The organism is Aeromonas rivuli (assembly GCF_020149575.1).
GTDB classification, from domain to species: Bacteria; Pseudomonadota; Gammaproteobacteria; order Enterobacterales; family Aeromonadaceae; genus Aeromonas; species Aeromonas rivuli.
In genome coordinates, this window is sequence record NZ_CP079742.1 from 2171044 (window position 1) to 2286386 (window position 115343).

General features: G+C 60.0%; 106 protein-coding genes, 1 pseudogene and 1 other annotated feature (2 of these 108 only partly in view). Of the genes and pseudogenes, 34 read left to right on the forward strand and 73 right to left on the reverse strand.

The window, feature by feature from the left end:
• A protein-coding gene (locus KYK33_RS10270; RefSeq protein WP_224432906.1) for an MlaD family protein crosses the window boundary here: on the forward strand, positions 1-2423 show its 3' portion. It extends 130 nt beyond the left edge of the window; 2423 of the gene's 2553 nt are visible here — the last part of the coding sequence; the start codon falls outside the window, past its left edge; it ends in the stop codon at positions 2421-2423.
• 168 nt (positions 2424-2591) lie between these two features.
• Positions 2592-4028: a 16S rRNA (cytosine(1407)-C(5))-methyltransferase RsmF gene (gene rsmF, locus KYK33_RS10275; protein WP_224432907.1), complete on the forward strand. Its 1437-nt coding sequence runs from the start codon at positions 2592-2594 to the stop codon at positions 4026-4028.
• A gap of 204 nt (positions 4029-4232) precedes the next feature.
• On the opposite strand, the gene KYK33_RS10280 is transcribed toward rsmF, so the two are convergent.
• The 15 genes from KYK33_RS10280 to yceD all read right to left on the reverse strand — a co-directional run bounded on the left by KYK33_RS10280 (position 4233) and on the right by yceD (position 16584).
• Positions 4233-4517, reverse strand: a complete 285-nt coding sequence (locus KYK33_RS10280; protein WP_224432908.1) for a RepB family protein — start codon at positions 4515-4517, stop codon at positions 4233-4235.
• A gap of 291 nt (positions 4518-4808) precedes the next feature.
• Entirely contained in the window at positions 4809-5750 is a 942-nt protein-coding gene (locus KYK33_RS10285) for a site-specific integrase (RefSeq protein ID WP_224432991.1), read from the reverse strand.
• A gap of 426 nt (positions 5751-6176) precedes the next feature.
• The gene (locus KYK33_RS10290) at positions 6177-6956 is read right to left on the reverse strand and encodes a TatD family hydrolase (protein ID WP_224432909.1); all 780 of its coding nucleotides are present in this window, start codon (positions 6954-6956) and stop codon (positions 6177-6179) included.
• A gap of 16 nt (positions 6957-6972) precedes the next feature.
• Positions 6973-7920 carry a DNA polymerase III subunit delta' gene (holB, locus tag KYK33_RS10295; protein WP_224432910.1) on the reverse strand — a complete coding sequence of 316 codons (948 nt, stop codon included), beginning with the start codon at positions 7918-7920 and terminating at the stop codon, positions 6973-6975.
• Positions 7905-8531, reverse strand: a complete 627-nt coding sequence (gene tmk / locus KYK33_RS10300) for a dTMP kinase (protein WP_042042485.1) — start codon at positions 8529-8531, stop codon at positions 7905-7907. Before tmk ends, holB begins: the two co-directional genes overlap by 16 nt.
• Positions 8531-9532, reverse strand: a complete 1002-nt coding sequence (mltG, locus tag KYK33_RS10305) for an endolytic transglycosylase MltG (protein ID WP_224430431.1) — start codon at positions 9530-9532, stop codon at positions 8531-8533. The genes tmk and mltG overlap by 1 nt, the downstream gene beginning before the upstream one ends.
• Entirely contained in the window at positions 9522-10328 is an 807-nt protein-coding gene (gene pabC / locus KYK33_RS10310; protein ID WP_224430432.1) for an aminodeoxychorismate lyase, read from the reverse strand. Before pabC ends, mltG begins: the two co-directional genes overlap by 11 nt.
• Before the next feature lie 72 nt (positions 10329-10400).
• The gene (gene fabF, locus KYK33_RS10315; RefSeq protein ID WP_224430433.1) at positions 10401-11642 is read right to left on the reverse strand and encodes a beta-ketoacyl-ACP synthase II; all 1242 of its coding nucleotides are present in this window, start codon (positions 11640-11642) and stop codon (positions 10401-10403) included.
• Positions 11643-11721: 79 nt separating this feature from the next.
• Positions 11722-11958, reverse strand: coding sequence for an acyl carrier protein (acpP, locus tag KYK33_RS10320; protein ID WP_042042492.1), 237 nt, complete (start codon positions 11956-11958; stop codon positions 11722-11724).
• A 157-nt stretch (positions 11959-12115) separates the two neighbouring features.
• A complete protein-coding gene (fabG, locus tag KYK33_RS10325; protein ID WP_042042493.1) occupies positions 12116-12850 on the reverse strand; it encodes a 3-oxoacyl-ACP reductase FabG in 735 nt (244 codons plus the stop codon).
• Between the two features lie 13 nt (positions 12851-12863).
• Positions 12864-13799: an ACP S-malonyltransferase gene (gene fabD, locus KYK33_RS10330; protein ID WP_042042494.1), complete on the reverse strand. Its 936-nt coding sequence runs from the start codon at positions 13797-13799 to the stop codon at positions 12864-12866.
• An 80-nt stretch (positions 13800-13879) separates the two neighbouring features.
• A complete protein-coding gene (locus KYK33_RS10335) occupies positions 13880-14839 on the reverse strand; it encodes a beta-ketoacyl-ACP synthase III (RefSeq protein ID WP_224430434.1) in 960 nt (319 codons plus the stop codon).
• 7 nt (positions 14840-14846) lie between these two features.
• A complete protein-coding gene (gene plsX / locus KYK33_RS10340) occupies positions 14847-15866 on the reverse strand; it encodes a phosphate acyltransferase PlsX (RefSeq protein WP_224430435.1) in 1020 nt (339 codons plus the stop codon).
• Positions 15867-15875: 9 nt separating this feature from the next.
• Positions 15876-16043 (reverse strand): 50S ribosomal protein L32, encoded by a 168-nt coding sequence (gene rpmF, locus KYK33_RS10345; RefSeq protein WP_005908717.1) that lies wholly within the window; start codon positions 16041-16043, stop codon positions 15876-15878.
• Between the two features lie 19 nt (positions 16044-16062).
• Positions 16063-16584 (reverse strand): 23S rRNA accumulation protein YceD, encoded by a 522-nt coding sequence (gene yceD, locus KYK33_RS10350; RefSeq protein ID WP_084218212.1) that lies wholly within the window; start codon positions 16582-16584, stop codon positions 16063-16065.
• A 118-nt stretch (positions 16585-16702) separates the two neighbouring features.
• Here yceD and KYK33_RS10355 point away from each other — a divergent pair, with 118 nt between their 5' ends.
• Entirely contained in the window at positions 16703-17284 is a 582-nt protein-coding gene (locus KYK33_RS10355) for a Maf family protein (RefSeq protein WP_224430436.1), read from the forward strand.
• A gap of 183 nt (positions 17285-17467) precedes the next feature.
• Here KYK33_RS10355 and KYK33_RS10360 read toward each other — a convergent pair whose 3' ends face one another.
• Together KYK33_RS10360 and rluC are read right to left on the reverse strand one after the other, a co-directional pair.
• Positions 17468-18115 (reverse strand): HAD family hydrolase, encoded by a 648-nt coding sequence (locus KYK33_RS10360; RefSeq protein ID WP_224432992.1) that lies wholly within the window; start codon positions 18113-18115, stop codon positions 17468-17470.
• Positions 18112-19056 (reverse strand): 23S rRNA pseudouridine(955/2504/2580) synthase RluC, encoded by a 945-nt coding sequence (gene rluC / locus KYK33_RS10365; protein ID WP_224430437.1) that lies wholly within the window; start codon positions 19054-19056, stop codon positions 18112-18114. Before rluC ends, KYK33_RS10360 begins: the two co-directional genes overlap by 4 nt.
• Before the next feature lie 413 nt (positions 19057-19469).
• Between rluC and rne the strand changes: the two genes are divergently transcribed.
• A complete protein-coding gene (rne, locus tag KYK33_RS10370; RefSeq protein ID WP_224430438.1) occupies positions 19470-22730 on the forward strand; it encodes a ribonuclease E in 3261 nt (1086 codons plus the stop codon).
• 462 nt (positions 22731-23192) lie between these two features.
• Here rne and KYK33_RS10375 read toward each other — a convergent pair whose 3' ends face one another.
• From KYK33_RS10375 to sdhC, 9 genes are all read right to left on the reverse strand, one after another.
• On the reverse strand, positions 23193-23648 hold the full coding sequence (locus KYK33_RS10375; protein WP_224430439.1) for a YcgN family cysteine cluster protein: 456 nt from the start codon (positions 23646-23648) through the stop codon (positions 23193-23195).
• Between the two features lie 246 nt (positions 23649-23894).
• Positions 23895-24767 carry a succinate--CoA ligase subunit alpha gene (gene sucD / locus KYK33_RS10380; RefSeq protein WP_042039826.1) on the reverse strand — a complete coding sequence of 291 codons (873 nt, stop codon included), beginning with the start codon at positions 24765-24767 and terminating at the stop codon, positions 23895-23897.
• Positions 24767-25933 carry an ADP-forming succinate--CoA ligase subunit beta gene (gene sucC, locus KYK33_RS10385; protein WP_042039825.1) on the reverse strand — a complete coding sequence of 389 codons (1167 nt, stop codon included), beginning with the start codon at positions 25931-25933 and terminating at the stop codon, positions 24767-24769. The genes sucD and sucC overlap by 1 nt, the downstream gene beginning before the upstream one ends.
• A 92-nt stretch (positions 25934-26025) precedes the next feature.
• Positions 26026-27210 carry a 2-oxoglutarate dehydrogenase complex dihydrolipoyllysine-residue succinyltransferase gene (gene odhB / locus KYK33_RS10390; protein ID WP_224430440.1) on the reverse strand — a complete coding sequence of 395 codons (1185 nt, stop codon included), beginning with the start codon at positions 27208-27210 and terminating at the stop codon, positions 26026-26028.
• 33 nt (positions 27211-27243) lie between these two features.
• The gene (sucA, locus tag KYK33_RS10395) at positions 27244-30054 is read right to left on the reverse strand and encodes a 2-oxoglutarate dehydrogenase E1 component (protein WP_042039822.1); all 2811 of its coding nucleotides are present in this window, start codon (positions 30052-30054) and stop codon (positions 27244-27246) included.
• Between the two features lie 127 nt (positions 30055-30181).
• Complete coding sequence (locus KYK33_RS10400) at positions 30182-30898, reverse strand: succinate dehydrogenase iron-sulfur subunit (protein ID WP_042039820.1); 717 nt, start codon at positions 30896-30898, stop codon at positions 30182-30184.
• 248 nt (positions 30899-31146) lie between these two features.
• Positions 31147-32913, reverse strand: coding sequence for a succinate dehydrogenase flavoprotein subunit (sdhA, locus tag KYK33_RS10405; RefSeq protein ID WP_042039819.1), 1767 nt, complete (start codon positions 32911-32913; stop codon positions 31147-31149).
• Position 32914: 1 nt separating this feature from the next.
• Positions 32915-33259, reverse strand: a complete 345-nt coding sequence (sdhD, locus tag KYK33_RS10410; RefSeq protein WP_005896890.1) for a succinate dehydrogenase, hydrophobic membrane anchor protein — start codon at positions 33257-33259, stop codon at positions 32915-32917.
• Positions 33253-33642 (reverse strand): succinate dehydrogenase cytochrome b556 subunit, encoded by a 390-nt coding sequence (sdhC, locus tag KYK33_RS10415; protein WP_042039818.1) that lies wholly within the window; start codon positions 33640-33642, stop codon positions 33253-33255. Before sdhC ends, sdhD begins: the two co-directional genes overlap by 7 nt.
• A 434-nt stretch (positions 33643-34076) precedes the next feature.
• Here sdhC and KYK33_RS10420 point away from each other — a divergent pair, with 434 nt between their 5' ends.
• Both KYK33_RS10420 and KYK33_RS10425 read left to right on the forward strand, forming a co-directional pair.
• On the forward strand, positions 34077-35363 hold the full coding sequence (locus KYK33_RS10420) for a citrate synthase (RefSeq protein ID WP_224430441.1): 1287 nt from the start codon (positions 34077-34079) through the stop codon (positions 35361-35363).
• A 100-nt stretch (positions 35364-35463) separates the two neighbouring features.
• Entirely contained in the window at positions 35464-35781 is a 318-nt protein-coding gene (locus KYK33_RS10425) for a DUF4377 domain-containing protein (RefSeq protein ID WP_224430442.1), read from the forward strand.
• Between the two features lie 67 nt (positions 35782-35848).
• Here the strand turns inward: KYK33_RS10425 and fbp are convergent, their stop codons facing one another.
• Complete coding sequence (gene fbp / locus KYK33_RS10430; protein ID WP_224430443.1) at positions 35849-36877, reverse strand: class 1 fructose-bisphosphatase; 1029 nt, start codon at positions 36875-36877, stop codon at positions 35849-35851.
• A gap of 423 nt (positions 36878-37300) precedes the next feature.
• On the opposite strand from fbp, the gene KYK33_RS10435 reads away from it, so the two are divergent.
• Positions 37301-38917 carry a peptide ABC transporter substrate-binding protein gene (locus KYK33_RS10435; protein WP_224430444.1) on the forward strand — a complete coding sequence of 539 codons (1617 nt, stop codon included), beginning with the start codon at positions 37301-37303 and terminating at the stop codon, positions 38915-38917.
• A 71-nt stretch (positions 38918-38988) separates the two neighbouring features.
• On the opposite strand, the gene KYK33_RS10440 is transcribed toward KYK33_RS10435, so the two are convergent.
• The 3 genes from KYK33_RS10440 to sixA form a co-directional block, all read right to left on the reverse strand.
• Positions 38989-39891 carry a DMT family transporter gene (locus tag KYK33_RS10440; protein WP_042039813.1) on the reverse strand — a complete coding sequence of 301 codons (903 nt, stop codon included), beginning with the start codon at positions 39889-39891 and terminating at the stop codon, positions 38989-38991.
• A gap of 215 nt (positions 39892-40106) precedes the next feature.
• On the reverse strand, positions 40107-40313 hold the full coding sequence (locus KYK33_RS10445) for a DUF1107 domain-containing protein (RefSeq protein WP_042039812.1): 207 nt from the start codon (positions 40311-40313) through the stop codon (positions 40107-40109).
• 117 nt (positions 40314-40430) lie between these two features.
• On the reverse strand, positions 40431-40910 hold the full coding sequence (gene sixA, locus KYK33_RS10450; protein ID WP_224430445.1) for a phosphohistidine phosphatase SixA: 480 nt from the start codon (positions 40908-40910) through the stop codon (positions 40431-40433).
• A gap of 162 nt (positions 40911-41072) precedes the next feature.
• Here sixA and KYK33_RS10455 point away from each other — a divergent pair, with 162 nt between their 5' ends.
• Entirely contained in the window at positions 41073-43847 is a 2775-nt protein-coding gene (locus KYK33_RS10455; RefSeq protein ID WP_224430446.1) for an insulinase family protein, read from the forward strand.
• Between the two features lie 310 nt (positions 43848-44157).
• Here the strand turns inward: KYK33_RS10455 and KYK33_RS10460 are convergent, their stop codons facing one another.
• The 9 genes from KYK33_RS10460 to imm45 form a co-directional block, all read right to left on the reverse strand.
• Positions 44158-44805, reverse strand: a complete 648-nt coding sequence (locus KYK33_RS10460; protein WP_224430447.1) for a thiopurine S-methyltransferase — start codon at positions 44803-44805, stop codon at positions 44158-44160.
• Between the two features lie 194 nt (positions 44806-44999).
• Positions 45000-46346 (reverse strand): leucine-rich repeat-containing protein kinase family protein, encoded by a 1347-nt coding sequence (locus KYK33_RS10465; protein WP_224430448.1) that lies wholly within the window; start codon positions 46344-46346, stop codon positions 45000-45002.
• A 293-nt stretch (positions 46347-46639) separates the two neighbouring features.
• The gene (locus KYK33_RS10470) at positions 46640-47095 is read right to left on the reverse strand and encodes an ASCH domain-containing protein (protein ID WP_224430449.1); all 456 of its coding nucleotides are present in this window, start codon (positions 47093-47095) and stop codon (positions 46640-46642) included.
• Positions 47096-47202: 107 nt separating this feature from the next.
• Entirely contained in the window at positions 47203-47811 is a 609-nt protein-coding gene (locus KYK33_RS10475) for a tetratricopeptide repeat protein (RefSeq protein ID WP_224430450.1), read from the reverse strand.
• Positions 47812-47909: 98 nt separating this feature from the next.
• On the reverse strand, positions 47910-48338 hold the full coding sequence (locus KYK33_RS10480) for a hypothetical protein (protein WP_224430451.1): 429 nt from the start codon (positions 48336-48338) through the stop codon (positions 47910-47912).
• 77 nt (positions 48339-48415) lie between these two features.
• A complete protein-coding gene (locus tag KYK33_RS10485; RefSeq protein ID WP_224430452.1) occupies positions 48416-48709 on the reverse strand; it encodes a hypothetical protein in 294 nt (97 codons plus the stop codon).
• A gap of 126 nt (positions 48710-48835) precedes the next feature.
• Positions 48836-49303 carry a PH domain-containing protein gene (locus tag KYK33_RS10490; RefSeq protein WP_224430453.1) on the reverse strand — a complete coding sequence of 156 codons (468 nt, stop codon included), beginning with the start codon at positions 49301-49303 and terminating at the stop codon, positions 48836-48838.
• 74 nt (positions 49304-49377) lie between these two features.
• A complete protein-coding gene (locus KYK33_RS10495) occupies positions 49378-49923 on the reverse strand; it encodes a hypothetical protein (RefSeq protein WP_224430454.1) in 546 nt (181 codons plus the stop codon).
• A gap of 90 nt (positions 49924-50013) precedes the next feature.
• Positions 50014-50346, reverse strand: coding sequence for an Imm45 family immunity protein (imm45, locus tag KYK33_RS20240; RefSeq protein WP_224430455.1), 333 nt, complete (start codon positions 50344-50346; stop codon positions 50014-50016).
• A 166-nt stretch (positions 50347-50512) separates the two neighbouring features.
• Here imm45 and KYK33_RS10505 point away from each other — a divergent pair.
• Positions 50513-50767: pseudogene (locus KYK33_RS10505) on the forward strand (tyrosine-type recombinase/integrase); the annotation flags it as partial.
• 587 nt (positions 50768-51354) lie between these two features.
• Here the strand turns inward: KYK33_RS10505 and guaA are convergent.
• From guaA to KYK33_RS10520, 3 genes are all read right to left on the reverse strand, one after another.
• Positions 51355-52944, reverse strand: coding sequence for a glutamine-hydrolyzing GMP synthase (gene guaA / locus KYK33_RS10510; RefSeq protein WP_224430456.1), 1590 nt, complete (start codon positions 52942-52944; stop codon positions 51355-51357).
• A gap of 83 nt (positions 52945-53027) precedes the next feature.
• Positions 53028-54491 carry an IMP dehydrogenase gene (gene guaB / locus KYK33_RS10515; RefSeq protein ID WP_042039799.1) on the reverse strand — a complete coding sequence of 488 codons (1464 nt, stop codon included), beginning with the start codon at positions 54489-54491 and terminating at the stop codon, positions 53028-53030.
• Between the two features lie 327 nt (positions 54492-54818).
• Positions 54819-55463 carry a YitT family protein gene (locus KYK33_RS10520; RefSeq protein ID WP_224430457.1) on the reverse strand — a complete coding sequence of 215 codons (645 nt, stop codon included), beginning with the start codon at positions 55461-55463 and terminating at the stop codon, positions 54819-54821.
• Positions 55464-56084: 621 nt separating this feature from the next.
• On the opposite strand from KYK33_RS10520, the gene KYK33_RS10525 reads away from it, so the two are divergent.
• On the forward strand, positions 56085-56993 hold the full coding sequence (locus KYK33_RS10525) for a DMT family transporter (protein WP_224430458.1): 909 nt from the start codon (positions 56085-56087) through the stop codon (positions 56991-56993).
• A gap of 87 nt (positions 56994-57080) precedes the next feature.
• Positions 57081-58457: an exodeoxyribonuclease VII large subunit gene (gene xseA, locus KYK33_RS10530; RefSeq protein ID WP_224430459.1), complete on the forward strand. Its 1377-nt coding sequence runs from the start codon at positions 57081-57083 to the stop codon at positions 58455-58457.
• Between the two features lie 47 nt (positions 58458-58504).
• Here xseA and hutW read toward each other — a convergent pair whose 3' ends face one another.
• Entirely contained in the window at positions 58505-59884 is a 1380-nt protein-coding gene (gene hutW, locus KYK33_RS10535; RefSeq protein ID WP_224430460.1) for a heme anaerobic degradation radical SAM methyltransferase ChuW/HutW, read from the reverse strand.
• A 267-nt stretch (positions 59885-60151) separates the two neighbouring features.
• Here hutW and KYK33_RS10540 point away from each other — a divergent pair, with 267 nt between their 5' ends.
• Entirely contained in the window at positions 60152-61747 is a 1596-nt protein-coding gene (locus tag KYK33_RS10540; protein ID WP_224430461.1) for a methyl-accepting chemotaxis protein, read from the forward strand.
• 96 nt (positions 61748-61843) lie between these two features.
• Here the strand turns inward: KYK33_RS10540 and aroG are convergent, their stop codons facing one another.
• From aroG to KYK33_RS10565, 5 genes are all read right to left on the reverse strand, one after another.
• Positions 61844-62899 (reverse strand): 3-deoxy-7-phosphoheptulonate synthase AroG, encoded by a 1056-nt coding sequence (aroG, locus tag KYK33_RS10545; RefSeq protein ID WP_224430462.1) that lies wholly within the window; start codon positions 62897-62899, stop codon positions 61844-61846.
• A 223-nt stretch (positions 62900-63122) separates the two neighbouring features.
• Positions 63123-64406 (reverse strand): 3-phosphoshikimate 1-carboxyvinyltransferase, encoded by a 1284-nt coding sequence (aroA, locus tag KYK33_RS10550; RefSeq protein WP_042040116.1) that lies wholly within the window; start codon positions 64404-64406, stop codon positions 63123-63125.
• Positions 64407-64622: 216 nt separating this feature from the next.
• A complete protein-coding gene (serC, locus tag KYK33_RS10555; protein WP_042040118.1) occupies positions 64623-65711 on the reverse strand; it encodes a 3-phosphoserine/phosphohydroxythreonine transaminase in 1089 nt (362 codons plus the stop codon).
• Between the two features lie 274 nt (positions 65712-65985).
• The gene (locus KYK33_RS10560; RefSeq protein WP_224430463.1) at positions 65986-66906 is read right to left on the reverse strand and encodes an FAD-binding protein; all 921 of its coding nucleotides are present in this window, start codon (positions 66904-66906) and stop codon (positions 65986-65988) included.
• Positions 66903-67667 (reverse strand): electron transfer flavoprotein subunit beta/FixA family protein, encoded by a 765-nt coding sequence (locus tag KYK33_RS10565; protein WP_224430464.1) that lies wholly within the window; start codon positions 67665-67667, stop codon positions 66903-66905. Before KYK33_RS10565 ends, KYK33_RS10560 begins: the two co-directional genes overlap by 4 nt.
• Before the next feature lie 137 nt (positions 67668-67804).
• On the opposite strand from KYK33_RS10565, the gene KYK33_RS10570 reads away from it, so the two are divergent.
• The 3 genes from KYK33_RS10570 to KYK33_RS10580 all read left to right on the forward strand — a co-directional run bounded on the left by KYK33_RS10570 (position 67805) and on the right by KYK33_RS10580 (position 71239).
• Positions 67805-69451, forward strand: a complete 1647-nt coding sequence (locus KYK33_RS10570; protein ID WP_224430465.1) for an electron transfer flavoprotein-ubiquinone oxidoreductase — start codon at positions 67805-67807, stop codon at positions 69449-69451.
• A gap of 200 nt (positions 69452-69651) precedes the next feature.
• Entirely contained in the window at positions 69652-70599 is a 948-nt protein-coding gene (gene corA, locus KYK33_RS10575; RefSeq protein WP_042043254.1) for a magnesium/cobalt transporter CorA, read from the forward strand.
• Between the two features lie 166 nt (positions 70600-70765).
• On the forward strand, positions 70766-71239 hold the full coding sequence (locus KYK33_RS10580) for a DUF2919 domain-containing protein (protein ID WP_224432993.1): 474 nt from the start codon (positions 70766-70768) through the stop codon (positions 71237-71239).
• A gap of 84 nt (positions 71240-71323) precedes the next feature.
• On the opposite strand, the gene KYK33_RS10585 is transcribed toward KYK33_RS10580, so the two are convergent.
• Both KYK33_RS10585 and mltA read right to left on the reverse strand, forming a co-directional pair.
• Positions 71324-72091, reverse strand: coding sequence for a hypothetical protein (locus KYK33_RS10585; RefSeq protein ID WP_224430466.1), 768 nt, complete (start codon positions 72089-72091; stop codon positions 71324-71326).
• Positions 72092-72238: 147 nt separating this feature from the next.
• A complete protein-coding gene (gene mltA / locus KYK33_RS10590; protein ID WP_224430467.1) occupies positions 72239-73390 on the reverse strand; it encodes a murein transglycosylase A in 1152 nt (383 codons plus the stop codon).
• A gap of 448 nt (positions 73391-73838) precedes the next feature.
• Here mltA and KYK33_RS10595 point away from each other — a divergent pair, with 448 nt between their 5' ends.
• Positions 73839-74084: a DUF1289 domain-containing protein gene (locus KYK33_RS10595; protein ID WP_042043252.1), complete on the forward strand. Its 246-nt coding sequence runs from the start codon at positions 73839-73841 to the stop codon at positions 74082-74084.
• A gap of 133 nt (positions 74085-74217) precedes the next feature.
• On the opposite strand, the gene fruA is transcribed toward KYK33_RS10595, so the two are convergent.
• Genes fruA through fruB form a run of 3 tightly spaced genes read right to left on the reverse strand, consistent with a single transcriptional unit; the run spans position 74218 to position 78055 of the window.
• Positions 74218-75951 (reverse strand): PTS fructose transporter subunit IIBC, encoded by a 1734-nt coding sequence (gene fruA / locus KYK33_RS10600; protein WP_224430468.1) that lies wholly within the window; start codon positions 75949-75951, stop codon positions 74218-74220.
• The gene (gene pfkB, locus KYK33_RS10605) at positions 75948-76955 is read right to left on the reverse strand and encodes a 1-phosphofructokinase (protein WP_224430469.1); all 1008 of its coding nucleotides are present in this window, start codon (positions 76953-76955) and stop codon (positions 75948-75950) included. Before pfkB ends, fruA begins: the two co-directional genes overlap by 4 nt.
• A complete protein-coding gene (fruB, locus tag KYK33_RS10610) occupies positions 76955-78055 on the reverse strand; it encodes a fused PTS fructose transporter subunit IIA/HPr protein (protein ID WP_042043247.1) in 1101 nt (366 codons plus the stop codon). The genes pfkB and fruB overlap by 1 nt, the downstream gene beginning before the upstream one ends.
• A gap of 334 nt (positions 78056-78389) precedes the next feature.
• On the opposite strand from fruB, the gene cra reads away from it, so the two are divergent.
• From cra to KYK33_RS10630, 4 genes are all read left to right on the forward strand, one after another.
• Positions 78390-79373, forward strand: coding sequence for a catabolite repressor/activator (gene cra / locus KYK33_RS10615; RefSeq protein ID WP_224432994.1), 984 nt, complete (start codon positions 78390-78392; stop codon positions 79371-79373).
• Positions 79374-79786: 413 nt separating this feature from the next.
• On the forward strand, positions 79787-80980 hold the full coding sequence (locus tag KYK33_RS10620; RefSeq protein ID WP_224430470.1) for an aromatic amino acid transport family protein: 1194 nt from the start codon (positions 79787-79789) through the stop codon (positions 80978-80980).
• A 256-nt stretch (positions 80981-81236) separates the two neighbouring features.
• Positions 81237-81641 carry an MbcA/ParS/Xre antitoxin family protein gene (locus KYK33_RS10625; protein ID WP_224430471.1) on the forward strand — a complete coding sequence of 135 codons (405 nt, stop codon included), beginning with the start codon at positions 81237-81239 and terminating at the stop codon, positions 81639-81641.
• Positions 81638-82327 carry an RES family NAD+ phosphorylase gene (locus KYK33_RS10630; protein ID WP_042043244.1) on the forward strand — a complete coding sequence of 230 codons (690 nt, stop codon included), beginning with the start codon at positions 81638-81640 and terminating at the stop codon, positions 82325-82327. Before KYK33_RS10625 ends, KYK33_RS10630 begins: the two co-directional genes overlap by 4 nt.
• Before the next feature lie 96 nt (positions 82328-82423).
• Here KYK33_RS10630 and KYK33_RS10635 read toward each other — a convergent pair whose 3' ends face one another.
• The 3 genes from KYK33_RS10635 to prmB all read right to left on the reverse strand — a co-directional run bounded on the left by KYK33_RS10635 (position 82424) and on the right by prmB (position 86226).
• A complete protein-coding gene (locus KYK33_RS10635; RefSeq protein WP_224430472.1) occupies positions 82424-83812 on the reverse strand; it encodes a DEAD/DEAH box helicase in 1389 nt (462 codons plus the stop codon).
• Between the two features lie 380 nt (positions 83813-84192).
• Positions 84193-85281, reverse strand: coding sequence for a chorismate synthase (aroC, locus tag KYK33_RS10640; protein ID WP_042043237.1), 1089 nt, complete (start codon positions 85279-85281; stop codon positions 84193-84195).
• Between the two features lie 9 nt (positions 85282-85290).
• Positions 85291-86226: a 50S ribosomal protein L3 N(5)-glutamine methyltransferase gene (gene prmB, locus KYK33_RS10645; RefSeq protein ID WP_042043271.1), complete on the reverse strand. Its 936-nt coding sequence runs from the start codon at positions 86224-86226 to the stop codon at positions 85291-85293.
• 66 nt (positions 86227-86292) lie between these two features.
• On the opposite strand from prmB, the gene smrB reads away from it, so the two are divergent.
• Entirely contained in the window at positions 86293-86817 is a 525-nt protein-coding gene (gene smrB, locus KYK33_RS10650; protein ID WP_224430473.1) for an endonuclease SmrB, read from the forward strand.
• A gap of 234 nt (positions 86818-87051) precedes the next feature.
• Here the strand turns inward: smrB and KYK33_RS10655 are convergent, their stop codons facing one another.
• From KYK33_RS10655 to KYK33_RS10695, 9 genes are all read right to left on the reverse strand, one after another.
• On the reverse strand, positions 87052-87261 hold the full coding sequence (locus KYK33_RS10655; protein ID WP_042043234.1) for a DUF4287 domain-containing protein: 210 nt from the start codon (positions 87259-87261) through the stop codon (positions 87052-87054).
• Between the two features lie 52 nt (positions 87262-87313).
• A complete protein-coding gene (locus KYK33_RS10660; protein WP_224430474.1) occupies positions 87314-87712 on the reverse strand; it encodes a GFA family protein in 399 nt (132 codons plus the stop codon).
• A gap of 213 nt (positions 87713-87925) precedes the next feature.
• Positions 87926-88291: a VOC family protein gene (locus KYK33_RS10665; protein WP_224430475.1), complete on the reverse strand. Its 366-nt coding sequence runs from the start codon at positions 88289-88291 to the stop codon at positions 87926-87928.
• 169 nt (positions 88292-88460) lie between these two features.
• Positions 88461-89912 carry a chitinase gene (locus KYK33_RS10670; protein ID WP_224430476.1) on the reverse strand — a complete coding sequence of 484 codons (1452 nt, stop codon included), beginning with the start codon at positions 89910-89912 and terminating at the stop codon, positions 88461-88463.
• A gap of 334 nt (positions 89913-90246) precedes the next feature.
• On the reverse strand, positions 90247-91470 hold the full coding sequence (locus KYK33_RS10675) for a methyltransferase (protein WP_224430477.1): 1224 nt from the start codon (positions 91468-91470) through the stop codon (positions 90247-90249).
• Positions 91471-91569: 99 nt separating this feature from the next.
• Complete coding sequence (locus KYK33_RS10680) at positions 91570-91899, reverse strand: YbaB/EbfC family nucleoid-associated protein (RefSeq protein ID WP_005898824.1); 330 nt, start codon at positions 91897-91899, stop codon at positions 91570-91572.
• A gap of 114 nt (positions 91900-92013) precedes the next feature.
• Complete coding sequence (gene dnaX / locus KYK33_RS10685) at positions 92014-94725, reverse strand: DNA polymerase III subunit gamma/tau (protein ID WP_224430478.1); 2712 nt, start codon at positions 94723-94725, stop codon at positions 92014-92016.
• Positions 94726-94995: 270 nt separating this feature from the next.
• Entirely contained in the window at positions 94996-95541 is a 546-nt protein-coding gene (gene apt, locus KYK33_RS10690; RefSeq protein WP_042043225.1) for an adenine phosphoribosyltransferase, read from the reverse strand.
• 153 nt (positions 95542-95694) lie between these two features.
• Positions 95695-96072, reverse strand: a complete 378-nt coding sequence (locus tag KYK33_RS10695) for a DUF454 family protein (RefSeq protein ID WP_042043224.1) — start codon at positions 96070-96072, stop codon at positions 95695-95697.
• A 274-nt stretch (positions 96073-96346) separates the two neighbouring features.
• On the opposite strand from KYK33_RS10695, the gene dusC reads away from it, so the two are divergent.
• Entirely contained in the window at positions 96347-97291 is a 945-nt protein-coding gene (dusC, locus tag KYK33_RS10700) for a tRNA dihydrouridine(16) synthase DusC (RefSeq protein WP_224430479.1), read from the forward strand.
• Between the two features lie 161 nt (positions 97292-97452).
• Positions 97453-97821 (forward strand): TraR/DksA C4-type zinc finger protein, encoded by a 369-nt coding sequence (locus KYK33_RS10705; RefSeq protein WP_224430480.1) that lies wholly within the window; start codon positions 97453-97455, stop codon positions 97819-97821.
• A 180-nt stretch (positions 97822-98001) separates the two neighbouring features.
• Here the strand turns inward: KYK33_RS10705 and rnd are convergent, their stop codons facing one another.
• From rnd to KYK33_RS10740, 7 genes are all read right to left on the reverse strand, one after another.
• Complete coding sequence (rnd, locus tag KYK33_RS10710; RefSeq protein ID WP_224430481.1) at positions 98002-99114, reverse strand: ribonuclease D; 1113 nt, start codon at positions 99112-99114, stop codon at positions 98002-98004.
• Between the two features lie 77 nt (positions 99115-99191).
• A complete protein-coding gene (fadD, locus tag KYK33_RS10715; protein ID WP_224432995.1) occupies positions 99192-100904 on the reverse strand; it encodes a long-chain-fatty-acid--CoA ligase FadD in 1713 nt (570 codons plus the stop codon).
• Positions 100905-101180: 276 nt separating this feature from the next.
• Complete coding sequence (locus KYK33_RS10720) at positions 101181-102020, reverse strand: alpha/beta fold hydrolase (RefSeq protein ID WP_396021337.1); 840 nt, start codon at positions 102018-102020, stop codon at positions 101181-101183.
• Positions 102021-102059: 39 nt separating this feature from the next.
• Positions 102060-102593 carry a Slp family lipoprotein gene (locus KYK33_RS10725; protein WP_042043219.1) on the reverse strand — a complete coding sequence of 178 codons (534 nt, stop codon included), beginning with the start codon at positions 102591-102593 and terminating at the stop codon, positions 102060-102062.
• Positions 102594-102631: 38 nt separating this feature from the next.
• Complete coding sequence (gene tsaB, locus KYK33_RS10730; RefSeq protein ID WP_224430482.1) at positions 102632-103333, reverse strand: tRNA (adenosine(37)-N6)-threonylcarbamoyltransferase complex dimerization subunit type 1 TsaB; 702 nt, start codon at positions 103331-103333, stop codon at positions 102632-102634.
• Between the two features lie 23 nt (positions 103334-103356).
• A complete protein-coding gene (locus tag KYK33_RS10735) occupies positions 103357-105309 on the reverse strand; it encodes an ATP-dependent DNA helicase (RefSeq protein WP_224430483.1) in 1953 nt (650 codons plus the stop codon).
• Between the two features lie 59 nt (positions 105310-105368).
• Positions 105369-105626, reverse strand: a complete 258-nt coding sequence (locus KYK33_RS10740) for a hypothetical protein (RefSeq protein WP_224430484.1) — start codon at positions 105624-105626, stop codon at positions 105369-105371.
• Between the two features lie 184 nt (positions 105627-105810).
• Positions 105811-105939 (forward strand) — a sequence feature (His leader region).
• 24 nt (positions 105940-105963) lie between these two features.
• Between KYK33_RS10740 and hisG the strand changes: the two genes are divergently transcribed.
• The 11 genes from hisG (at position 105964) to KYK33_RS10795 (ending at position 115196) form a co-directional block, all read left to right on the forward strand.
• Positions 105964-106860: an ATP phosphoribosyltransferase gene (gene hisG, locus KYK33_RS10745; RefSeq protein WP_042043215.1), complete on the forward strand. Its 897-nt coding sequence runs from the start codon at positions 105964-105966 to the stop codon at positions 106858-106860.
• An 11-nt stretch (positions 106861-106871) separates the two neighbouring features.
• A complete protein-coding gene (gene hisD / locus KYK33_RS10750) occupies positions 106872-108185 on the forward strand; it encodes a histidinol dehydrogenase (RefSeq protein ID WP_224430485.1) in 1314 nt (437 codons plus the stop codon).
• Positions 108182-109297 carry a histidinol-phosphate transaminase gene (hisC, locus tag KYK33_RS10755; RefSeq protein WP_224430486.1) on the forward strand — a complete coding sequence of 372 codons (1116 nt, stop codon included), beginning with the start codon at positions 108182-108184 and terminating at the stop codon, positions 109295-109297. Before hisD ends, hisC begins: the two co-directional genes overlap by 4 nt.
• 12 nt (positions 109298-109309) lie before the next feature.
• Entirely contained in the window at positions 109310-110440 is a 1131-nt protein-coding gene (gene hisB, locus KYK33_RS10760) for a bifunctional histidinol-phosphatase/imidazoleglycerol-phosphate dehydratase HisB (RefSeq protein WP_224430487.1), read from the forward strand.
• A gap of 79 nt (positions 110441-110519) precedes the next feature.
• Positions 110520-111131, forward strand: coding sequence for an imidazole glycerol phosphate synthase subunit HisH (gene hisH, locus KYK33_RS10765; RefSeq protein ID WP_042043208.1), 612 nt, complete (start codon positions 110520-110522; stop codon positions 111129-111131).
• 5 nt (positions 111132-111136) lie between these two features.
• The gene (gene hisA, locus KYK33_RS10770) at positions 111137-111907 is read left to right on the forward strand and encodes a 1-(5-phosphoribosyl)-5-[(5-phosphoribosylamino)methylideneamino]imidazole-4-carboxamide isomerase (protein ID WP_224430488.1); all 771 of its coding nucleotides are present in this window, start codon (positions 111137-111139) and stop codon (positions 111905-111907) included.
• Positions 111907-112680: an imidazole glycerol phosphate synthase subunit HisF gene (gene hisF / locus KYK33_RS10775; RefSeq protein WP_224430489.1), complete on the forward strand. Its 774-nt coding sequence runs from the start codon at positions 111907-111909 to the stop codon at positions 112678-112680. Before hisA ends, hisF begins: the two co-directional genes overlap by 1 nt.
• Positions 112673-113302, forward strand: a complete 630-nt coding sequence (gene hisIE, locus KYK33_RS10780) for a bifunctional phosphoribosyl-AMP cyclohydrolase/phosphoribosyl-ATP diphosphatase HisIE (protein ID WP_224430490.1) — start codon at positions 112673-112675, stop codon at positions 113300-113302. Before hisF ends, hisIE begins: the two co-directional genes overlap by 8 nt.
• Positions 113303-113520: 218 nt before the next feature.
• Positions 113521-113811, forward strand: coding sequence for a hypothetical protein (locus KYK33_RS10785; protein ID WP_042043203.1), 291 nt, complete (start codon positions 113521-113523; stop codon positions 113809-113811).
• Between the two features lie 161 nt (positions 113812-113972).
• Positions 113973-114272, forward strand: coding sequence for a hypothetical protein (locus KYK33_RS10790; RefSeq protein ID WP_224430491.1), 300 nt, complete (start codon positions 113973-113975; stop codon positions 114270-114272).
• A 387-nt stretch (positions 114273-114659) separates the two neighbouring features.
• Entirely contained in the window at positions 114660-115196 is a 537-nt protein-coding gene (locus KYK33_RS10795) for a glycine zipper 2TM domain-containing protein (protein WP_042043201.1), read from the forward strand.
• Between the two features lie 107 nt (positions 115197-115303).
• Here the strand turns inward: KYK33_RS10795 and KYK33_RS10800 are convergent, their stop codons facing one another.
• Positions 115304-115343, reverse strand: the end of a protein-coding gene (locus tag KYK33_RS10800; protein ID WP_224430492.1) for a fimbrial protein. It continues 1073 nt past the right edge of the window; 40 of the gene's 1113 nt are visible here — the last part of the coding sequence; its start codon lies off the right edge, out of view; its stop codon occupies positions 115304-115306.

Sequence of the window (115343 nt, forward strand, 5' to 3'; positions counted from 1 at the left end):
GTGTCAACTTTGAGCAGGGCAACGGTATCTTGCCGGGCAAAACCCAACTGCGTTATCAAGGGGTCGCCATTGGCGTGGTGCAGGAGCTGGCCCTGGCCGAGGATGGCCGCAAGATAACGGTGCTTGCCAAAATCGACAGCCGGGCACGGGAGCTGATGCGCAAAGGCACTGGCTTCTGGCTGGTGAGCCCCAAGGCGTCACTGACCGAGATCTCGGGACTCGATACCCTGGTATCGGGTAATTACATCAATGTCATGCCGGGCAAGGAGAGCAATCCTCCCGATGACGAGTTCGATGCCCTCGACGGCCCTCCCCCGGGCTATCAGGCTCAGGGACGCACCCTGCACCTGAGTGCCGATTCCCTCGGTTCAGTCGGCATTGGGGCCAAGCTCTATTTCCGCGGTCTGGAAGTGGGCAGCGTCATCAATACCCGCCTCGATGAGGGAGACAAGCAGGTTGTGCTGGATGTGGTCATCGAGCCGCGCTTCGAGCACCTGATCAAGGCCGATACCCGTTTCTGGAACATCAGTGGCATCAAGGGCAACTTCAGCCTGGCTGGCGTCAGTGTCGAGGCGGGCAGCCTCTCCTCCATCCTGAGTGGCGGCATTGCCTTCGACTCCCCCTCGGACTCCCCCCAGGCAGAGCGCGGTCAGACCTTCAGCCTCTACAAGGGGCTGGCCGAGGCGGCCCGGGGCGAGCGCATCACCTTGTCGGTGGGCGATCTGCCGGTCAAAGAGGGGATGCCCATCCTCTATGAGGGAATAGAGATTGGCCGAGTCGATCCCATTCGTCTGACCGATCATGGTCGGGAGGTCAGCGCCCTGATAAGCCCGGAGCAGGCGTTTCGCATTACTCAGTCCAGCCGTCTGGTGTGGGAGAGCGTCAATCTGTCACTGGCAGGGCTTGAACATGGTGACCGCCTGCTGGCGGGCCCGGCCATCCGCCTCGATTATGTGGCAGGTCCCAGGGCCAGGACCTTGCTATTGAGCGCCGAGAAGGCGGCCAGTGGCCAGGCGCTGACCCTCAAAACCGACGACTTGTCCGGTCTGAGCGAAGGGGCTCCCGTCTGGTACAAAGGGTTGACGGTGGGCAACATTCGCACCCTCACCCTGGATGCCAGCGGCAATGCCCAAGTCAAACTGACCATAGAGGAGCCATACAAGGGGCTGCTCAATCGTGCCCGTTTCTACCGGGCCGCGCCCTTGCAGATCCAGGCCGATCTCAGTGGCATCAAGGTGGAGACCAGCCCAGCCGCCAGCTGGCTCGCCGGCGGTATCAAGCTGGTGCAGGCGAGTCAGGGACCGCGCATTGATCTGCTCTATCCGGATGAGCAACTGGCTCTGCTCGGCTCACCCAAGGCCAAGGCCAAGACCTGGTGGTTGACGGCCAGCCAGGCCGATGGCATCTCCCTCGGCACCCCTGTGCTCTATCTGGGCTTGCAGGCGGGCAAGGTGAGTCAGCTCAAGGTCCGTGAGGGCGAGGTGCGCATAGGCCTTGAGATAGACGCCATCTATGCCCCCCTCATCGGCAACCAGACCCAGTTCTGGAAAAAAGCGGCCATCGACACCCATATCGGCCTGGATGGCGTGCGGATCAAGGCGGGCAATTTGGCCACCCTGCTGCGTGGCGGCATAGAGTTTGCGAATTCTCCCGCAACTCGTGGCAATGGCCAGCTGTTTGAAGACAGGGAACAGGCTCAGGCTTTGGTGCGCCCCCTCGCCCTGATAGCCGATCGTAATCCCGGGCTCGGGGCTGGCTCCGTCATTCGCTATCGCGGGGTCAACATCGGCAAAATTGCCTCGGTCAAATTGGATCCGGCCCTGGGCAAGGTCATTTTCCAGGCTCAGCTCGAGGCACAATATGCCGACCGCTTCCTGCAATCTGGCGCCAGCTTTACCCTGGTGCAGGCCAAGTTGGGCTTTGGTGGCGTGGCCAATCTCGATACCCTGGTGAAGGGATCCTTTATCGAAGCGGCGCCAGGCCAGGGAGCGAGCAAGCAGAGCTTCCCCCTGAATGAGTCCCTGCAATCCGGCCTGATGTTGACCCTCAAGAGCCCGGCCCTCAATGGCTTGGCGGTTGGCAGCCCGCTGCTGTTTCGCAAGATGGTGGTCGGCAGCGTGAGCCAGGTGGCACTCGCCCCCGATGGTAGCGAGGTCAGGGTCAAGGTGCAGGTCGAGTCGGAATATGCCTATCTGGTGCGGGAAAACAGCCGTTTCTGGAATGTGTCCGGGGTCAAAGCCGACATAGGGCTGACTGGTGGATCCATCCAGGTGGAGACCCTGCAGAGTCTGGTGGCGGGCGGCATTGCCTTCACGACCCCCGAGAAGAACGTGGGGGCTCGCGTGCGCAGCGGCCAGAGCTTCCCTCTCTATGAAAAGGCCGATGAAGAGTGGCTAGGCTGGAGCCCCCGCCTCCTGCCCTGATCGGCGATCAGGACCCAAGCCCGGCCCCAGTGCCGGGCTTTTTATTGGCGGTCTGCGGGTAGCCCTGATCGCCGAGGTGATAGCATCGCCGTCATGGCGCTGCCGTTCGGTTGCAGCCACGACTTGTGCTATGATGTCGCCCCTGTTTTTGGGCCAGCGAGATGCCAAGTGCACGACAATACCCTACTTCCTGACGCGTTTTTGACTCACATTGCCGCCATCATGCCCGAACATCTCTCCATGGATGAGTTCGTGGCGAGCTGCCGCCGGCCACTGCGCCGCAGCATCCGGGTCAATACCCTCAAGATCACGGTAGATGCCTTCATGATCCGCATGCAGGGCCGTGGCTGGTTGCTCGATCCCGTCCCCTGGTGCGAGACAGGCTTCTGGCTGACCCGCCCCGATGAAGACAGGGTGCCCCTGGGTAACACGGCCGAACACTTGCTCGGACTCTTCTATATCCAGGAGGCGAGCTCCATGTTGCCGGTAACGGCACTCTTTGCGGCGGCCGGTGTGAAGGAGGCGGAGTTGCTGCTCGACGCGGCGGCGGCCCCCGGCTCCAAGAGTACCCAAATATCGGCGCTGATGGAGAACCGGGGCATGTTGGTGGCCAATGAGTTTTCCAGCAGCCGGGTCAAGGTGCTGGCCGCCAATGTTCAGCGCTGCGGGGTGAGCAACATCGGGCTCAGCCACTTTGATGCCAAGGTATTCGGTCAATGGTTGCCGGAGACCTTCGACGCCATCTTGCTCGATGCCCCCTGTTCGGGGGAAGGCACGGTGCGCAAGGACGATCAGGCGTTTCGCAATTGGAGTCTGGCCAGCATCAACGACATTGCCGAGGTGCAACGAACCCTGCTCGAGAGTGCCTTCCATGCCTTGAAACCAGGGGGCGTCATTGTCTACTCCACCTGTACCCTCAGCCATGAAGAGAATCAGGATATCTGCCGTTTCATGAGCGAGCGCTTCGGGGATGCCCTGAGCGTTGAATCGCTGGCGGATCTTTTCCCCGGCGCAGAGCAGGCCACCACCGCCGAGGGGTACCTGCATGTCTGGCCACAAATATATGATAGTGAAGGATTTTTCGTTGCCAGATTGCGCAAGCATCACTCGGTCGCCAACCCCATGTTCAAGCCGGGCCGTCTGGGCAAGTTCCCGTTCACGCCCATGGACAGTCGGGATGCCGCGACCTTGAACTCCGAACTGGACCGCGATTATGGCCTGATCCCACAGGGGAGCCTGTTCGTGCGCGATGACGAAATATGGCTGTTCCCCCTGCCTTTCGCTCCCCGGCTGATGAACAAGATCAGGCTGGATCGCATTGGCCTCAAGTTGGCGCAGACCCATAAGAAGGGATATCGACTGACTCACGAATGGGCCCTGGCCCAGGGACATCTGGCCAGCAAGGGATGGGTCGAGCTCGACAGCGAACAGGCGCGGGAGTTCATGATGGGCCGGGATCTGCATCCGGATGGCGAGAGCGGCCAGGGTGAAGTGATCCTGAGGTATCAGGGTTATGCCCTGGGACTGGGCAAGTGGGTCGGCAGCCGCATCAAGAATGCCCTGCCCCGAGACCTGGTGCGTGACGCAAACCTGTTTGAGTCTTAAAAACCTACACACTGGTTGAAAGTTTTTCCAGATCTTGCAAAGCCATCTGCCTTGGCTACGCTTTATTTTATCTGCGACCAGTTAGCGCACGGCTCTGCAAAGAGCCAATTCCCCTATGCCAGGTACATGGAATTCGTACCTGGCTCTTTTTATTCTGCCCTTTGAGATCTGCCAATCACCCCGATGCTTATTTTTATCGTCCCTTCAAGCCGACTCGGGTTCACACTCGGGCAGCTCGGCATGGGGCATCTCGGCCGACACGGGGGCTGACTCATGTTGATAGAGCAGATCGATCGCCTGTTCTATCAGTGAGGCTTGATTGTCTTCGAGGCGCACACCGAGTTCGGCCAGCCTGTCCGCATGACGTTGACTGATCCAGCATTGCAGGCGGCTATGGGTCTCCTGCTTTCGCTTCACATGTTGACGCTGACGCTGGGCATTATCCAGGGGCTCAGCCTGCTTATCCTGGTGATTCACTGGTGTGGTCATGGGTAGGTTTAAACTCCAAAAACGTAAATGTTATCTCTCACTTCCGGCTACTGCTTTCATGCGCTCCGGTGATCGTGCCAATGCATGGAGAGGCGTGGCTGGACCTCAATCCGGGAGCTGCAATCTCTTTGCCTGGGTCTCAGATAGTAAGGGCTATGGGGATCAGAAAAAAGTACCGATGGAAAATGTGGGTTGCCCCATGGACTCCCCTGCCAGATGCCGTTACGACAATCTCACTATCACTGGTTATTTAACATAACAAATGGCGTCACGAAGTGACCATGTAAAAATTCAGAGCAACCCTTGCAGGGCATGATCAGAGAACTTGTTGGCATCGTCGAAGTACTCCTGCAGGGTGCGCATGTCCTTGTGCCTGGTGACCTCAATGATCTTGTTCATGGGTTTGCCCGCGGTGACGGCAGAGGTGATAAAACCCCGCCTCAGGCTGTGGCCACTGACATAGAGATCATCGATGGCCATGCCGGTACGCCGTTTGATCATCAGATTGATGCCTTGCGGACCCAGTGGTTCCTGCATGAGCTGTCCCCAGCGAGTCATGCGCCGAAACAGTGCTCCCTGCTGGATACCACTCATCACCAGCCAGTGGCGCAAAGCCCTGACGGGGCAATATTGCTGACCCGGGATCAAGGCTATCTCGGTCTCGTGCAACTGATGTTTGCTGGGTTTGAGCCGCAGCCTCACCCCCTGACCAACGAAATCGAGATCGTCAACCGCTACCCTGGCCGCTTCCGAACGGCGCAATGCCCCGCTGAACATCAGCAGCAGCAGGGTGTGATCCCGCAAACCGGCCAGGGTGTCGGTGTCGATGGCGTCCAGCACTTGTGCCAATGGTTGCAGGGTCAAGGCCCCGGTTTTGCGTTTTCGAGTATCCCCAAGCCGTACTATGCCGCGCATCATCTCCTTGATTTCGCTGTGTTCGGTCGGCATGGGCTCTATCCCCTTCTGACGAAAAGCATACCGAATACCGGCCAGCCGTCGAACCAGGGTCGCGGGTTTTCTCGGTTCACCATTACGCAGTTCTCCCCTTCCCCGCTCCTTGTCGAGCCAGACCCAGTGCGCCAATACGCCATCAGCCTGATCCGCCAGGAAGTTCATGATGTCCAGATGCGTCGTGGCCAGGGGATCCAACCCCTGCAACTTGCACCAGTACACGAAGATGCGGGTGTCTGCCTGATAGGCGTTGAGGGTGGTTTCGGCCTTGGCGCTGCGCAGGAAGCGGCGTGCCCGACTGTTGAGCCGAGTATCGAAGACGGATTGTAATCCCTGGGGAGCGGCCGTTGGCAAAAGAGAAGAGGTCACTGATAACCATATGATTTCATGTGAAGTTTCAGGGATCTTACAGGATTTTTCCACATCATCAAATATCGATAATGAATATTATCGATACTTATGGAAAGTCATTAATGAGGGCAACTCCGTGGCATCACTCAGCCCCGTTTCATCATCGATGCAACAAAGAAGTGGCTTTTGGTATATGTCCGTTTTCCCCCTGATGGTCAGGGCGATGGCACCTATTGATATTGAATTGCGGGATAGTTCAACAGAGAATGAGAGATAACGACCCGAAATTTTCTCTTCAATCTGTGACAATGTAGCGGGTATTTGAAGAAACAGGCCCCGATAGTTGGGGCCTGCTGGTCAGGCTTTTGCCAGGGAGAAGAGCGCGAAGAAGTTGCGACTGGTCACCTGGGCCAGTTCCAACAGGGGGATCTGGCGCAGGTCGGCAATAAACTGAGCCACCTCGACCACGAAGGCAGGTTCATTCTCCCTCCCCCTGTGCGGCACTGGCGCCAGATAGGGGGAATCCGTCTCGACCAATAACCGCTCAAGCGGCAGTGCCTTGACCACCTCTTGCAGAGCCGCCGCACTCTTGAAGGTCACTATCCCCGAGATGGAAATATAAAACCCCATGGCCATGGCGGCCTCGGCCATTTCAAGGGACTCGGTGAAGCAGTGCAGTACGCCGCCCACCAAGTCAGCCCCCTCTTCACGCATGATGCGCAACGTATCATCCTGGGCATCACGGGTATGGATGATCAGCGGTTTATTGAGGGCGCGCGCGACGCGAATGTGCTCCCGAAAAGAGGCTTGCTGCACCTCTTTGTTCTCAGGGCTGTAAAAGTAATCGAGCCCCGTCTCGCCGATAGCAACCACCCGGGGATCCCTGGCCTGCTCTAGCAGCAAAGGACCGTCGACGCCGGGATCCTGATTGAGAGGGTGCACGCCACAAGAGGCAAATACCTGTGGATAGGGTGCAATGGCTGCCAACATGCCGGGAAATTGCTGCTGGGTCACGCTGACACACAGGAAGTACCCAACTTGGCGGGCCGCTGCCTTGGCCAGCACATCGGCCAAGTCAGTCTGCTTGCTGCCATAGCTCAGCCTGTCCAGGTGGCAATGGGAATCTACGAGTAACATCAATACTTTCCTCTGTTCACAGCCAATGGCTGAGCCAGTTCATCAAATGTATGGTCGGGTTGGATAACTGCCCCGGTTGACAGGCCGCTTTGAGTTCGACCAGTCGCTGATCGGCATCGAGCAACTGTTCGCTGGAGTGGCGCTCGGCAAGCTCGTGACTGAGGAGGGCCAGATCCGGCATTGCCAGCTGCTGATGGCCACAGCCCCCCTGGGTCTTGAGCGCATCACACAGCAGCAGCTGTAACCAGTGCAACCTGACCTGGGTATCTTGGCCCAACTGGCTGCAGAGCCCGCTTATTCTGGTCGGCTCCTGTACGAGCTGCACGAAGCCGCCGAGCAACTCCTGGCGCGCCTTGTCCTGATCCTGCTCCAGGTAATGGAGTACCCGCAGCGGGGCACCCTGGCAGATCCGCACCTGGGCCAGGGTCCCTTGATGACCTTGCTCGGCCAGCCAGTTGAGGGTGTCGGCTTCCGGGGGGATGTGGCAGACATGCTTGTGGCAACGGCTGCGAATGGTCGGCAGCAGGCGGGATACTTGTGAGGCAATCAACAGCAGCAAGCTGTCGCCGGCGGGTTCTTCCAGGGTTTTGAGCAAGGCATTGGCTGCCGCCTCCGTCATCCGCTCGGCATCGGGAATGATCACCACCTTGCCATGACCCAATTGTGCGGAGCGCTGCAACCTGGCACTTAACTCCCGAATCGCATCCACCCCAATGGTCTTGCTCTCGCTCGGCAGGGCCCCCAGATCCGGGTGATTACCCTTGTCGATCAGTTGGCAGGAGTGACAATGATCGCAGGGTTCGCCCCCTTGGGGTTGATGACACAGATGCAAGCGGGCCAGCCGATCCGCCAGCTGCTCCTTGCCAAGCCCGGCATCCCCTTGCAGCAACCAGGCATGACCCAACCGGCCAGCCTCGGCGCTCTGGCTCAGCGCCCGCCAATGGGGGATCAGCCAGGGATACATAGACGGGCATCCAGGGCCGCCTCGATAGAGGCTTTTACCTTGTCCGGGGTCTGGCTGGCATCGATCACCAAGATGCTGGGATCCTCGGCGGCCAGTTCCAGATAGCGAGCCCGAGTGCGCTCGAAGAAACCGATCTGCTCCAGTTCGATGCGATCCAGTTCGCCGCGATGGCGGGCTCGCTGCAGACCCAGAGCCGGGTCTATGTCGAGGTAGAGGGTCAGGTCCGGCTTGAAGTCGCCGAGGACCGCCTGCTTGATGGCCTTGATGAGGCTTGCCGCGATGCCGCGGCCCCCGCCCTGGTAAGCCTGGGAGGAGAGATCGTGCCTGTCCCCCACCACCCAGATGCCATCGGCCAGGGCCGGCTTGATGCGCGTCTCGACCAGTTGCACCCGGGAGGCATACATCAGCAGCAACTCGGCTTCGATGGTCAAGCGCTCGTCATGGATCTCTTTGACAATGGCCCGCATCCGTTCAGCCAGCGGCGTACCGCCAGGCTCGCGGGTAGATTCGATCTGCCCTGCTCCGTGGCGCTTGAGGTAGTCGGTCACATAGCGGACGGCGGAGCTCTTGCCCGCCCCTTCCAGACCTTCGATCACGATAAATTTGGACATCAGGATTTCTTCAAAATGTATTGGCGAACCGCTTGATTATGCTCTTCGAGGCTCTTGGAGAAGTAATGGGCGCCGCCCCCCTTGGCGACGAAATAGAGATAGTCGCTCGCCTTGGGATTGAGGGCCGCCTCGATGGAGGCCTTGCCCGGCATGGCAATGGGGGTTGGTGGCAGGCCATCGATCACATAGGTGTTATAAGGATTCACATCGGTGAGATCGCTGCGGCGAATGTTGCCATCATAGCGATCCTTGACCCCGTAGATCACCGTCGGATCGGTCTGCAACTTCATGCCAAGACGCAGCCGGTTGACGAAGACGCCCGCTATTTCCGCCCGCTCTTCCGGTACCCCGGTCTCTTTTTCGATGATCGACGCCATGATCAAGGCCTCGTAAGAGGTCTTGTACGGCAGATTGGGCTGGCGTTTCTCCCAGGCATGTTGCAAGACAGCCTCCATGTCCTGGTGCGCGCGGCGCAGCACGGAGAGATCGCTGGCATGCACCGTATAGGCATAGGTTTCCGGCAGGAACCACCCCTCCAGTTTGCCATTGTCGATGCCGAGCTCATGGGCCAGCTCGGTTTCATCCTGCTCCAGGGTGACTCGTTCCAGATAAGGGGCGCTGGCGAGTTGCTTCTGCCAATCCTCGAAGCGGGAGCCTTCGACGAAGGTAAGGCTCAGGTGAAATTCTTTACCGGAGGCGAACAGGGAGAGGGTCTCCTTGAGGGACTCCCCTTCCTTGATTTCGTAGGTACCGGACTTGATGGCCACCAGTTCAGGGTGACCACGCAGCCAGAGCCGCAGTGCCCAGGGAGTGACCTCTCCCTCGGCCAGTTCGGTGATGAGACCGGCAGCATGGGAACCTTTCTCGACGGTATACAGCCTGGTTGGCCCCTTGTTGGTCAGGGTCTCCACCTGCTGCCATTTGTAATAGACGTAACCGCCAGCACATGCGGCGGTCAAGGCTGCTCCTGCGATCAGGGTGTAAAGCCGCTTAAACTTCAATTAGCAAACGCTCCTGTAAACGGCGCACTAACAGCGGTGCGCTGTACTCTTTATGTTCAATTCGGGTAATGGGGACCACGCCCATCAGGGTGTTGGTCAGCCAGACCTCTTCAGCCTGCCAGAGGGATTCCAGCGGTGCTTCGACAATGCGCAGTTCCACGCCCATCTTGCGCAGGGCCGCCATCACCAGGCGACGCATAATGCCATCGACCCCTCCATGACTGAGATCCGGTGTGAACACCGTCATGCCACGGCGCCAGAACAGATTGGCACTGACACCCTCAACCAGAAATCCCCGGCAATTCAATACTATTCCTTCGACCGCGCCTTGCTTGGCAAGTTCGCTCTTGAGCAACACTTGTTCCAGACGGTTGAGGGTCTTGAGCCCCGCCAGCATCGGACTGTCGCCGATCCGCTGCTGGCAGACGCCGATGGCGATCCCTTGCTGTTGCCAGCCTGCATAGTGGTCAGGATAGGGGGACAGCGAGAGGATACGGGTGGTCTGATGGCAATCGGTGCCATCGTAACCTCGCCCTCCTACACCCCGGGTCAACACTATCTTGGCGACCCCAAGGGCTTGATCGGCGATCAGGGTGTCGAGTTCTGCCGCAAGCTGGTGCCAATCAGGAGCTGTGATGGCGAGCCGTTCACAACCTTGCTGCAACCGGGCCAGGTGCTCGGGCCAGGCCAACGCCCTGCCCTCCCGGATCAGCAGAGTCGTAAAGTGACCATCCCCATAGGCCAGACCCCGATCCCGGGCCGATATTAACGTGTCGGACACACCATTGATGAGCAAGCGGGATCCCTCCGATAAAAAAGGCCCGATACGAAATCGTATCGGGCCTATTGAATATTGCCCTGGCGCGAATTATACGCGTTTGAAGATCAGGGAGCCATTAGTGCCGCCAAATCCAAAGGAATTGGACAAGGCGTACTCGAAGTTCCCCGCCTTGGCCACATGGGGCACCAGATCCAGATCGCACTCATCATCCGGGTTATCCAGATTGATGGTGGGCGGCGCAACCTGATCGCGCAGCGCCAGCACGGTAATGATGGCTTCGATGGCGCCCGCCGCACCCAGCAGATGACCCGTCATCGACTTGGTGGAGCTGATCATCAGCTGCTTGGCGTGTTCACCAAAGACCTGCTTCATGCCGCGCAGCTCGGCCACATCCCCCAAGGGAGTCGAAGTGCCGTGGGCATTGATATAACCAATAGCCTCTGGGGCTATGCCGGCATCCTTGATGGCATTGGTCATGGCGCGAGCGCCACCGTTGCCATCGGCAGGAGGAGCCGTCATGTGGTAGGCGTCACCACTCATGCCAAAACCAACCAGCTCGGCATAAATCTTGGCGCCACGGGCCTTGGCATGTTCGTACTCTTCCAGCACCAGTACTCCAGCGCCATCACCCAGCACGAAACCATCGCGGTCCTTGTCCCAAGGGCGGCTCGCCTTCTGAGGTTCGTCATTGCGATTGGAGAGCGCCTTGGCCGCCGCAAAGCCACCCATCCCCATCGGGGTAGAGGCTTTCTCGGTACCGCCCACGACCATGACATCCGCATCGCCATAAGCAATCATGCGGCCACCAAAACCGATGGCATGGGTGCCCGTGGTGCAGGCGGTGGTGATGGCAATATTGGGGCCACGCAATCCGCGCATGATGGAAAGATGACCGGACACCATATTGATGATGGTGGACGGCACGAAGAAGGGGCTCAGCTTGCGTGGGCCGCCAGCGATCAGGCTGTTGTGGTTCTGTTCGATAAGACCCAGGCCACCGATGCCAGAGCCGATGGCCACGCCAATGCGTTCGGCATTCTGCTCATTGACCTCGAGCCCCGCATCGTCCAGCGCCTGCATGCCGGCTGCGACACCGTACTGGATGAAGAGGTCCATCTTGCGCGCTTCTTTACGGTTGATACCGTACTGTTCCGGATCGAACTCTTTGATGAGGCCTGCGAAACGGGTGGCGTAATCGGTAGCATCGAAGTGATCGATGAGGCTGATGCCACTTTGCCCTTGAAGCAGGGCTTGCCAGCTGGATTCGGCGGTGTTACCCACCGGGGAAAGCATCCCCAAGCCGGTCACCACGACTCTGCGTTTAGACACTGAGGTACTCCGAGGTGTTTTTTTAGGAGGGTAGATATAAAAGAAGCGGCCCTTGGGCCGCTTCTTTTAGTTCAGGAACTTATTCCTGATTAGCGGTGATGTAATCGATAGCCGCTTGAACAGTGGTGATCTTCTCGGCTTCTTCATCCGGGATTTCGGTATCGAATTCTTCTTCCAGCGCCATTACCAGTTCAACGGTATCCAAAGAGTCAGCGCCCAGGTCGTCGACGAAGGAGGCAGCGTTCTTGACGTCGTCTTCTTTAACACCCAGTTGTTCGATGATGATTTTCTTTACGCGTTCTTCGATGTTGCTCATGACCTGAATTTTCCTTTAAAAATACGCTATTGCGTCTGGTTGGGGTAGTTTATGCAATTGACGTTAGTTTGCAAGTAGCTTGCTGCTGGTCAAACCACGAAAAGTGCCAAACTTCGGCGTATTATCGCAAATTTGAGCAGAACTGACGACAAATTGATTACACCATGTACATCCCGCCATTAACATGCAGGGTTTCGCCAGTGATATAAGCGGCGTCATCAGATGCCAAGAATACCACAGCGGCGGCAATTTCTTTCGGATCGCCCAAACGGGCGGCAGGCACCTGGCTCATGATACCGGCACGCTGTTCCTCATTGAGGGCACGGGTCATATCGGTCTCGATAAAACCGGGAGCCACGGCATTCACCGTGATACCACGGGAGCCCACTTCACGGGCAAGGGCCTTGGTAAAACCAACCAGGCCCGCCTTGGCGGCGGCATAGTTGACCTGACCTGCATTACCCATGGTGCCCACGACTGAACCAATGCTGATGATACGACCATAACGTTTTTTCATCATGGCACGCAGCACCGGCTTGCTCAGACGATAGAGGGAGGTGAGGTTGGTGTCGATGATCTCGCTCCACTCATCATCCTTCATTCGCATCAACAGGTTATCACGGGTGATACCGGCGTTGTTGATCAGGATATCGATGTCGCCAAAGCGCGCTTTGATGGCGGCAAAGACGGCCTCGATGGATTCGGGGCTGGTCACATCCAGCGCCAGACCGCAGCCATGCTCACCCAGGTAAGCACTGATGGCCTCGGCGCCGCGCTCGCTGGTCGCGGTCCCTACCACTTTCGCGCCACGGGCCACGAAGGTCTCGGCAATTGCGCGACCAATGCCACGACTGGCACCTGTCACCAACACAACCTTATCGGTAAAACTCATGCTCTACTCCTGTTTACTTAGACTGGGCCAGCGCCTGCTCGAATGAGGCAGCATCATTGGCATGAATGCCTTCTACGCGCTTGTCGATACGTTTGGCGAGGCCGGTCAGTACTTTGCCCGGACCCATTTCGATCTCGAGGGTGACACCATCATTGGCCATCCGCTCGACCGTCTCGCTCCAACGCACCGGGCTGAACAGCTGACGCACCAACGCCTGCTTGATGGCAGCCGGATCCTGTTCACAGGTAACGTCGACATTATTAATGACGGCGATACTTGGAACCTTGATCTCGATCCCATCTAGCGCCGCGGCCAGCTTTTCGGCAGCCGGTTTCATCAAGGCGCAGTGTGAAGGCACAGAGACGGGCAGCGGCAGTGCTCGCTTGGCGCCGGACTCTTTCATCAGAATATTGGCCCGTTCAACCGCCTCTTTGTGGCCGGCGATCACGACCTGGCCCGGGGAGTTGAAGTTGACCGGCGACACCACCTGACCCTGAGCGGCCAGTTCGCAGTTGGCGGCAATGGCCTCGTTATCCAGACCGATGATGGCCGCCATGGCGCCCGTCCCTTCCGGCACGGCTTCCTGCATGGCCAGGCCGCGCAGTTCAACCAGCTTGACCGCATCGGTGAAGCCCAGGGCGCCGCTGCACACCAGGGCGGAATACTCCCCCAGGCTGTGACCGGCCATGACGGAGGGGACTGCCCCACCCTGTTGCTGCCACAGACGCCACAGCGCGACTGAGGCGCTCAACAGGGCTGGCTGTGTCTTCCAGGTTTTGCCCAGCTCTTCGACCGGTCCCTGCAGGACCAGTTCGAGCAAGTCATAACCGAGTACCTGACTCGCCTCGGCGAAGGTCTCTTTGATGATGGCATGTTGCTCGGCCAGCTCGGCCAGCATGCCGACAGCCTGGGAGCCTTGTCCCGGGAAAGCGATGGCAAATTGGGTCATCATGAATTCCTTTACGCGAAAACATCAATCGGGCGCGAGCGGTTTATCAACCGGTGTCGCCCCCTGCTCTTGCAAGAAAATTAGAAACGGATCAGCGCCGAGCCCCAGGCAAAACCGCCACCGAAGGCTTCGAGCAACACCAGCTGACCGCGTTGAATGCGGCCATCTCTCACCCCTTCATCGAAGGCGATAGGCACGGAGGCGGCCGAGGTGTTGCCGTGTCGGTCCAGGGTCAGTATGACTTTGTCCAGCTCCATGCCAAGCTTCTTGGCGGTGGCGCTGATGATACGGAAGTTGGCTTGATGAGGCACCAGCCAGTCCAGCTCGCTGGGCTCAATGCCGTTGGCCGCCAGGGTCTCGGTCACTATCTCGCTCAGGCGCGTCACCGCGACCTTGAACACGTCGTTGCCCTTCATATACATGTAGGCTTCGAGCTCTGCGCCCGTCAGGCCACGGCGCGGTTGCGGCAGCTTGAGCAGATCGCCGTAACGGCCATCGGCATGAAGATGGGTGGAGAGAATGCCAGGCGACTCGCTGGCCCCGACCACCACGGCCCCAGCCCCATCCCCGAAGAGGATGATGGTGCCGCGATCTTGCGGATCGCACATGCGCGACAGCACATCGGCGCCAACGACCAGCACATGGCGCGCCGCCCCTGACTTGATGAACTGATCGGCCACCGCGAGGGCATAGGTGAAGCCTGCGCAGGCGGCGGCAATGTCAAACGCCGGGATCCCCGGTACGTCCAACAGATTTTGCAGCTCGCAGGCGGCGGCCGGGAAGGCATTTTCGGCACTGGTGGTGGCCAGCACTATCATGTCCAGATCCGCGGCCTGGATGCCTGCGGCTTCCAACGCGCGCAGAGCGGCTTGATGTGAGAGGGTCGCGACAGTCTCGCCTTCACCCGCGATACGACGCTCATGGATGCCGGTGCGTGCCACGATCCACTCATCACTGGTCTCAACCATCTGCTCAAGATCGGCGTTGGTACGCACTGAACTCGGCAGATAGCTGCCAGTACCCAGAATTTTGCTATGCATAGAGTTCTTATAGATCCCTGTCGGAAAAGACAGATTCAAGGCGATCTGCTATTTGCAATGGAAGTTGATGCTTGGCCTCTTGTGCGGCCAGCAGGATCGCAGTACAGAGGGCGCGACGTTCGGCCCGCCCATGACTTTTTACCACAATGCCGCGCAATCCTAACAGACTTGCGCCGTTATACTGGTCGGGGTTCAGGTAAGAAAAACGCCGTTTGAGCATAAAGCCAGCGATCAAGCCAAGAAAAGTGCGCTTTTTACGTGGATAGCCGGCCAGTTGCCCCATCATACGGACCACCCCCTCCGCCGTCTTGAGCGCCACATTGCCCACGAAACCATCGCAGACGATGACGTCCGCCTGGCCGGTGAACAGGCAATCGCCCTCGATAAAGCCGGTAAAGTTGATGGCCGGGCACTGACGCAGCAGCTCGGCGCTATGACGGACCAAATCGTTGCCTTTGATCTCCTCCTCCCCCACGTTGAGCAGCGCGACACGGGGCGTCGCGATACCCTCCACCCGTTCGGCCACGACGGACCCCATGACCGCAAACTGCAGCAGGGTATCGGCATCGCAGCTCACATTGGCGCCCAGATCCAGCATGACGGTGCGCTTGCCCGCCACGGTTGGCAACGCCTTGATCAGCGCCGGTCTGTCCACCCCTGGCAGGGATTTGAGCACACACTTGGCCATGGCCATCAGGGCACCGGTATTGCCGGCACTGACGCAGGCGTCGGCCGCGCCACTCTTGACCAGATCCAGCACGACCCGCATGGAAGAATCTTTGAGGGTACGCAACGCCACGATCGGTTTATCGCCCATCCCAACAACTTGGGAGGCATGCACGAAACGAACGCGGGGATGATTGAGCAGGCCATATTGGCGCAGAAGCGGAGTGACGCTGGTCTGATTGCCGACCAGGATCAGATTGAGCTGGGGCAGAAGAGACAGTGCCTGCACGGCGGCAGGCACTGTTTCAGAGGGGCCAAAATCTCCCCCCATTATGTCTAGCGCGACGTTGAGCGTAGACAAAGGCAATCCTTAAGCGATTACCTTTTTACCGCGGTAGAAACCATCGGCAGTCACGTGGTGACGACGATGAATTTCACCACTGGTCTGATCAACAGTCAGTGCTGCGCTGGTCAATGCATCGTGGGAACGACGCATGCCACGACGGGAACGGGTTTTACGGTTCTGTTGTACGGCCATGGTAGGCTAACTCCTAGATTCACTTACGTTTAAGCTCTTCAAGAACTGCAAAGGGATTTGGCCGCTCATCAGCAGGTTCGATATCACCCCATGTCATCTCCATGTTTCCTCTGGGACAAGCATCCATCGGATGCATGGCGACCTGAGGCAACGAGAGGATAAGTTCATCCTCCAGGATTTTATGAAGATCTATCTCGCCGTTTTCGTCCAACTCAATGGGCTCATAAGCTTCCGGCAGTTCTTCCTCGTTTGTTTTCTCAAACAGCGGAGTGTAGATAAATTCAGCTTCACAAAGGTGTTGAAATGTATCTCCACAACGCTGGCAAACCAGGTCAACCTCGGCATGGGCAGTGCCTTCCATAACGGTCAACTTCTGGACATCTTTGCCAAAGTGCAGTGTTACATCCACATCACTTCGCAAGCCTGCGGTTGATGCTTCCAATCTGGGCATCTGCGACTTTTCCACTATTCCGACATAGTCGAGTAGCTTCAAGGCATTACGGACTGGATCAACCTTAACGGGCAACTTCACCTTTTGCATAGGGCGCGAATATTATAGGTCCAACAAGGGATAGTCAAAGGAAAAAGTCCTTACCACCGATGATTTTAACGACAAAAGTCCTTAACATGGCAGAACTCATCCCCACCGGCTGCGGATTATGACACAAAAGCTGATACTCGCCTCTACTTCTCGCTATCGGCAGGCTCTGCTCGCCAAGCTAGGCCTCCCTTTCGACTGCCAGGCCCCCGCGGTCGATGAGACTCCCCAGCCCGGAGAATCAGCCCGGCAACTGGTGCTGCGACTGGCTATCGCCAAGGCACAGGCCGTCGCCAATCTGCATGATCAGGGTCTGATCATCGGGTCGGATCAGGTATGTGTCTGCCAGGATAAGATCCTCGGTAAACCCGGCACTGTCGAGTGCGCCGTGGCGCAGCTGCTGGCGGCCCAGGGCCGAAGTGTCACCTTCTATACGGGCCTGGCGGTGATCGATGCGGCCACGGGCCAGTGTCACAGCCTGGTCGAACCCTTCACCGTGCATTTCCGCACCCTCGATGAGGCGGCAATCCGCCGTTATGTCGAGGCCGAGCAGCCACTCGATTGCGCCGGTAGCTTCAAGTGTGAGGGGTTGGGCATAGTGCTGTTTCAGGGGCTGGAAGGCCGCGATCCCAATACGCTGATCGGCCTGCCGCTGATCGGTCTGGTTGAACTGCTGGCCTGCCATGGCCTCTCGCTCCCCTGATCCATAGCCATTCATGCCATCACGGCATTTTGATCATTGATGGCGTTGCAGCCTTGATCATGTCGGTTGCCATGCGCCCTGCTGTATGAAGAAGAGATTCGAGACGACCTGAATGACAAGAGAGCGCCGAAGCGCTCTCTTGTCATAGGTCATGTTGTTGCTCAATCCCGTTACCAAGTGAGCCTAATCGAGAGCTGCGCGCAACTGCGCCATGGTGTCGGCTATCAGGAGAGGTTCAAACTCGGCCAGACGCGCCTTGTCATGGACACCCCAGGTCACACCGATACTCGCCATGCCAAGCGCCTTGGCCATGCCGAGATCGTGAATGGAATCCCCTATCATCACCGCCTCGTCTACCGCGACGCCCAATTCGGCCAAGATCTGATTCAACATCAGAGGATCGGGTTTGGAGTTCGCCTCATCGGCGCCCCGACTGGCAGCAAACAAGGGTCTTAACCCTGTCTCGTCCAGGACTCTGTCCAGCCCTCGCCGTGACTTGCCGGTGGCGACCGCCAGCAAGATGCCGCGCCCGTGCCAGTCATGGAGCAAGTCGGTGGCGCCAGCAAACAAGGGGCTGGGGGTATCGTCATGGAGGTAATGATAGCGATAACGGTCAATCAACCGATCACAGGGCTCACTCCCCTCCTCCAGCCCAAACAGCCCTGCCAGCCCCACGCCCAGACTCAAACCAATGATCTGCTGGATCTGCTGTTGCGTTGGCAATGGCAAGCCGCAGTCGCTGGCAGCCAGCTCGACACAAGCGACAATTCGCCCGATGGAGTCCATCAGGGTGCCATCCCAGTCAAAAATGGCGAGCCGGATAGCCATCAGCGAGCCAATTTACTGAGGAAGCTGTCGAGCTCAGGTGCCAGCGGCGCCTCGATCAATACCTCACGACCATCGACCGGATGGGTGAAGGTGAGCTTCCAGGCATGCAAGAACAAGCGTTTTAGCCCTTGGCTGCGCATTTTCTCGTCAAAGGCTGCTTCACCATATTTATCATCGCACGCGATGGGGTGACCCGCATGCTGGGTATGCACCCGGATCTGGTGGGTACGACCGGTGATGGGGCTGCATTCAACCAGGGTTGCCTCGGCAAACTGTCGCGCGATCCTAAAGCGTGTCTCGGAGGGCTTGCCATCGGCCGTGACCCGCACCACCCGCTCGCCGGATTGCAGATCGTTTTTGCGCAGCGGCGCATTGACCACCTTGACGTGAGGCTGCCATTTGCCACGCACCAGCGCCAGATACTGCTTGCGCATGGTTTTGACGCGCAGTTGTTCATGCAGACTGCGCAGGGCGCTGCGTTTCTTGGCAACCAGCAACACACCGGAGGTATCGCGATCGAGGCGATGTACCAGCTCCAGGAAGCGGGCTTCCGGGCGCAGGGCCCGCAGCCCCTCGATGACGCCAAAGCTCAAGCCACTGCCGCCGTGCACCGCCATGCCGGACGGTTTGTTGAGCACTATCATGGCGTCGTCTTCGAACAAGATCTGACTCTCCAGGCGCTGGATGCTGCCAAGATTGGCCGAAGGCAGTTCGTTTTTCTCAGCAACGCGCACGGGGGGCACCCGCACCTCGTCACCGCAGATGAGTTTGTATTCAGGTTTGATGCGCTTCTTGTTGACGCGCACCTCCCCTTTGCGAAGGATGCGATAGATCAGGCTCTTGGGGACGCCCTTTAACTGAGTCTTGAGAAAATTGTCGATGCGCTGCCCTTCATGCTCAGCTTCGATGGTGAGCAGCTGCACTTGTTGTTGTATCTGTGTCATGGCGCGGATTTTAACACCCCACGGGCCCCTTGGCTCCATGCTTTGTTGAAAAATGGCACCTTGCTATAAAAGCAGTTTAAATGGGATAATAAACAAGGTTTTGTCATTGTGTTCAAGCCTTGTACTAAGTGGCCAAGAATTATGCCACCCAATCCCAAAACGCCGTATCTACAAGAACATGACGGTTCCCGGGGGCGAGGTACAGCGCATGGAGAACGCAAACAAAATCGGCTATTTGTCTCCACACCGGCATCCCTTATTCATCCCTTCTCGAGAAGGCTGAACCAGAGCGCCCTTAGTTTGCGCCTCATGCATACCCCAACCGGGAGGTTGCCCAAGTATGCTGAAGACCCGAGGCCGGCGCCGGCGGGATCCTGTGGAGGAAATCAAAATGACAAAATAATGAGAACTCAATGAAAAGAATGCTAATCAACGCGACTCAGGAAGAGGAGTTGCGCGTAGCGCTGGTTGACGGACAACAGCTCTATGATTTGGATATTGAAAGTCCGGGACACGAGCAGAAGAAAGCGAACATCTACAAGGGCCGAATCACCCGTGTAGAACCCAGTCTCGAAGCTGCTTTTGTCGACTACGGCGCCGAGCGCCACGGTTTCCTGCCGTTAAAGGAGATCGCCCGCAATTATTTCCCCTCCGGTTACTCCTATCAGGGTCGTCCCAACATCAAAGAAGTGGTCCGCGAAGGCCAGGAAGTGATCGTTCAGATCGATAAAGAAGAGCGTGGCACCAAGGGGGCGGCCCTCACTACCTTTATCAGTCTGGCCGGCAGCTACCTGGTGCTGATGCCGAACAACCCCCGCGCCGGTGGCATCTCCCGCCGTATCGAGGGTGATGAGCGTACCGAGCTGAAAGAGGCTCTGTCGGGTCTGACTGTGCCAGAAGGCATGGGCCTGATCGTGCGTACCGCCGGTGTCGGTAAATCCCCTGAGGAACTCTCCTGGGATCTGAACGTCCTGCTCAACCATTGGGACTCCATTCACAAGGCTTCCTTGCAACGTAACGCCCCCGTGCTTATCCATCAGGAGAGCAACGTGATCGTGCGTGCCATTCGTGACTATCTGCGTCGCGATGTCGGCGAGATCCTGATCGACAACCCCGTCATCTTCGAGCGTGCCAAGGCACACATCGAACTGGTTCGTCCCGATTTCCTCAATCGGGTGAAGCTGTATCAAGGTGACGTGGCGCTGTTCAACCACTTCCAGATTGAGAGCCAGATCGAGTCTGCCTTCCAGCGTGAAGTGCGTCTGCCTTCCGGCGGCAGCATCGTCATCGATCCGACCGAGGCGCTGACCTCCATCGATATCAACTCCTCCCGGGCAACCAAGGGCGGCGATATCGAAGAGACGGCGCTGCAAACCAACCTGGAAGCGGCCGACGAGATTGCTCGCCAGCTGCGCCTGCGTGACTTGGGTGGCCTGATTGTCATCGACTTCATCGACATGACCCCGGTTCGCCATCAGCGCGAAGTGGAAAACCGTCTGCGTGAAGCCGTACACCAGGACCGCGCCCGCATCCAGCTGGGCCGCATCTCCCGCTTCGGTCTGCTGGAGATGTCCCGCCAGCGTCTGCGCCCCTCCCTCAACGAGTCCAGCAGCCATATCTGCCCCCGTTGCCAGGGTCAGGGTGTGATCCGTGACAACGAATCACTGGCCCTCTCTATCCTGCGTCTTATCGAAGAAGAGGCGCTCAAGGACAATACCGAACAGGTTCATGCCCAGGTGCCAGTGGATGTTGCCGCTTACCTGCTCAACGAGAAGCGCAGCTCCATCGCCAGCCTCGAGCAGCGTAACGAGGTTCGCCTCTATATCATCCCCAATCAGCATCTGGAAACCCCTCACTACGAAGTGACCCGCATTCGCAAGAATGAGATCGCCGAAGCCGTGAGCTATGAGCTGAAAACCGAAGTGGCCAAGCCTGTCTATCAACCCAAGCAGATCAATGTGGTTGAGCGGGAACAGCCGCTGCTGCAAGGCTTCATCCAGCCAGCCCCTGCAGCCGTTGTCCCTCAGGCTGCTGCACCTGTTGCCGCGCCTGCCGTGGCAGAAGCGGGTCTGGTCAGCAAACTGTTCAAGGCCATTGCCGGCATCTTCGCCAGCAGCCCGGCTGCCACCGACGCCAAACCTGCGGCACCGGCGCAGACCGACGCGCGCAAGGAAGAGCCTCATCGCCATCAGCGTGACGAGCGCCGCCCCCGCCAAGGCCAGGGCAACCGCAATCGCAACGACAACAATGAGCAGCGCCGTGACGCCAAGAGTGGCGAGCAGGGTGACAATCGTGCCCGTCGTCCGCGCAAAGAGCGTGAGCCGCGTCAGGATCAAGCTCGCACTGAGCGTGAACCCCGTGTCGAACGTGAACCACGTACCGAGCGCGAACCGCGTCAGGAACGTGAGCCTCGCCAGCCCCGTGAGCCCCGTGCCGAGCGTGAACCACGTCAGGATCGCGAAGCCCGTGTCGAACGTGAACCTCGCCAGCCCCGTGAACCACGTCAGCCCCGTGAGCCTCGTGGTGAGCGTGAACCTCGCCAGCCCCGCGAACCCCGCGCCGAGCTGGAGGTTCAGGCCATCAACGCCACCGAGCCGCTGCAGACCCCGGTTGAGACTCCGCAAGAGATCCACCAGGAGAAGGAGCTGATTGTTGCCGAGCGTCGCGAGCGTCGCCAGATGCGCAAGCAGATCCGTGTCGATGCACCTCAGAGCGATCTGCCGGTTGAATCGGTAGATGCAGCCCCCGCCGAGCAGGGTGATGAGCAGGACGGCCAGCGCCGCTCCCGTCGCAACCCCCGTGGCTCACGCAGCGAAGGCCAGCGTCGCAAGCGCATCAACGAAGATGCCCGCAGCCAGCGCGAAGAGGAACAGCCCCAGGTCGAGAGCAATGAGCCCCTGACCCAGCTTGCTCCCCTGAGCCATGATGCCGTTGTCGCCGCGACTCAGGCCTCTGCCGCACTGGTCGAGCACACCGTGATCGACAACGATCACCACCTGCCGGAAGTGCCTTTCGTTGATACCAGCAAGGCGGTGATCAACGAGCCGGCCGCCCCGGTGGTCGAGCAGGCAGCGCCAGTTGCCGTCGTTGAGGCTGCCCCGGTCGAGATGGTCGAGGCCACCCCCGTGGTGATGGCAGAGCCAGCGCCGGTCGAGGTGGCTGAAACCGCCGCCCCTGTCGTCACTGAGGCTTTGGTTGAGGCTCCGGTTGTGACCGAGGCCCCTGCCGAGGTGCATGAGGTGATCGTTCAGCCAGCCGCTCCGGCCATGGTTGAGACCGTTCAGGCTGAAGTGACCGCCGACGCTGTCGCCGCTCAGGTGGAAACCAAGGTGGAAGCTCAGGTGGAAGCCGCGCCAGTGGTGACCCCCGTCGAGGTCGAGGCCCCTGCTGTCGTGGCTGTGGTCGCAGAGCAAACCCCTGTGGTTGCCCCTGCCGCCCCTGTGGCTCAAGCCAAGCCCGCAGCCAAACCGGCGGTACGCTCCGCCGGTGGTCTGCTGGCCCAGGCTCGCAAGGCATCTGCCCCCATGGCCACCCCGGCCGAGGTACCTGCCCTGCCGGTTGCCGAGCACGTCGACAGCGCTCCTTTGGTGCGCACCGATGTGAACAGCTCGGGTCGTCACGCAGGTAGCACGGCTGCGGTCAACAAGGCCCATAGCCCGGCTGGCCGCCCATAAGGGTTAGCTAGCCATGAAAAAGAGCCGCAGATGCGGCTCTTTTTTTATGTCCCAACTATCGCCACACTAAGCGTTCTACGCTACTCCAGCGCCGTCATCACCGCCAGCGGATCTCCTGCTAGGAAGGGTGTCGCGGCATGCGGCAACAACAGGCAAGGAGCGCGACGCTCCCCATCAGCCCACCTCATGGACAGGCAACGCCGCCAAGCCCCTCACAGGCGCAACCGTCTCTTCCCTGATCTGACTGCATTACCACCCTCCCCGTGCCACTCTGCCGGACTCGCGACTGCCCACCCATTGCCAGCTCGCGGCCTGTTTTGATAACCCCACGCCAGCAGAGCCTCAGACCTTGATCCTTAGCTAAGAGCCCAGAGTCACCCTCGTGGCATTCGAGCAAACCTGAACGCCAGAAACGACAAGAGCCACCTGGGTGGCTCTTGCAGATAACAGAAAGCGGCTGGCTCAGCTGGCCCAGGTGATGATGTGATCTTCCCATTCACCGGCGTCACGCTCATGGATGACCTTGCCGCGCACCGACTGCCCCGCCTGGTGCATGGCGCTGCGGCTGCCGGTGATGAGCGGGTGCCACGCCGGCAGGCTCTGCCCCTCGGCCAACAGGCGATAGGCACAGCTCGACGGCAGCCAGTCGAACTCGGCAATCTTGTCCACCGTGATCTGCAGGCAGTCCGGCTCCTTCTTGAAGCGATTGCGATAGTCGGAGCACTGGCAGCTCTTGGTATTGAGCAGGTTGCAGGCCACGTTGGTGAACACCAGCTCGTCGGTATCGGCATCGATCAGCTTGTTGAGGCAGCACTTGCCGCAGCCATCGCACAGGGACTCCCACTCGGCATTGGTCATCTGCTGCAGGGTCTTTTCCTGCCAAAAAGGCGTTGGCTGTATTTTCTCGACTTGCTGCATGGAAGGGGCTCGCTAAATAGACCAGGAAAGCGCGTGGTTATACCCCTTATCCCGCTATTTTTCAAGATGAAGGGTATAGTGGTCGAATTATCACGGACATTATTTTGTCATCCGGTTTGAAGCCGTATGACCACTCCCCTTTGAGGGCAACTGTCAGGTGAATACCATCACCATACCTATTAAGCGCCATGAAAAATGCCGACCCTAGGGTCGGCATTTTTATCAGAGATAACGGGCTGACAGGAATTACCAGCCGGTTACTTCGCGCAGGGCCTTGCCGATGTCGGCCAGGGAGCGCACGGTTTTCACACCGGCATCTTCCAGGGCGGCAAATTTCTCTGCTGCCGTGCCTTTACCGCCGGCGATGATGGCGCCAGCATGGCCCATACGCTTGCCAGGAGGCGCGGTCACGCCTGCGATGTAGGAGACGACCGGCTTGGTGACATTGGCCTTGATGTAGGCAGCGGCCTCTTCTTCGGCACTGCCGCCGATCTCGCCGATCATCACGATGGCTTCGGTCTGAGGATCGTTCTGGAACATCTCCAGGATGTCGATGAAGTTGGAGCCCGGGATAGGGTCGCCACCGATACCGACGCAGGTGGACTGGCCGAAGCCCTCGTCCGTGGTCTGCTTGACCGCTTCATAGGTCAGGGTGCCGGAGCGCGACACAATACCCACCTTGCCCGGCTTGTGGATGTGACCCGGCATGATGCCGATCTTGCACTCACCCGGGGTGATCACCCCCGGGCAGTTCGGACCTATCATGCGCACGCCGGTTTCCTGCAGCTTCACCTTGACGTCCAGCATGTCCAGGGTCGGGATGCCTTCGGTGATGGTGACGATGAGCTTGATGCCGGCATCGATCGCTTCCAGGATGGCGTCTTTGCAGAACGGAGCCGGGACATAAATGACGGAGGCAGTGGCGCCAGTGGCTTCCACGGCATCACGCACAGTGTTGAATACCGGCAGGCCCAGGTGAATGGTGCCACCCTTGCCTGGCGACACGCCGCCGACCATCTGGGTGCCGTAGGCAATCGCCTGTTCGGAGTGGAAAGTACCCTGGCCGCCGGTGAAGCCCTGGCAGATGACCTTGGTATCTTTGTTGATCAGAACGCTCATTATTTGGCCTCCGCTGCTTTAACCACTTGCTGCGCTGCGTCAGTCAGACTCTTGGCGGCGATGATGTTGAGGCCGCTTTCGGCCAGTTTCTGGGCACCCAGTTCGGCATTGTTGCCTTCCAGACGCACCACGACGGGCACCTTGACGCCCACTTCCTTGACCGCGCCTATGATGCCTTCGGCAATCATGTCGCAGCGCACTATGCCACCGAAGATGTTGACCAGTACGGCTTGCACCTTGCTGTCAGACAAAATGATCTTGAAGGCCTCGGTCACGCGCTCCTTGGTGGCGCCACCGCCGACATCCAGGAAGTTGGCCGGTGAGCCGCCGTGCAGGTTGACGATGTCCATGGTACCCATGGCCAGACCCGCGCCGTTGACCATGCAGCCGATGTTGCCATCGAGGGCCACATAGTTCAGCTCCCACTGGGCGGCGTGCGCTTCGCGGGGATCATCCTGGGAGGGATCGTGCATCTCGCGCAGCTTGGGCTGACGGTACATGGCGTTGGCGTCGATGTTGATCTTGCCGTCCAGGCAATGGAGGTTGCCCTTGTCGGTGATCACCAGCGGGTTGATCTCCAGCAGCGCGAAGTCGCAATCCTGGAACATCTTGCCCAGACCCATGAAGATCTTGGTGAACTGTTTGATCTGCTCGCCGTTGAGGCCCAGTTTGAAGGCCAGTTCGCGGGCCTGATAAGCCTGCGGGCCTACCAGGGGGTCGATGGCCGCCTTGTGAATGAGCTCAGGGGTCTCGTGGGCAATCTTCTCGATGTCCACGCCACCTTCGGTAGAGGCCATGAACACCACGCGGCGGCTGCTGCGATCGACCACGGCGCCCAGGTAGAGCTCCTTGGCGATGTCGGTGCAGGATTCCACCAGGATCTTGGTGACCGGCTGACCATTGGCATCAGTCTGGTAAGTGACCAGATTCTTGCCGAGCCAGTGTTGGGCAAAGGCACGGATCTCATCCTTGCTCTTGGCCAGTTTGACGCCGCCCGCTTTACCGCGGCCACCGGCGTGCACCTGGCACTTGACGACCCACATGTTGCCGCCAATCTTGTCGGCAGCTTCCGCCGCTTCTTGCGGGGTAGCGCAGGCATAACCTTCGGAGACCGGCAGGCCATATTTGGCAAACAGCTGTTTTGCCTGATATTCATGCAAATTCATGATGTTCTATCCGTGTTGTCGTTATATCCGTTGGGGTGTTTCTCAATGCCCCTGCGATAGGGGCCCGGACAGGCCCCTATATTCTTGTGTGATCAGACGTCCAGCAGCAGACGGGTCGGATCTTCCAGCAACTCCTTAATGGAGACCAGGAAGCCCACCGACTCACGACCGTCGACGATACGGTGATCGTAGGAGAGGGCCAGGTACATCATCGGCAGGATTTCCACCTGGCCGTTTACCGCCATCGGGCGATCCTGGATCTTGTGCATCCCAAGGATGGCGCTTTGGGGCGGGTTGATGATCGGCGTGGACATCAGGGAACCGAACACACCACCGTTGGTGATGGTGAAGTTGCCACCGGTCAGCTCATCGACGGTCAGTTTGCCGTCGCGGCCCTTGCCGGCCAGCTCCTTGATGGCTTTTTCGATGTCGGCCAGGCTCATGCTGTCGCAATCGCGCAGTACCGGCGTCACCAGGCCACGGGGGGTGGAGACGGCGATGCTGACATCGAAGTAGTTGTGATAGACGACGTCATCACCGTCGAGCGCCGCATTCACTTCCGGGTAGCGCTTGAGGGATTCGACCACGGCCTTGACGTAGAAGGACATGAAGCCCAGCTTGATGCCGTGTTTCTTCTCGAAGATCTCGCCGTACTGCTTACGCAGCTTCATGATCGGCGCCATGTTGATCTCGTTGAAGGTAGTCAGCATGGCGGTGGTGTTCTTGGCCTCCAGCAGACGCTCGGCGATGCGCTTGCGCAGGCGGGTCATGGGCACGCGCTTCTCGGTGCGCGCCGCCAGCGGTGCCACCGCGGCGACCGGGGCAGCGGCCACCGGCGCGGCGGCAGGCTTGTTACCGCCCTTGATAAAGGCTTCCACGTCTTCCTTGGTGATGCGACCACCCTTGCCGGTGCCGCTGAGTTTGGCGACGTCGATGGCATGTTCGGCCACCAGACGGCGCACCGAGGGGCTCAGATCGTCAACCGCGGCATCGGCCGAGGCCTCGACCGGCTTCTCTTTGGTCTCTTCGCCCGCCACGGGGGCAGCCTTGAGCATGGCGATCAGCTGGCGGGAGAGCACGGTCGCCCCTTCGGCCTGCAGGATGTCACCGAGAATACCGGCTTCTGGCGCCGGGACTTCCAGGACAACCTTGTCGGTCTCGATGTCGACCAGTACTTCATCACGGGCAACCAGATCCCCTGGGCGCTTGTGCCAGGTGGCGATGGTGGCGTCGGCCACTGATTCCGGCAGGTCCGGTACCTTGATCTCGATAGTCATGTAATCAGTTCCTTGTTACTTCTTGTTCAGGGCTTAGGCCAGAGTAAGGGCATCTTCCACCAAGGCTTTCTGCTGCTTGGCGTGGACAGACATGTAACCGACCGCGGGTGAGGCGGAGGCCGGACGACCAGCGTAACGCAGGGTAGCACCGGCTTGCAGCACGCCATCGTAGTGATGACGGGTGCTGTACCAGGCTCCCTGGTTCTGCGGCTCTTCCTGGCACCAGACAAAATCGGTGACGTGGGCGTAATCGGCGAGGATGGCGCGCACTTCCGCTTCCGGGAAGGGATAGAGCTGTTCGATGCGCACCAGCGCCACGTCCTGCTGCTCGGCCTTGCGACGGGCATCGAGCAGGTCGTAGTAGACCTTGCCGGAGCAGAACACCACTCGCTTGACGGCTTTGGGATCCAGGGCATCGATCTCGCCGATGGCATTCTGGAAGGTCCCCTCTGCCAGCTCTTCGAGCTTGCTGACCGCCAACGGGTGGCGCAGCAGGGACTTGGGCGACATCACGATCAGCGGACGACGCATGGGACGGATCACCTGGCGACGCAGCATGTGGTAGACCTGGGCCGGGTTGGAGGGTACACAGACCTGCATGTTGTGCTCGGCGCACATCTGCAAGTAGCGCTCCAGACGGGCGGAGGAGTGCTCCGGGCCCTGGCCCTCGTAGCCGTGGGGCAGCAACATGGTCAGGCCACACATCCGGCCCCACTTCTGCTCACCGGAGGAGAGGAACTGATCGATCACCACCTGGGCACCGTTGGCAAAGTCGCCAAACTGCGCTTCCCAGATGGTCAGACCGGTCGGCTCAGTGGTGGCGTAACCGTACTCGAACGCCAGCACAGCCTCTTCGGAGAGCACAGAGTCGTACACCTCGAACGGACCCTGTTCATCACTGATGTTGCACAGCGGGGTATAGGTGCTGGCATCTTTCTGGTTGTGCAGTACCGCATGGCGGTGGAAGAAGGTGCCACGGCCGGAATCCTGCCCGGTGATGCGGATGCGGGAACCCTTGTCGACCAGGCTGGCGTAGGCCAGGGTCTCGGCGAAACCCCAGTCCAGCAGCTTGTCGCCGGCGGCCATGGTGCGCCTGTCTTCATAAATCTTCTCGACCTGACGCTGCAACTGATGCGCCACCGGATACTGGCTGACCCGCTCACCCAAGGATTTGAGTTCGTCGAGGGGCAGACCGGCGTCATAGGACATGGCCCAGTCGTGACCCAGATACGGGGACCAGTCGACGGAGTGCAGCTCCATGGGGCGCCACTCTTTGACCACCCGCTCCCCTTTGTCCAGGGCATCGCGGTACTCGTTGACCTGAGCGGTCGCCAGTTCCTGACTGACGATGCCTTCGGCAACCAGCTGATCGGCGTAGATCTTGCGCGGGGTCGGATGCTGCTTGATCTTCTGGTACATCAAGGGCTGGGTCGCACTCGGCTCGTCGGCCTCGTTGTGACCGTGACGACGGTAGCAGACCAGCTCGATCACCACGTCACGCTTGAAGGTGTTGCGGTAATCCAGGGCAATCTGGGTGACCAGCACCACGGCTTCCGGATCGTCACCATTGACGTGCAGCACTGGGGCCTGAACGGCCTTGGCGATGTCGGTGCAATATTCGGTGGAGCGCACGTCACGCATGTTGGAGGTGGTGAAACCCACCTGGTTGTTGATGACGATGCGCACTGTCCCGCCGACACCATAGGCACGGGTCTGGGACATGTTGAAGGTTTCCGCCACTACCCCTTGCCCGGCGATGGCCGAGTCACCGTGGATGGTGATGGGCAAGACGCTTGCGCCATCCTTGTCACCCCGTCTGTCCATACGGGCACGGACGGAGCCGATGACCACAGGGTTGACGATTTCGAGGTGAGAAGGGTTGAAAGCCAGCGCCAGGTGGACGTTGCCGCCCGGGGTGGCGAAGTCGGAGGAGAAGCCCATGTGGTACTTCACATCCCCGGTGCCCCAGGACTCGCCATGCTTGCCGGCGAACTCGTCAAACAGCTCCTGAGCACGCTTGCCGAGCACGTTGATCAGCACGTTGAGGCGGCCACGGTGGGCCATGCCGATGACGGCTTCCTTGCAACCCTGCTCACCGGCGCGACGGATCAGCTCCTTGAGCATGGGCACCATGGCATCGCCCCCTTCCAGGGAGAAACGCTTGGCGCCGGGGAACTTGGCACCCAGGTATTTTTCCAGCCCTTCGGCGGCGGTCAGATTCTCGAGGATGCGGGTCTTCTCTTCCAGGCTATAGCTGCCCTTCCCTTCGATGGATTCGAGGCGGTCTTGCAGCCAACGTTTCTCTTCGGTGGAGGTGAGGTGCATATAGTCGGCGCCGATGGAGCCGCAATAGGTCTTCTTGAGCGAGGCGACGAGATCGGAGAGCACCATGGTCTCGCGACCGATGGCGTAGGAACCCACATTGAAGGTGGCCCCCATGTCTGCGCCCTGCAGGTTATGGAAAGCCGGATCGAGTTCGGCAACGGTTTCCCGGGCCCAGAGACCGAGGGGATCCAGCTTGGCGTTCTGGTGACCACGGAAACGGAAGGCATTGATCAGTTGCAGTACCCGCACCTGTTTGGCATCCACTTGCGGATCGGACACGGCGGCACTGAAACGGGAGGGGTCCTTGGCCAGACGACGGAAATAATCGCGGACCTGAGAGTGGGGTTGTTCGACCGCGTGACCATTGACTTGGGGCAGCGAAGCAAAAATGCTGCGCCACTCGTCGGCGACGGATTCGGGATCGTCCAGGAAGGATTCGTACAAATCCTCTATATAGCTTGCATTCGCACCAGCCAGGTGAGATGACTCCAACCAGGCCTTCATCACGCCGTTATGCATGTCTATCCCTTGTACTTCTTGTCACTGCCGCTTGGCAGTTTTTGTAGGGGTCAAACAGCCACCCTTCCAGGGGTTGAGTGGCCATCCAGAGGTCGGGCCCCTGCCCTTGCGGCGGGGCCCTGGCTTATTACACAGCCCGATTAAGCAACATCGACTTGATATGACCGATGGCCTTGGTCGGGTTCAAGCCCTTGGGACAAACGCTCACGCAGTTCATGATGCTGTGGCAACGGAAGACGCTGAAGGCATCATCCAGATTGCCCAGACGCTCGGTCGCTGCACTGTCGCGGCTGTCGGCCAACCAGCGGTAGGCGGCGAGCAGGCCAGCGGGGCCGATGAACTTATCCGGGTTCCACCAGAAGGAGGGGCAAGAGGTCGAGCAGCAGGCACAGAGGATGCATTCGTACAGGCCGTCGAGCTTGGCACGCTCTTCAGGGGATTGCAGGTGCTCACGCACGGGCGGCAATTTATCTTCATTGATGAGGAAGGGTTTCACCTTCTCCCACTGGGTGTAGAACTGGGTCATGTCTATCACCAGATCCCGGATCACCGGCAGGCCTGGCAAGGGGCGGATCACCACCTTGCTACCCTTCTTCAGCAGATCCGACAGCGGGGTGATACAGGCAAGACCATTCTTGCCATTCATGTTGATGCCGTCCGATCCACAGACCCCTTCGCGGCAAGAGCGGCGGAAGGACAAGGTGGGATCCAGCTCTTTCAACTGGATCAGTGCATCGAGCACCATCATGTCGGAACCTTCAGGAATATCAAGACGATAATCCTTCATATGGGGGGCGTTATCAACGTCCGGGTTATAGCGATATACCGAGAATGTGACGTTCATTGTGCTTTGCTCCGCAATCAATATGTCCACGCCTTCGATGAGAGATGGGAATGCCTCCCACCTCTTCATAGACCGGCCAGGCGTGGCTCCGCAATCAGCAGGTCCACGGCTCCGATGAGGGCTGGGAATGCCTCCCACCTCTTCACAGTCCGGCCAGGCATGGCTCCGCAATCAGCAGGCCCACGGCTTCGATGAGAGATAGGAATGCCTCCCATCTCTTCACAGACCGGCCAGGCCTGGCTCCGCAATCAGTAAGTCCGCACCTTGGGTGGGAATGCCTCGCGAGTTTTCGGAGACATATTGACCGCGCGACGGGTCATGGACTCAGTGTCCGGATGGTAGAGGCTGTGGCACAGCCAACCCTCATCGTCACGCTCCGGGAAGTCGAAGCGGCTGTGGGCGCCCCGGCTCTCGGTACGGAAGTTAGCCGCAACCGCAGTGGCAAACGCCGTCTCCATCAGGTTGTCCAGCTCCAGACATTCGATGCGCTGGGTGTTGAACTCCTTGGAGGTGTCATCCAGACGGGCATTCTTGAGACGCTCGCGAATGCGCTTCAGCTCGGCCAGCCCTTCTGCCATGGCATCCCCTTCGCGGAACACCGAGAAGTTGCGCTGCATGCAGTCCTGCAGGTCCTTGCGGATCTGGGCGGGATCTTCGCCATCACGGTTGGCTTCCCAACGATTGAAGCGGGTCAAGGCAGCCTCTAGATCGGCTTCTGACGCCTCGCGGCCATGCTCCATGTCGCCCAGGGTATTGACCAGGTGAATACCGGCTGCGCGGCCGAACACGATGAGATCCAGCAGGGAGTTGCCGCCCAGACGGTTGGCACCGTGTACGGAGACGCAGGCGATTTCACCCACGGCGAACAGACCGACCACGGGCACGTCATTGCCGTCCTTGTCCTGACTCAGACACTGACCATTCACGCTGGTCGGCACGCCGCCCATCATGTAGTGGCAGGTCGGGATGACAGGGACAGGCTCGACGACCGGATCCACGTGGGCGAAGGTACGCGACAGCTCGCAGATACCTGGCAGACGAGATTCGAGCACCTCTTTGCCCAGATGATCCAGCTTGAGCTTGACGTGCGGACCCCAGGGGCCATCGCAGCCACGGCCTTCACGGATCTCGATCATGATGGAACGGGCAACCACGTCACGACCGGCGAGATCCTTGGCGTTGGGCGCATAACGCTCCATGAAACGCTCGCCATCTTTATTGAGCAGATAGCCGCCTTCACCACGGCAACCCTCTGTCACCAGTACCCCTGCCCCGGCGATGCCGGTGGGGTGGAACTGCCAAAACTCCATGTCCTGCACGCCAACCCCGGCACGCAGTGCCATGCCGACGCCGTCACCCGTGTTGATGTGGGCGTTGGTGGTGGACTGGTAGATGCGACCGGCGCCGCCGGTGGCGAGCACCGTGGCCTTGGCCTTGAAGTAGACGACTTCGCCGCTCTCCATGTCGATGGCGGTACAGCCGACGATGTGGCCGTCCTGGTTCTTCACCAGATCCAGGGCATACCACTCGGAGAAGACGGTGGTCTTGCTCTTCACATTCTGTTGATAGAGGGTGTGCAGCAGGGCGTGACCGGTACGGTCTGCCGCAGCAGCAGTACGGGCGGCCTGCTCACCACCGAAATTCTTGGACTGGCCGCCGAAGGGGCGTTGATAGACACGGCCGTTGTCGAAGCGGGAGAAGGGCAAGCCCATGTTCTCCAGCTCGTAGACAGCTTCCGGGCCCGTCTTGCACATGTATTCGATGGCTTCCTGATCACCGATGTAATCGGAACCTTTGACCGTGTCATACATGTGCCACTGCCAGTTGTCGTCATGGGCGTTGCCCAGCGCAACCGTGATACCGCCCTGGGCGGATACGGTATGAGAGCGAGTCGGGAACACCTTGGACAGCAAGGCACAGCTCTTGCCAGATTGGGCGATTTGCAGCGCGGCGCGCATGCCAGCGCCACCGGCGCCAATCACCACGGCATCAAATTCACGAGTTGGAATAGTCACCTTATACACCCCACAGCACGACGAACGCCGTCATCAGATAGACAAACAAGACCACTACCAGGGCAAATTGCAGCGCGCCCCGCAGACCTACCGGCTTGATATAGTCGGTCAGCACCTGCCACAGACCGATCCAGGCATGGATCAGCACAGAGAACAGGGCCAACAGGGTGAACACCTTGGTGAAGGTACTGGCGAAGAAGCCGACCCAAACGTCATAGGTGATGTCGTTGAAGGCGACGAATCCCACCAGATAGAGGGTGTAAAACGTCATGATGAGAGCGGTGGCGCGGATCAGGATGTAATCGTGAACGCCGCTGCGCCCGAAGGTTGCAGAATTGGTTACCATACCAGTACTCCCGCCAATACCGCCAAAACGCCGGTGATCACGAAGGCCACACGGGCGCTCTGTGAGCCGGATTCCAACTCTTCCCAATAGCCCATATCCATGATCAGGTGACGTATACCAAGCACGATGTGGTAGGCGAGCGCCGTCAGGATCCCCCAGAACACGAGTTTGACCAGGATGTTGTCCAGGATGGACATCACTGTGTCAAAACCCTCGGGAGAGGAAAGGGAAGTACCAAGCATCCACAGCAAGATGGAAAGCGCCACAAAGGTGATCACCCCTGAGACACGATGCAAGATGGAAGCGATGGCGGTGACAGGAAAGCTGATAGTCTGTAGGTCGAGGTTTACAGGTCTCTGTTTATTTTTCACGGCTTTGCCCACTCAGCTCCATTGAGCACGTTAGTTATTGTTTTCACAAACTATTGAGGGCACGGAGTGGCATTTGTTAGGTTTTTGTTACCAAAACAACTCGGAAAAGCCAAAAATAACATTTTCATTATCACATCTGGCTTTGCGAAAGCGTTTCAAACACCGACAGCCATCACCCACGAGGCGCAGTATATCGGCGGGCTTAACCAATGACAATCAAATAGCTACAAAGAAAACCCAAAACCGTAAACCAGATCTCACATCCTGTTTAACAAGGCATTAATGATCATTCAGCAAAATTGACAAGGCGGGGGATCTCTGGTTCAAATAAGGCGCTCCAGCCGCCCCCCGGGGAAGAAAAGGGTGAGAAACCCTTTTGCCTGAGTCATCAATCTCGTAATAGAGTACGACTGGAACTAATTATAAAAGAGCAAAGGAGACGTGCTATGGCTGATAAAATAGCCACCCTACACTTACCCGGAAAAGAGCCGGTCGAACTGCCGATCCTGTCCGGAACCCTGGGACCCGATGTGATTGACGTCAGAAAATTGGGCGCTCAGGGCTATTTCACCTTCGACCCCGGCTTTATGGCCACAGGTTCTTGTAAATCCTCCATTACTTACATCGATGGCGATCAGGGTGTCTTGCTGCACCGTGGTTACCCCATTGCCCAGTTGGCCACCCAAGCTAGCTATCTGGAAGTCTGCTACATACTGCTCTACGGCGAAGCGCCGACCAAGGCCCAGTACGCCGAATTCGAACGCATGGTCATGCGCCATACCATGGTCCATGAACAGATCGTTTACTTCTTCCGCGGTTTCCGCCGTGATGCCCACCCCATGGCCATCATGTGTGGTGTGGTCGGTGCCCTGTCCGCCTTCTATCATGACGCACTGGACATCAACAACGAACAGCACCGCGAGATCTGCGCCTTCCGCCTGCTCTCCAAGATGCCGACCCTGGCGGCCATGAGTTACAAATACTCGGTCGGCCAGCCCTTCATGCATCCGCGCAACGGCCTCTCCTATGCGGGCAACTTCCTGCATATGATGTTTGGGGTGCCGACCGAAGAGTACAAGGTCAACCCCATCGTCGAGCGCGCCATGGATCGCATCTTTACCCTGCATGCGGATCACGAGCAGAACGCCTCCACCTCTACCGTGCGACTGGCGGGCTCCTCTGGCGCCAACCCCTTCGCCTGTATCTCCGCCGGGATCGCCTCCCTGTGGGGTCCGGCCCACGGTGGTGCCAACGAAGCCTGTCTCAAGATGCTCGAAGAGATTGGCTCCGTGGATCGCATCCCCGAGTTCATCGAGAAGGCCAAGGACAAGAACGATCCTTTCCGCCTCATGGGCTTTGGTCATCGGGTCTACAAGAACCACGATCCCCGTGCCCAGGTCATGCGTCAGACCTGCCACGAGGTACTCGAAGAGCTGCAGATCAAGGATCCGCTGCTGGCCGTGGCCATGGAGCTGGAACGCATTGCGCTGTCCGACCCCTACTTCATCGAGAAGAAGCTCTACCCGAACGTGGACTTCTACTCCGGTATCATCATGAAGGCCATCGGCATCCCGATCACCATGTTCACCGTGATCTTCGCCATGTCCCGTACCATCGGCTGGATTGCCCACTGGAACGAGATGCTGTCTGATCCGGATCAGAAGATTGGCCGCCCGCGTCAGCTCTATGTCGGCGCGTCCGAGCGCGAATTCACTCCTCTGGAGCAGCGCTGATCAGCGCCATCTACATCAGGTGATCAACAAGGCGGTCATTGACCGCCTTTTTTTTTCGCGTTTTAATCCTCGCTTGAATTTGTCAACGAGGCCCTATCCCATGAAATTCCCCGTTCTCGCCGCCGCCCTGATCCTGACCGGTTGCCAACAGGCCCCTGTCCCTCAGGGTGAGACCCTCTTCGTCAATGCCGCCCTGGTGCCCTGCACCGGAGTCGCCCCCATGCAGTGCATGCAGGTCAAAGAGAGCAAGGATCAGGACTGGACGCTGTTTTACAGCCATATTCAAGGCTTTACCTTCGAGCCCGGCTATCTGTACGAGCTGAAGATTGCCAAGTTCAAGGTCGATAATCCCCCCGCCGATGCCCCCAACATCCGCTACGAGCTGTTGCAGATGGTGAGCAAGCGAGCGGCTGATTGAGCATCATCGTGCATAGAAAAGGCCGCTTCCGCGGCCTTTTTTCATGCTGACATCCAGGTTATCTGACTCAGCTCTTGCTCTGTTCGTGGGCGGAGAACTCAGCCATGAAGGCTTCGGCCCGCTCGACCATGCGGGTTGAGCCCACGAAGTAAGGGGTACGCTGATGCAGGGCGGTCGGTTGTATGTCCATGATGCGACGGAAACCGTCAGAGGCCTTGCCGCCGGCCTGCTCCACCAGGAAGGCGAGCGGGTTGCACTCATAGAGCAGACGCAGTTTGCCGTTGGGTGAGTTGGTGCCGGACGGATAGATGTAAATGCCACCCTTGAGCAGGTTGCGGTGAAAGTCCGATACCAAGGATCCGATATAACGGGCGGTATAGGGTCTGTGGGTTGCCTCGTCCAGCTCCTGACAATACTTGAGGTACTTCTTCACGCCGTCCGGGAACTTGATGTAGTTGCCCTCGTTGATGGAGTAGATCTTGCCCTCTTGAGGAACGCGCATGTTCTCGTGGGAGAGGCAGAAGCAGCCGATGGAGGGATCATAGGTAAAGCCGTTGACCCCGAACCCCGTGGTATAGACCAGCATGGTGGAAGAGCCATAAACCACATAGCCAGCCGCAACCTGTTGATGGCCCGGTTGCAGGAAGTCATTCAGATGCACTGGCGTGCCTGGCTCGCTGACCCGGCGGTAGATGGAGAAGATGGTGCCGACCGAGACATTGACGTCTATGTTGGAGGAGCCATCCAGGGGGTCGATCAGCACCACATATTTGGAGTGCGCCGAGAGGGCCGAATCGAAGGCGACGAAGTCCTCCTCCTCCTCGGACGCCATGCCACACACCTCTCCCCTCGCTTCCAAGGCCGCCTTGAAGCGCTCGTTGGCGTAGACATCCAGCTTCTGCTGCTCTTCACCCTGCACATTTTCGGCGCCGACCGACCCCATGATGTCGGCCAGGCCCGCCTTGTTGATCTCCCGGTTGACCACCTTGGCTGCGAGGCGAATGGAGCTGAGCAAGGAGCTGAGTTCGCCGGTCGCGGTCGGATAGTCCGCCTGTTTTTTGACGATGTACTCACCCAGGGTGATCATGTTCTTCATTATGTTTCCTTTGAGCGTTTCCGTTGGCGTTGAAAACGTTTGCAGGGCCGCGCAAAAAAAGTGCCGAGCCCGGCATCGTTGTTATGTAACCCAATGTAACGTTGAAAATTTGTTTTTGCAGCGAATTAACTCGTTGAAATTATGTTCAAAACTGCCAATCACATGGCGCTAAATCCCGTTTAAATCACTAATTTCAGGGCAGCATTCCCTAGTTAATTCGCTGTGATACATCTCGAGCCCTTGATGACGACACTTCTTCGTCACCCAGGCCGCCTCTGCGCCTTCCCCTGCCCGGCTGGCTGGCGACTTGCCGCCGTCCGCCGGATGTGAAGGCCATCGGCATCGGCTCACCCCTTGAGCTTTCACCATGGATATCGCACACTGGGGTCGCTTTGGAAGCATAAAAAAACATAAGGATATTCAATGAAGAAGACCCTCATTGCAGGGGCTGTGCTCGCCCTGTTCTCACTGCCGGCCCTGGCGGCTCAGGTTCCCTCTGGGACCAAGTTGCTCCCCCCTGACCAGCAGACCTTTGTCCGCAACATCGGCGCCGAACCCGCCTCCATCGACCCTCAACTGGTGGAGGAGAGTTCCGGTAGCGAAATCGTCAACGACCTGTTTGAAGGCCTCTATACCGTGGATGCGGATGGCAAGCTCAAACCCGCTGGCGCCCTGGGCTACGACATGGATGCCAGCGGCACCGTCTATACCTTCAAACTCAGACCCGATGCCAAGTGGTCCAACGGTGAACCCGTGACGGCGGCGGATTATGTCTATGGCTGGCAGCGGGCGGCGGATCCCAAGACGGCCTCCAACTATGCCTGGTTCATCGAGCTGACCGGGGTGACAGGCGCGAGCGAGGTGCTGGCAGGCAAGCAGCGTCCGGATACCCTGGGGATCAAGGCCATCGACGAGCATACTTTGCAGATCACCCTCAAGGCCCCGGTGCCCTTCTTCCTCAAGACCCTCTCCCACTACACCACCTTCCCGGCCCCCAAGGCGACCATCGCCAAATACGGCCAGGAGTGGGTCAAACCGGGCAATATCGTCTCCAACGGCGCTTTCATGCTCAAGGAGTGGACACCCAACGAGCGGCTGGTTGCCGAGCGCAATCCCAACTACTGGGACAACGCCAATACGGTGCTCAACAAGGTACTCTATCTGGAGATAGTGGCCGATACCGCCGCCTATAACCGCTATCGGGCTGGCAGCCTGCACTACACCAGCTATCCCCTTGAGCAGTATCCCATTTTGAAGAAGTCGACCCCGGATGAGCTGCTCAACGTGCCTATCCTGGCCAGCTATTACTATGTGTTCAACACCCAGCGCAAACCTTTTGACGATCCCCGGGTGCGCAAGGCGCTCTCTCTGGCCATCGACCGTGACACCATCACCGGCAAGATCCTGGGCCAGGGGCAGATCTCCGCTTACAGCTTCACCCCGCCCATCGTCGACGGCTTCGAACTCAAGAAGTCGACCAGCGAGCTGATGAGCAAGGAGGAGCGGATCAAGGAGGCCAAGGCGCTGCTGGCCGAGGCTGGTTATGGCCCGGACAAGCCCCTGAATGTGGATATCCTCTACAACACCAACGAGGGTCACAAGAAGATAGCCCTGGCCATCTCCTCCATGTGGAAGCACAACCTGGGCGTCAAGTCCGAGCTCAACAACATGGAGTGGAAGACCATGGTGTCGACCCTCAACGAGGGGGACTTCACCGTGAGCCGCTACTCCTGGAATGGCGACTACAACGATGCCTCCACCTTCCTCGATATCATGACCTCCAGCAGTTCGGCCAACAGCGGAAAATGGGTCAACAAGCAATATGATGCCCTGCTCGCCCAGGCCCATGATTCACAAGATCCGGCCGAGCGTAACCAGCTCTACCAGCAGGCCGAGGTGATCCTCGACCAGGAGGCTCCCATCGCCCCCGTCTACTTCTATGTGAAGTCCCGTCTGCTCAAGTCCTTTGTGAAGGGCTACCCCTATCACAACCCGCAGGACTTGGTCTATTCGAAGGACATGTACCTGGTAGCCCAGTAACGGCTCAACCCCGGGTTGACCCTGATACGACACAGCCCCGCATTGCGGGGCTGTTGTTTTAGCGGGCCAGATTAGAGCAAGGGCGCGGCCTTGCGACTGACGATGGGTTTGACCATCAGCTGGGCAACCAGTACCCCGAACAGAGTGAGGCTGCCGCCGACCAGGTGATAGGGGGTGAGCGTCTCCCCCAGCAGACTGACCGCCAATAGCGCCGTCATGATGGGTAACAGGTTCATGAAGATAGCCGTGCGGTTGGCACCAAGGCGCGAGATGCCCTGCATCCAGAGCCAGGGGGAGAGGGCCGAGGTGGGGATGCCTGCGTAGAGGATGAGCCAGAGCGCACGGCTATCGGGCAGGGTGCCGTCGCTTAACAGGAAGAAGGGGGTGAGGAACAGCAAGCTGCACAGCACCTGGCCATAGAGCATGGTCCAGCTATCCAGTCCAAGCTGCCAGCGCTTGAGCAACACACTGTAAAGGGCATAGGTGAGCGCCGACATCAACATGTAGAGGGAACCGGCCTGAACCCCCTGATGGAGCAGTTGGGCGGGATTGCCCTGCCCCAACAGCACCAACAGACCGAGCAGGGAGATGAGACCACCGAGCAGGGCGCCCCAGCTGGGTCGTTCATGCAACACCCAGGCGCTGAGCAAGACCGTCAGCAGCGGCGTCAACCCCATCATCAGGCCAATCTCGGTCGCCCCCAGGGTCTGGGCCGCGTAGTAGCCAAAGGTCTGGTTGAGCACCATGCCAAGCAGCGCCAGCATGGCCAGCTTGCCAAAACCGGCCTTGATCCGGGCTCGTTGCCGCCAGGCGGAACGAGCGAGAAAAGGGGTCAGGATCAAGGCGGCCACCAACCAGCGGGACCAGGCCATGGCCGCCGGCGACAACAACCCTACCGACAGCTTGCTGACGATACCGTTACCGGCCCAGATGGCCATGCAGGAGAAGGGAAAGAGAACCGCCAATGGAGGCATGATGTGTGACACCCAGTTAAACAGGCGCTCATTTTAGGAAGCCCTGCCCATGGTGCAAGCGCTATTTCATCCGGTGTGGTGGGAGCCGGACTCATACAACCGGGCCATCATGGCGACCGTGCGGTCCAGACAAACCTGGCGAGCCAAGGCGGAAACAATCAGACCCTCCGGGGAGGGTCTGGGCTGCGCATCGCAAAAACGGACTGACAACACTGTCAAGCCGCGTCCATGTGCAGACGACCTATCATGGCATTGACCTCGATCACCGTCTGACGATGAGGCAAGTCTGCCTGATTTGGCATCATTAACAGCCCGGACTGGAAGTCGAAGCGGCCACGGCCATGGATATAAATGCGCCCCTTGAAGAAAGTCTTGACGTGCTTTGCCACCATCAGCGGCAGGTATTTTTTAAATACTCTCATCGTTGCAACCTCTATGCAGTTGTACCCGTATGACAGCAGTTTCTGCGAAACGGTTCCCTGAAAAATGAATATTCATCCATGAACAACAAGCTCACACACTGAAAAAACCAAATGTTATCAGATTGTTTCGAGCGGTATTGTATGAGGTCCTGACAACCAGAGCAAGTTGCCTTTGTCCTCTTTCCATTCGATACAAGCCAGCCCCGAGGTCGCAAACATGGGCGCCCCTGCTGCCGGACTCAGCATCTGTACCAGATAACCCACCAGAGGCAGATGGCTCACCATGAGGATGCTGTCATGCTGCTCGGCAAGGGCGGTGAGATAGCTGGCCACCAGGGTGGGATCACCGTAAGGAGTGATGTCACCACTCTCCTCAACCTTGCTCGGGGTTGGCAGCACCTGGCTGATTGTCTGCCAGGTCTGACGCGCCCGCAGGTAGTTGCTGTGAATGACCAACCCAAGGCCCGCATCCAATTGAGGAGCCAGCCAGCGTGCCATGTGCAGTGACTCGGCAATCCCTTGTTCAGTCAGGGGACGCTGTTCATCGGTTTTCGCATTCATGCCAGCCTGGCCATGACGCATGATATAAATCTTCATTACAACCTCACCCTGTCGGGCCTGTTTTAACGGCGGGGGGATCTTACCCCGCTCTGCATGGGGAAACAATTGCGCTACCTCTCAGAAAAGGGTTTGCCCATCCTCTATCCGAGGTCGATAATCATCTTTAAATTCAAATAAATCCAACATGAGTCAGCGCCGATGAGCCCCTACGCCAGCCCGAATGACCACAGGCAATATCACTATCTGGAGCTGGCCAACCGGCTCAAGGTACTCCTCATTTGCGACCCTGAGACCGATAAATCGGCGGCCTCGCTGGCGGTCAATACCGGCCATTTCGACGATCCGAGCGATCGTCAGGGCATGGCCCATTTCCTCGAGCATATGCTGTTTCTTGGTACTCGTACTTATCCCAAACCGGGCGAATACCAGCAGTTCATGAGTCGCCACGGCGGCAGCAACAACGCCTGGACCGGCACCGAGTTCACCAACTTCTTCTTCGACATCGACAATGACTATTTCGAACAAGGGTTGGCGCGCTTTTCCCAGTTTTTCATCTGCCCCACCTTCGCACCCGAATGGGTCGATAAGGAGCGCAACGCCGTCGACTCCGAATATCGGCTCAAGCTGATGGATGATGTGCGTCGCAGCTATCAGGTGCACAAGGAGACGGTCAACCCGGCTCACCCCTTCTCCAAGTTCTCGGTCGGCAATCTCGACACCCTGGCGGATCTGCCTGGGCGCAGTTTGCACAGTGACCTCATAGGGTTCTACGAACAGCACTACAGTGCGGATCGCATGGCTTTGGTGATGCTCTCTCCCGAGTCTATTCCTGACCAATTAACTTGGTGTGAACACTTCTTCGGCCCCATCCTGGATCGCAATCTGGGGATCCCGACCGTGGATGTGCCCCTCTATCGACTCGAGGATCTGGGACTGTGCATCGAACAGACCCCGGTCAAGGAGAGCCGCCGCCTGAGCCTCACGTTCCCCCTGCCACCGGTCGATGCCTATTACGACAAGAAGCCGCTTACCTTCCTGAGTCACCTCATCGGCTACGAGGGGGATGGCAGTCTGCTCTCCCTGCTCAAGGAGAAAGGCTGGGTCAATCAGCTGGCCGCCGGTGGCGGGGTGAGCGGCAGCAACTTCAAGGACTTTGGCATCAACTTCGGCCTGACCCCCATGGGGGTTGAGCATGTGGACGACATCATCACGCTGCTGTTTGGCTACCTCAAGCTCGTCAAGCAAGAGGGGCTGGCCCCCTGGCGATACGAGGAGAAACAGCGGGTGCTCGAATCGGCATTCCGCTTCCAGGAGCGCGGCAAGGCGCAAGACACCGTCTCGGGGCTGGTGCTCAATCTCTTCATCTACCAGCCACAAGACTTGCTCCATGGCGACTACATGATGCGCGAGTATGACGAGACGCTGATCGCCCGCCTGCTCGCCAAGCTGACCCCTCATAACCTGAGGATGACCCTCATTGCCCCCGAGCTTGCCACGGACCGCCTCGCCCGCTGGTATCAGACCCCCTACAAGGTGAGCCAGATACCGGAGGCGGACAAGATCCGCTGGCAGCAGAGCGAACCCGATGCCGCCCTGCGCCTGCCCGAACCCAATCCCTTCATCGCCACTCGGCTGGAAGCCAGGGTGCCAGCGCTGGCCACCGACTTGCCCACCTGCCTCATCGACAGGCCAGGTTTTCGACTCTGGCACCTCCATGAGCACCAGTTCAGCGTGCCCAAGGGCAACCTCTACATCGCCATCGACAGTGAGCATGCGGTCAAGAGCCCGCGCCACATTGCCATGGCGCGGCTCGCCGTCGAGCTATTGTGCGATCACCTCAACGCCCTCACCTACCCGGCCGAGCTGGCAGGACTGGGTTACCAGATGTATGCCCATCAAGGGGGCTTCACCATCACCCTGAGTGGTTTCTCCGACAAGCAGGCGCTGTTGCTCGACATGATCCTCGCCAATCGCACCCTGGGCTATCCGGATCCGGCGCGCTTTGCCGCCATCAAGCAGCAGCTCATCCGCAACTGGGAGAATCAGGCCAAGACCAGGCCCATCAATCAGCTGTTCAACCAGCTCACCAGTTTGCTGCAGCCCAACAATCCCCCCTTCGAGCAGTTATTGCGTCACCTGCGCGAGGTCGAGATTGATGAGATGCCAGCCTTCGTGCAACAGCTGTTCAGCCAGGTCCATGTCGAGACCCTGGTACATGGCGACTGGCAGGAGAGCGAAGCCCTGGCCCTGGCCGCTCTGCTCGAGCGCCACCTCGCCCCTTATAGCCAGCCGAGCGCGGAGACCCGCCGCCCCCTGATCTCCATTCAGGACAGGGGCACCCTCATTCGCGAGCATGGTTGCGAACACGAAGACTCGGCGCTGCTGGTCTACTACCAGTCCCGCACTACCCGCGCCCGGGATCTGGCCTGTTTTACCCTGGCCAACCACATCATGTCCTCCACCTTCTTCCACGAGCTGCGCACCCGCCAGCAACTCGGTTATGTGGTGGGGGCCGGTAATCTGCCCCTCAATCGCCATCCCGGCCTCATCTTCTATATACAGTCGCCGGTGGCCGGGCCCCAGGTGCTGCTCGATGCGGTGGAGGAGTTCATCGATCTCTTCCCGCTGGCCATGCTCGAATTTAGCGAGCAGCAGTGGCAAGAGAGCAAGCGTGGCCTGCAGGCCCAGCTGTCCGAGCGCGATGCCAACCTGCGCAGCCGTGGCCAGCGCCTCTGGGTCAGCATCGGCAACAAGGATCTCGGCTTCGATCAGCGCGAACAGGTCTGCGAGGAGGTGGGCAACCTCAGCCGCGCCGATCTGGTGCGCTTTATCACCCAGTTGCGCTCACGTACCTCGGACAGGTTGATCCTCTGCAGCTATGGCCTGGGCCACGAGCACGACGAGCGCATCACCGGCCAGTTCATCGACGATACCAGCGCCTTTCGCCTCAATGCCCTGACCTTCGAGGCCTGATCCTGCTGAGCCGCTGGACGCCCGACCAAGAAAAAGCCGACCCAAGAGGGTCGGCTGGAAATACCACCATAAAGACGACCTGGGTCGCCAAACGTGAACATGAGCGTGAACATCAGGCACTGAGGCGAGTCGGCCTGGGCCATTGCCAGCAGTGATTGAGAAACAGGATCATCTTACTCACAACCTGTACTGCCCCGTTGATCTACATCAAAAGAGCTAAAAAAGAGGGGGCATGGTCCAGGACCTTGCCCCCTCTTCTCGTCAATCTGCCTGCCAGATCACAACGCGGCCATCTGTTCGCAGAGATGACTCAACCACGACGGGTCAGTCGATAAGCCACTTCATCAAAATAGGAGAGCTGACCAGCCATGACCCTGGGGTGATCCTGTTCGCTGCGTCTGCCCAGTACCTCGACCCTGAACGTTCTTTCAAACAGGGTGCGCACCGCCAACTCCCCCACCGAGAAAGGAGGTTGCGCCTGCTGTTCGGGCTGATACTCCAGGGTGATGAGCAGCACCTCCCCCCCCGCCACCATCAGGCGCGCCATCAAGTCGGCGTAATCCTGGCGCATGGCAGTGGGCAAGGCGATGAGCGCCGCCCTGTCATAGGCGAGCCGATAGCGGTGACCCAAGGATGCCGCGGCGAAGAAGTCCCCCTGATGAAGGGCTATCTCGCCACTCAGATGACGCCGGTAAGGACCCAGCACATCTTGCTGGACGCCAAGCCCCTGCTCCTCAAAGAACTGGCTGACGGCAAGCTGCGATAACTCGAAGCCATGCACGGCATGGCCCTGACGGCTAAGCCAGACCATGTCGGCAGACTTGCCACAGAGCGGCACCAACACAGGTCCCTGCTCGGGGCTGCCCTGCCAGCAATCTTGCAGGAAGGGATTCACATCTGCCTGATGAAATCCGATCCGGTTCTCTTCCCAACGCTTGTGCCAGAATGCGGCTTCCATCACTTCTCTCCTTCTCTCGCTAGCGTTTTACTATCACCACTTAAGGCAACGGGTGCAAGCGCCATGGCCGCACAGAACAGTCAAACGATGGCGAAATAAAAACGCCGCTGGCGTCGTTTTGACAGTGAGTGACGCGCCCTGAAGGGGCTGGGCAATCCACCCATGAGCTTCCATGGCGCCCGCCACAATGGATATCAGGCATACGTCTGGGCACTCAACATTGCGGCCTGGCTAGCGGCCTCTATCTGGACCCTGACGTGCGCAAAGGAGGGCCGTAACGCCAGTTCATCAACCAAGCAGGCTTGCACCAATTGTTGAAGTGGCAACAGCACGGCGGCCTCGACGTTGCTGCGGGCAACCAGCTCCTCGAGCAGGCAACCAAAGGCCCTGATCTCTATCCGCTCCAGCCGGGCAGCCAGCACGCCGTTTTCTCTGTCGTAACAGGAGGCGGCGCCAAAGTCCCCGAGCAGCACCCGCCCCTGCTGACCGTGCAACAGATTGTGACCATAAAGATCCCCGTGCAGGATCCCTCTCTCATGGAGGTGCTGCGCGGCAGAAGCCACGCCCTGCGCCATGGCGATCAGGGCGGCCGGGGTGAACGACAGCCCTGCGGGATAGACGTCGCGGGTGCAGGAGTCCAGGCTAGGCGGCCCCGCCAGATTGATAAAATCGGGGTCTATCAGTGTCATCACCAGCGCCGGTATGCCGGAGGGGTGACTGCCGACTCGGCCCGTTACCCCGATGAGATGGGGATGCCTGCCTGCGGCCAGGGAGACCGCCATCTCGCAGCGAGGCAGGCCATCGCTGGTCACGGCCCCCTTGAACAGCTTGACCGCCACTGCCTTCGTTCCTTCATCCGTATCAAGCTCTGCGCGGTGGACAACGCCGGACGCCCCCTGCCCCAGTTGCCCCCCCAGCGTCAACGCCTGCCAGGGGATCTCGGCGGCGGTTGCCCTGTTGCCAAGCTGGCGCTCCCATTCATCGGCAAAGGGATTACCTGCATAGGCCAGCCAGGCGAGGCGCGGCAAATCGAACAACCACTCGGGAAACGCCTCTAGCCGGTTGGCGGCGATGCGCAACAGCTCCAAACGGCGGCAGTTGCCAAGGCTCGCTGGCAGCTCACGCAGGCGGTTGCCCGCCAGCATCAGCTTTTGCAGGGCGGCGCACTGACCCAATGTGTCGGGAAGCCGTTCAATGGCGTTGTCGGTCAGAATAAGCCAGCGCAAGCCTGAAGGCAGGGATGCGGCCGAGACAGTGGCAATCCGGTTGGCCTTGAAGCCCACCATGGTGAGCGACGGGCAGCGTCCCAGCACCTCGGGCAGCACGGTGAAGCGGTTCTCGGAGCAGAAGAGGATACGAAGTCGTTTGCACTCGGCCAGCTCATCGGGCAGTTCGCTCAGCTGGTTGCCGGTCAGATCCAGCACCTCCAGGGTCTCTTTGAGGCTGAGGATCTCGGGGGGGAAAACCGCGAGGTTTTCACAAAGCTTCAGATGGCGGGCGCCGCCAAGCTCACCCGCGCGCAGCTGTTCCAGGGTATGCATAGCCGTTTCTCAAATATTGGTGACCCAGCCTGATGGCGCAACGTTGCCATCAGAGCGCGCCGAACCTGCGTCCAGCGGTCTTAAAGGGGGGCATTATAGAGAATTCGGGGCGCAGATCGCCCCTTTTGTTGCCTTGGTGACGGGGCATGGCGATCAGTAACACCACCCCCTTCGGATTAACGAAACACCTAGGCTGCAATAAGCGCAGCCCATTGCACCGTTTTCAAAGCGGCTTTTGGGCAAGGTATAAGAAGCCAAATTAGCGGTGCGATTCACGTTGTTCACTTGAATTGTTAGGCTGCGCTTGCCGGGAATATGCACTCAAACTCTTGAAAGACGACAGGCATGTCAGGCTGAGGCGCATAGCCAGTTCCTTGGAGCTCATGATGGTAATAGTCCCAGTGAGCCTTGTACCACCAGTCGAGGGAGCCATCCCCCTCACCTTCAACGCTTGCATGAGTCTCAGTGATCTCATTGAGCGGCAAGATATGCACTTTGATTGTGCGAATAATGCATACGGCCTTACCGTTCCAGTCCGTCACGATATTCAGATCGCCAATCTGGGGCAACGCCTCATCGCTGCTTTCAAATGACCACAATGATGGTGATGTTGCGCGTTTTTTACCGGTCAAGACTAGCTGAGCACATTCATTGGCGTCCGCCTCGTTGTCGCAGAAATGCCAAGCTGCGGGTGCATCGGTGGAGGATCGTGAAGGCGCGGGCTGGCGAGCAAGGTAGTCGTCCCACATGAACTTTATTGATGGATGCATAAGAGTGTCTTACCTGCCTAACGTTTGGTTAAGGGGCAGGTTTTAGCCGGCCCCGAGTGAGCGAAGCGAGCGGCTTGAACCGCTTGTTATGCTGGACTTTTGCACAAAGCTCTATTTTTTTGAATTTGAATATAGTTTTCAAAGGTGCCGTATTTTTCAGGCATGACAATTTTTATACTAGGATTGATGCGAACATTCTCAGCGTTGGCTCGTAAGCTCTCATCGTAAGCCGTGCAGGCTGACGGATTATCTCCCTGTATCTCGTAGGCGAAACCCATATTCAAGCTTAGATTGCTAACGATGTCATAATTGGCTGTTTGCGTGTAGATACTGCGTGATTTTTGAAGATATTCGATAGCTTTTGAATAGCGATTTTCCAAGTTGACCGATGGCTCGGTAAAGCCATTTTTAATATAATGTTGTTTCCATTGTCCGTCGAAAGAGTTGGACATAAAGAAAAGGCCATACATTCGATAGGCATCAGCGAAACAAAGTTGGTCGTTGGCTTCTTTGCAAATGGACAGAGACTCGACAATTAGCCGTTCTGCTGCAGTAGGCCTGTTCTGGTCGACTAGTCTATCTGCGTCCGCCAATTTCTGATGCGGATCTGAGCTTTTAACTACGCCAACAGCAGAGCACCCGCTGATTAACATAAGTACAGAAATAATGCTTGTTGGAAAAAATGCCTGCTTCATTGTAGCTCCACGATTAGGCATAACGCTCGCAGCATAGGCCGAAACCCGCGCAGCGGTTGAGGTCCAGGCCACGTAGTGGCCGTTTGTGACTGCGTTTGTTAGGCATAGCTGACTTGAACATGGCCGAGATGCTCCCTTACTTTAAATATATCTTTACCCACTACAAACACTCGGTATCTTGGATCATTAACGCTTTTATAAGCCGGTATATCGTTTCTTATCGATTCAACACCTATCGCGGCGAGCTTTGCGTCTAAATTGATTGCATCAACTTCGCTTTTAAAAAAAGCGACAATATGCCAATGTTGCTGTTTAATTACATGAGCTAAGAAAAACTCACAAGCATGTTCCTCACTGTCGGAGGTGAAAATTGGATCGTAATCACGCCCTCTCTCAGAGTAGAAAACAGCCCACTTGCTGCCTTTCTTATCCAAACAGAAAGAATCATCACCTCGGCTCATTACTGCAAAATTACTTACATTGCACCCTTCGGATACTAATTTCTCCTGTAACTCAGATGCTTTCATTATGATTACCTAACGTTTGGTTAAGGGGCGGGATTTAGTCCGTCCCAGTGAGCGCAGCGAGCGGTTTGAACCGCTTGTTATGTTTTGCTATTGGCTTGATCTTTAAAGGCAACATAGGCGCATATTGCAGTGCCGAAAAGCCCTGCAAGTACTGCAATGAGCTTATATATCTCGTTATTTGCAATATCGCCATGTGCTGAAAAATTAGGTGCACCGCTCATTACTATTGATAACATGATGAGTAGAAAGCCAGCAGCATTGTTTGCAATATGTCTCTGTTTGGTTTTAAGGAAGGCGAAAACCACAAGGGAAAATATTACAATTGGGGCTATGAAGCCAATCGCTATGTTTCCGATAGTTTCAGTGTTCATTCTTATTCTTTCTTCTGATGGTTTGTTGGCGACACATCGCTGTAAGTTGGCGAAGCATAACGTTCAAGTTAAGAGGCTGGCTTTAGCCGGTCCCGAGTGAGCGAAGCGAGCAGCTTGAATCGCTTGTTATGCTACAGCCACGTTGTTAGCCGACAACTCTTGCTCTTGTGTATTTAGGAATTCCCGACGGAAGTTCAAAGGACTAGAAATTCCTGGAACTGGTGCTTGCGGATTTCCTGCACCAGAAACAATAATTGAGCCGAAGTTGAATATGCGACCAAGGATGCCTTGGTTAACTTGGATGCTTTCAATTTTTTGTATGTTTATTTCGATGGTTGTTCTGCTTATGAATCCAAATTTAGCAATAACACGTTTGTTTGTGATGGCTAGTTCTGTAGAGAAGTAGCGTATTGCTGCTGCGATCCAGAAAAGCAGACCAATGCCAAAGATGCCGAGTGTTAATAAACCCAAAAGGATCAGTGGCAAAAGAGACCAGATGCTCGTTTTCCCTTCATAAATTACTTTTTCGCCTTTTGTAAGAGCGCTTTCTACGTAACTTCCCATATTTCCAACTCCTTGGTTGATGATTTTCATTTAATGCTTAACGCCTCAATAATCGGCGGCGCTTTTCGCCGTCCGGTGCCGAAGGCGCGCAGTTTATTGACTTGTTAGAGTTTATAGGCACGACCAATAACCTCCTCATACTCTGAAATATCAAACCGAAATGGACCAACGCCGGCTATAATCTGAGGTTCTTCGTAGCCATTTTCATAGGCAAAGCTTTCCCAAACATAGAAACGACCTTCCTTTTTCATTTTACAGCCGTACGCACCACATCCAACATCTGCGCACTCTGGACATACATAGATCAACCTTCTTCCACTCTCCATTTCTGGAGCTTCTAAAAGCAAAAATTGCCTTTTACTATGCTCATTAAGCTTGTCCCAGCCGCGTGCAAAACAGCCTAAATAATCAGCATGCCTACCATAATTTATAGATAAGATATGTAACAAAGATGATTCATCGACAATGAAATTTGAAGAATAGCTTTCATGAGTATTATCACTGCCCTTTCGATGTAAAATATCCAATCTTAGTTTTTTAGAGCTCAAGTCTATCTCAATACAGTTTCCACAATCAGGACATACAAAATATTCAACGCTACCAAAAACAGATGATTCTTTGATAAATTTATTACAGCTACTGCATTTCATGATTGAACCCTAACAATTAAGCTAACGAGCGGCCAAAAGCGCAGTTTTTGGACATCCAGCGAACGAAGTGAGTGACAGTTGAGCACATTGTTAGGTTCTTACTCCGTAGTTTGAAGGGTAAAACTCAATGTGTTCGACGCTTGAGACTTCGCATTCAGGATAAATCCAGAGTGACCAATTATTCTTTAGCCAAGCTGATGAGATACCACCTTTTTTGTGTGCTGCTTCTGCTGGAAATACTAGTTCTGTTTGCCCCGAGTGATAACCGGAAGAGCAGATAAGCTTGTAAGAGCTTGGGGACTCACTTTCTTCAATAATCATGAAGTCAACGATTGCTTCAAATGGGTGTTTCGCTGGAAAACGAAACACTGCGCCTCTGCCAAATGAGTCGTTTATGCACGTGGTGAGTGGGTGCCATTTCATCGTGGAACCTAACGTTTAGTTAAGGGGCGGGCTTTAGCCCGTCCCAGTGAGCGAAGCGAGCGCTTTGAACCAATTGTTATGTTCTTTCGTGGTTTCATGTTTGTTTCAACTTGCGCTATTCGTCTTCAAGTATGTTCGCTACGTAGGCCAGTTTTGTACGGAGGACGGGCGGATTGTTCGCCATCATATTCACGTCAGTGCAATACAGAAAGCTGTCAGACATCTCGTCAGGCAATCCAGCCTGCACAAACCGGCCAGTTGCCATACCTTTCGCCACAGTTTCGCCACCGAGCTGCTGCGTCGTGGCAGCGATATCCGGACAGTGCAGACGCTACTCGGGCACGCCGATGTACGCACAACGCAGATCTATACGCATGTCCTGGGCCAGGGCTTTGCCGGTGTGGTCAGCCCACTAGAGTGAGCGCTCTCTGACACCTAACCTGCTTATGCCATTCCCAAATTGCGGCCAAGCTACCGCCCCTGAATGACAGACTCCAGTTTGCTGCGTTCGACCTGTGCCGTTGCTCTGGCCTGGCTCATGAGTGACCCTGACAAAACGGTTTTCAAACGACTATCTTAGCGAGTGTGGCTGGGGAAGGAAGAGTGAGATGATAATTTCAGGAGCAAGATCAACAAATTAATCCACTTTGGTGGTGATATGGCGTATCAATGCCATCGTATCAACACCGCGCATCAAAAGAGTCGATATCCTGCTCCACTGCCAACACCTCACCGAAGCAAAGAAGCGGGTTCAGGCCGCGAGGCAGGGAAGCCTCTTCAAGAGCAGCGTTCTCGCATCCCTTGCGTGAAGCCGTCTCAACCTCCCTCCCCTTGCCATCAGGGAGCAGAAAGTTCGCCATGGGTGCAGAAACTTGACCGAGCGACGCCAGATCCTGGAGCCAATTTCCACGCAAACGATTGAAAAAAGAAAAGACGCCTCAAGGGCGCCTTTTTGACAATTTTGCGTTATCGGCAGGGAGAGGCGCTAGCCGCTTATTCCCGCTCCTTTTATTCCCACTCAATAGTGGCAGGCGGTTTGCCGGAGACGTCGTACACCACGCGGGAGATGCCGTTGATCTCGTTGATGATGCGGTTCGACACGTGGCCGAGGAAGTCATAGGGCAGATGAGCCCAGTGAGCGGTCATGAAGTCGATGGTCTCGACGGCGCGCAGGGCAATGACCCAGTCATATTTGCGACCATCGCCCATGACGCCGACGGAGCGCACCGGCAGGAACACCGCAAACGCCTGGCTGACCTGGTTGTAGAGATCGGCCTTGCGCAGCTCTTCGATGAAGATGGCATCGGCTTTGCGCAGCAGTTCGCAATACTCTTTCTTCACTTCGCCAAGCACGCGCACGCCCAGACCCGGACCCGGGAACGGATGACGGTAGAGCATGTCATAGGGCAGACCCAGCTCCAGACCGACCCGGCGTACCTCGTCCTTGAACAGCTCGCGCAGCGGCTCGACCAGACCCATCTTCATCTCGGCCGGCAGGCCGCCGACGTTGTGGTGAGACTTGATGACGTGGGCCTTGCCGGTGGCGCTGGCGGCGGATTCGATCACATCCGGATAGATGGTGCCCTGGGCCAGCCATTTGGCGTTTTTCAGCTTCTTGGCTTCGTCGTCGAACACTTCCACGAAGACGCGGCCGATGGCTTTGCGCTTGGCTTCCGGCTCGTCGATGCCCTTGAGGGCGCCGAGGAAGCGCGCTTCGGCATCGACCTTGATGATCTTGAGACCAAAGTGATCGCCGAACATCTCCATCACCTGAGTGCCTTCGTTCAAACGCAGCAGGCCGTTGTCAACGAACACACAGGTGAGACGATCGCCGATGGCGCGGTGTACCAGCATGGCCACTACCGAGGAGTCGACGCCGCCGGAGAGGCCCAGGATCACTTCATCCTCACCCACCTGCTCGCGGATGCGGGTCACGGCGTCATCGATGATGGTGGCCGGGGTCCACAGGCATTGGCAACCGCAGATGTCTTTGACGAAATGCTCGAGCAGACGGGCACCCTGACGGGTGTGGGTCACTTCCGGGTGGAACTGGACGCCATAGAAGCGCTTGGCCTCATCGGCCATGGCAGCATGGGGGCAGGTCGCCGTCTGGGCAATGGTGGTGAAACCGGCCGGGATCTCGGTGACTTTGTCGCCGTGGCTCATCCAGACGTCCAGCAGGGCATGGCCGTTGGGGGCGATGGCATCTTCGATGTTGCGCAGCAGGGCGCTGCTCTGGCCGGACTGACCCAGCACTTCGACCTGGGCATAGCCAAATTCGCGTTCGGTGGAGGATTGCACCTTGCCACCGAGCTGTTCGGCCATGGTCTGCATGCCGTAGCAGACACCAAACACCGGCACGCCGGCGTTGAAGACATAGTCAGGGGCACGGGGGCTGTCCGCCTCGGTCACGGACTCAGGGCCGCCGGAGAGAATGATGCCGTTGGGATTGAATTCGCGGATCTGCGCTTCGGTGACATCCCAGGCCCACAGCTCGCAGTAGACACCGATCTCACGGACACGGCGGGCGATAAGCTGGGTGTACTGAGAACCGAAATCCAGGATCAGAATACGGTGGGCGTGAATATTGTTAGTCATTTTATTCCTGCATCAGGCTGATGTTGTAACAAAAAGCATGGGGATAAAAAATGGTAGCGAAACGGGGCCGAGGCCCCGTTTTATCAGCCCATCCGGTAGTTGGGGGCTTCTTTGGTGATGGTCACGTCATGGACGTGGGACTCTTTCATCCCGGCGCCGGAGATGCGCACGAACTCGGCCTTGGTGCGCATCTCGTCGATGGTGGCGCAACCAGTCAAGCCCATGGAAGAGCGCAGGCCACCCATCTGCTGATGGATGATCTCCTTGAGGCGCCCCTTGTACGGCACTCGCCCTTCGATCCCTTCCGGCACCAGCTTGTCGGCGGCATTGTCGGTCTGGAAGTAGCGATCGCTTGAGCCCTTGGACATGGCGCCCAGAGAGCCCATGCCGCGGTAGGACTTGAAAGAGCGCCCCTGGTAGAGCTCGATGTCACCGGGCGCCTCTTCGGTACCGGCGAACATGGAACCCACCATGACGCAGCTGGCGCCCGCGGCGATGGCCTTGGCCACGTCACCGGAGAAGCGGATGCCGCCATCGGCAATCACGGGGACACCGGTGCCTTCCAGCGCTTCAACGGCATCGGAGATGGCGGTGATCTGGGGCACGCCGACACCGGTCACGATGCGAGTAGTACAAATGGAGCCAGGACCGATACCGACCTTGACGGCATTGACGCCAGCGGCGACCAGCGCCAGGGCGCCAGCGGCCGTGGCCACGTTGCCACCGATGATCTGCAGCTCGGGATAGGCATCGCGGGTCGCCTTGATGCGATCCAGCACGCCCTGGGAGTGACCGTGGGAGGAGTCAATCAGCAGCACGTCCACACCGGCCTCGACCAGGGCGGCGACGCGCTCTTCGTTACCGGCACCGGCACCGACGGCAGCGCCAACCCGCAGGCGGCCCTTCTCGTCTTTACAGGCGTTGGGTTTGCGTTCGGCTTTCTGGAAGTCCTTGACGGTGATCATGCCCATGAGTTTGAAGTCGGCATTAACCACCAGCACCTTCTCGATGCGGTGTTTTTGCATCAGGGCAACCACCTCTTCACGAGGGGCCCCTTCACGCACCGTCACCAGACGATCTTTTTGGGTCATGACCTGTTCAACGGTCTGGGAGAGATCAATCACGAAGCGCACATCACGGCCGGTGATGATGCCGACCAGCTGGTTGCCGTCAGTCACCACGGGGTAACCGGCGAAACCGTTCTTGTGGCTCAGCTCTTTGATCTGGGCAATGGTCATGTCGGGACGCACGGTCACGGGGTCGGAGACGACACCACTCTCGTACTTCTTGACCTTGCGCACTTCGGCAGCCTGCTGCTCGATGGACATGTTCTTGTGAATGAAGCCGATACCGCCTTCCTGGGCCAGTGCGATAGCCAGACGGGCTTCGGTCACTGTGTCCATGGCAGCGGAAATCATCGGAATATTCAGGGAGATAGCAGACGTTAGCTTGGTACGCAGATCGGCTGTATTAGGAAGAACAGTGGAGTGTGCTGGAACCAACAATACATCGTCGAAGGTCAGCGCTTCTTTGGCAATCCTGAGCATGGCAATATCTCACCGTTGAGGAGTGGGGGTGGAAAATATTGCCGACAAATTTTACTCATGGTTTACCGGTTGGTAAAGAAGTATTTTTTAATTTTTTGTGGCACAGCCCGCTTTTAGCGCGCCAAACAGGCAAAACTCTCACAAATTCAGTCATAAAATGGCCCTTTTTACCTCGAAATAATGTAACGGCGCCATCCATCGGCATGGCCTGACTTTTTCAAGGCTGGCATAGGACACACTCAGTACCCTCCCCCGACACTGTCGACCATAAGGGGTCGAATGGAGCGCCACCTCGGGTGACCAGTCACGCGCGAGACGGCAACCCAATCACCCCTGGTAACGACCAGGTTTGTGCCAGTTCATCAGCATGGCATTCATGGCCAGGGCGCTCAGGGCCGACCAGAACAGCAAGGGGGCAGGTAGCAGACTCAAGGAGAGGGCAAACAGCAGCAGATCCAGCAACATCTGGGTCTTGCCTGCATTGATGGCAAACCTGGCCTGCAGCCAGAGGGTCACCACGCCAGTGCCACCGACCGAGGCATTGTGACGGGCGAGTGACAGGACCCCCATGCCGATGAAGGTGCCACCGACCAGGGCGGCAAACAGCGGATGTATATAGGTCACCGTCTGCAAATGGGGCACTATCTGGCTGGCAGCAGCGAGGGCAATATTGACGATCAGCGTCTTCAGGGTGAAGGGGAGCCCCATACGGGCATAGCAAAACAGCATGAAGGGGAGATTGGTCAAGATGAACAACACCCCTATGGGCAACTCCACCTGATAGGAGAGCAGCAGTGCCATGCCCGCCACGCCGCCGGTGATCATGCCTGCCAGCTTGAGCATGTACAGCCCGATAGCGATGAACATCACCCCCAGTGTCAGACCATACACATCATCTTTGAAGTTATGGACAAGCCCGTTGCGGGTGGCTGCTTGCGGTAATGCCACGTCGTTTGCCATGCCGTTTCCCATAGGACTCCTTGTCATGAATGAATAAGCATCAGTCGCCAGATAAATCCATGGGTGTCAGGCTGGCGCTGATACTGTGCTTGGATTGCTATCACGCAGCAAAAAGAGCGCCAACCATGACAAGACGCTGGGATTTAAATTAAATTCAGATTATAGAACTACTAAAAGCATATTAACTGGCATGTACATCTGGCTTATGGATCCCCACCTTGAGCCAGGCAGCATGAACAGGATTTCTCTGATGACAAGCACTCAGATCATGGCCGCGCCGTGAAGCCCGTTTTCAGTCACAACCCTTGCCCGATACGGGTTGGCGGTGAGACTGGGAGGCCCGCGTTGGGGGGGCAACAGGGGGCCAGGACGCGCATTTCCCGGCGCAGATGCCTTGCAGCTCCCCCGATCAGGTGCTGGCAGCACAGTGACCACCCAACTGGTTGCACATGTTCGGTGCACTACAGCACCATAACGGTGCAGCATATCCCCCCCAACACGGAGCCAGAGTCAGGGCAGTTGGATAGCTGAGGCGCCCTTTGGGCAGTTGCCATCGGCAAGCCAGCCCCCCATGATGGCAGCCCCAGGCTCTCGCCTGGATAGTTGTGATTTCAATCATTTCAAGGAAGTACGATGAGAGCATCGGATTATGCAAGACTGTTGTTCCTGGCCGCTATCTGGGGGGCCAGCTTCTTGTTTATGCGTATCGCCGCCCCCGTCTTTGGCTCAATCAACACCGCTTTTTTACGGGTCCTGTTCGGCCTGACAGGGTTGGCCGTCATCTTGTTGTTGATGCGCGCCCCGCTGATCTTTCAAGGCAAGCTCAAATCCGCCATGGTGCTTGGCATCATCAACTCCGGCATCCCCTTTCTGATGTACGCCATCGCCGCGCTCTGGCTGCCCGCTGGCTACTCGGCCATCCTGAACGCGACCACCCCCTTGATGGGCGCCCTGATCGGTTTCTCCTGCTTCAACGAGCAGTTAAGCGGCCGCAAGTGGCTGGGGGTCATGCTGGGATTCCTCGGTATCACCCTGATCACCACCACGGGGGACGTCGCGGTGAGCGAGACCATGATCATCGGTGTGATAGCTTGCCTGATCGCCACCGCCTGCTACGGCTGTGCGGGCTTCCTGACCCGGCGCTGGATCACCGAGCGGGGTGGCCTGGATGCCAGGTTGGTGGCCTTTGGCAGCCAGCTGGGCGCCTGCTTGTTCCTGCTCCCCTTCTTTGGCTATTCGGTGACAGCCAGCCCCGTGGCCGACTGGGCCATGCCCGAGGTGTGGGCCAGCCTGTTGGCCGTCGGCTTTATCTGTACCGCACTCGCCTACCTCATCTATTTCAGGCTGATCGCCGACATTGGACCACTGCGCTCCCTGACGGTGACCTTCCTCATCCCGCCCTTCGGCATATTGTGGGGTTATCTGATACTGGGCGAGACCCTCACCGAGGGCTTCGTGGTTGGCGGTGCCATCGTCTGCCTCTCGGTCTGGCTGGTGGTCAGCCCGGCCAGAGCAGTCCCGCGCCAGGTGCTGGACAAGTAATCATCCGGCAGTCAGAGCCCCGGAGGTGCTCGGCTCTGACCCTGAACTGCGCTAAGATGGCGCCATCGTCTCCCTCCCGCGTCCACCATGGACAATGGGACAGCAGAAGGGCCCAGCGTGAGCCAGTCCAATCAACAGCAAGTTTTTACCGTCACCCGCCTCAATAGCGCAGTACGCATGATACTGGAGCAGGATCTGGGGCTGGTGTGGCTGACCGGCGAACTCTCCAACCTGGCGATGCCAAGTTCGGGGCACTGGTACTTCTCCTTGAAGGACATCTCGGCCCAAGTGCGCTGTGCCATGTTCAAGGGCAACAACCGCCGGGTGCCCTTCCGCCCACAAGATGGCATGCAGGTACTGGTACAGGCCCGGGTCTCCCTCTATGAGCCCCGTGGCGAATATCAGCTGATCATCGAATCCATGCAACCGGCCGGGGATGGCGCTCTGGCCCTGCGCTTCGAAGAGCTCAAACGCCGCCTCGCCGCAGAGGGTCTCTTTGATGCAGCCCGCAAACGTCCGCTCCCCACTAACCCCAAGGCGGTGGGCATCGTCACCTCGGCCACCGGGGCGGCCTTGCACGATATCCTCACCGTGCTGGGACGCCGCGCCCCCGCCCTGCCCATCTTCATCTATCCGACTCAGGTACAGGGCAACCTGGCCAGTGGCCAAATAGTGGCCGCCATCGAGCTCGCCAATCGCCGCGCCGAGGTGGACGTGCTGATCGTCGGCCGTGGTGGCGGCGCCCTGGAAGATCTCTGGTGTTTCAACGAAGAGCGGGTCGCCCGGGCCATTCATGGCTCAGCCATCCCGGTGGTGAGCGCCGTGGGTCACGAGGTCGATATCACCATCAGCGATCTGGTGGCGGACTTGCGCGCCCCCACCCCCTCCGCCGCCGCCGAATTGGTGGCGCCGGATCAGAGCGAGCGCATCAATCAACTCAATCGCCTCACCCAGCGCCTGAGTCAAGCCATGGCGCGTCAGCAGACCCAGCATGTCCACCACTTCACCCTGCTCACCAAGCGGCTCGAACATCAAGACCCCAAACGCCGCCTCGAGCAACAGTCCCAGCGCCTCGATGAACTGGGTAACCGCTTGCAGCAATTGCTGCGTCAGCGCCTGCATCAGGGGGAGCGACGGCTCAATCAGCTCGCGCAACGGCTCCAAGCCCAGAGCCCAGAGCGACGTCTGGCACAGGGTCGGCGGCGCCATCAACTGGCAGAGGCGCGCTTGCATAGCCTGATGAGTAAACGCCATGAGCAAGCGGAGCATAAACTGGCCATGCTCAGCGCCCGCCTCGATGGGGTCAGCCCCCTCGCCACCCTGGGGCGCGGCTACTCCATCACTCGCAGCCAACGGGGTGAGGTGATCAGCCAGGCCAGCCAGGTCAGCGCCGGGCAGTCGCTGGTCACTACCCTGGCAGAGGGCCACTTGCTGGTGCGGGTAGAAGAGGTACACAACCGATAGCTAAAACGGGAGCGCTTCTCAGTGCCCCCTATTTATCCCCTCCTCTTTCATCGACGCAAACCTGTCACCGAGTGCCCCACGATCTCGACCGGGCGAACGGCCGCAGCGTTGGCGTGGGGGCCCCTCTCCCCCGCTCCCGCGAGGGGATTGAGCTGCAAGTACTCGAACAAGCCGGCCTGCAGATTGACGCTCCAAAAACGCCCCGCCAGGGTCAGCTCAAGCCACTCTGCGGTGAGCGCGGCCAAGCCATATTGCTGCCAGACCTGAAAAAGCGGCAACAGCTGCCCTCGCAAGGGATCGGGCAAGAGGGCCAGGGACAACCGGCCAGTGTCGAGGGCGCCGCGCAGCAGCGCATCCATGGCGGCATTGGGATTGCGCCCCATGACCATGCCGGGAGCCCGACGTCCATCGGCCAGCGCCTGATGCCAGGGCGCCAGATCCCGCCCATACATCAGGCCATGTCCGTGGACATTGCCCCCCGCCCCGGCCCCAAACGGCAAGATCTCGGCCCCCCTCTTGGCCATCTGGTTATAACGGCTCTGCTCGGTCTCGCTGCGTCGCCAATGGCTGCAAGAGAGCCGCTGCCAGCCGCCCTGCTCCAGGGTGTGGGCACCATAGGCATACATGCTGGCCCGCTGCTGACTGTCGGCCGCCCAGCCCGGTTTGCCCTTGGACTCGGCCCGATCCAGATGGGTGCCCGCCATGGCAATAAGCTGGTAGAGATCCACCCCATGCACCCCGCTCGCCATCACATCCGCGATATCCTGACGCCAGATGGCATCATCCTGATCGGGCAGACCGAAGATGAGATCCGCCACGATCACGGCCTCATCGTACCGGGTCAGTTCGGCAAGTCGCTCAAGCAGCCGCGCCCTGTCATCGATGCGGGCCGCCTGTTGGCGCACCTGGGTATCGAAACTCTGTACCCCAAACGAGAAGCGGTTGAACCCGCCCGCCAGCGCCGTGTGCCACTTAGGCTCATCGAATCCGTTCAGCCGCCCTTCCAGGGTCAGTTCTGCATCCTGCGTCAGGGGAAACCCCTGTATGGTCTCGGCCAATCGGGCCAGATCATCGACCGCCATGTCGGTCGGTGTTCCGCCTCCCACGTAGACGGCCGAGAAGGGTGCACTCAGGGCGAACGGCGTCTTGGCCGCCTGCTGGAGATTGTCACAAAGGGCCGCCATATAACGGCTCATCCGCGCCGGATTGGCGCCATTTTCGAAGAAATTGCAGAAGCTGCAGCGCTTCTTGCAAAAGGGAACATGGATATAGAGGGCGCGCTCCTCGGCCTCCGTCGCGGTTTGCCACCAGGCCTGCCAATCCTTGTCATCCAGGGCCAAGGGCCTGGCACCGCCCCGGCTAGCATGCGCAGATGTTTTGGCAGTGAACGCAAATTTAAGGGGGTCCGGGCTGGGCAGTCCGGTCATGGTGGGCGTCAGTATCATCGGCGGTGGGATCGGCTAGAAAGGATTGGATGCAAATGATAACCACTATCAACAATATGATAGCTTGCGCCAGATCAACTCCCCGACCAATAACAAGACTTGGCTACCCGGGGTTAACGCCATTCATGGATCCAGTTAACAGAATCCTTACTAAAGTCAGGGTAATGTGTGCCGATAGAGTACCAATCTTGGCGACTTGTCATGCGCCCAAGTGGCAGACCCCTTCCCCGTATCTGGACTCGGCTACCCATGCAAAACCTCTCGCTCAACTGGAAAATCTTTCTCCCCCTCGCCCTGGTCATCGGTGTCAGTTTCGCCCTCAGCTTCGAGCTCTCCGCCTGGTTGCAGCGCGATCTGGCCCTGCGCCTGGCGGGCGAGAAGGTGGAGAGTACCGCCAACAGCTACATGGATCAGCTCAACGTCATGATGATGACCGGGGTCATCGCCAACCGCGCCATCGTGCAGAGCAAGATAATGAGCGAGGCCGGCATCACTGAGGCCCGCCTGATCCGCGCCCCTGCCGTCAGTTCGCTGTTTGGCCCGGGCCATCCGGATCAGCAGATAGTCGACGAGTGGGACCAGCGGGCCATCGAGCAGGGGGAGACGCTGCTCGAGCAAAAAGGCAGCCAGCTCACCCTGATAAAACCCTTCAAGGCTTACCAGGAGTACCGCGGCACCCAGTGCCTCACCTGCCATCAGGTCGCCGAGGGGACCGTCATGGGGGCCGTGCGCATCAGCTATGACCTGAGCCATATCTTTGCCGAGATCCGCCACAACAACTGGCTGCTGAGCGGCTGCCTGGGGGCCGTGTTCAGCCTGGGGTTTGGGCTGCTGTGGTGGGTATTGCAGCGTTACGTCAAACGCCCCGTCTATCGGTTGCAGCGCACCATGATGCAGATGGCCAAGGAGCGGGATCTCTCCCTACCCCTGGTCAATCACAGTCAGGATGAGCTGGGCCAGATGACTCGTGCGGTCAACGACATGGTGCAGGGCTTTCGCCACAGCCTGGCCGAGGTCGAGGGAGCCACGGCCGAGCTGTATCGAGAGTCGAACCAGATCCGCCAGGTGGCGACCCAGACGGAGGGGTCGGCCCGGGTGCAGGAGCAGATGACCACCCAGGTCGCCACCGCGGTGAGCGAGCTGGCCGCCAGCTCCTATGAGGTCCGCGAACATGCTCGCCACAGCGCCGAGCTCTCGACCCTCACCAACGACGATGCCGCCAACACCAGCCGCCTCGCTCGGCACTCCATCACCGACATGGGCGAGATGTCCGCCGACATTGCCCGGGTCGACACGGTGATCCAGCAACTCGATAGCCGCTGCCTCGCCGTGGATGGGGTATTGGAGGTGATCAGGGGGATTGCCGATCAGACCAACTTGCTGGCCCTCAATGCGGCCATTGAGGCCGCCCGGGCCGGTGAACAGGGACGCGGCTTCGCCGTGGTGGCTGACGAAGTCAGGGCGCTCTCCAGCCGCAGCCGCACCGCCAGCCTGGAGATAGCCGGGATGATTGCCGCCCTGCAACAGGAAGCCCAGAGTGCCGTACAGGTCATTGGCGATGCCAGGCTCAAGGCGAATGACAGCATTCAGAAGACGGAAGCCACGTTGGCGGCAATGCAGACCATCATTGATCGCATCGCCAATATCAATGATCTCAATGCCCAGATGGCACAGTCAGCCCAGGAGCAGGACAGAGTCTGTCAGGAAGTGGATGGCGCCGTGCACGAGATCCGCAGCACATCGAACGATACCCTGAGCCAGGCCCACAGCGCCAATCTCGCCAGCGAGCAGCTAGTCGCCCAGTGCCAGAAGCTCGAAGCCCTGCTCAACACCTACCGCTGGTGATGGATTAACGTGCCTGTGGTTTGCGCCACGGGCGAGGGACACAAAAAAAGCGCGACCTCGGTCGCGCTGTTTCGTTGCAAGCCATCAATAGGGGGATCAGCGCGCGTTGCGCGTCGCCACTGCCTCTGCCAGGGTGCGCAGCAGGCTTTCGGTATCGTCCCAACCGATGCAGGCATCGGTGATGCTCTGACCGAAGGTGAGCTGGCAGCCATCCACCAGATCCTGGCGACCCTCCACCAGATGGCTCTCGACCATGACCCCGAATACGGCCTTGCTGCCGGCACGGATCTGGCCCGCCACATCCTCGGCCACCAGCATCTGATTCTTGTACTGCTTGCTGCTGTTGGCATGGCTGAAGTCGATCATCACCTTCTGGGGCAGACCCGCCTTGTCCAATCCCTTCACGACCTCATCCACATGGGCGGCGCTGTAGTTCGGTTCGCGGCCACCGCGCAAGATGATGTGGCAATCCGGGTTGCCGGCGGTGGAGACGATGGCGGAGTGGCCATATTTGGTCACCGACAGGAAGTGGTGTGGCGCACTGGCGGCGCCAATGGCGTCGATGGCGACCTTGATGGTGCCGTCTGTGCCGTTCTTGAAGCCCACCGGGCAGGAGAGACCTGAGGCCAGCTCACGGTGCACCTGGGATTCGGTGGTGCGCGCCCCGATGGCGCCCCAGCTCATCAGATCCGCCACGTATTGCGGGGTGATCATGTCGAGGAACTCGGAGGCGGTCGGCATGCCCAGATCGTTGAGCTCAAGCAGCAGCTTGCGACCGATGCGCAGACCGTCGTTGATCTTGAAACTGTTGTCCAGGTGAGGATCGTTGATCAGTCCCTTCCAGCCCACTGTGGTGCGCGGCTTCTCGAAGTAGACCCGCATCACGATTTCCAGCTGATCCTGGTACTTGTCACGCAGGGTCTTGAGGCGCTTGCCGTATTCGATGGCGGCGACCGGATCATGGATGGAGCAAGGACCAATCACCACCAGCAGGCGTTGATCGTCGCCGGTCAGGATGTTGTGGATCCCCTGGCGGGACTCAAATACGGTGGAGACGGCCGCCTCGGTCGCCGGAAACTTCTCAAGCACCGCAACCGGGGGCAATAACTCTTTGATTTCACTGATACGAACGTCGTCGGTTTGATGCTGCATACTTCGGCTTCCTGCTTGGCTAGACACATTGCTTGCACCAATCTAGCCCGAGCGGGGCCAGGGTGTAAATAGAAAATTACATCGCATAATAAAATATCTTCAAGCCTACCATTGCATGTTACTGAAATGATGCTAGCCAATCGTGTTCGGTGTGCCCAGCCCATGAAAAAGGCCCGCAAGATGCGGGCCTTTGCTCAAGGTGCCAGGGGCGACAGGCCGCCCGTCAAACCACCTGGCTGATGCTGGCGAGCTTCTCGAAGTAATCGGGGAAGGTCTTGGAGGTGCAACCCGGATCATTGATGGTCACCGCCGTATCTGACAGCGCCACCAGGGAGAAGCACATGGCGATGCGATGATCGTTGTAGGTATCGATGGCCGCATGCTGCAACTGGGCAGCCGGGGTCACTGTGATGAAGTCGTGACCCTCCTCCACCTCTACGCCCAGCTTGCGCAGCTCGGTCGCCATGGCAAACAGACGATCCGTCTCCTTCACCCGCCAGTTGTAGATGTTGCGGATGGAGGTAGGCCCCTTCGCAAACAGTGCCGTGGTGGCGATGGTCATGGCCGCATCCGGGATCTGGTTCATGTCCATGTCGATGCCATGCAGCGGCGCCTGCTCGGCTTCGATGAAATCGTCGCCCCAGGTGATGCGCGCGCCCATCTTCTCCAGCACGTCGGCAAAGTGGATATCACCCTGAATGCTGTGCTTGCCGATACCGGTGACGCGCACCTTGCCCTTGATGGCGCCCGCGGCCAGGAAGTAGGAGGCGCTGGAGGCATCCCCTTCCACCAGGAAGTCACCCGGGCTGACATAGCTCTGGTTGCCCTTGATGTAGAAGGTCTGATAGTTGTCGTGCTCAATCACCACACCGAACTGCTTCATGATGTGCAGGGTGATGTCGATGTAGGGTTTGGAGACCAGCTCGCCCTTGATGTGAATGCGGGTATCACCGGCGGCCATGGGCGCCGCCATCAGGAAGGCGGTCAGGAACTGGCTGGAGACGGAGCCATCGATGTGAACATCCCCGCCCCACAGGCCCTTGGCATCGATGGCAAGCGGCGGGAAACCATCGCGCTTGAGGTATTGCACATGGGCACCGGCCTCGCGCAGGGCGTCAACCAGATGGCCTATGGGGCGCTCTTCCATGCGCGGCTCGCCGGTCAGCATGTATTCGCCTGATCCCAGGCACAGCGCCGCGCACAACGGTCGCATGGCGGTACCGGCGTTGCCGAGAAAGAGCGTGACAGGGTCGCTCACCGCGAAGCTGCGGCCCAAACCTTGCACTTCGCACTGCGTCTTGTCGGCGGATAGCTTGTATTTGACGCCGAGCTGGCCGAGGGCCGCCAGCATGTGGCGAATGTCATCGCTGTCGAGCAGGTTGGTGAGACGGGTGGTGCCCCGTGCCAGGGCTGCCAGCAGCAGGGCTCGATTAGAGACGCTCTTGGAGCCGGGTAAGTTCACGACCCCTTCGACACGGGCGATAGGTTCCAAACGCAACGAATTCATAGCCTTCCTGTACTGATATCAAAAAACACCTGCCCGGACGTTATCAGCCAAGGGGAAGGAGGGCAAGGCTCTTGCTTGCGCCCTGCCATCCCCTGGCGTGCAGGGTGGGTGTCAAAGTGAAACGAGACGGCGCCCCGAGGAGCGCCGTTGCATGAAACTGGCGGTAACAACTGAGTGCGCGGTGGGGCCGCAGGGGCAAGCTGCGGCCCCTGCGGCTCAACCGTGCTGCTTGGCGAAGCGCTCCATGAAACTGACCAGCGCCTCGACCCCGGCCAGCGGCATGGCGTTATAGAGGCTGGCCCGCATGCCGCCGACGATGCGATGACCCTTGAGTGCCAGCAGGCCCGCGGCTTCGGATTCGGCAAGGAACAGCTTGTCCAGGGCGTCATCCTTGAGCTGGAAGGGCACGTTCATGCGCGAACGGCAGGCAACATCCACCTGGTTGGCGTAGAAGCTGGAGTCATCGATATAGCCATAGAGCAATTCGGCCTTGGCACGGTTGCGCGCCTCTATTTCGCCTAGGCCACCCTGATCTTTGAGCCATTCGAACACCAGGGCGGCCAGATACCAGGCGTAGGTGGGCGGGGTGTTGAACATGGAGTCATGCTTGGCGGTCAGGGCATAGTCAAACACCGCGGGTACGTCCGCCCGGGCCTGGGTCAGCAGATCGTCACGGACGATGGCGATGGCCAGACCGGAGGGGCCGATGTTTTTCTGGGCACCGGCATAGATGACCCCGAAGCGGCTGATATCGAGGGAGCGAGACAGTATGGTGGAGGAGAGATCCGCCACCAGCGGCACCGAACCTGTGGCCGGGATGTCAAACATCTCTATGCCATCAATGGTTTCGTTCGGGCAGTAATGGACATAGGCGGCATCGCTGCGAAACGCCGGGGTCGGCAGCAGCTGGCTGACGCCTTGCGCCGTCTTGGTCACACCGGCGTGGGTGAGGATGTCGCCATACTTGTGCGCTTCGTCCACGGCACTCTGGGCCCAGACACCGGTCAGCAGATAGTCGGCCTTCTTGTTGGCACCGCCGAGCAGGTTCATGGGCACCGCAGAGAACTGACCGCGACCGCCGCCATGCATGAACAGCACCTTGTAGTTGGCCGGGATGGCGAGCAGTTCGCGCAAGTCAGCCTCGGCCTTCTCGGCAACCGCCATGAAGGGCTTGCCACGATGGGAGAGCTCCATGACAGAGGCACCCAATCCCTGGAAATTACAAAATTCGCGCTGGGCGCGTTCCATGACTTCGACCGGCAACATGGCGGGGCCGGCGCAGAAGTTGTAAACCTGTTTGCTCATGACACTTTCCGTGAGGTGGTAAAGAGTGAAGGACTTCCCCGTTTTTACACGAAACCGCGCCCCTTCGGCAAAGGATTTTTGGGAGCTGGCTCAAGGTTTTGCCCCCCTGCCCTTGCCGATCTCAACACCAGATATCAAGCGGCTGCCGCCTCAGGGTCGGGGCACAGAGCGAGCAGCCAGCCTTAAGGGGCCATGACACAGACCCCGCCGAGGCGGGGTCTGTGGTTGGGAGCACGCGCGGTTCAAGGGATGAAGCCGGCGCGTCACCCCAGGCTCACAGCTTGGCGGTCAGTTCGGGCAACAGGGTGAACAAGTCCCCCACCAGGCCGTAGTCGGCGACCTGGAAGATGGGCGCCTCGCCATCCTTGTTGATGGCCACAATCACCTTTGACTCCTTCATGCCCGCCAGATGCTGGATGGCGCCCGAGATGCCGACGGCGATGTAGAGCTCGGGGGCCACCACCTTGCCGGTCTGGCCCACCTGCAGATCATTGCCGACAAAACCCGCATCCACGGCGGCGCGCGAGGCCCCCACCGCCCCGCCCAGCTTGTCCGCCAGGGCCTCTATCAGGGCAAACTGCTCTTTCGAGCCGAGTGCCCTGCCCCCGGAGACCACCACCCGGGCGCTGCCGAGTTCGGGACGGCCAGACACCACGGCCTGGCGGGAGATCAAGCGGGTGCGCGTGGCAATGGCCAGGGGCGGCAGGGCCTCAACCGGCGCGCTCGCCTCTCCCGTCGCCGCCATGGGGAAACTGCTGGCGCGCAGGGTCATCAGCTTGATGGGGGCATGGCTCTGCACCCTGGCGATGGCGTTGCCCGCATAGATGGGCCGCAAGAAGCTGTCATCTCCCTCGATGGCGATGACTTCGGAGAGCATCTCGACACCGAGCCGCGCCGCCATGCGGGGCAACAGATCCTTGGCCGCCGTGCCCGATGCCATCAACACATGGTGGTAATCCCGGGCCAGGGTCGCGAGGGGGCTGTCCAGGCCATCGCACCAGGCGCAGCCAAGCTCGGCCAGCAATACCCGGGTCACCCCTTGCAGGCGGGCAGCCTCCGTGGCCGCCTGGGTGAGCTTATCCCCAAGCAGCAACAGATGGATGTCGCCCAGCAGGGCCTGCGCCCCCCCCACCAGCTGGATCGTGCTGGCAGCCAGGGGGCCCTCTGCTTGCTGCGCAATGATCAATATGCTCATGGCAGTACCTTCGCCTCATGTTTGAGTTTGTCGATAAGCTCATCCACAGAGCCAACCCGTACCCCGCCGCTGCGCACCGGGGGCGCCATGACCCCCAACTGCCGGTTATGACCGAGCGGATGGATGCCCAGGGCGGCAAAGGGTTCCGTCTCAAGGGGCTTGCGTTTCGCCTTCATGATGTTGGGCAAGGAGGCAAAGCGCGGTTCGTTGAGGCGCAAGTCCACGGTCACCACCGCCGGCAGCGCCATCCCCCATGTCTCCAAGCCGCCATCCACCTCCCGGGTCACCCAGATCTCGTCTCCCTTGCATTCGATGGCCGAAGCAAACGTGGCCAGGGGCCAGTCGCACAGCGCCGCCAGCATCTGGCCGACCTGGTTGTTGTCAGAGTCGATGGACTGCTTGCCGAGCAGCACCAGATCCGGCTGCTCACGCTCGCAGATGACTTGCAGGGCCCGGGCCACGGTCAGGGGATCCAGCCGTTCATCGCCACCATCGGGGGTGACGAAATGCAGGGCGCGATCCGCCCCCAGTGCCAGGGCATGGCGCAACTGTTCACTTGCCGCAGCAGGTCCCAGGGTCACCACCACCAATTCGCTGGCAAGGCCCGCTTCGCGCAACCTGACCCCCTGCTCGACCGCTATCTCGCAAAACGGGTTGATGCCCATCTTGACGTTGGCCAGCTCCACGTCGGAGCCATCACCCTTGACCCGGATCTTGACGTTGTAGTCAACGACCCGTTTGACTGCGACCAGCAGCTTCATTCGGCCACTCCTCATCCTGTTGCTCGGTAGGCTCGCGCCGCTACCATCCATGAATAATTCCATAACGAGAGTTTACAGCTAGGTTTACGTTTACGTAAACTAACACCACCCTAGGCCAAGTCGAGCACGGAGGCAAGATGGAACGAGAAGCAATGGAATACGATGTGGTCATCGTTGGGGGCGGTCCTGCGGGGCTCAGTGCCGCCATCGCCCTCAAGCAGCGGGCGCCCGATTGCAGCGTCTGTCTGCTGGAGAAAGGGGCCGAGATTGGGGCTCATCTGCTCTCTGGCGCCCTGCTCGATCCCCGCGCCCTGCAAGAGCTGCTGCCAGCGCGCTGGCAGGAGGCACCGCTCGGCACCCAGGTCAGCGACGATCAGCTCTGGCTGCTGCAAAGTGACAGCCGTGCCAGTCGCTTGCCCCATTGGGCCCTCCCCCCCAGCATGAGTAATCAGGGTTGTCACATCATCAGTCTGGGTACTCTCTGCCGTTGGCTCGCCAGGGAGGCCGAGTCTCTTGGGGTCGAGATCTATCCGGGGTTTGCCGCCAGCGAGCTCATCATCGAAGAGGGGGTGGTCAAGGGGGTGCTGACCGGCGATCTGGGTCTGGACAAGGCAGGTCGGCCCAAGGGGGATCATGTGCCGGGCATGGCACTGCTGGGGCGCTATACCCTGTTTGCCGAGGGGGCCCGTGGCCACCTTGGCAAGCAGCTGATCAACGCATTCGGGCTGGAAAATCATACCCAGCCGCAACACTATGCCATCGGCTTCAAGGAGCTGTGGCAGGTGCCCCCGGCTCAATCCCGGCCCGGACAGGTGCTGCATGGCAGCGGCTGGCCACTCGGTGGTCAAGGGAGCGAGAGCCGCAGCCATGGCGGCTTCTACCTCTATCATCTGGCGGACAATCAGGTCTCGGTCGGGCTGATTGTCGATCTCAACTACCAGAATCCCTGGCTCAGTCCCTTCGACGAGTTTCAGCGTCTGAAACATCACCCTCTGCTCAAACAGACCCTCCAGGGAGGAGAGCGCATCAGCTATGGTGCCCGCGCCATCACCAAGGGTGGCTGGCACTCCCTGCCGCGCATGCACTTTCCCGGTGGTCTGCTGCTCGGCTGCGACGCCGGCACCCTGGATTTTTCCCGCATCAAGGGGATTCACACCGCCATGAAGAGTGGTCTGCTGGCCGCCGACGCCCTGCTGCCCCATCTGGGTCAAGGAGAACAAGGGGGGCGGGATATCGCCAACTATGGCGCGGCCCTGGCGGCCAGCTGGCTTGGCGCGGATCTGAAGGGGGCCCGCAACTTCGGCGCCGCCTTGCACGGCGCGGGTCCCTGGCTAGGTGGCGCCTTCAATTGGCTGGAGCAGCGGTTATTCAAGGGGCAATCCCCGTTACAATGGCTGGACAAGGGTGACGATTACCGCGCCCTCAAGGCGGCCAATCGCTGCCAACCCATCTCATACCCAAAACCGGACGGGGTGCTCAGCTTTGACAAGCTCTCATCCGTCTATCTGGCCAACACCAGCCACGATGAAGATCAGCCTTGTCACCTGCGATTGCAGGATGCGCGCATCCCGGTCGAGGTCAATCTGCCCACCTGGGCCGAGCCCGCGCTGCGATACTGCCCGGCCGGAGTGTTCGAGCTGGTGACGGTGGATGAACAACCCCATCTGCAGATAAACAGCGCCAACTGCATCCACTGCAAGACCTGTGATATCAAGGATCCTAGCCAAAACATCATCTGGACTCCCCCCCAGGGGGGCTCTGGCCCCAACTACCCCAATATGTGATCCGACCAGGGGCGTTTTCTGGACAAACGGGATGAATATCAGCTGAATAAGCCCTGACAATGGCGGCGAGCGCCTGTATAGTTCGCCGCAGTCAGGTTGCCCATCGGCCCCGCTATGCTTCATACGATCCCCTTCTTGGGATCGAAGCCGCATGAACCTGTTCAACCATCCCTGATAACCCAAGACTTTAAGGGGGACAGATGATCACCGCCTACATCCTCAATAACAAGGTGCTCGACATCGTCACGCTCGGCCCTGACGATATCCTGCCCGACAACACCGTCTGGCTCGATGCCTACAAGCCTGACGCGGCGGAGCGAGAATGGTTGACGGGACTCTTTCTGGAAGAGGTCCCCGACAAAGAGGAGCTCGATGACATCGAGGCTTCTGCTCGTTTCTACTGGGATACGGATGGTTTGCATATCCACTCCCTGTTTCCCCAGCGGATCGGCCGTGACACCAAGGGTGTCCATGTCTCCTTTACCCTGCGCAACAACCTGCTGATCAGCATCCGCGAGGACGATATCGGCTTGGTACGGCTGATGCGCCACTATATGCGCCAGGACAGACTGGAGGTGGAAGATGCCCTGGATGTCCTGCTTGAGGTGCAAAACCTCAAGGTCGAATACCTCTCCGATCTCATCGAAGATGGCTACAAGACCCTGGAAAATACCGCCGATCAGATCTTCGAGCCCGATCAGATCAACGCCATGCTCAAGGAGCTGATGGCCCAGGAAGAGGCCAACGGCCAGATCCGCCTCTCCCTGCACGATACCCGGCGTGCCCTGCGCTTCTTGAAGCGCAGTCTGCGCCAGAAGATGACCAATGAGCAGAACAAGTGGATCGACGAGATGTTGCACGACGTAGAGTCTCTGCTGCCCCACACCCAGTTCCTGTTCGACAAGATCAACTTCCAGCTCGAGGCCGCCATGGGGGTGACCAATCTGGAGCAGAACAAGGTGATCAAGATCTTCTCGGTTGCCGCGGTCATCTTCCTGCCGCCGACCCTGATCGCCAGTATCTACGGCATGAACTTCGGCCGCATGCCGGAACTGCAGTGGGAATATGGCTATCAGATGTCCCTGGTGCTGATGGTGATGTCGTCGCTCGGCACCGGGCTCTTCTTCAAACGCAAAGGCTGGCTGTAGCGCCCCGAACAGGGCGCTATGGTACGAGGGGGCCCAGGGCCCCCTTGGTGTGGATGGACGCCCCTGGCCGCTATCCCCCGGGCTTTTTCACTTTCTCCTCTTGCAAGCCGGGTCTCAGCCCCCATATCTGTTGCATCATTTATCCATTGCGGCCTTCTCCTCCTCCATGACTCTCTATCCCGAATACCGTTACGATGATCACGGTCAGTTGCGCCCGCCACTCTGGTTCTGGCCCATCAGCCTGCTGCTGACCCGCTCCGTCTGGTTGTTCGTGATGGCCGGCGCCAGCCGCCAGGGGGGAAGCGACATCCTGGCCCTGCTCTACCCGGAGCGCTGGAGCCTCTATGTGAGCCTGCTCACCGACCTGCCCGCGCTGCTGGCCCTGCTGGCCTGTGGTGGCACCTTTGCCAATCCCCAGGGGTGGCGCGCTCGCCTGCGGCGCTTGAGTCCCAGCCTGCTGCTCAGCTCGGCCCTGACCGGGCTCATCATCCAATGCCATGCCCTGGTGAGCCTGGGTTGGCAATTTAGCTGGGCCAACGCCCTGGTGCTGATCGCCAGCCTCTGGTGCCTCTGGTATCTGCTCAAGAGTCGTCAACTGCGCGAGTACGCGGCGGACAAGCCCCATATAGCCAATGACTGAGAGCGCGCCATCGAGTCAGGACAGCGCCCTGATCAGCCCCGACAGGACAGATCAGCATAGGGTTGCCCGCCCGGGCGGGTGAGACTAGTTGACCGGCGTCACCCGGATGGCGAGGGTCTGCTGCTGGTGCTCCTGGCGGATCCCGGCCCCCGAGGTCGTCCCTATCTCCGTTCCCTGACGCTGCTGTCTGTTGGCCAACCCTCCCACCTCCACCCACTGCCCAGGGGCGACATTCAGCTCCGTATCGCTCTGTCCCCGCTCCGGTAATCCCTGGCGCAAACTGGTCTGCTCGCTGGAGAGCCGGATCAGCACGTTGTCACCGACCAGGGTCGCGCTGGCATAGAGGCCATTGACGATGGGCAGCAGCGCCGTGACCTTGCCCCCGCGCCAGCGATAGAGGCTGACCGGCTGATAACTGCCCATCTGCAACAGCACGGGTCGCCCCGACAGACCGCGAACCTGCCAGGCTTGCTGGCCCTGTTCACTGCCTTGCTCCAAGGCGCCTCCCCCCTGCCAATCACCACTGCGACCCTGTCTGGCCCCCAGGGCCGCCCCCTGACTATCGCGCTGCTGGGAGACCCGCCACTCGATGAGCAGCATCTGCGGTGGCTGGTTGAGGCGCGTCACCAGCTGCTCCGCCTCCGCGAGCTGCTCTGGGGTGCCGCTGAGCACCAGCTGGTTACCCATGGCACTCACCCCGAGACTCGGATTGAGCTCACGCAAGGTGTGTATCAACCCCTCCGGCTCAAAGACGGTGATCACCTTCACCTCCCCCCGTACCGGGGCGACTACCAGCACCGCCAGTGACATGGTCAACCAGAGGCTCACTCGCACGTGGCAACGTCTCTGCATAGGGCTCTCCTGCCGTGATGAACGTGATCATAGGCTCACCCCTGAGGGACGCTGTTGCCAATGATGGGATGAAAAAAACCGCCGAGATGCGGCGGTTTCAGCATGACTCAACTCAGCATCTGGCGACAAGCCAGGATGCCCGCGCGATCAGAGCCAGGGAGCGGCAGTGGGCCCCTGTCTCAGGCCCAGCTTCCAGACCCGACCAAAATGTTTGTAGTGACCGGCGGCCACCCCGGCCTTCTCCCCCATGCCATGGTAGAGATCCAGGTGCCCCTTCTTGACCGCCCCCCCCACGTCCAGCGCAATCAGCAGGCGCAACTGATGCTTGCCGGTCCAGTTGCCCTCTGTATCCAGCAGCGGCACTTCCGCCAGTATGGGCGTGCCCATCGGCAGCAGGGTCTTGTCGGCCGCCACCGCCGCCATGGGCAACAGCGGAATGCCTGCCGCCCCGACCACATCATTGGTGGGGCGCCGTTCGAAGAAGACATAGGAGGGGTTCTGCTCCACCAGCTCCATGACCCCGGCCTCCGGCTGGGCATTGGCCCAATCTTTGATGGCCTTGAGGGACATCTGCGCCTTGGGCACTTCGCCCCGATCGATCAACACCCGACCGATGCTGACGTAGCCGTGACCATTCTTGCCGCTGTAGCCCAGATATTGCAGGCGATCATCGTCCCCGTAGTGCACGAAGCCAGATCCCTGCACATCCATCAGGAAGTTGTCGATGAGGGATTTGCTGTAGCCCAGCTCCAGCCCACGGTTGGCCAGCGCCCCCTGATGGATCTGGGCCCGGCTCGGGCAGCGTCCGGCGCAGTTGGGCATGGCGTAGATGGGGTATTTGAACTCACTGTCCGGGCGGTGGCGCACTTCCAGTACCGGCGAATAGTAGCCGGTGAACAGCACATTCCCCTGTCGATCGGCGCCGCCGAGCTGGGCCAGGCTGATGCCGTACTGGGTGATCAGGGCCGGGTTGCCACCCTGCGCGACCCAGCGGGAGAGCTGGCGATAGAGCTCGCCGTAACGGCGGGTCATCTTGCCGGAGCGCTCCAGCACCAACCGGCTCTGGGGGCCGAACTTGCTGAAATCCGACCCCTGGTGGCTGTTGACGCGCTCCACCCGCACCAGATCATCTGGCAGGGTACCATCCAGATACTGCTTGCCCAGATTTTCTGGCACCTCGCAGTTCAGAAAGCATCTGGCTTCGGACTTCTTCTGGGGCACCTTGGCAGGTTCAGGGTTGCCCGCACAACCGGCCAACCCGACCACAGCGGCAGTCAGCCAGTACGCGTGTTTTTTCATATATCCTCATCTAACCGAAAAACGCTAACACCATGAAAATGGTGCTGAATGCAATCAAAGGCCGCGACGGATACCAGCTTGGCTCCGCTTCTCGCCCACAGCCGCCGCGCTGCCATGTCCGCAGCGCATCAGCAGGCGGCGCTATCATACAAAAACAAAGGCCCTGTTGGCCCCTTAAATTAAACAATACCGCTGATTGATCCAACGGCCAGGGTGCGATGAGAGCGCCTGGCAATCGGATGACCTGATGACCTGGCGACAGCAAAATGGCGTGATCGGGTGTGCGCAGGTGCCTGGCCATATGGCGGTGACGACAGCGGCCTCCTTGATCTCCCCCTCGATTAGCCCTCAGCAAATGAGCAAACACCGCCTCTGCCGGCGCACAGGGATTTTTCCAAAGGCCCATCATTTGGGTTATAACAGAGGGACAAGGTGTGCGAGGTCATGGATGGAACAGCTCGAGATCTTCCCCCTGCAGAGCCCCTGTATCGGGGTCTGTCAGGCAAACAACAAGGGCTATTGCAAGGGATGCTTTCGCAGCAGGGAAGAGCGTTTCAACTGGCTGACCATGAGTCCGGATCAGCAGCAGGATGTGATGCGGCTGTGTCGGGCACGCAAGGCCCGGGTCCTGGCTGCCTTACGCAAAGCCCAGGAGCCAGAGCAAGCGCCGCAGCAACAAGGCTGGGACTTCTGACCCGAGGCTGCTGCGCAGTGGCGACATCCGTCGCTCTCCATGAGGGCTTCTCTCCCCTCAAATACACAAGGCGGCCCCAGGGCCGCCTTGTTCATCACGCATCGTTACCGCGGGTGCGGCCGAGCTCTGGGGATCATGCCGTGGCCAAGCTGGCCGGTACCTCGGTACGCTTGAGCATGGCGTAACTCACCCCGGTCAGCAGGGAACCCGCGGTGATGGCCACAATGTAGAGCCACACATGGCTGATGGCATTGGGGATGAAGAGCACGAACAGGCCACCGTGGGGCGCCACCAGCTCACAGGCAAACAGCATGGAGAGTGCACCGGTCAAGGCACCGCCCACCATGCAGGCCGGGATGACCCGCATCGGATCCTTGGCCGCAAAGGGAATGGCCCCCTCGGAGATGAAGCACAGCCCCAGTACGAAGGAGGCCTTGCCCGCTTCCTGTTCGGTCTTGATGAACTTCTTGCTGGCCAGGAAGGTGGCAATCCCCATCCCCAGCGCAGGCACCATACCCGCCGCCATCACCGCCGCCATAGGGGCATAGGTCTTGGAGGCCAGCAGGCCGACCCCGAAGGCGTAGGCCGCCTTGTTGACCGGGCCGCCCATGTCGAAGCACATCATGGCACCTATGATGACCCCCAGCAGCACGGCATTGGCCGAGCCCATGTTATTGAGGAAGGTGGTCATGGCATTCATGATGTCGGCCACCGGGCCGCCAACCACATAGATCATCACCAGACCGGTAAACAGGCTCGCCACCAGGGGAATGATGAGGATGGGTTTGAGCGCCTCCAGAGTCACCGGCAGACGCACCTTGTCACTCAGGAACTTGGCGCAGTAACCGGCCAGGAAGCCGGCGACGATGCCGCCGAGGAAGCCGGCGCCCAGGGAGCTGGCCAGCATACCGCCTATCATGCCAGGTGCCAGACCGGGGCGATCGGCGATGGAGTAAGCGATATAGCCCGCCAGCACCGGGATCATCAAGGCAAAGGCCGAGGCGCCGCCTATCTTCATCAGCGCCGCCGCCAGGGTGCCCTCCTCCTTGAACGCCTCAATCCCGAAGATGAAGGAGATGGCGATGATAAGCCCCCCTGCCACCACCATGGGCAGCATGAAGGAGACCCCGGTCAACAGATGCTTGTAGGGACCGGCCTTATCCTCTTTCTTGACCACTGCACCGCCGCTGTGGCGATACGGCTTGGCCTGCGTCCACGCCTTGTCCAGCTCAGCTTTGGTCTTCTTGAGGGCAGCCCCTGTGCTGGTGTGGTAGAGCGGCTTGCCATCGAAGCGGGCCATGTCCACCTCGATGTCGGTGGCGAGGAACACCAGATCGGCAGCGGCTATCTCATCGGCTGTCAGGGCATTTTGCGCACCGACCGAACCTTGGGTCTCGACCCGGATCTCATAACCGAGTTGTTTGGCGGTATTCTCCAGGGCCTCGGCGGACATAAAGGTATGGGCCACCCCGGTCGGGCAGGCGGTGACGGCAACGATGCGTTTGCCCGCACTGGCTGACGCAGGCGCAACCGCAGCCACTGCACTCGCCACATGGTGATAGGGCTCGGCACGCTCGCGGGCAGCCTCCAGCACGGCGGCGGGATCTTGCAATGCGGCATCCATCTCGGCCCGATAGAGTCGCTTGCCCTCATAGGCGGACAAGTCCACCGGTGCGCTGGCCGCGACGATGACCAGTTCGGCCTCGGCAATCTGGGTCGCCGTCGGCGCGCTGTGCGCCGCTATGGTGGAGTGGATGTCACCGATCAGCGTCCAACCGGCCTGTTCTGCCTGTTGGGTGAGTCGTTTGGCGACGAGGAAGCTGGTGGCGATGCCCGCCGGGCAGGCCGTTACCAAGATAGCTTTCATTGGGCATCTCCTGTGGGTGTGTGGTGTGTCGCGTCCTGGGAAGCTGCCTGCCGATCATCCATGGCGGTGTCGTCATCCAGTCGCGTGATGGTTATTTGTTCAAGAAGTGGGGTCAGTTGCTGTTGATCCGCAAAACCGACCGCAACCTGGCTCACCGCCAGGGCCGAGACGGCGGTGGCCAGACCCAGGGTCTGCGCCATGGGCCAGCCCAGGCTCAGACCATGGGCAAGGCCTGCTACGAGGGAGTCTCCGGCACCGACTGTGCTGACCACCGGCATCCGTGGCGGCTTGGCCTGCCAGGTTTCAGCTTCGCCAAACCAGATCACCCCTTCGGCGCCATTGGAGATCACCACCTGGCTCACCCCTTGCGCCTGCAAGGCGCGGGCGCACTCGGCCTGCTCAGTGAGGGTGCGGATGGGCCGGCCCGCCCACTGACTGAGCTCTTCCAGATTGGGTTTGATCAGGGTGGGGCCTGCGCTGATCCCGGCGCTCAGGGCCGCGCCGCTGCAGTCAAAGATGACCCGCTTGCCACGCAGCTTGAGGGCGGTGATGAGGTGGGCGACGTGCGCTGTCTCGACGCCCTTGGGCAAACTGCCCGCCAGCACAAACCAGTCAGCCTTTTCGGCCAGCTCATCCAGCAGGAGATCGAGGGTCGCGATGGCCTCGGGGGCGATATCGAGCCCCGGCAAGTTGAGATCCGTGACCCGACCCGATCGCTCGGAGACCTTGACGTTGATGCGGGTGCTGCCCGGGACCCGCACGAAATGATCCTCCAGCCCCTTCTGGGCAAACAGGTCGACGAAGGCTTGCTGATTATCGGCGCCGAGCCAGCCGGTGAGGGCCACCTCGCGGCCCAGATCCTTGAGCACCATGGCGACGTTGATGCCCTTGCCTGCCGCACGCAGGGAGGCGTCACGCACCAGATTCACTTCGCCAGCCTGCAGCTGGTCGAGGGAGGCGGTGAGATCCAGCGCCGGATTGAGGGTGATGGTAACGATGTTCATCAGTGCGCCCCCTCCCCCAGCCCTGCCTTGATCGCCTCGCCGATGCCACGCAGGGCCGCTTCGGCGTCAGCCCCTTCGGCGCGAAACTCGAGTCGGTGGCCGCACTTAACCCCCAGACCGATCACTTTCATCAGGCTCTTGGCGGACACTGCCTCACCGCTGCCATCCAGGTTGGCGACCCGGATATCGGCACCATACTCCTTGGCGACCTTGACCAGCATGGCGCCGGGACGAGCATGGAGGCCATGGGGGTTGATGATGGTGAAGGTGTCTGCCAATCCCTTGGCTGGCCCGTTTTGCAGCAGCGCCAGCCCTTCGCTTCCCGCCAGGGCGTCGAGTTGACCGGCCGCGGCCAGGGCCGCCAGGTTGTCGAGCTGGGTCAGGTGGGACTCATCCTTGCCGCACAGCAGCAGCAGGGCCTTCACTTGTGCATCCTGATGGCGGATGGCATGACTCGGCGTGGCCAGCACCCAGCCAGACAGCTGCGCCCTGGCACTCGCCAGCCAGATCCCTTGCCCCAGGGCCCTTGGCTGGCTCGCCATCAGAGCCGTCACCATCTCGGCGCCACCCCAACCGGCGGACTTGGCGCGGGCGGCGGCGCCCAGCAGCAGCTGGTCGGCATCATCGGCAGGGAAATCGGCGAGGGTCAGGAATTGCACCTCGGCCGGTGCGCTCGCCCCCGTCAGTATGTCGATGATGGTGGCGGCATCCTTGGCATCTTTGAGGGCCAGGGCGGCCTGCTCGTCCCCCAGTACATGGGTAAGCTGGCGCAAGATGCCAAGGTGCTCATCGGACTTGGCGGCGATGCCAATGGCCACATAGGCGACCTGGCCCTGATCCCATTCAATACCTGCCGGGAACTGGGCCACCATGACCCCGGTCTGCTTCACCAAATGTCGCGTCTCTGTGGTGCCGTGGGGAATGGCGATGCCGCTGCCAAGGTAGGTGGCGTGCTGGGCTTCACGGGCCAGCATGCCGGCCACATAGCCCGCCTCGACCAGACCGGCCTGGGTCAATCGCTCGGCCAGCAGCGCGATGGCCTCCTCCTTGCTAGCGGCGGTCTGGTTCAACAGGATCTGCTCTTGCGCCAACTTCAACATACTCTCTCTCCATCCGCTGAGGCGGCCGAGGCGGCCACCTGGATTGCGCTCAATGATAAGGCTCTGTGATAAGGGTCGGTTGACCCCCGCTTGCCCTGCTCACAATAGACCGGATCGCATCCCACTGGGGGATTTGTCCTCTGTTTGCCTTTGCTTACTGACAAGCTGAATCGTTTCACTTACACTCAGACTGAATCGTTTCAGCTATTTGATCAAGTCCCCGCACTTCACCTTGTTCAATGATATGATCCGGCGCACACTTTTCGGGTCGGAACAGGGTAAGGAGGGCGGGATATTGTTGCCAGAGAGAGCCAAACAAGACAGGGCCAACAAGATGAAACTGGATGAAGTGGCCGCCCTCGCCGGTGTCTCGCGCACCACGGCCAGCTATGTGATCAACGGCAAGGCCGATCAACACCGTATCAGTCAGGCGACCCGTGACAAGGTGATGGCCGTGGTCGAGGCCCATAACTATCGACCCGACAGCCGCGCCGCCTCCTTGCGCGGCGGCCAGACCCGTACCCTGGGTTTCATCCTGCCGGATCTGGAGAACGCCAGTTATGCCAAGCTGGCCAAGCGGCTCGAGCAGGGCGCCCGCGCCCGAGGCTACCAGTTGCTTATCGTCTGTTCGGAAGATGAGCCCGACACCGAAAAGGCGTTGTGCGACATGCTGATCAGCCGTCATGTGGATGCCTTGCTGGTGGCGAGCTGCCTGTCACCGGACGATCCCTGGTATCAGACCAAGCAGGGGAGCGGCACCCAGATCATCGCCATCGACCGGACCATGGCGCCGGGGCGCTTCATCAGCGTCGCCAGCGAGAACCGCAAGGCATGCGAGGAGCTGACCGCCTCCCTGCTGCACCCGGGGCTCGCCCATATCGCCTTGATCACTGCACTGCCAGGGTTGACGATCAGCCAGGAGCGGCGGCTCGGCTTCTTGCAAGCCCTGGAGGGGTGCAACGCCGAGCGTCATCTGTGCGAGGGGCAGCATTTCTCCCGCGCCGAAGGCTATCGGCTGATCAGCGCCCTGCATCATAAACTGGGCGCCCTGCCCCCGGCCCTGGTGACCACCTCCTACATCCTGATGGAAGGGGTGCTCGATTACCTGATAGAGCAAGAGGCGGACATGAGCCAACTGGCCATGGCCACTTTCGGCGATGATCGCCTGCTCGATTTTCTCCCCTTCGGCATCAATTCGCTGCCCCAGCGCCATGACGAGCTGGCGGGCCTGGCCCTGGATCTGGCCTTCCAGGCCATCACAGGGGAGTACCGCTGCGGCCTGCACCATATCGCCCGCAGCCTGAAACGGCGGCGCTGATCCCTCCCTCTTGAGCAAACCCCAGCGCCAGCCGGGTTTGCTCTCTGGTGATCAGGACCACGCTCTGTCCCGGGCAGCAGGGCCCCATGGCGGTGCCAACTGATCAGTGCAGCTCATACCCTCCCCGTGCTGACAACGGCCCCATTGCCGCCGACTAATTCACCACCCTACTCATCACTGTCAGCATTTATTGCCAGATCCAGCGCAAGAAAATCACTTATCCAGCTATGGCGGGCTTGTTTCCCCCATTTTGATCCGTTAGCTTGGCAATCTCTTTTTACAAACGACAGGTTTTGAGTACAGATGCGTCTGCTGCGATATTGCTAGCCTTCGGATCGGACCCGAAGGCGCACTGCCCCGTTATGCCCTAGCCGCCCGCGCGGCCTTATTATCCTCAATATCGGATTGGACTCATGAATACCAAGACTCTCGGATGTACCCTGCTCATCGCCGGTACCACCATAGGCGCCGGCATGCTGGCGCTGCCCCTGGCCTCTTCTTCCCTGGGCGGCCCCGCCACCCTGGCACTGATGCTGGGGCTCTGGGCGCTGATGGCCTTCACCGCCATGCTGCAAGTCGAAGCCAGCCTCAGCACCGGCAAGTGGTACCTTCATCAGCTGGCGGATCAGCTGCTCGGCCCCTGGGGCAAGCGCATTGCCTCCTTCTGCATCCTGATGCTGTTCTACTCCCTGGCCTCCGCCTATATCAGCGGTGGCAGCAGCCTGCTGGTGCAGGCACTGGCCGATGCCGGACTCTCCCTCAGTCAGGGTCAGGCCGCCTGGGCCTTCACCCTGCTGTTTGGCGGCATGGTCTGCGTCGGCACCAAGCAGGTGGATTACCTCAACCGACTGATGTTCACCGTAAAACTGGTGATCATGGTGGCCGTGCTGGCCCTGCTGCTGCCCCGCGCCGAAGGGCAACACCTGCTCTCCATGCCGCTCGGTCAGGGGCTGCTGCTGGCGGGCTTGCCGGTCATCTTCACCTCATTTGGCTTCCACGGCTCCATCCCGAGCGTCATGCTCTACCTGGGCGATTGCCCCAAGCGGCTGCGCCGGGTGTTCGTGTGGGGCTCTGCCTTGCCGCTGATCCTCTATGTCTTGTGGCAAGTTGCCATCTTGGGGCTGCTCGGCCAGCAGAGCCTGCTCGACAGTGGCGGCGCCCTGGACAGCCTGCTGGCCAGCGTCGGCAAGCTGGTCAACTGGCCCCTGTTCAACCAGGCCATGCACCTGTTTGCGGACCTGGCCCTGGCCACCTCTTTCCTCGGGGTGACCCTGGGGCTGTTTGACTTCATGGCCAAGGTGAGCAAACGCGACGATAACGCCAGCGGCCGTCTGCAGACCGGGCTCATCACCTTCGTGCCGCCCCTGTTGTTTGCCCTCTACTTCCCGCAAGGCTTCATCATGGCCCTGGGTTACGCCGCCATCGCCCTGGCCATACTGGCGGTACTGCTGCCGGTGGCCCTGGTGTGGCAGAGCCGCAAACAAGCTGAGCCGCACCACTACCGGGCGCCGGGTGGCGTGCTGGCCCTCGGTGTTGCCGGTGCCATGGGGATATTGATCGTCGGGGTGCAGCTGAGCGTCAGTTTGGGGCTGTTACCCGCCCTCTAAGTCCTCCCCGTGATGAACTGCCGAAAGCCCCGCCAACCCCGTTGGCGGGGCTTTTTCATCAACGAATTTCATCAACGGAGATAGCCGACAGACAACCCCTGCTCGCCCCGCGACGGGTCTGCCATCCAACCACACTGACAACATAAGTGTTTTAATCTGGTATATATGTACATATGTGTACATTACCGCACAACCCTCCTACACTGAGAACTGTGCGCACCAGACCCTCTGAAAGGGGGTGCAGCAAGGAGGAAATATGACCCAAGCCGCCCAACAAACCCTGAACGATAGTGCCATTGACCCTAGCAAGGCGCTGCCCGTGGTCTTTCGCATCCTGGATAAATGGCAGTGCACGACCGATGAGCAGCTGAAACTGCTGGGCATCTCATCCCGTTCAACATTGAACAAATACAAAGAGTCGAGCGGCGGTATCCGCCTGAGTGTGGATATGCAGGAGCGGATGAGCTACATCCTCAACATCCACAAGAGCCTGCGGGTGCTGTTCAGCATCGATGACAGTATTTACGGCTGGGTGCGCAAGCCCAGCAGCCACCCCTTCTTTGCCGGGCGCAGCGCCATGGACATCATGAAAGGGGGTCGCGTGGCAGACTTGTATGAAGTCGCCACCCGCTTGCACGCCTGGCGTGGGGGCATGGCCTGATGGAAGCGCCATTGATTGCGTTCAAGGGGCAGCAGGCATACCGGATCATTCCGAGTCGCTATCCCACCATCTGCATCTATGAAGATGTGGCCAACGCCGACGAGCTAGAGGCCGTCTGGGCCATTGAGGCGCTCACCAACGATCGCCTGCGGGAAGAGGCGGGCGACCTGACTCGGGTTGCGAAGGAGGATTGGCTGGTCGGCCTGCATGGGGGCAGCTATGTGATGGCCGCCTTTACCCATCTCAATCCGGAAGGGGCCCGCTTCACCACCGGTGATTTCGGGGGCTACTACTGCGCCCCCCTGCTCGACACCGCCGTCAAGGAGACCGTCTATCACCAGGAGCGGATCTTCGGTTACACCAAGGAGCCCGCCCAGAAGGTGCAGATGCGGGTGCTCCATACCGAATTTTGCGCCAATCTTGCCGACATCAGCGGGGAGGATTTTCTCTCCACCCCCCTCTATCACGCCACCGACTACAGCCACTCCCAGGCCTTTGCCAAGATGCAAAAGGGCAAGGCCATGGACGGCATTCACTATCGCTCGGTGCGTCACAGCGGCCACCACTGCCATGTGCTCTATCGCCCCTGCCTGGTCACCAGGATCCACCAGGCTCAGCATCTGGAGTACCACTGGAACGGTAACGCCATCGCCAACGTGCTGGAGATCAAGCTCTATGGGGAGTGAGTAACCCTGCCCAATGCAAAAAGCCCCGCCAGATTGGCGGGGCTTTTTTATATCACGCGACAGCGCAGTGAGCGGTGAGGGAATCCCCTCGCCTGCTTACTGGTTATGGCTGGAGCGACGGGGGCGACGAGCCTGGGCTGGCTTGCCAGCACCTGCGCCTTCGGGGCGAGCACCGTTACCGGAACGCTGACCACCATTGCTGGCACCGCCGGAGCGGCCACCGCCATTGCCGGAACGGCCAGCGCCTTGGCGCTGCTGCGGGCGCGGCGCACGGCGCTCTTCGCTCGGATCCCGCGGCTCTTTGCGCAGGGGCGCACCGATGCCACGGGCGATGTTGTCGAGGGTCTCGCGGGACGCTTCGAAACCGGCAACCTGCTCGCAGGGAATGTTCTGCTTGGTCAGGCGCTCGATGGCCTTGATCAGCTTGCCTTCATCGGCGGCAACCAGGGAGATGGCGTGACCGGTGGCACCGGCACGGCCAGTACGGCCGATACGGTGCACATAGTCTTCCGCGACGTTGGGCAGCTCGAAGTTGACCACTTGCGGCAACTTGTCGATGTCCAGACCACGGGCGGCGATGTCGGTGGCGACCAGCACCTTGACGTTGCCATCCTTGAAACCAGCCAGCGCGCGGGTACGGGCGCCCTGGCTCTTGTTACCGTGGATGGCGGCGGCGCTGACGCCGTTCTTGTCCAGGGTCTCGGCGACACGGTTGGCCATGTGCTTGGTACGGGTGAACACCAGTACCTGCTGCCAATCGTTGCTGGTCACCAGGTGGCTCAGCAGACCAATCTTGTTGGCCTTGTCGCAGGGGTGAACCAGCTGCTCGATGCGCTCGGCGGTGCTGTTGCGCGGGGCCACTTCGATCACGGCCGGGTTGTTGAGCAGGCCGGTGGCCAGCTCGCGGATCTCTTCGGCGAAGGTCGCGGAGAACAGCAGGTTCTGACGCTGCTTGGGCATCAGGGCCAGGATCTTGCGGATGTCGCGGATGAAGCCCATGTCGAGCATGCGATCCGCTTCGTCCAGCACCAGGATCTCGACTTCGTCGAACTTCACGGCGCCCTGGTTGTAGAGATCCATCAGGCGACCCGGGCAGGCCACCAGCACGTCCAGACCACGGCGAGTCGCCATCATCTGCGGGTTGATGCTGACGCCACCGAATACCACGTGACTGCGGATCGGCAGGTGTTTGCCGTAGTTGCGCACGCTCTCGCCCACCTGGGCGGCCAGCTCGCGAGTCGGGGTCAGCACCAGGGCGCGGATCCGGTTCGGCGACACTTTGCGCTTGCTCTCGGTCAGACGTTGCAGCATCGGCAGGGTAAAGCCTGCGGTCTTGCCGGTCCCGGTTTGGGCCGCCGCCATCAGGTCACGGCCAGCCAGTACGGCCGGGATCGCTTGCAGCTGAATGGGGGACGGAGTGTCGTAGCCTTGTTCGGCGACGGCACGGAGCAAAGGCTCGGCCAGACCGAGGGAAGTAAAACTCATAGTTACCTGCTAGGGATTTGGGGCGCCGGGGATTTGTGGTGGGGCTCCTCTGCCGAGCCGATGCCATCTCACAAGAACTGGGCCTATTGAGAAAACAACGATTTTCCCCGGGGAGCAGAGCAAAGGGGAAAGAATAGAGGCCGCAGTCTAGCGGAGTTGGCGTCCCGAGACGAGAGAAATGTGACAACTATCGCAACATGATTAAAAAACGAGGCAAATAGCATCGACTGCCCTGCCCTCCTTATCTCTGCCCAGAGCGCAACGTAGCCCGTGGCACGCGCCTGGGGGATGCACATCAGCGGCATCCCGGCCAACCTGAGCCAACCCCCAACAAAACAGGCAGCCAAGGCTGCCTGTTTCAGATCATGGGGTAACCACCGTCAGCGCAGTTGCGGGGTCGCGGTATGGACACCGGCATTCTGGGCACGGTGGCGCAGCAGGTGATCCATCAACACCAGGGCCAGCATGGCCTCGGCGATGGGCACGGCGCGGATGCCGACACAGGGATCGTGGCGACCCTTGGTGATCATCTCGGTCGCTTCACCCCGGGTATTGATGGTCTTGCCCGGCACAGTGATGCTGGAGGTAGGTTTGAGCGCCATGCTCACCACAATATCCTGACCGGACGAGATACCGCCGAGGATGCCACCAGCATGGTTGCTGGCAAAGCCGGCCGGGGTCATCTCGTCACGATGCTCGGAGCCTTTTTGCTCCACCACCGCGAAACCGTCACCGATCTCCACACCTTTCACCGCATTGATGCCCATCATGGCATGGGCGATGTCGGCGTCGAGCCGGTCGAACACCGGCTCGCCGAGGCCCACCGGCACATTGATCGCCATCACCTGCACCTTGGCACCTATGCTGTTGCCCTCTTTTTTCAGGGCTCGCATGTACTCATCGAGGGCCTCAAGCTTGCCCGCATCGGGGAAGAAGAAGGGGTTCTGCTCTATCTGTTCCCGATCGAAGGCCTCGGCCTTGATGGGGCCAAGCTGGGAGAGAAAGCCGACGATCTCGATGCCATGGATCTGCTTGAGATACTTCTTGGCAATGGCCCCCGCCGCGACCCGCATCGCGGTCTCCCGGGCCGAAGAGCGGCCGCCGCCACGGTAGTCGCGCTGGCCGAACTTCTGGTGATAGGTGTAGTCGGCATGACCCGGGCGGAACAGGTCCTGGATATCCGAGTAATCCTTGGAGCGCTGATCGGTGTTCTCGATCAGCAGTCCAATGGAGGTCCCCGTGGTCTTGCCCTCGAACACCCCGGCGAGGATCTTCACCTCGTCCGCTTCGCGGCGCTGAGTGGTGTAGCGGGAGGTGCCAGGCTTGCGCCTGTCCAGATCGACTTGCAGATCCGCTTCGCTTATCTCAAGCCCGGGCGGGCAGCCATCAACCACGGCGCCCAGCGCCGGACCATGGCTCTCACCGAAGGTGGAGACCCGAAAGAGTTGGCCAAAACTGTTCCCTGCCATCTGTGCTCCTTAGTTCTTGTAAATCGCGAAATGAGGCTGATATTGCTCAAGTTCAGCCTTGGTCATCACGAAGACGCCATGGCCGCCATTCTCGAACTCGACCCAGGTAAAGGGCACTTCGGGGAACTGGGTCTCCAGGTGGATCATGCTGTTGCCTACCTCGACCACCAGCACGCCATTGTCTTTGAGGAAATCGGCGGCATGGGCCAGCAGACGCTTGGTCAGCTTGAGGCCATCGGAGCCGGAGGCCAGCGCCAGTTCGGGCTCATGACGGAACTCGTCAGGCAAGTCCGACATGTCTTCGGAGTCCACATAAGGCGGGTTGGAGACGATGAGATCGTACTTGTCACCGGCCGGCAAGTCCCGGAACAGGTCGGAGCGGATCGGAATGACCTGCTGCTCGAGGCCATGATCGGCGATATTGCGCTCGGCCACGTTGAGGGCGTCAACGCTGATGTCGATGGCGTCCACTTCTGCATGGGGGAACTCGTGGGCCATGATGATGGCGATGCAACCCGAGCCGGTGCACAAGTCCATGATCCGGGTCGGCTCTTCTTTCAAGAAGGGCTCAAAGCGATTGGCCACCAGCTCGGAGATGGGGGAGCGCGGGATCAGCACCCGCTCGTCCACGTAAAACTCCCAACCCGCATACCAGGCCTTGTTGGTCAGGTAGGCCGCAGGGACCCGCTCCTGCACCCGGCGGATGATGAGCTCGGCAATACGATGGCGCTCGGTCGGGGTCAGACGGGAGTGGCGCATGCCCGAGTCCACATCCGGCGGCAGATGCAACGCAGGCAGTACCAGCTGCACGGCCTCATCCCAGGCGTTGTCCGTGCCGTGGCCGTAAAAGATACCGGCGTCGTTGAAACGACTCATGGCCCAGCGCAACATGTCCTGGATGGTGTGCATTTCGGCAACCACCTCGTCGATAAATATCTTGTCCAAATCCACCTCCAAGTCGAGTAATATCCGGCCCGAGCATTCTTATATAGCGAGCAAGACGAGTACCTGATGAAAAAAACGCCTTCACTGACAAGCGATGAAAGCCAGCTGTTCCGCGATGCGATAAAAGGTACCCGGAAAATCAAGCAAGATACCTTAAGGGCCGAGTTGCGCCCGGTCAAGCAGAAACGCGAAATGCGTGAGAGCCGCGAAATGCTTGGGATTGGCCACTTTTTCAGCGATGAATATCAGCCCCATCTGGACGAAGAGGGGCCGACCCGATATGTGCGTGAAGATGTGTCAAAATTTGAGCTGAAAAAGCTCAAGCGCGGCCTCTATCCGCCGGAGATCTACCTGGACCTGCATGGCATGAATCAGAATCAGGCCAAGCAGGAGCTCGCCGCCCTGCTCAGTCTCTGCCAAAAAGAGAATATTCATGTCGCCTCCGTCATGCACGGCATCGGCAAACACATTCTCAAACAGCGGATCCCGAACTGGCTGGCCCAGCACCCCAATGTGCGCGCCTTCCATCAGGCTCCCCGCGAATGGGGGGGCGATAGCGCCATCCTGGTGCTGCTGGACATCGAAGAGTAACCCAAAAGCCCGCCGCCCTTTGCAAGCCACTCGACGGCTCGGGGCGCTTGCCCATCCCAACCCCGGCCTGTTCCCCTGCTCTGCCCTCGTTGAACAACAGACGTCCAGTTGCGGCCTGCGGCTTTGGATAAAAAACGCCCCCGATGCCTGATGACGTCGGGGGGCGCAGGATAGTGATGAGACGGGGACCCCCGCCCAACCCGGGCAACGGCGCCTAACAGAGACAGGGGCGCTCTACCCCTGTGCCAGATAGTGGGCCACCAGGGCGTTGGCATGGCCATGGCCCATGCCGTGCTCTGCCTTGAGCCAGGCCACCAGCGCCATGTGTTTCTTGTGCTCCTGACCTGCCAACAGGGCCAGCCAGTGCGCGACCGGTTGGCCATACTTCTGCTCGATGGCCGGGAAATAGGAGGCAGGCCCCTTTACCTTCTGCTGTTCAGCCATGTCATGCTCCTTGATGGCCTGCCAGTCCGGGCAGGCAGGGCCGATGGTGGACTCAGGGTTTCGGGGCAAACTGCTCGAACACCTCTTGCCCGGTCAGGGTTGGCGTCTCGTTCTTCAGTGTGTAGAAGTCCGGCTTCTCGTCGATGAAGATCTGGCTGGCAAGCTCGAACTCTTCCTCCTGGAACAGGCCAGCGGGGAGAATGTACTCATCCGTTGGCAACAGGTGATAGAAAAGATGGGTGCCACAGGTCGGGCAGAAGCCGCGCTCCGCCCACTCGGAGGAGCGGTAAGCGACGGGAGTCAACCCCTTGAATATGACGCCAGTGCCGCCATGTACCGCGAACATGGGTCCCCCTGACCAGCGCCGACACATGGCGCAGTGGCACAGGCTGACCTCTTTATGTTGCTCGCTCGACACGACGATCCCGCCACACAGACAGCTGCCTTGCATATCATCCTCCTCATATTCAGCGTGGGCGCCGACAGGGTGCCGCCGCCATTTACGGTCAGATGAGTATCATGCAAATCCCGAACTCGGCAACTGACCATGTTGCGCATCGCCATCCTCGGCACGCCACTCTTTTCCGGCAAAGAGCCCACCCACCCCGGTGACTATAAACACGGCGAATGAATTCCATCCATGCATGCACCCGGTGAATAAAGGTTATCGCGACTGTTGCAAGGCGATGCGGTTTCCTTCGCAATCCTGGCATTCGGCCACCCTGATGCCATCACTCACCTGGGTGATGGGATAGAGTATCTTCCCCTCGCACTGCAGCACCCTGGTCATGGTCTGTTCGATATCAGCCACGCTCAGATAGATGCGGGTGCCGTCGAGACTGGGCACATAGCTCTCCCCCTTGGCCAGGGCGCCGGAGCAACCCGCCATGCCCTCACACAGCGGAAATAGCGCCATCTCGTTGCCATCTATATCTGCTCGCTCGAATGCGATGCCAAATACTCGGGAGTAGAAGCCGATGGCTCGCGCCATATCCGTCACCGGTATTTCAAAATGCATGGCGATATTCATGTTTGGCTCCCTCCTTGATATATCCCGCGCCGTCATCACTATGTGTCTTATTTATCAACATAACGCCTCTGCACCAGAGTCAGTACCCTTGTGACAACCTCGCCAACAATCAATCGAGGGAGGCTAATGCCTCCCTCTTAGGACTCAATCTGTGGAGCTAACGCTGCCCTTAACTGGTGGGAAGCAGCGCCCAGGGTCCGCCTTTGTTTGGCTCATCACCCTGGGTCCACCACTTCGCCTGATAGGTGGCGCCCTGATAGCTCACCTTGTCTCCGGCAACATAGACCTTGCTTGCCCCCCAGGCGGGCACACCGCCAACCGGTGGCGTGCTGGGGTCTGTCGGCGCGGGGGCCAGCTCACTCACGATACGCACCTTGGGCCAACCGGCATGGGATCCATAGAAGTTGGTCACGCATTTTTGGTAATCCCCCGGCACCAGTGCCGAATAAGCGGTCTGGAAACCGACCAGCTCGCACTCGAACGAGTAGCCACCCGGCCTGTCCGCGTAATATTTCCAGTTACCGTCCCAGTTGGTATAGAGCACATCGGTGGCGCCATTGAGGTTCAGGCTGCCGTAGGGGGTCTGCTGCCAGCAGGTATTCTTCTCATCGCTCGCGACCGGGATCTGGTAATGGGCCGCCAGCCCTTCCCAGTAACGGATGCGGTTGACTGGCTGACCTTTCGTCTTGTTCTGCTCGCCGCACTCTATACCGCCATTGATGACGTTGATGGTGGTGCCAAAGCCATAGCCGATGCCGGCGGCAACCTCGCGCTGGGAGGGTACCCAGGTTCTGTCGATCACGTGCAGCATGGCCGGTTTGGGGGCTTGCGGAGTCAGGAAGAACCAGATGGCGGACGCCAGGTTCAACCAGGAGTCGGCCACCAGGCCGGGGTTGTTGAGCAACACCGAGGCATCGCCATCAAACATCACCTCGGAGAAGGCGCCGTAGTTGAAGTGATAGGAGAGTTGTTTTGCGCCGCGGCCGAAATAGCCCTGGCCGGTGGCGCAGGGCCACTTCTTGTTCTGCCAGTCATTCTGGCCACAACCCGTGGTGTAGCCGAGTTGTCCCTCGGACCAACCCATTTCACGGACATGGACCAGGGCCTGTTGCCACTCCTCCAGCGCCTGCGGGTTGTCGGAGATGTTCTCCTTGGCGATATGGCCCCCCGTCTCCTGGGAGAAGTGGGCGAAGGCGGTGACGATGGATTTCTTGCAGATGGCATCAGCGTTGCGACCATCCGTGTATTCACCGCAAAAAGCCGGGAACTTGCCAACCGCCCGCAGGAAGCGCAGATAGGTATATTCCGGTGCCGCCATCTGGGTCAGAAAGTCCCATTCGGACTCGGGGAAGACACGTTCAACCCGTTTGACGTTATCGGGGTTGCTCGCATCTCGTGGGAAAATCGCATCCACCACAGTGTTGGAGCGGGTGGCCAACGCCTTGGACCAGAGCGCATACATGGGATTGGCCGTCTTGGCCTGCGCCACCGCCGCCACGTCGGCGGCAGCGATCACATAACCCCCCGCGTTGTCAGGATCCGGCTGGATATTCATGGCGGCATGGCCTGGCAAGGCACAGGCCGCGGCGACGAGCCCCGCGCAATATGTGAGCTTCAACATGGGCAACAATCCTTGTCTCTGGGTGAAATTTCATCCCGAGCATAGGCTGCCTGATAACTAAATTTACAGAGAAAATTAAGAAATGTTACCAATATGTGAGCCATTTCACTCTGTGCTATGCCCCATGGGATCGGCCACTCCCACCGTGCGAGCGCCCTTGTGTCCCCTCCCTCATCCCTTCTGACAGCAGACCATTGTTTTGATCACCAGAGCGTTGCAGCTGCGGATCACTGTGATGGGGGCGATCAAAAAATTGCCCCTGTTTCAGGATGAAATACCAGGAGAGTTGGGGGGTGGCAGTCAGCTCAGGCACTACCCGCTACGATATCTACGATCAAGCACGTACCGCGCGGATCAAGATGTTGCGCGGCGTCATGGGTTTGGCGCAGAACTCCCCCACTTCCACCCTGTAGCCCTGCTCTTGCAGGAAGAGGGCGCGATCCAGGGCAAGCCAGATCTCGAGCGGGCGGCGGAACAGGTGGCGAACCAGCTCCATGCGGGCAACATCCCCATAGCGTGCCTCCCCCTGACCGAGGAGATCATCGTAATGGATGGCCTCGGGCAGCACTATGCCCTTGCGCTCGGCGGCCCAGCGGCAGAAGGCCTCGAAGCTGTCGCTCAGCAGGCTCTTTTGGATATTGGGCACCGGCAGATACTCATCCACCCCCCGCACCTGGCGTTGCAGGCAGTCAAAACCCAGCCGCCACACCACTTCCAGCTCGCGCAGTCGGGCGATGCGGGCGCCACTGGTGACCGTCTCTTGCAGGGGCAGGCGCAGGTCGGCCTTGGTCAGTTGGAGGGCACTCTGTTTGGCGGCCCGGGAGAGGGGACGATAATCGTTGCCCCGGATCAGGTGATAACAGCAAGGGGAGAGGGAGACGCCGCTGGCACCGCGCTCAACCACCCCTTCGAGCAGATGAGTGTGCAGCTCGCCACAGGCGTGCAGCGCCATGGCATGGTGTTCGGGGGCGATCAGCGCGGCCGACTCGGCGGCGAAGGCATCGGCCTCGATGAAGTGCATCCGGGCCCCATCGCGCAGCGCCAGGATGCGTCCCGCCTCACACAGCGGCCCCTGCAGCTCCAGGCTGGTTATCTCGGCACTGCGATGGACAGAAACCAGCCGCCCAAGGTGTCCCTTGCCGGCGCACCACTCCAGATAGGGCCCCTGATGGGGTGGCAGACAACCGGTAAAGGCCTCTATCTGGGCCTGTTTTCGCCCCGGCATGTGCAGCGCCATCCCTTTGCCGCAATCGATGGGCTCGGGTTCGAATCTCACCAGCTCGCTCAAGCGGTGCAACTCGGCCCCCCCCGGGATCCAGGGTGCCAGCAGCGTGGCCAGTGCCCCCATGTCACCATCGAGCCCATTGATCTCCTCGAGACTCAAACCATTGAGCAAGGCGGCCAGATCGGGTGCCTGCCCGGCAAACGCCAGGGTCAGGTGATGATAGGGCTGATATTGCCACCAGGCACGGGAAGCTGTCAGCAGGTGATCGAGGCGTTCGAAGCGTTGGGCCAGCACAGGAGTCTCGGGAGTCGGGAGGCGAAAAGAGGGCGCCATTGTAACGGCCTTGCCAGAAATTGCACCCGCCATCATAGGGGCGCGTTCACAACGAAAGAGGGGCCCAGGGCCCCTCTTCTTACTCGCTTAGTGGTTCGCTTAGAACGGCAACTTCATACCTGGGGGCAACTGCATGCCACCGGTGATCTCGCCCATCTTGCTCTTGTTCTGCTCTTCGACCCGGCGCACGGCGTCGTTGCAGGCGGCCGCGACCAGATCTTCGAGCAGCTCCTTGTCATCTTCCATCAAGGAAGGGTCGATCTCGATGCGACGCACGCTGTGGCTGCCGGTCATGGTGACCTTGACCATGCCAGCGCCCGCTTCCCCTGTCACTTCCAGCAGGGCCAGCTGCTCTTGCATCTTCTGCATGCGCTCTTGCATCTGTTGGGCCTGTTTCATCAGGTTACCCATTCCACCTTTACCAAACATATGTCGTCTCTCGCGTTGAAATCCGGCGACCTGGCCGGGCGTTAGGCTCGTCTGTCCTAGATGGGGACGGCCGAGCGGCATTTCAAGCGGGGAGCCGGGCTCCCCGCACCAGATTCAGCGATTGAGGGGCTCAATACTGTCCATATGGAGCTCCGCACCAAACCGCTGACGTAAAAACTGTATGTTGGGATCCTGCTCAAGATCCCGTTTCACCTGCTCGCGCACCCCAAGATAGAGACGCTGCTCTATCTCAAGGGGCGTCTCACGATCGGGCACTGTCCCAAGAGTCACCTCAACCTGCACCTCGCCACCGAGTGCTGGCCCTATGATGGCGGCAAGCTCCATCAGGGCACGATCGCTGACCAGGTGGCGCTGCTCGGGCTTGAGGGTCAACAGCACCCGGGATCCCTCTTGCACCATCACCCCATTGATGGCGAGCTGCCGCAGACGGCCCCCCATCCGAGTGCGCGCAATCAGCTCGCCCCAGGGATCGCCACAATTGTCGAGCAGGCTGGCAGGGAGCAGCTTACTGGGTTCATCCCCCGGCTCCTCTTGCGCTTGATCGCTATCAATGGAGTCCCAGTCGATGGTCTCCAGCACCGGGGCCGTAGCCTCCATCTGTGCCGGTACCGCCCGGCTTGGCTCAAGCACGGTTTGCGCTGCGGCGGGGCGAGCGGGCTGCCCTGCGGCAGGGGGGGAAGCCGCCGCCGCGTCACGGATGATGGGCTGCTGGATACCGGTCGAGGGTCCTTGGGGATCCCAGGGGGGCGCTGCCTCCTCAGGTGTCCGTTGGCTCAGCGCCGGGGCTGGTGCCCTGCCGCGCTCGGCCTGGCGCGGAGGTGTAACAACCCCCTGTTCCCCCTGGGCCAGGTACTCCTGATAATCCTGCTGATTGTCCTCTTCGTCGTCATGGCTCGGCAACTCGTCGTAGGACCAATCGTCCGGAACAGAAGAAGCAGGCGCCACCATGGCCGTCTGGGCGGAGCCAGGCCCGGCCTGCTGCGCCGCAGGTGGGCTAACCGGGGCAGCCGTCTGCCCCGCCCCGGCCTTGGGAGCACTCGGTGCTCTAGCGGTGCGCGGCGCAGCATCGGTATCAGAGGCGCGCAAGCGGCTGCGCAGCATGTTGCGCGTGCCGAGCAGGCTCAGGATGCCACCACTGCCATCACTGCCCGTCGCTGCCTCCGGGGGCGGTGCCATGGGTTGCGGTATGGGTTGCGCCATGGACACAGGCTCCGCGTCCTGAGTGGCCGCGGGATGAGGCATCGCAGGCTCCCCATGGGCCGGAACAGGGATGTCCGGGCTGGCCATCGCCCCCGAGGCGCTGATCTCATCCAAACCGGGATCCGGGGCCGGATCCTCTGCCACAGGGGCAGGAGATGGCTGATAGCCCATCTGATCCGCCGCCTGCAGCAACGCCTCCTGCTCGGCAAAGAGCGGAGAGAGGGCGGGCTCAAACGATTCATCATCGCCATCCTGCTTGACCAGTGCCGCCGAAGAGGGGCTCAGGTCAGCCTGCTGCGCTGTGTCGTTCTCGGCGGTGATGCCAGCCTGGCGGAGATCCGCCACAGACTCGGCGGCAGCCTCTGCCTGGTCAGCCAAGGGGGGCGATGTTGATTCAGTGCCCTGGGGGGCTAGCGTCGGCGAAGCGGTCACCCCCTGGGACTTTCCCAACCCCAGAGGAGCGGCCCCCTGCCCCGCCTGGCTTGGCAAGGGGGCCAGGCTCGCCGGGTGGAGCTGGGCTCTGCGCGGCGAGAAGGCGAGCATCCGCAGGCAGGTCATCTCGAGGGCGGTGCGACCATCCGGGGCCCATGGCAAGTCCTTGCGCCCCCCCAGCACGATCTGGTAGCAGAGCTGTACCTCTTCCGGGCTCATGGCCCCGGCCAGTTGCAGCAAGGCATCGGCATCCGCCCCCTGCTCCTGCACGCTGGCTGGCAGCAGCTGGGCCATGGCAACGCGATGAAGCAGGGCTTCCAGCTCGGCGTGGAGCTGGTCGAAATCGGGCCCCAGGGTGGCGATCTCGGTGATCTTGGCCATGGTGGCCGGGGCATCCTGACGCAGGATGGCCTCCAGCAGCTGGTGCAGATGATGATGGTCGAGGGTACCCAGCATGGTCAGCACGCTCGCGAGCCCCACGCTGCCGTTGCCATGGGCCAGCGCCTGATCGGTCAGGCTCAGGGCATCGCGCATGCTGCCATCGGCCGCCTTGGCCAATGCCAGCAAGGCGCGGGGCTCGAACGGCTGCCCCTCCTCCCCCAATACCCACTCCAGCTGCTTGGCGATCTGGCTCTGATCCAGACTCTTCAAGTGGAACTGCAAGCAGCGGGAGAGGATGGTGATCGGCAGCTTCTGCGGATCCGTGGTGGCCAGCAGGAACTTCACATAGGGGGGCGGCTCTTCCAGGGTTTTGAGCAGGGCGTTGAAACTGTGACGCGACAACATGTGTACCTCATCGATGAGGTAGACCTTGAAGCGGCCGCGGGCCGGACGATATTGCACGTTGTCGAGCAGCTCGCGGGTGTCTTCCACCTTGGTGCGCGACGCCGCATCTATCTCCAGCAGATCGACGAAGTTGCCCTGATCGATCTCTTTGCAGGTGCCGCAGACCCCGCAAGGGGTGCTGCTGATCCCTTGTTCGCAGTTGAGACTCTTGGCCAGGATGCGGGCGATGGTGGTCTTGCCGACGCCACGGGTACCGCTGAGCAGATAGGCATGGTGCAGGCGGCCCTGATCCAGGGCATTGGTCAGGGCGGTCAGCACATGTTGCTGGCCCACCACTTGCTCGAATGTATGGGGGCGCCATTTACGCGCCAGAACCTGATAGCTCATAGAACCTTTGGATGCGGGGAAGACAAGGCATTGAGGCAGAATGCTAACACAAATGGCGGGGGTGCTGTCACGGCGATGGCCCAAGTTGCGGCAAAGCCTGGGATAACTGACTGAAATTCAACCCGATAGACGAGGGAGCAGGCTATCTTGCAGGGTTCAACCTGCCCGCGCCCATGGCGCCTGGCGATCGGGGTTATCCCACAACCCCTCATAAAAACAGGGAGCCCGACTCGGCGCGGCTCCCTGTTTCATGCAAGCGGTTAACGCCGCTTATTCGCCAGCCAGTTCGACCAGCGAGACGACCTTGATACCGGCCGCCGTCAGGCGGGCATCGCCCCCCAGGGAGGGCAGCGAGATGATGAAGGCCGCATCGGCGACTTCACCACCGGCACGGCGGATCAGTTTGACGGTGGCATCGACGGTGCCGCCGGTGGCCAGCAGATCGTCCACGACCAGCACCTTGTCACCGGGCACGATGGCATCGGTATGCAGTTGCAAGGTATCGGTACCGTACTCCAGCGAGTAGGACTCCTCGATCACGGCGCGGGGCAACTTGCCCGGTTTGCGAACAGGGACAAACCCCAGGCCCATGGCGAAGGCGACCGGTGCACCGAAGATGAAGCCGCGGGCCTCGGTGCCGACAATCTTGGTGATCCCCTGATCGCGGTAATGTTCAGCCAACAGATCGATGGTGGCCTTGAAGGCCTCAGCGTTCTCTATCAGGCTGGTGATATCGCGAAACAGGATGCCCGGCTTCGGATAGTCGGGGATGGTCTTGATGCTAGCTTCGATAAATTTCAGAATATCCGGATTCATTATTTGACCGCTTATTTTTGACCCGGGTCCGGTACGTGAGACCTGGCCCTCGGGAAAACAAAAAGGCCCATCGTGCAGTTCAAGGTGAGACACCCAAAGTGCAAAAACGACAGGCCAACTCCATAGCATGATTGCCGCAGTAGCTTAGGCACTTCACTTCTCCATTGCAACTGGCTCCAGCACGGGCAGGCGCATTAACCAGCCAAGCAGTATCGCCAGGATGGCGAGCAATAATCCACGCACCCACATCATGGGGGTGAGGGCCAGGGAGATGGCGAAGCTTATCAGGATGAAGATAATGGCGCGCCGCCTCGCATCCCGGCGGATCCCTCTGTGTTCCTGCCAGTCCCGGATGGGCGGGCCAAACCAGGGATGATAGAGCAGCCAGTGGTGAAAACGCGGGGACGAGCGGGCAAACAGGGCCGCCGCCAGCAGCATAAAGGGGGTGCAGGGCAACAGGGGCAATACCAGACCAAGCAGGCCAGTGACAAAACTGAGCCACCCCAGGCAAAACAACAACCAGGATTTCATGCGCGCTCGCCTCGCTACCATGGGATCTTGACTCGAGGGTCCATCCTAGCAGACCCGCCCCCCAGACAGATAGGCCATCCCGCGCGAGGTGGCCCTCTGCTGACAAGCGGCGCCCTGGCAAGCCCCCTTCACCAGAGCCATCCGCTGACTCGCGCCCCTGGCTGCTGCTTTTGTGCGCCAGCGAGGTGCCTGCGACCATGTCGAAGCTGACAGCCGCAGGCGTTCCCACTACAATCTGGCGTCCTTTTCAGCCCTTGCCTTCGGAAAACCGGTTATGCGCGTAATTTTGGCCCCCATGCAGGGGGTGCTCGATCACCTGATGCGGGAGGTGCTCACCTCGGTCAACGACTATGACCTCTGCGTCAGCGAATTTGTGCGCGTGGTCGATCAGCTGCTGCCGGCCAAGGTGTTCCATCGGCTCGCTCCCGAGCTCAAGCAGGGGGGCAAGACCCGCGCTGGCACGCCGGTTCGGGTACAGCTGCTGGGTCAGCACCCCGAATGGTTGGCCGAAAACGCACTGCGTGCCGTCAGCCTCGGCTCCCCCGGGGTGGATCTCAACTTCGGCTGCCCCGCGCCCACGGTCAACAAGAGCAAGGGCGGCGCCGTGCTGCTCAAGGAGCCGGAAGCCGTCTACCGCATCGTCAAGGCGGTGCGTGAGGCGGTGCCCGCCCATCTGCCGGTCAGCGCCAAGATAAGACTCGGTTACGATGACAAGGCGCTCTATCTCGAGAATGCCCAGGCGGTCTACCAGGCTGGGGCCAATGAGCTGGCGGTCCACGCCCGCACCAAGCGCGAAGGCTATCGTCCCCCCGCCCACTGGGAGTACGTGGATGCCATCCGCCGCGCCCTGCCCATTCCGGTGACCGCCAACGGCGAGATCTGGGACAGGCAGGATGCCCTCACCTGCGCCCGGGTCTCCGGCTGTGACAGCCTGATGGTCGGACGCGGCGCCATCTCCCTGCCAAATCTGGCCAACGTCATGAAGACAGGCTGCGCCCACATGAGCTGGGCCGAGGCACTGCGGCTCATGGTGAGCTACACGGAGCAGGATCTCGCCGGCGAGAAGGCGGACTACTACCCGAGCCGCATCAAGCAGTGGTTCTCCTACCTCAAACGCGAATATCCCCAGGCCGACGTGCTGTTCACCGATATCCGGGTACTCAAGAGTGCAGAGGAGATCCGCGCTCGTCTGCTGCAAGAGAGCGACCGCCACCCCTGAGCCCTCCCCCTGGAGGTCATTCCCCTCTCCTGCCTGCCCCCACAGGCGGGAATAGGGGCCAGAACCCGTCATTTACTTGACGCATGTCATCTTGACTCTCCTATCGACTCCCTATACTGCCCTGACTCTATAACCGTCTGTTGGGGGCATCCGTGTGTGAAATGACGCAAGCTCAGCTGGCGGGCTGGCGAGATCGCCTGCTTGCCGACTGGGCACGAATTCGAGAGGAGCTGATAGGTCAGCTCAAGGCAAGTCGCCAGGGAGACTGGGCCGAACGGGCCAGCCATTGTGAACGGGATCAGCTGGTGGATCTGACGAGTCGGCTGGATCTGCCGCAAGTAGAACAAAACGTGACGGCGCTCAAGCGGATCGACGCGACCCTCTGCCAGATAGAGTTGGGACTGTTTGGCCTCTGCTCCGATTGCGAGGAGCCGCTAAACCTGACCAAGCTGGAGCAAGATCCCACCCAACAACGTTGTCCGCGCTGCGAACTGCGCTATCGCAAGGGCTTTCACGGCCACGAGTTGTAGGGGCATCACTGCCCGCTGCGGGTCCCAACCCCGCCTGTCGTATCGACCAAAGTGTTCGAACGACACACCCCACCAGCGTCAAACAAAACGGGCCCCTGCCAAGACAGGGGCCCGTTTTCTATTCATGCCGATCGCGACAAACCCGGCAAAGGGCGCGAGCAGACTCGACCATCCCGCCCATCACTGGGCCAGCAGGTGACCGACCAGCTCATGACGCCAGCCTTGCAGCAACATGGGCTTGGGCCCGCGTGCCCGCTCCTCTGCGCTCATCCGCCAGCTCCAGGTAAAGTACTGGTGAATGGTCTTCTTGCTGGCCACCAGCTCAGGGGGAATATTGCTGGCCTTGGCCTTCTCTTCCACCAGCGCCTTGATGCGCTTGAGCTCCGCCTTGTACTGGGGGTAATCCACCAGACGACGGATGGGTTCGGGCCACCCTTCAGGGTCGCTCTGCTGAGCCGATGCGACGATGTCGAGCAGCCGCTTGCCGTGGATCTTGATCTCGATGGGAGAGAGATCCAGCTCGTTGAGCTCGCGCAGTGAGGTCGGACGGCGCTCGGCGACCTTGAACAGGTGCAACTCCTTGACCACGAAATTGAGGGCCAAGTCCCGGCGCACCGCTTCTTTTTGCCGCCAGGCGGCCAGCTCGCGCAAGATGGCCAGCTCGCGCCGACCCAGCTGCCAGCCGTTGATGATCTCGAGATAGGCCTGATAGGGATCGCTCCCCTGGCTCCGGCGGGCGCAGTGGTTCTGACACTCCTCCTCGAACCAGGCAAACTTGCCGCTCTCGTGCAGCTTGGCCATGACGGTGTCGTAGAGCGGCATCAGATAGAGCACATCCGCCGCCGCGTACTCGAGCTGACGATCGGTCAGGGGACGGGCCAGCCAGTCGGTACGGGCCTGATCCTTGACCAGTTCCACCCCGAGAAAATCCTTGGCCATGGCGCCAAATCCAACGGAGACCCCATAGCCCAGGAAAGCGGTGGCAAGCTGGGTGTCATGGACGCGGTTGGGCAGATGACCGGCCTGGTGCTGAATGAGTTCGAGATCTTCCCCGGCGGCATGGAGGATGGAGATCTGGCCATCCTGGCCCAGACGCTCCCACAGGGGCGCGAGATCCAGGGTCAGGGGATCGAGCAGGGCCAGCTGATGGCCATCAAAGATTTGAAAGAGACCAAGTTGGGGATAATAGGTGCGAGTGCGCACGAATTCGGTATCGATGGCCAGTGGCACCTGGGCCAGAGTGGCGAGGTAGGCTTCCAGCTCGGCTTGCTGTGAAATGAGTTGATATTGCATCTTTGCCTGCATCTTGTCGGTTGGCCCAAAAGAAAAAACCGTGGCGTGACCCACGGTTTCGCATCGCCCTGGATAGGTTACTGCTTGGCGATCTCCTCGTCGCGCAGCACGCGGCGCAGGATCTTGCCCACATTGGTCTTGGGCAGTTCGTCGCGAAATTCTACCAGCTTAGGCACCTTATAGGCAGTAAGATGTTGACGGCAATGGGCAATAACTTCCTCTTCGGTCAAGCCTGGATCCTTTCTGACCACAAATACCTTCACCAGCTCGCCGGACACCTTGTGAGGCACCCCGACCGCCGCCACTTCCAGCACCTTGGGATGGAGCGCCACCACGTCTTCAATCTCGTTGGGATAGACGTTGAAGCCCGACACCAGGATCATGTCCTTCTTGCGATCGACGATCTTGAAGAAACCCTGCTCGTCGCACACGGCAATGTCCCCGGTGCAGAGCCAGCCATCTTGCATCACCTCGGCGGTGGCCTCGGGACGCTGCCAGTAGCCAGTCATCACCTGGGGACCACGGACCTGCATCTCCCCGGGTGTATTCAGGGTATGAATGGGTTCACCTGCATCATTCACCAGACGAATATCGGTGGAGCAGACCGGCAGGCCGATGGAGCCGTTGTAATCGGTCAAGTCGTAGGGACAGACGCTCACCAGCGGGGAGCATTCGGTCAGGCCGTACCCCTCCAGCAGCGGCGTCTCCGTCATGGTCTTCCACTGCTCGGCCACCGCCCGCTGCACCGCCATGCCGCCGCCGATGGTCAGGGTCAGCTTGCTGAAATCCATGCTCTGGAACTCGTCATTGTTGACCAGGGCATTGAACAGGGTGTTGACCCCGGTGATGCAGGTGAAGGGGTACTTCTTGATCTCTTTGACGAACCCCGGGATATCGCGCGGGTTGCTGATCAGCAGGTTGTAACCCCCGAGGCGCATGAACAGCAGGCAGTTCACCGTGAGCGCGAAGACGTGATAGAGCGGCAGAGCCGTGACCACGAACTCCTTGCCCCGCTGCAGCACGGGGCCATAGACCCCGAGGCACTGTTCGACGTTGGCAATCATGTTGCGGTGGGTCAGCATGGCCCCCTTGGAGAGGCCGGTCGTCCCTCCCGTGTACTGCAGGAAGGCGATCTCCTCCCCATGGATCTCGGGCTTGATGTACTGCAGGAAGCGGCCCTTGGCCAGGGCATGGCGCATGGTGCTGGCGTGGGGCAGATTGTATTTCGGCACCAGCTTCTTGACGTATTTCACCACGAAGTTGACCAGGGTCCCCTTGGCCAGCCCCAGGTTGTCCCCCATCCGGGTCAAGATCACATGCTTGATGGGGGTGTCGTAGACCACCTTCTCCAGGGTATGGGCGAAGTTGGAGACGATGACGATGGCCTTGGCACCCGAATCCTTGAGCTGGTGTTCCAGCTCGCGCGGGGTATAGAGGGGGTTGACGTTGACCACTATCATGCCGGCACGCAGTATGCCAAACACCGCAATAGGGTACTGCAACAGGTTCGGCATCATGACCGCGACCCTGTCACCCTTCTCCAGCTTCAATTCGTTTTGCAGGTAGGCGGCGAAGGCGCGGGACTGCTCCTCGAGCCGGCGATAGGTGATGGTCTGGCCCATGTTGACGAAGGCGGGCTGGTCGGCAAACTCGCTCACCGAGGCTTCGAACATCTCGACCAGAGAGCCGTAGATATCAGGATTGATCTCGGCAGGCACGCCGTCCGGGTAGCGTGTTAGCCAGATTTTCTCGGCCGGTGTGACGGTCGGCTCGCCCTGCGGCTGCAACATGGCTTGCTCATGCTCATCCATATCGACTGACCCTGTGGTCAAGTCGGACTGCTGCGGCATGATGTTCTCATGCTCATCTTTATGCTCATGCATAACTCGCACCTGTGCGCTCACTGTGTTGCCTCCATCCCTGTCCACGTTCATTTTTAATCATTTGTTTTGAGCTCGAGCTCTAATGCCGGACATCTTTACATACGACAATAGAAATTAACAGCCACTTAACAAGCGTGAAATGTGAGGGACGAGGCAAACCTGAAAGATTGAAAGCGGGGGATTCTAGCGAATTTGACAGAATTTTTCGATAGCAACAGCGGTTTGCACGGGATTATCCATATGAAAGTGGTGATTTCCCGCCACCCAGCGCCGCTGAATGTCAGCGAAGCATCCCTGGCGGGCTTGCCATTGCGCCGTCAGCTGGGCAAAGCCTTGCTCACCCTGAATGAACAATACAGGGCAGGCAATCGCCGCCATCAGCGCCCTCGCCTGCCCCTCACTCATGCGCAGCGGCGAGAGATCCCGCAATCTGGGATCGCTGCGCCAATGCAGCCTGGCAGCTCGCGCAACGAGTTGCCGGGCACAGATGAGCCGCGCCGCCTCGGGGGAGATATCGGCCACCTTGCAACGGGCCGCCACCGCCTCCTCCAGGCTGGTAAAACCCTGACTGGCTCGCTCCCGAGTACGAGAGCGGTTGAGAATGGCACGTCGGATCTGCTCGGGAACGGCGTCATCGGACTGGCTAAGGGGCCCCAGCCCCTCCAGCATGATCAGCCGCGCGACCCGCTCCGGGAAGACCCCGGCATAGGCCGAGGCGATCAAGGCCCCCAGGGAGTGACCGAGCAGGGTGATCTGTTGCCAGCCTCCCGCATCGATGATCTGGTGCAGATCGTCGAGCCAGTCGATAAAGACATAGGGAGAAGACTTGTGATCCGACTGACCATGGCCCGGCAGATCGACGCAGATGAGATGAAAACCAGCCAGATGGGGGGCAAGAGGCAAAAAACTGGCGGCATTGTCGAGCCAGCCATGCAGTGCCAGCAGCAGAGGCTGTCCCGGCTGGCCGGACTCCAGATAGGCGATCAGGCGCCCATCGGCCAGCCGCAACTGCCCCTCTCTCATCAGATTTCCCAGCGCGGCTCTCTCATCCATGGCGCGGTATCACCAGTGGCGCATCGACCGGCGCGGCCAGAAGGGATCGTAGAAGGGGTCATTGAAGTAGGGATCCATGTAACGAACCTCCACCTCTTTGATGGGGGGCCACAGCTTGCTGCCGGTTACCCTGATCACCGAAAACTCATACTTGTGATCGCCAATCTTGCTCTCCACCGGCTTGTCCAGGGTGCCAAGCACCGTCAGGCTGCGCCCCTTGGCATAGAGGGTCGGATCAACAAAACCCTGCATCACCGCCAGGAAGCGACCAGGGCTCTGCTCCGTCTGCTCGGGCACGCCATTGCTCTTGAGGGGCAGATAGACCACCTCGATGAGGCTGCGTGTCTGCTCGTTATGGACAGCGGCAATGACTCCACTCCAGCGGGCCGGCTTGCCCTCCTGGCCCGTCAGGGCAGGTTGATAGGCAACCAAGTCCGCCTGCGGCTCATAGGCCAGCTCCTTGGGCACTGAACTGCACCCGGCCAGCAGCAGACCGGCCAGGCCCAGCAGCAGGCTCTTTGTAAACAGATGGCATGTGTTCATATCCCTCTCCTTTGCTCTGGTTCGACTGCAAAACCGGCTCACTCCCGTCCGGGCAGCTTCTTCCAGGTGACCTTGTCTCTCAGATATACGGGGGTCGCCTGCTCCGGGGCCACCGCACTGCCAGCCAGCCAGGCGGCCTTGGCCAGTGGCAACATGTCCTGGGCAGCCGGCAGACGAGCCGCCGGGCAGGGTCTCAGGTCATCGGCCAGACCGTTCAGGAGATCAGCATAGGTCTCGCATCCTGTACCCGTGCTAAACCAGAGACCGGAAAGGGTCTCTTCTTGCACCACGGCCTCGGGGGCCGTGACCCGCTCTTCGCCGTCCAAGACCATGAGACCATCTTGCAACAGATAGCGGCCGATATAGATCTCCCCCATGCGGGCATCGATGGCGCTGACTACCCGCTCGGCACCCTCCAGGCGGTGGGCCCCCTGGGCCATGGCCGCCAGGGTCGAGATGCCAATCAGCGGCACCCCGGCCCCAAACGCCAGGCCTTGAGCCACCCCTACCCCGATCCGCACCCCGGTGAAAGAGCCTGGACCACGGCCAAAGGCAATGGCGTCGAGCTCGCTCAGGGTGATCCCGGCCTCATCGAGCAAGGCCTGTACCATGGGCAATATCTTCTTGGTGTGATCGCGCGGCGCCTCTTCCCAGCGCGCATAGATGGACTCTCCGACCTGCAAGGCGGCGGAGCAGGCTTCGGTGGCGGTATCGAGGGCCAGGATCTTCAACTCGTTCATTCGCAACTCTTCTCTAAAAGGCATCATTGAAACAGATCGGTCTGGGTCGAGTCCGGGCGCGCCGCCTCGGCCAAACCGCTAAAGAATTCGCCAAGGCAATCCAGATCCCGGGTGCGCGGTATGGCTGGCAGGCTCTTGATAAAGGTGGCGCCATAGGGCTTGTTGACCATGCGGGGATCACAGATGACCAGGACGCCATGATCACGGCGATCACGTATCAGCCGCCCCACCCCCTGCTTGAGGGCGATCACGGCCTTGGGTAGCTGGATATCGGCGAAGGGATCCCCCCCCTTGAGCTTGCAGTCGTCGACCCGCGCCTTGAGAAGGGGATCGTCGGGGCTCGCAAACGGCAGCTTGTCGATGATAACACAGGAGAGTGCCGCCCCCCTGACGTCTATCCCCTCCCAGAAGCTGCTGGTCGCCACCAGCACGGCGCGACCATTCTCGACAAAGGTCGACAGCAGTCGCTGTTTGTTGTCTTCCCCTTGCAGCAAGACGGTGCGTCCTATCTCCCGGCGCAGCACCTCGGCCACCTGACGCATCACCTGATGGCTGGTGCAGAGGAAGAAGCAGCCCCCCGGCGTCTTGTTGATGAGGGGGATGAGCCGCAGTGCCAGCATCTCGCCCCGACCAAAGGCATTGGGCTCGGGTAGCTGGCGCGGCACGCACAAGCGCGCCTGCTCGCTGTAATCGAAGGGGCTGTCGAGCATAAGCTCACGGCTGCCCGCCAGTCCCAGCTCCGCCTTGAAGTGATCGAATCCCATGTCCACCGTCAAAGTGGCCGAGGTAAAAATCCAGGCCACCTCGGGGCGCATCACCTCGGCGCCAAACCGCTCGGCCACCGACAAGGGGGTCAGATTGAGGGAGAAATGGAGCCGGGTACACTCGTACCAGTAGGAGTAACCGGTCTGGTTGATGGCCAGCACCTCCCCGAGTCGCGTCCTGAGCTCACAGAGTCGCTCGAAGCAGTGATCGAGCTGCTCGCCGCGCCCCAAGGCGAGTTTGAGCACTTCATAGCAGAACTCGATGGCATCATTGAGCCGGGCCAGGGCCTGGCCCCATTGGGGCTGGCGCAGCAGATCCCGGCTGTTGCCCCGCCCGCCATCGACCCCGAAGGCGAGGCGCAGATCCTGACTGGCAATACTGAGCCGATCCGCCGCCTTGCCAAGCTGGGCCATGTCATGGGCCTCGGCCCGGTAGGCAAGCTGGATATCCTGAGCCAGGTCCTGGATGGTGCGGCTCGATACCGACTTGCCAAAGTAGTTGGTGGCTATCTCGCCGAGCTGGTGCGCCTCGTCGAACACATAGACCTGAGCTTCCGGCACCAACTCGCCAAATCCCGTGTCTTTCACCGCCATATCGGCGAAGAAGAGATGGTGATTGATCACCACCACTTGCGCATCCATGGCGCGGCGCCGGGCGATCACCAGGTGACAATCGTCGTAATAGGGGCAATCCCGACCGAGGCAGTTGTCATTGGTGCTGGTGATCTGGGGCAATATTTCGGCGTTCTCCTGCAGGCCGGGAATGTCCCCCACATCGCCGGTATTGGTGGTGCTCGACCAGGATTTGACCCTGACCAGGTCGCTCATCACCTCCGGCTTTTGCAGATGGGATTCGCTCATCAAGCGGTTCATGCGCTCGACACAGAGGTAGTTGCTGCGCCCCTTGAGCAGGGCCACGGGCTGGTGATAATCGAGCGCCCCCGTGATGGTGGGCAAGTCCCGGTAAAAGAGCTGCTCCTGCAGGTTTTTGGAGCCGGTGCTGATCACCACCCGCTTGCCCGATGCCAGGGCTGGTACCAGGTAGGCGTAGGTCTTGCCGGTGCCCGTTCCCGCTTCGACCAGCAGACGGTCGTGGTCCTTGATGGTGTTTGCCACCGCCTCAGCCATCTCCAACTGAGGGGCACGGGCCAAGAAACCGTCGATATGACGGGCAAGAGGGCCGCCTTCTGAGAACAGGGTCTGGATGGTCAAGGAGGTTTCCCGCAAGCAAAGGGGGCGATTATAGCCAAAAGCGGGGGCAAGCCAAACGCTCAGACGAACAAGTCGATCTTGTGGTCAGGATCCGGCTTGTGTCCCCCTGGCTCATCGGCATCGCCCTGACTGACTGGCGGTGGCGTCCTGGGACGCGGCGGCTCCTGAGGGGTGCCCTGGCCGCCATCCCGCTCGGTGCCTATCTCGTGGGCACTGTGCTTGTGATCGATGGGGTTCACCTCACGGCGAATGGCATCACTGCCCGGGGTGGCCGGGGCCCTCGGCAAGATGGGGAAGAGCAGATCCTGATTGGGCATGGGATATCCTCCGTACTGACATTGTCTTATTATCGACCAGCGGCGACCTTTCCTTACTTTCTTCTTGAAATTTACAATCCCGGGTTGCAATTTTCGTCAAGGTCGGTAATGTAAACCGGGCGTCAGTTACGACATCTTATTTGTAAAGGATTGTTTACATGAAGTTCACCTCACTGAAGACTCATCACCACCATCATCATCCCGAATAGTCTTTCAGGAGGTTGGCTGCTGGAAGACACTTAACAGGTGACTTCCAAAAGGACCGCAAGATTCATAAACCCTCGGAAGCACACACTTCCGAGGGTTTTTTCGTTTTTGACTAGAAGGAAATCGAGCAATGGAAACACAACGTCTGCGCATCGCCATGCAAAAATCCGGTCGCCTGAGCCAGGACTCCCAGGCCCTGTTCAAGAGCTGCGGCCTCAAGATCAATCTGCGTGAACAGCGCCTCATCGCCCACGTCGAAAACATGCCCATCGACATTCTGCGGGTGCGTGATGATGACATCCCGGGTCTGGTGATGGAGGGGGTGGTCGACCTTGGCATCATAGGTGAGAACGTGCTGGAAGAGGTGCAGCTCATTCGCCAATCCCAGGGCCTGCCCTTCGAGGTCAAGACCCTCAAACAGCTCGATTTCGGCGGTTGCCGTCTCTCCCTGGCCGTGCCGGAAGATGCCAGCTACACAGGCCCCCAAAGCTTGGCTGGCAAGCGTATCGCCACCTCCTATCCCGGCCTGCTCAAGCGCTTCTTCGACGAGCAAGGTCTCGGGTTCAAGAGCGTCATGCTGGGGGGCTCGGTGGAAGTCGCCCCCCGCGCGGGTCTCGCCGATGCCATCTGCGATCTCGTCTCCACCGGCGCCACCCTCGAGGCCAATGGCCTGAAAGAGGTGGAGGTCATCTACCGCTCCAAGGCAGCACTGGTGCAGGCCCCCAATCCCTTGAACGCCGCCAAGCAAGCCATCATCGACAAGCTGTTGCCCCGCATCCAGGGCATGCAGCAGGCGCGCGAGAGCAAGTACATCATGCTGCACGCCCCCAAAGACAAGCTCAATGCCATCACCGATCTGCTGCCCGGCGCCGAGCGCCCCACCATCATGCAGCTGGCCGGTGACACCAATCAGGTCGCCCTGCACGTCGTCTCCAGCGAAACCCTGTTCTGGGAGACCATGGAGCAGCTCAAGGCCCTCGGCGCCAGCTCCATTCTGGTGCTGCCCATCGAAAAGATGATGGAATAAGGGCGGGCACCATGCAGACCCTCATCTGGAACCAGCTCACCCCCGCCCAGCAAGCCGAGGCCTTGACCCGCCCGGCCCTGGACGATGAAGCCAATGTCGGCGCCGTGGTGACGGAGATCATCTCCGCGGTCAAAACCCGGGGCGATGACGCCCTGCGCGAACTGAGCCAGCGTTTCGAGCGCGCCCCCCGTGAACAGTTGCGGGTGAGCGAAGCGGAAATCGATGCCGCCTGCGCCCGGCTCGATGACGACATCCAGGCCGCCATCCTGGCCGCCGCCACGAACATTCGCACCTTCCACCGCGCGCAGGTGCAGCCTGTGCTGCGGGTCGAAACCCAGCCCGGCGTCCTGTGCGAGCTGCGTACTCAACCCATCAACCGGGTCGGTCTCTATGTGCCGGGGGGCAGCGCGCCCCTCCCTTCCACCGTGATGATGCTGGCCATTCCCGCCGCCATTGCCGGTTGCCGCGAGGTGGTGCTCTGCACGCCGTCGCCAGCCAGCGATGAAATTCTGTTCGCCGCCCGCGCCTGCAGGGTCGAGAAGGTGTTCGCCATCGGCGGCGCCCAGGCCATCGCCGCCATGGCCTACGGCACTGCGTCCATCCCCAAGGTGGACAAGATCTTCGGCCCGGGCAACAGCTATGTGACCGAGGCCAAGGGCCAGGTCTCCCGGGACTGGCGCGGCGCGGCCATCGACATGCCGGCTGGCCCCTCCGAGGTGCTGGTGATTGCCGACGAGAGTGCCAATGCCGCCTTCGTCGCCTCGGATCTGCTCTCCCAGGCCGAACACGGCCCGGACAGCCAGGTGGTACTGGTCACCACCAGCGCCGCTCTGGCCAAGGCCGTCAACATCGAGCTGGCAAGCCAGCTGGCGCAGCTCAGCCGCCGGGACATCGCCGTTCAGGCCCTGGCAAGCAGTCTCACCCTCCTGTGTGACAACCTGGAGGAGGCCTGTGCCATCTCCAATGCCTACGCCCCTGAGCACCTGATAGTGCAGACCCGCAGCCCCCGGAACCTGCTCGACCAGCTCGAGAATGCAGGTTCCATCTTCCTGGGACAATGGACCCCCGAATCGGTGGGGGATTATGCCAGCGGCACCAATCACACCCTGCCCACCTACGGCTATGCCCGCACCTGCTCCAGCCTGGGATTGGCCGATTATCAGCGCCGCTTCACGGTGCAGGAGCTGAGCGAGCAGGGCATGCGCGATCTGGGCCCCATCGTCCAGCGCATTGCCCAGGCGGAAGGGCTCGATGCCCACAAGCAGGCCGTCACCCTCAGGCTGAACGCCCTCGCCACCAAGCTGCAACAAAAGGATCTGTCATGAACATCGCCAAGCTGGCTCGCCGTGTGGTGCGCGCCCTCACCCCCTATCAGTCCGCCCGCCGCATCGGCGGCAGCGGCCACGTCTGGCTCAATGCCAACGAGGCTCCGCTCTCCCCCGCCTTCACGGTGCAGAGCAACAAGTTCAACCGTTATCCCGAATGCCAGCCAGCCCAGGTGGTCGATGGCTACGCGGCCTATGCCGGGGTCAACGCCGATCAGGTGCTGGTGAGCCGCGGTGCCGATGAGGCCATCGAGCTGCTCATTCGCACCTTCTGCGAGGCGGGTCAGGATCAGATCCTCATCTGCCCGCCCACCTATGGCATGTACGCCATCAGCGCCGAGACCTGCGGCGTGGGCATCGTCGAACAACCGCTTACCACGGATCGTCAGCCGGACTGGCCCGCCATTCGCGATGCCCTCTCCGAGGTCAAGCTGGTGTTCCTCTGCTCCCCCAACAATCCGACCGGGGATCTGGTCGGGCGCGATGGCCTCATCGCGTTGCTGGAAGCCGCCCGGGATAGCGCCATTGTCGTGGTGGACGAGGCCTATATCGAGTTCTGCCCGGACGCCTCTGTGGTGGATCTGTTGGCCCGCTTCCCCAATCTGGTGGTGACCCGCACCCTCTCCAAGGCGTTCGCCCTGGCCGGGATCCGCTGCGGCTTTACCCTCGCATCGCCGCAAGTGATCGCCCTGCTCGCCAAGGTGATCGCCCCCTACCCCATCCCCGATCCGGTGGCGCAGATTGCCGCCCAGGCCCTGACCCCGGCCGGTCTTGCGCTGATGCAGGCCCGCGTCATGGACCTCAATGAGCAGAAGGCGGCGCTCAAGCGCGCCCTGACCACCCTGCCCTGCGTGCGCGAGATCTTCGAAGACAAGGGCAACTTCATCCTGGTGCGCTTCCATGATGGCGCGCGCGTCTTCGCCGCCATGAAGGCCGCCGGCATCATCTTGCGGGATTTTTCCAACAAACCGGGCCTGGGAGAGAGCATTCGCATCACGGTCGGCTATCAGGATGAGATGGATGCCGTGCTCAAGGTATTGCGGGACCTCACTGCCAACACGATGTCTGCCAGCAGCAGTGCGGAAGACACTGCCCCCGTCAGCCGCTTATAAGGATGTAGAGAGATGAAGACCCCATTTTTATTTATCGACCGTGACGGCACCCTGATTGAAGAGCCGGTCACCGACAAGCAGGTGGACAGCCTCGCCAAGCTGCGCTTCGAGCCCATGGTGATCCCGGTGCTGCGCGAGCTGCAGGCCGCAGGCTATGTGCTGGTGATGGTCACCAATCAAGATGGGCTGGGCACTGCCAGCCTGCCCCTTGAAAACTTCCAGCCGCCCCAGGATCTGATGATGCACATCTTCGAGTCCCAGGGCGTGCACTGGGAGAAGGTGCTCATCTGCCCCCACTTCCCCACCGATGGCTGCAGCTGCCGCAAGCCCCATCTGGGGTTGGTGAAGGAGTATCTCGCCTCGGGCCGCATCGATTTTGCCAACTCCTTTGTGATTGGCGACCGGCAGACCGATATCCAGCTGGCCGAGAACATGGGCATTGGCGGCATTCGCTATCAGCCAGGCGATCACAACTGGCTCGCCATCCGCGATCAGCTGCTCAGCAAGGGGCGCACCGCCCTGGTGGAGCGCAACACCAAGGAGACCCGCATCCGGGTTGCACTGGACCTGGACAAGAGCGGCGGCAACCAGATCAGCACCGGCATCGGCTTCTTCGATCACATGCTCGATCAGATAGCGACCCACGCCGGTTTCAGTCTGCAACTGGCGGTGAGCGGCGATCTGCACATTGACGATCACCACACGGTGGAAGATGTCGGCTTGGCCCTGGGTCAGGCCCTGCGCGAGGCCCTTGGCAACAAACGCGGTATTGGCCGTTTTGGCTTCGTGCTGGCGATGGACGAGGTAGAGGCACTGATCGATGCCCAGCCTCGCCTGCCAGCCCAGAGTTCCCTGCTCGACGCCAAGGTGAGCGCCGCCCTGGACCTGAGCGGTCGCCCCTACTTCGTGTTCCGCTGCGAATCCGGTTTTGGCCGCGACAGCGTGGGCGAGATGGCCACCGAGATGGTGCCCCACTTCTTCCGCTCCCTGTCGGACGCCATGGCCATCACCCTGCACCTCTCGGTGGATGCAGGTAACAGTCACCACCAGGTGGAGGCGCTGTTCAAGGGCTTCGGCCGCGCCCTGCGCCAGGCCATCCGGGTGGAAGGCACGGATCTCCCCTCCAGCAAGGGGGTGCTGTGATGGGCTCGTGCAACCTGGCCGTTATCGATAGCGCCGCGACAGTGCCAAACAGGGGCCTGCCCACAAGAAGGAGCTGCTGATGAGCACACAAAATCTGGTCATTATCGATACTGGCTGCGCCAATCTGGCCTCGGTGCGCATGGCCTTCGAGCGACTCGGGGTCAGCCCCAAGGTGAGTTGCGACGCCCGCGATATCCGCGCCGCCGACAAGTTGATCCTGCCCGGGGTGGGCACGGCGGTGGCGGCCATGAGCAACTTGAACGAGCGCGAGCTGGTGCCGCTCATCCGCGAAGCCCGCCAGCCCCTGCTCGGCTTTTGTCTGGGCATGCAGATGCTGGCACAAGCCTCGGAAGAGACCATGAATGAGAGCGCCGAGCTCCCCTGTCTCGGCATCATTCCCGGCAAGATCAAACTGATGGAGGTGGGCACCCTGCGTCTGCCCCACATGGGCTGGAACCAGATAGAGCACGATGAGACACACCCTCTGCTCAAGGGGATCCCCAGCGGCAGCTACTTCTACTTTGTCCACTCCTACGCCCTGGAAGTGACCGAGGCGACCCTGGCCCGCTGCGACTATGGGGTACCCTTCACCGCCATCGCCCATCAGGACAATGTGTTTGGTGCCCAGTTCCACCCGGAGCGCTCCGGCGCCGCCGGTGCCCGTTTACTGCAAAACTTCCTGGAGCTATGACAAGGATGATTATTCCGGCAATTGATTTGATTAACGGCCAGGTGGTGCGCCTCTATCAGGGCGATTACGACCAGAAGACCGAATACGCCAGTGCCCCCCAGGCGCGCTTCGATGAATATGTCTCCCAGGGCGCGGTGCAGCTGCACCTGGTCGACCTCGACGGCGCCAAAGACGCCAAGGCCCGTCAGCTCGTCCTCATCGCGCAGCTGCTCTCGGCCACCGAGGCACCGGTACAGGTCGGTGGCGGCGTGCGCTGCGAACAGGATGTGGCCGACTTGCTGGCCGCCGGTGCCAACCGGGTGGTGATTGGCTCCACCGCGGTCAAATCCCCCGAGCTGGTGGCGAGCTGGATGGAAAAATACGGCCCCGAGCAGATAGTGCTGGCCCTGGACGTCAACATAGACCCGCAGGGCAATCGCAAGATAGCGGTGGCGGGTTGGCAGGAGGACAGCGGCATCACCATAGAGGCGCTGATCGAGCGCTTCCTCCCCGCAGGGCTCAAGCATGTACTCTGCACCGACATCAGCCGGGATGGCACGCTCAAGGGGTGCAACGTCGAGCTTTATCGCGATCTCTGCGCCCGCTACCCGAACGTGGCGTTTCAAGCCTCGGGCGGCATCGGCGGCATTGAGGACATAGAGGCGCTCAAGGGCTCGGGGGTCAAGGGCATCATCCTCGGCCGCGCTCTGCTGGAGGGCAAGTTCAGCGTGAGCGACGCCATCAATTGCTGGGCAAGTCAGGGCGAATCCGCTTCGTCACTACAAGGAGGCAACTGATGCTGGCAAGACGCATTATCCCCTGTCTCGACGTCAAAGATGGCGTCGTGGTCAAGGGGGTGCAGTTTCGCAATCACGAGGTGATGGGGGGTATCGTTGAGCTGGCCCGCCGCTATGCCCAGCAGGGCGCCGACGAGCTGGTGTTCTATGACATCACCGCCTCGAGCGATGATCGGGTGGTCGACAAGAGCTGGGTGAGCCGGGTAGCGGAAGTGATCGACATCCCCTTCTGCGTCGCCGGTGGCATCCGATGTGTCGACGATGCCAAGCGCATCCTGGAGTTTGGCGCCGACAAGGTCTCCATCAACTCCCCTGCCCTGGCCGATCCGACCCTGATCACCCGCCTGGCCGAACGCTTTGGGGTCCAGTGTGTCGTGGTTGGCATCGACTCCTATTTTGATGAACAGAGCCGCCAGTATCAGGTCAAGCAGTTCACCGGCGACGAGAGCCGCACCCGCACTACCGCCTGGAATACCCTCGACTGGGTGAAAGAGGTGCAACAGCGCGGCGCAGGTGAGATAGTGCTCAACGTCATGAATCAGGACGGCATGCGCCAGGGTTATGATCTTGACCAGCTCAAGCTGGTGCGCGCCCAGTGCAAGGTGCCCCTCATCGCCTCGGGCGGCGCCGGTACCATGGCGCATTTTCGCGATGCCTTTATCGATGCCGATGTGGACGGGGCCCTGGCCGCCTCGGTGTTCCACAAAGGTCTCATTCCCATACCCGAATTGAAGCGTTGGCTTAGCACCCAAGGAGTCGCTATCCGTGAATAATCCATTGATTGATCCCACCCTCATCGACCGGCTCGACTGGGCCAAGTGCGATGAGATGATCCCCGCCATGGTGCAGCACGCCGCCAGCGGCCAGCTGCTGATGCAAGGCTTCATGACCCGCGAGGCCCTGGCAAAGACATTGGCCAGCGGCCAGGTCACCTTCTTTAGCCGCAGCAAGCAGCGTCTCTGGACCAAGGGCGAGAGCTCGGGCCATGTCTTGACGCTGGTCGCCATCAGCACTGACTGCGACAGCGATTCCCTGCTGATTGCCGCAGACCCGGTCGGCCCTACTTGCCACCTGGGCACCCCCTCCTGCTTCGATGGCCACCCGCTGCCGCCCCTTGGTTTTCTCGCCGAGCTTGAGCAGATCCTGGCGGCGCGCAAGGGGGCCGACCCTGCTACCAGCTACACCGCCAGCCTCTATGCCAAGGGCACCAAGCGCATCGCCCAGAAGGTCGGGGAAGAGGGTGTCGAAGTGGCGCTGGCCGCCATGGCGAAAGACAGAGAAGAGCTGATCAACGAATCCGCTGACCTGCTCTATCACCTGACGGTGCTGCTGCAAAACGAGGGGCTGGGCCTGAAAGATGTGGTACAGCGCCTCCATGAGCGCCACAACAGGTAGTCTTTGCACCGATAGACAAAACGGGCCCTGATGGGCCCGTTTTTATGCGCCTGCGCCCTCTTCGCGGGAGTTACCATTGTCAAGCCGCCTCAGGGGACTCTGCGCCCCCGATCGGGCCGGAATACCAAGGCTGGCGCCCCCCCCTAGACAGGGAGTCGCCTCTCAATGAGCTCGCGACGATAATGGCCACTGTCCCTTGCCACCTAACCCCAGACTCCATGAACAAATACCAGGTTTTTGCCACCCAGGAAGCACCCGAAGCCTTCACCTTGCTCGACATGGCCGCCGCCGACTTTTTCAGGGAGAAGCAGGCACTGCTGGCCCAGGGCTTCGAGGTCATCGGCGAGCCCATACTGGCCCCCGATACCCGCGCGGCGGCCGGATCCCACCAGCTCAACATGGCAGATCCCAGCCGCCCCTATGGTGCCCCCGCCGCCCACGGCGCCTTCATTTATTTGTTGCTCCATGCCCCCCGGCTATTTGGCAAGAAAAAACCGCGCCAAGGCTGAGTGCGCGCGCCTTGGCGCAGGGCAACACAACCCCGCAACCATTCACCCGCAGCCTGAAGTCAACCTGAACAGCTGACTCCGTTTGACGCCATATATGGGGCCTGCCAAGGCTGGCTCCCAGCGGGGATAATACCGCCTGGCTATCCATATCCAGAGGTTGTATGAGCAAATACCAGTTCTTCCGTCAGGGGCAGGATCCCGCCAGTGTCACCTTCTTGCTGATGTCATCGCCGTCCTTTTTGCCGGAGAAGGAACAGCTGCTGGCCCAGGGGTTCGAGGTGGTGGGGGATCATATACAGGCAGACAGTGACCAGGAGGCCCTCGAAAAATTCCGAAGCGGCATGCTGGAACCTCTGGAGGAGTACACCAAGGCGACCGAAGCGGGGGGACTCTACTACTTCATCACCGGCCTGTGGGAGGCGCTGAACAAGCGGGTCAAGGGCACCAAGTCGCCCCGCTGAACCAGCTTGCCGGGGCCATGGCGACAGGGCCCCGTTCATCGCTCTCTTGATACTATCCGCAGGCACTCTCCCCCCCGCGTTGGCCGCCTCATCCTTGCCTTTGCACATAGAGCAACCATCTGGCGTCTCAACCTTGGCCGGTCGAGGTAGCAATCCCGGCTCGTCAACGCCCCCTCTTTCATCGCCCGCCACCGGCCTACTCCGCCGGATGTTGCAGCTATCCGGGCCTTGCTTGTCGCTATTTACAGACACCCTTTGCAGGCGGCGGTTTTTGGCGCAGTCAATCCTTGTCGCAATCGGGGGGCCTTTGCCTTGAGACTATTGCGTAAACTGCCAAGATAGCGGCAAGCCTCATCGCAGGCAGCAACAGACAGTAAGGAGAGAGAGATGAACAAGTCCCTGTTAGCCGGTCTCGGCATCGGTATAGCCTCGGCAGTGACCCTCTCGGCGGTGGCAAGCGGCTCACTGTTTGAGTCCAAGCCCCAGTTCGCCGAAGTGCTGGCCAGCAAGCCTGTCACCGAGACCATCAAGACGCCTCGCCAGGAGTGCCGCAACGTCACTGTGACCCACCGCAAAGCGGTACAGGATCAGCACAAGATCCTCGGCACCGTGGTCGGCGGCGCCTTGGGGGGCGTACTCGGTCATCAATTTGGCGGTGGCAGCGGCAAGACGGTGGCCACGGTCGCCGGGGCGGCGGCAGGCGGCTACGCCGGTAATCAGGTGCAAGGCAACATGCAAAACAATGATACCTACACCACCACCGAGCAGCGCTGCAAGACGGTGCAAGACAGCAGCACCCGCACCCTGGGCTATGACGTCAGCTACAAGCTGGCCGGTCAGGAAGGAGTGATCCGCATGGATCGCGAGCCGGGCAAAACCATCCCCGTCAAGGATGGCAAGCTGGTCATCGACAGCCAGAGCTAAGCGCAACGCCAACCCAGGCCCAACAGAAAGCCCATCGATTGATGGGCTTTCTGTTGGGCCTGAGTCATGACATGGGCTGCAACATGACCCTTTATCTCTCAAGGGGGTTATTGGTATTCGATAAGAAACGCCATGGTGCCGTTGGCA

Bases quoted from the DNA above. Each gene is read 5' to 3' on its own strand.
- KYK33_RS10280 (WP_224432908.1), bottom strand. From the start codon at position 4,517: ATGACCACACCAGTGAATCACCAGGATAAGCAGGCTGAGCCCCTGGAT.
- KYK33_RS10290 (WP_224432909.1), bottom strand. From the start codon at position 6,956: ATGTTACTCGTAGATTCCCATTGCCACCTGGACAGGCTGAGCTATGGC.
- holB (WP_224432910.1), bottom strand. From the start codon at position 7,920: ATGTATCCCTGGCTGATCCCCCATTGGCGGGCGCTGAGCCAGAGCGCC.
- tmk (WP_042042485.1), bottom strand. From the start codon at position 8,531: ATGTCCAAATTTATCGTGATCGAAGGTCTGGAAGGGGCGGGCAAGAGC.
- acpP (WP_042042492.1), bottom strand. From the start codon at position 11,958: ATGAGCAACATCGAAGAACGCGTAAAGAAAATCATCATCGAACAACTG.
- fabG (WP_042042493.1), bottom strand. From the start codon at position 12,850: ATGAGTTTTACCGATAAGGTTGTGTTGGTGACAGGTGCCAGTCGTGGC.
- fabD (WP_042042494.1), bottom strand. From the start codon at position 13,799: ATGACCCAATTTGCCATCGCTTTCCCGGGACAAGGCTCCCAGGCTGTC.
- KYK33_RS10335 (WP_224430434.1), bottom strand. From the start codon at position 14,839: ATGCATAGCAAAATTCTGGGTACTGGCAGCTATCTGCCGAGTTCAGTG.
- rpmF (WP_005908717.1), bottom strand. From the start codon at position 16,043: ATGGCCGTACAACAGAACCGTAAAACCCGTTCCCGTCGTGGCATGCGT.
- yceD (WP_084218212.1), bottom strand. From the start codon at position 16,584: ATGCAAAAGGTGAAGTTGCCCGTTAAGGTTGATCCAGTCCGTAATGCC.
- KYK33_RS10355 (WP_224430436.1), top strand. From the start codon at position 16,703: ATGACACAAAAGCTGATACTCGCCTCTACTTCTCGCTATCGGCAGGCT.
- rluC (WP_224430437.1), bottom strand. From the start codon at position 19,056: ATGACACAGATACAACAACAAGTGCAGCTGCTCACCATCGAAGCTGAG.
- rne (WP_224430438.1), top strand. From the start codon at position 19,470: ATGAAAAGAATGCTAATCAACGCGACTCAGGAAGAGGAGTTGCGCGTA.
- KYK33_RS10375 (WP_224430439.1), bottom strand. From the start codon at position 23,648: ATGCAGCAAGTCGAGAAAATACAGCCAACGCCTTTTTGGCAGGAAAAG.
- sucD (WP_042039826.1), bottom strand. From the start codon at position 24,767: ATGAGCGTTCTGATCAACAAAGATACCAAGGTCATCTGCCAGGGCTTC.
- sucC (WP_042039825.1), bottom strand. From the start codon at position 25,933: ATGAATTTGCATGAATATCAGGCAAAACAGCTGTTTGCCAAATATGGC.
- odhB (WP_224430440.1), bottom strand. From the start codon at position 27,210: ATGACTATCGAGATCAAGGTACCGGACCTGCCGGAATCAGTGGCCGAC.
- sucA (WP_042039822.1), bottom strand. From the start codon at position 30,054: ATGCATAACGGCGTGATGAAGGCCTGGTTGGAGTCATCTCACCTGGCT.
- KYK33_RS10400 (WP_042039820.1), bottom strand. From the start codon at position 30,898: ATGAACGTCACATTCTCGGTATATCGCTATAACCCGGACGTTGATAAC.
- sdhD (WP_005896890.1), bottom strand. From the start codon at position 33,259: ATGGTAACCAATTCTGCAACCTTCGGGCGCAGCGGCGTTCACGATTAC.
- KYK33_RS10420 (WP_224430441.1), top strand. From the start codon at position 34,077: ATGGCTGATAAAATAGCCACCCTACACTTACCCGGAAAAGAGCCGGTC.
- KYK33_RS10425 (WP_224430442.1), top strand. From the start codon at position 35,464: ATGAAATTCCCCGTTCTCGCCGCCGCCCTGATCCTGACCGGTTGCCAA.
- fbp (WP_224430443.1), bottom strand. From the start codon at position 36,877: ATGAAGAACATGATCACCCTGGGTGAGTACATCGTCAAAAAACAGGCG.
- KYK33_RS10435 (WP_224430444.1), top strand. From the start codon at position 37,301: ATGAAGAAGACCCTCATTGCAGGGGCTGTGCTCGCCCTGTTCTCACTG.
- KYK33_RS10440 (WP_042039813.1), bottom strand. From the start codon at position 39,891: ATGCCTCCATTGGCGGTTCTCTTTCCCTTCTCCTGCATGGCCATCTGG.
- KYK33_RS10445 (WP_042039812.1), bottom strand. From the start codon at position 40,313: ATGAGAGTATTTAAAAAATACCTGCCGCTGATGGTGGCAAAGCACGTC.
- sixA (WP_224430445.1), bottom strand. From the start codon at position 40,910: ATGAAGATTTATATCATGCGTCATGGCCAGGCTGGCATGAATGCGAAA.
- KYK33_RS10455 (WP_224430446.1), top strand. From the start codon at position 41,073: ATGAGCCCCTACGCCAGCCCGAATGACCACAGGCAATATCACTATCTG.
- KYK33_RS10460 (WP_224430447.1), bottom strand. From the start codon at position 44,805: ATGGAAGCCGCATTCTGGCACAAGCGTTGGGAAGAGAACCGGATCGGA.
- KYK33_RS10465 (WP_224430448.1), bottom strand. From the start codon at position 46,346: ATGCATACCCTGGAACAGCTGCGCGCGGGTGAGCTTGGCGGCGCCCGC.
- KYK33_RS10470 (WP_224430449.1), bottom strand. From the start codon at position 47,095: ATGTGGGACGACTACCTTGCTCGCCAGCCCGCGCCTTCACGATCCTCC.
- KYK33_RS10475 (WP_224430450.1), bottom strand. From the start codon at position 47,811: ATGAAGCAGGCATTTTTTCCAACAAGCATTATTTCTGTACTTATGTTA.
- KYK33_RS10480 (WP_224430451.1), bottom strand. From the start codon at position 48,338: ATGAAAGCATCTGAGTTACAGGAGAAATTAGTATCCGAAGGGTGCAAT.
- KYK33_RS10485 (WP_224430452.1), bottom strand. From the start codon at position 48,709: ATGAACACTGAAACTATCGGAAACATAGCGATTGGCTTCATAGCCCCA.
- KYK33_RS10490 (WP_224430453.1), bottom strand. From the start codon at position 49,303: ATGAAAATCATCAACCAAGGAGTTGGAAATATGGGAAGTTACGTAGAA.
- KYK33_RS10495 (WP_224430454.1), bottom strand. From the start codon at position 49,923: ATGAAATGCAGTAGCTGTAATAAATTTATCAAAGAATCATCTGTTTTT.
- imm45 (WP_224430455.1), bottom strand. From the start codon at position 50,346: ATGAAATGGCACCCACTCACCACGTGCATAAACGACTCATTTGGCAGA.
- guaA (WP_224430456.1), bottom strand. From the start codon at position 52,944: ATGACTAACAATATTCACGCCCACCGTATTCTGATCCTGGATTTCGGT.
- guaB (WP_042039799.1), bottom strand. From the start codon at position 54,491: ATGCTCAGGATTGCCAAAGAAGCGCTGACCTTCGACGATGTATTGTTG.
- KYK33_RS10520 (WP_224430457.1), bottom strand. From the start codon at position 55,463: ATGGGAAACGGCATGGCAAACGACGTGGCATTACCGCAAGCAGCCACC.
- KYK33_RS10525 (WP_224430458.1), top strand. From the start codon at position 56,085: ATGAGAGCATCGGATTATGCAAGACTGTTGTTCCTGGCCGCTATCTGG.
- xseA (WP_224430459.1), top strand. From the start codon at position 57,081: ATGGACAATGGGACAGCAGAAGGGCCCAGCGTGAGCCAGTCCAATCAA.
- hutW (WP_224430460.1), bottom strand. From the start codon at position 59,884: ATGACCGGACTGCCCAGCCCGGACCCCCTTAAATTTGCGTTCACTGCC.
- KYK33_RS10540 (WP_224430461.1), top strand. From the start codon at position 60,152: ATGCAAAACCTCTCGCTCAACTGGAAAATCTTTCTCCCCCTCGCCCTG.
- aroG (WP_224430462.1), bottom strand. From the start codon at position 62,899: ATGCAGCATCAAACCGACGACGTTCGTATCAGTGAAATCAAAGAGTTA.
- aroA (WP_042040116.1), bottom strand. From the start codon at position 64,406: ATGAATTCGTTGCGTTTGGAACCTATCGCCCGTGTCGAAGGGGTCGTG.
- serC (WP_042040118.1), bottom strand. From the start codon at position 65,711: ATGAGCAAACAGGTTTACAACTTCTGCGCCGGCCCCGCCATGTTGCCG.
- KYK33_RS10560 (WP_224430463.1), bottom strand. From the start codon at position 66,906: ATGAGCATATTGATCATTGCGCAGCAAGCAGAGGGCCCCCTGGCTGCC.
- KYK33_RS10565 (WP_224430464.1), bottom strand. From the start codon at position 67,667: ATGAAGCTGCTGGTCGCAGTCAAACGGGTCGTTGACTACAACGTCAAG.
- KYK33_RS10570 (WP_224430465.1), top strand. From the start codon at position 67,805: ATGGAACGAGAAGCAATGGAATACGATGTGGTCATCGTTGGGGGCGGT.
- corA (WP_042043254.1), top strand. From the start codon at position 69,652: ATGATCACCGCCTACATCCTCAATAACAAGGTGCTCGACATCGTCACG.
- KYK33_RS10580 (WP_224432993.1), top strand. From the start codon at position 70,766: ATGACTCTCTATCCCGAATACCGTTACGATGATCACGGTCAGTTGCGC.
- KYK33_RS10585 (WP_224430466.1), bottom strand. From the start codon at position 72,091: ATGCAGAGACGTTGCCACGTGCGAGTGAGCCTCTGGTTGACCATGTCA.
- mltA (WP_224430467.1), bottom strand. From the start codon at position 73,390: ATGAAAAAACACGCGTACTGGCTGACTGCCGCTGTGGTCGGGTTGGCC.
- KYK33_RS10595 (WP_042043252.1), top strand. From the start codon at position 73,839: ATGGAACAGCTCGAGATCTTCCCCCTGCAGAGCCCCTGTATCGGGGTC.
- fruA (WP_224430468.1), bottom strand. From the start codon at position 75,951: ATGAAAGCTATCTTGGTAACGGCCTGCCCGGCGGGCATCGCCACCAGC.
- pfkB (WP_224430469.1), bottom strand. From the start codon at position 76,955: ATGAACATCGTTACCATCACCCTCAATCCGGCGCTGGATCTCACCGCC.
- fruB (WP_042043247.1), bottom strand. From the start codon at position 78,055: ATGTTGAAGTTGGCGCAAGAGCAGATCCTGTTGAACCAGACCGCCGCT.
- cra (WP_224432994.1), top strand. From the start codon at position 78,390: ATGAAACTGGATGAAGTGGCCGCCCTCGCCGGTGTCTCGCGCACCACG.
- KYK33_RS10620 (WP_224430470.1), top strand. From the start codon at position 79,787: ATGAATACCAAGACTCTCGGATGTACCCTGCTCATCGCCGGTACCACC.
- KYK33_RS10625 (WP_224430471.1), top strand. From the start codon at position 81,237: ATGACCCAAGCCGCCCAACAAACCCTGAACGATAGTGCCATTGACCCT.
- KYK33_RS10635 (WP_224430472.1), bottom strand. From the start codon at position 83,812: ATGAGTTTTACTTCCCTCGGTCTGGCCGAGCCTTTGCTCCGTGCCGTC.
- aroC (WP_042043237.1), bottom strand. From the start codon at position 85,281: ATGGCAGGGAACAGTTTTGGCCAACTCTTTCGGGTCTCCACCTTCGGT.
- smrB (WP_224430473.1), top strand. From the start codon at position 86,293: ATGAAAAAAACGCCTTCACTGACAAGCGATGAAAGCCAGCTGTTCCGC.
- KYK33_RS10655 (WP_042043234.1), bottom strand. From the start codon at position 87,261: ATGGCTGAACAGCAGAAGGTAAAGGGGCCTGCCTCCTATTTCCCGGCC.
- KYK33_RS10660 (WP_224430474.1), bottom strand. From the start codon at position 87,712: ATGCAAGGCAGCTGTCTGTGTGGCGGGATCGTCGTGTCGAGCGAGCAA.
- KYK33_RS10665 (WP_224430475.1), bottom strand. From the start codon at position 88,291: ATGAATATCGCCATGCATTTTGAAATACCGGTGACGGATATGGCGCGA.
- KYK33_RS10670 (WP_224430476.1), bottom strand. From the start codon at position 89,912: ATGTTGAAGCTCACATATTGCGCGGGGCTCGTCGCCGCGGCCTGTGCC.
- KYK33_RS10675 (WP_224430477.1), bottom strand. From the start codon at position 91,470: ATGGCGCCCTCTTTTCGCCTCCCGACTCCCGAGACTCCTGTGCTGGCC.
- KYK33_RS10680 (WP_005898824.1), bottom strand. From the start codon at position 91,899: ATGTTTGGTAAAGGTGGAATGGGTAACCTGATGAAACAGGCCCAACAG.
- dnaX (WP_224430478.1), bottom strand. From the start codon at position 94,725: ATGAGCTATCAGGTTCTGGCGCGTAAATGGCGCCCCCATACATTCGAG.
- apt (WP_042043225.1), bottom strand. From the start codon at position 95,541: ATGAATCCGGATATTCTGAAATTTATCGAAGCTAGCATCAAGACCATC.
- KYK33_RS10695 (WP_042043224.1), bottom strand. From the start codon at position 96,072: ATGAAATCCTGGTTGTTGTTTTGCCTGGGGTGGCTCAGTTTTGTCACT.
- dusC (WP_224430479.1), top strand. From the start codon at position 96,347: ATGCGCGTAATTTTGGCCCCCATGCAGGGGGTGCTCGATCACCTGATG.
- KYK33_RS10705 (WP_224430480.1), top strand. From the start codon at position 97,453: ATGACGCAAGCTCAGCTGGCGGGCTGGCGAGATCGCCTGCTTGCCGAC.
- rnd (WP_224430481.1), bottom strand. From the start codon at position 99,114: ATGCAATATCAACTCATTTCACAGCAAGCCGAGCTGGAAGCCTACCTC.
- fadD (WP_224432995.1), bottom strand. From the start codon at position 100,904: ATGTTGCAGCCGCAGGGCGAGCCGACCGTCACACCGGCCGAGAAAATC.
- KYK33_RS10720 (WP_396021337.1), bottom strand. From the start codon at position 102,020: ATGAGAGAGGGGCAGTTGCGGCTGGCCGATGGGCGCCTGATCGCCTAT.
- KYK33_RS10725 (WP_042043219.1), bottom strand. From the start codon at position 102,593: ATGAACACATGCCATCTGTTTACAAAGAGCCTGCTGCTGGGCCTGGCC.
- tsaB (WP_224430482.1), bottom strand. From the start codon at position 103,333: ATGAACGAGTTGAAGATCCTGGCCCTCGATACCGCCACCGAAGCCTGC.
- KYK33_RS10740 (WP_224430484.1), bottom strand. From the start codon at position 105,626: ATGCCCAATCAGGATCTGCTCTTCCCCATCTTGCCGAGGGCCCCGGCC.
- hisG (WP_042043215.1), top strand. From the start codon at position 105,964: ATGGAAACACAACGTCTGCGCATCGCCATGCAAAAATCCGGTCGCCTG.
- hisD (WP_224430485.1), top strand. From the start codon at position 106,872: ATGCAGACCCTCATCTGGAACCAGCTCACCCCCGCCCAGCAAGCCGAG.
- hisC (WP_224430486.1), top strand. From the start codon at position 108,182: ATGAACATCGCCAAGCTGGCTCGCCGTGTGGTGCGCGCCCTCACCCCC.
- hisB (WP_224430487.1), top strand. From the start codon at position 109,310: ATGAAGACCCCATTTTTATTTATCGACCGTGACGGCACCCTGATTGAA.
- hisH (WP_042043208.1), top strand. From the start codon at position 110,520: ATGAGCACACAAAATCTGGTCATTATCGATACTGGCTGCGCCAATCTG.
- hisA (WP_224430488.1), top strand. From the start codon at position 111,137: ATGATTATTCCGGCAATTGATTTGATTAACGGCCAGGTGGTGCGCCTC.
- hisF (WP_224430489.1), top strand. From the start codon at position 111,907: ATGCTGGCAAGACGCATTATCCCCTGTCTCGACGTCAAAGATGGCGTC.
- KYK33_RS10785 (WP_042043203.1), top strand. From the start codon at position 113,521: ATGAACAAATACCAGGTTTTTGCCACCCAGGAAGCACCCGAAGCCTTC.
- KYK33_RS10790 (WP_224430491.1), top strand. From the start codon at position 113,973: ATGAGCAAATACCAGTTCTTCCGTCAGGGGCAGGATCCCGCCAGTGTC.
- KYK33_RS10795 (WP_042043201.1), top strand. From the start codon at position 114,660: ATGAACAAGTCCCTGTTAGCCGGTCTCGGCATCGGTATAGCCTCGGCA.